This is a genomic window from Rossellomorea arthrocnemi (assembly GCF_904424705.1).
GTDB lineage: Bacteria > Bacillota > Bacilli > Bacillales > Bacillaceae_B > Rossellomorea > Rossellomorea arthrocnemi.
Window position 1 is genome coordinate 1 of the sequence record NZ_CAJGBF010000003.1, and the last position, 115,343, is coordinate 115,343.

118 protein-coding genes and 1 other annotated feature (1 of these 119 running past the window's edge) are annotated in these 115,343 nt (G+C 41.9%); of the genes, 117 read left to right on the forward strand and 1 reads right to left on the reverse strand.

Features of this window, described 5'->3' with window-relative positions; translation table 11 throughout:
- Positions 1–252: 252 nt before the first annotated feature.
- The 24 genes from spoIIGA (at position 253) to pyrE (ending at position 24,294) form a co-directional block, all read left to right on the forward strand.
- On the forward strand, positions 253–1,179 hold the full coding sequence (gene spoIIGA / locus BAA9072_RS05615; RefSeq protein WP_201713724.1) for a sigma-E processing peptidase SpoIIGA: 927 nt from the start codon (positions 253–255) through the stop codon (positions 1,177–1,179).
- Positions 1,180–1,232: 53 nt separating this feature from the next.
- Positions 1,233–1,952, forward strand: a complete 720-nt coding sequence (gene sigE / locus BAA9072_RS05620; protein ID WP_079531515.1) for an RNA polymerase sporulation sigma factor SigE — start codon at positions 1,233–1,235, stop codon at positions 1,950–1,952.
- A 201-nt stretch (positions 1,953–2,153) separates the two neighbouring features.
- The gene (sigG, locus tag BAA9072_RS05625) at positions 2,154–2,930 is read left to right on the forward strand and encodes an RNA polymerase sporulation sigma factor SigG (RefSeq protein WP_098350949.1); all 777 of its coding nucleotides are present in this window, start codon (positions 2,154–2,156) and stop codon (positions 2,928–2,930) included.
- Positions 2,931–3,325: 395 nt separating this feature from the next.
- On the forward strand, positions 3,326–3,613 hold the full coding sequence (locus BAA9072_RS05630) for a YlmC/YmxH family sporulation protein (protein ID WP_034755825.1): 288 nt from the start codon (positions 3,326–3,328) through the stop codon (positions 3,611–3,613).
- Positions 3,614–3,664: 51 nt separating this feature from the next.
- The gene (pgeF, locus tag BAA9072_RS05635) at positions 3,665–4,483 is read left to right on the forward strand and encodes a peptidoglycan editing factor PgeF (RefSeq protein WP_201713725.1); all 819 of its coding nucleotides are present in this window, start codon (positions 3,665–3,667) and stop codon (positions 4,481–4,483) included.
- Positions 4,484–4,487: 4 nt separating this feature from the next.
- A complete protein-coding gene (locus BAA9072_RS05640; protein ID WP_201713726.1) occupies positions 4,488–5,162 on the forward strand; it encodes a YggS family pyridoxal phosphate-dependent enzyme in 675 nt (224 codons plus the stop codon).
- Between the two features lie 16 nt (positions 5,163–5,178).
- Positions 5,179–5,622, forward strand: coding sequence for a cell division protein SepF (locus tag BAA9072_RS05645; RefSeq protein WP_201713727.1), 444 nt, complete (start codon positions 5,179–5,181; stop codon positions 5,620–5,622).
- An 8-nt stretch (positions 5,623–5,630) separates the two neighbouring features.
- Positions 5,631–5,894 carry a YggT family protein gene (locus BAA9072_RS05650; protein ID WP_201713728.1) on the forward strand — a complete coding sequence of 88 codons (264 nt, stop codon included), beginning with the start codon at positions 5,631–5,633 and terminating at the stop codon, positions 5,892–5,894.
- Between the two features lie 90 nt (positions 5,895–5,984).
- Complete coding sequence (locus BAA9072_RS05655) at positions 5,985–6,755, forward strand: YlmH family RNA-binding protein (protein WP_201713729.1); 771 nt, start codon at positions 5,985–5,987, stop codon at positions 6,753–6,755.
- A gap of 89 nt (positions 6,756–6,844) precedes the next feature.
- On the forward strand, positions 6,845–7,360 hold the full coding sequence (locus tag BAA9072_RS05660; protein WP_098350955.1) for a DivIVA domain-containing protein: 516 nt from the start codon (positions 6,845–6,847) through the stop codon (positions 7,358–7,360).
- Positions 7,361–7,407: 47 nt separating this feature from the next.
- Positions 7,408–7,642: a binding site (T-box leader), on the forward strand.
- Positions 7,643–7,757: 115 nt separating this feature from the next.
- The gene (gene ileS, locus BAA9072_RS05665) at positions 7,758–10,529 is read left to right on the forward strand and encodes an isoleucine--tRNA ligase (RefSeq protein WP_201713730.1); all 2,772 of its coding nucleotides are present in this window, start codon (positions 7,758–7,760) and stop codon (positions 10,527–10,529) included.
- A gap of 142 nt (positions 10,530–10,671) precedes the next feature.
- The gene (locus BAA9072_RS05670; RefSeq protein ID WP_201713731.1) at positions 10,672–10,953 is read left to right on the forward strand and encodes a hypothetical protein; all 282 of its coding nucleotides are present in this window, start codon (positions 10,672–10,674) and stop codon (positions 10,951–10,953) included.
- 108 nt (positions 10,954–11,061) lie between these two features.
- Complete coding sequence (gene lspA / locus BAA9072_RS05675) at positions 11,062–11,556, forward strand: signal peptidase II (RefSeq protein ID WP_201713732.1); 495 nt, start codon at positions 11,062–11,064, stop codon at positions 11,554–11,556.
- Positions 11,528–12,439 (forward strand): RluA family pseudouridine synthase, encoded by a 912-nt coding sequence (locus BAA9072_RS05680; protein ID WP_201713733.1) that lies wholly within the window; start codon positions 11,528–11,530, stop codon positions 12,437–12,439. Before lspA ends, BAA9072_RS05680 begins: the two co-directional genes overlap by 29 nt.
- Before the next feature lie 193 nt (positions 12,440–12,632).
- Positions 12,633–13,178, forward strand: coding sequence for a bifunctional pyr operon transcriptional regulator/uracil phosphoribosyltransferase PyrR (gene pyrR, locus BAA9072_RS05685; RefSeq protein ID WP_201713734.1), 546 nt, complete (start codon positions 12,633–12,635; stop codon positions 13,176–13,178).
- 141 nt (positions 13,179–13,319) lie between these two features.
- The gene (locus BAA9072_RS05690; protein WP_201713735.1) at positions 13,320–14,651 is read left to right on the forward strand and encodes a solute carrier family 23 protein; all 1,332 of its coding nucleotides are present in this window, start codon (positions 13,320–13,322) and stop codon (positions 14,649–14,651) included.
- Between the two features lie 159 nt (positions 14,652–14,810).
- Positions 14,811–15,689, forward strand: coding sequence for an aspartate carbamoyltransferase catalytic subunit (locus tag BAA9072_RS05695; RefSeq protein ID WP_201714038.1), 879 nt, complete (start codon positions 14,811–14,813; stop codon positions 15,687–15,689).
- A gap of 15 nt (positions 15,690–15,704) precedes the next feature.
- On the forward strand, positions 15,705–16,991 hold the full coding sequence (locus tag BAA9072_RS05700) for a dihydroorotase (protein WP_201713736.1): 1,287 nt from the start codon (positions 15,705–15,707) through the stop codon (positions 16,989–16,991).
- Positions 16,988–18,079, forward strand: coding sequence for a carbamoyl phosphate synthase small subunit (locus BAA9072_RS05705; protein ID WP_201713737.1), 1,092 nt, complete (start codon positions 16,988–16,990; stop codon positions 18,077–18,079). Before BAA9072_RS05700 ends, BAA9072_RS05705 begins: the two co-directional genes overlap by 4 nt.
- Positions 18,072–21,284 (forward strand): carbamoyl-phosphate synthase large subunit, encoded by a 3,213-nt coding sequence (carB, locus tag BAA9072_RS05710; RefSeq protein ID WP_201713738.1) that lies wholly within the window; start codon positions 18,072–18,074, stop codon positions 21,282–21,284. The genes BAA9072_RS05705 and carB overlap by 8 nt, the downstream gene beginning before the upstream one ends.
- Complete coding sequence (locus BAA9072_RS05715) at positions 21,281–22,054, forward strand: dihydroorotate dehydrogenase electron transfer subunit (RefSeq protein WP_201713739.1); 774 nt, start codon at positions 21,281–21,283, stop codon at positions 22,052–22,054. The genes carB and BAA9072_RS05715 overlap by 4 nt, the downstream gene beginning before the upstream one ends.
- Positions 22,051–22,992 carry a dihydroorotate dehydrogenase gene (locus BAA9072_RS05720; protein WP_201713740.1) on the forward strand — a complete coding sequence of 314 codons (942 nt, stop codon included), beginning with the start codon at positions 22,051–22,053 and terminating at the stop codon, positions 22,990–22,992. The genes BAA9072_RS05715 and BAA9072_RS05720 overlap by 4 nt, the downstream gene beginning before the upstream one ends.
- On the forward strand, positions 22,964–23,674 hold the full coding sequence (pyrF, locus tag BAA9072_RS05725) for an orotidine-5'-phosphate decarboxylase (protein ID WP_201713741.1): 711 nt from the start codon (positions 22,964–22,966) through the stop codon (positions 23,672–23,674). The genes BAA9072_RS05720 and pyrF overlap by 29 nt, the downstream gene beginning before the upstream one ends.
- Entirely contained in the window at positions 23,671–24,294 is a 624-nt protein-coding gene (gene pyrE, locus BAA9072_RS05730) for an orotate phosphoribosyltransferase (RefSeq protein WP_201713742.1), read from the forward strand. The genes pyrF and pyrE overlap by 4 nt, the downstream gene beginning before the upstream one ends.
- 108 nt (positions 24,295–24,402) lie before the next feature.
- Here the strand turns inward: pyrE and BAA9072_RS05735 are convergent, their stop codons facing one another.
- Complete coding sequence (locus BAA9072_RS05735) at positions 24,403–26,106, reverse strand: Rqc2 family fibronectin-binding protein (RefSeq protein WP_201713743.1); 1,704 nt, start codon at positions 26,104–26,106, stop codon at positions 24,403–24,405.
- Between the two features lie 213 nt (positions 26,107–26,319).
- Between BAA9072_RS05735 and BAA9072_RS05740 the strand changes: the two genes are divergently transcribed.
- From BAA9072_RS05740 to rseP, 93 genes are all read left to right on the forward strand, one after another.
- Positions 26,320–29,001 carry a cation-translocating P-type ATPase gene (locus BAA9072_RS05740; protein ID WP_201713744.1) on the forward strand — a complete coding sequence of 894 codons (2,682 nt, stop codon included), beginning with the start codon at positions 26,320–26,322 and terminating at the stop codon, positions 28,999–29,001.
- Positions 29,002–29,166: 165 nt separating this feature from the next.
- Complete coding sequence (locus BAA9072_RS05745; RefSeq protein ID WP_201713745.1) at positions 29,167–30,042, forward strand: YicC/YloC family endoribonuclease; 876 nt, start codon at positions 29,167–29,169, stop codon at positions 30,040–30,042.
- A gap of 56 nt (positions 30,043–30,098) precedes the next feature.
- Positions 30,099–30,371 (forward strand): extracellular matrix/biofilm regulator RemA, encoded by a 273-nt coding sequence (remA, locus tag BAA9072_RS05750; protein ID WP_034755776.1) that lies wholly within the window; start codon positions 30,099–30,101, stop codon positions 30,369–30,371.
- Entirely contained in the window at positions 30,372–30,986 is a 615-nt protein-coding gene (gene gmk / locus BAA9072_RS05755; protein ID WP_201713746.1) for a guanylate kinase, read from the forward strand.
- The gene (gene rpoZ / locus BAA9072_RS05760) at positions 30,987–31,208 is read left to right on the forward strand and encodes a DNA-directed RNA polymerase subunit omega (protein ID WP_034755771.1); all 222 of its coding nucleotides are present in this window, start codon (positions 30,987–30,989) and stop codon (positions 31,206–31,208) included.
- Positions 31,209–31,343: 135 nt separating this feature from the next.
- Entirely contained in the window at positions 31,344–32,570 is a 1,227-nt protein-coding gene (gene coaBC, locus BAA9072_RS05765; RefSeq protein WP_201713747.1) for a bifunctional phosphopantothenoylcysteine decarboxylase/phosphopantothenate--cysteine ligase CoaBC, read from the forward strand.
- Positions 32,557–34,980, forward strand: a complete 2,424-nt coding sequence (gene priA, locus BAA9072_RS05770; protein ID WP_201713748.1) for a primosomal protein N' — start codon at positions 32,557–32,559, stop codon at positions 34,978–34,980. Before coaBC ends, priA begins: the two co-directional genes overlap by 14 nt.
- A gap of 31 nt (positions 34,981–35,011) precedes the next feature.
- Positions 35,012–35,494, forward strand: coding sequence for a peptide deformylase (gene def, locus BAA9072_RS05775; protein WP_201713749.1), 483 nt, complete (start codon positions 35,012–35,014; stop codon positions 35,492–35,494).
- The gene (fmt, locus tag BAA9072_RS05780; RefSeq protein WP_201713750.1) at positions 35,494–36,444 is read left to right on the forward strand and encodes a methionyl-tRNA formyltransferase; all 951 of its coding nucleotides are present in this window, start codon (positions 35,494–35,496) and stop codon (positions 36,442–36,444) included. Before def ends, fmt begins: the two co-directional genes overlap by 1 nt.
- Positions 36,437–37,774 (forward strand): 16S rRNA (cytosine(967)-C(5))-methyltransferase RsmB, encoded by a 1,338-nt coding sequence (gene rsmB / locus BAA9072_RS05785; protein WP_201713751.1) that lies wholly within the window; start codon positions 36,437–36,439, stop codon positions 37,772–37,774. The genes fmt and rsmB overlap by 8 nt, the downstream gene beginning before the upstream one ends.
- 288 nt (positions 37,775–38,062) lie before the next feature.
- Positions 38,063–38,812 (forward strand): Stp1/IreP family PP2C-type Ser/Thr phosphatase, encoded by a 750-nt coding sequence (locus tag BAA9072_RS05790; protein ID WP_201713752.1) that lies wholly within the window; start codon positions 38,063–38,065, stop codon positions 38,810–38,812.
- A gap of 4 nt (positions 38,813–38,816) precedes the next feature.
- Positions 38,817–40,829 (forward strand): Stk1 family PASTA domain-containing Ser/Thr kinase, encoded by a 2,013-nt coding sequence (gene pknB, locus BAA9072_RS05795; protein WP_201713753.1) that lies wholly within the window; start codon positions 38,817–38,819, stop codon positions 40,827–40,829.
- Between the two features lie 138 nt (positions 40,830–40,967).
- Positions 40,968–41,849, forward strand: coding sequence for a ribosome small subunit-dependent GTPase A (gene rsgA, locus BAA9072_RS05800; RefSeq protein WP_201713754.1), 882 nt, complete (start codon positions 40,968–40,970; stop codon positions 41,847–41,849).
- Between the two features lie 3 nt (positions 41,850–41,852).
- The gene (rpe, locus tag BAA9072_RS05805) at positions 41,853–42,503 is read left to right on the forward strand and encodes a ribulose-phosphate 3-epimerase (protein ID WP_201713755.1); all 651 of its coding nucleotides are present in this window, start codon (positions 41,853–41,855) and stop codon (positions 42,501–42,503) included.
- A 58-nt stretch (positions 42,504–42,561) separates the two neighbouring features.
- On the forward strand, positions 42,562–43,209 hold the full coding sequence (locus tag BAA9072_RS05810) for a thiamine diphosphokinase (RefSeq protein ID WP_201713756.1): 648 nt from the start codon (positions 42,562–42,564) through the stop codon (positions 43,207–43,209).
- Between the two features lie 113 nt (positions 43,210–43,322).
- A complete protein-coding gene (gene spoVM / locus BAA9072_RS05815) occupies positions 43,323–43,403 on the forward strand; it encodes a stage V sporulation protein SpoVM (RefSeq protein WP_032088878.1) in 81 nt (26 codons plus the stop codon).
- 250 nt (positions 43,404–43,653) lie between these two features.
- Positions 43,654–43,842 carry a 50S ribosomal protein L28 gene (rpmB, locus tag BAA9072_RS05820; RefSeq protein WP_034755741.1) on the forward strand — a complete coding sequence of 63 codons (189 nt, stop codon included), beginning with the start codon at positions 43,654–43,656 and terminating at the stop codon, positions 43,840–43,842.
- 264 nt (positions 43,843–44,106) lie between these two features.
- Positions 44,107–44,469, forward strand: coding sequence for an Asp23/Gls24 family envelope stress response protein (locus BAA9072_RS05825; protein ID WP_034755738.1), 363 nt, complete (start codon positions 44,107–44,109; stop codon positions 44,467–44,469).
- Positions 44,470–44,484: 15 nt separating this feature from the next.
- Entirely contained in the window at positions 44,485–46,146 is a 1,662-nt protein-coding gene (locus BAA9072_RS05830) for a DAK2 domain-containing protein (protein WP_201713757.1), read from the forward strand.
- A gap of 96 nt (positions 46,147–46,242) precedes the next feature.
- The gene (gene sdaAB / locus BAA9072_RS05835) at positions 46,243–46,905 is read left to right on the forward strand and encodes an L-serine ammonia-lyase, iron-sulfur-dependent subunit beta (protein ID WP_201713758.1); all 663 of its coding nucleotides are present in this window, start codon (positions 46,243–46,245) and stop codon (positions 46,903–46,905) included.
- A gap of 49 nt (positions 46,906–46,954) precedes the next feature.
- Positions 46,955–47,848: an L-serine ammonia-lyase, iron-sulfur-dependent, subunit alpha gene (gene sdaAA, locus BAA9072_RS05840; protein ID WP_201713759.1), complete on the forward strand. Its 894-nt coding sequence runs from the start codon at positions 46,955–46,957 to the stop codon at positions 47,846–47,848.
- On the forward strand, positions 47,841–49,886 hold the full coding sequence (recG, locus tag BAA9072_RS05845; RefSeq protein ID WP_201714039.1) for an ATP-dependent DNA helicase RecG: 2,046 nt from the start codon (positions 47,841–47,843) through the stop codon (positions 49,884–49,886). Before sdaAA ends, recG begins: the two co-directional genes overlap by 8 nt.
- A gap of 92 nt (positions 49,887–49,978) precedes the next feature.
- On the forward strand, positions 49,979–50,560 hold the full coding sequence (gene fapR / locus BAA9072_RS05850) for a transcription factor FapR (protein ID WP_201713760.1): 582 nt from the start codon (positions 49,979–49,981) through the stop codon (positions 50,558–50,560).
- Complete coding sequence (gene plsX, locus BAA9072_RS05855; protein WP_201713761.1) at positions 50,561–51,559, forward strand: phosphate acyltransferase PlsX; 999 nt, start codon at positions 50,561–50,563, stop codon at positions 51,557–51,559.
- A complete protein-coding gene (gene fabD / locus BAA9072_RS05860; protein ID WP_201713762.1) occupies positions 51,552–52,496 on the forward strand; it encodes an ACP S-malonyltransferase in 945 nt (314 codons plus the stop codon). Before plsX ends, fabD begins: the two co-directional genes overlap by 8 nt.
- Positions 52,497–53,240, forward strand: coding sequence for a 3-oxoacyl-[acyl-carrier-protein] reductase (gene fabG / locus BAA9072_RS05865; RefSeq protein WP_201713763.1), 744 nt, complete (start codon positions 52,497–52,499; stop codon positions 53,238–53,240). It begins immediately after the preceding gene.
- A 94-nt stretch (positions 53,241–53,334) separates the two neighbouring features.
- A complete protein-coding gene (acpP, locus tag BAA9072_RS05870) occupies positions 53,335–53,568 on the forward strand; it encodes an acyl carrier protein (RefSeq protein ID WP_034755712.1) in 234 nt (77 codons plus the stop codon).
- A 191-nt stretch (positions 53,569–53,759) separates the two neighbouring features.
- The gene (gene rnc / locus BAA9072_RS05875; RefSeq protein ID WP_201713764.1) at positions 53,760–54,506 is read left to right on the forward strand and encodes a ribonuclease III; all 747 of its coding nucleotides are present in this window, start codon (positions 53,760–53,762) and stop codon (positions 54,504–54,506) included.
- Positions 54,507–54,517: 11 nt separating this feature from the next.
- Positions 54,518–58,084, forward strand: a complete 3,567-nt coding sequence (gene smc, locus BAA9072_RS05880; protein ID WP_201713765.1) for a chromosome segregation protein SMC — start codon at positions 54,518–54,520, stop codon at positions 58,082–58,084.
- A gap of 16 nt (positions 58,085–58,100) precedes the next feature.
- Positions 58,101–59,087 carry a signal recognition particle-docking protein FtsY gene (ftsY, locus tag BAA9072_RS05885; RefSeq protein ID WP_201713766.1) on the forward strand — a complete coding sequence of 329 codons (987 nt, stop codon included), beginning with the start codon at positions 58,101–58,103 and terminating at the stop codon, positions 59,085–59,087.
- A 172-nt stretch (positions 59,088–59,259) separates the two neighbouring features.
- Positions 59,260–59,592 carry a putative DNA-binding protein gene (locus BAA9072_RS05890; protein WP_201713767.1) on the forward strand — a complete coding sequence of 111 codons (333 nt, stop codon included), beginning with the start codon at positions 59,260–59,262 and terminating at the stop codon, positions 59,590–59,592.
- A gap of 12 nt (positions 59,593–59,604) precedes the next feature.
- Positions 59,605–60,948 (forward strand): signal recognition particle protein, encoded by a 1,344-nt coding sequence (ffh, locus tag BAA9072_RS05895; protein ID WP_201713768.1) that lies wholly within the window; start codon positions 59,605–59,607, stop codon positions 60,946–60,948.
- 118 nt (positions 60,949–61,066) lie between these two features.
- Positions 61,067–61,339: a 30S ribosomal protein S16 gene (gene rpsP / locus BAA9072_RS05900; protein ID WP_032088859.1), complete on the forward strand. Its 273-nt coding sequence runs from the start codon at positions 61,067–61,069 to the stop codon at positions 61,337–61,339.
- A 12-nt stretch (positions 61,340–61,351) separates the two neighbouring features.
- The gene (locus BAA9072_RS05905; RefSeq protein WP_201713769.1) at positions 61,352–61,585 is read left to right on the forward strand and encodes a KH domain-containing protein; all 234 of its coding nucleotides are present in this window, start codon (positions 61,352–61,354) and stop codon (positions 61,583–61,585) included.
- Between the two features lie 230 nt (positions 61,586–61,815).
- Entirely contained in the window at positions 61,816–62,202 is a 387-nt protein-coding gene (locus tag BAA9072_RS05910; protein ID WP_201713770.1) for a YlqD family protein, read from the forward strand.
- Positions 62,203–62,219: 17 nt separating this feature from the next.
- Entirely contained in the window at positions 62,220–62,738 is a 519-nt protein-coding gene (gene rimM / locus BAA9072_RS05915; protein ID WP_201713771.1) for a ribosome maturation factor RimM, read from the forward strand.
- A complete protein-coding gene (gene trmD, locus BAA9072_RS05920; protein ID WP_201714040.1) occupies positions 62,738–63,472 on the forward strand; it encodes a tRNA (guanosine(37)-N1)-methyltransferase TrmD in 735 nt (244 codons plus the stop codon). Before rimM ends, trmD begins: the two co-directional genes overlap by 1 nt.
- Before the next feature lie 136 nt (positions 63,473–63,608).
- A complete protein-coding gene (rplS, locus tag BAA9072_RS05925; protein ID WP_032088854.1) occupies positions 63,609–63,953 on the forward strand; it encodes a 50S ribosomal protein L19 in 345 nt (114 codons plus the stop codon).
- Positions 63,954–64,128: 175 nt separating this feature from the next.
- Positions 64,129–64,668, forward strand: a complete 540-nt coding sequence (gene lepB, locus BAA9072_RS05930; RefSeq protein ID WP_330999270.1) for a signal peptidase I — start codon at positions 64,129–64,131, stop codon at positions 64,666–64,668.
- Positions 64,669–64,696: 28 nt separating this feature from the next.
- Positions 64,697–65,563, forward strand: a complete 867-nt coding sequence (ylqF, locus tag BAA9072_RS05935) for a ribosome biogenesis GTPase YlqF (protein ID WP_201713773.1) — start codon at positions 64,697–64,699, stop codon at positions 65,561–65,563.
- 91 nt (positions 65,564–65,654) lie between these two features.
- Positions 65,655–66,437, forward strand: coding sequence for a ribonuclease HII (locus BAA9072_RS05940; protein ID WP_408015207.1), 783 nt, complete (start codon positions 65,655–65,657; stop codon positions 66,435–66,437).
- Positions 66,438–66,507: 70 nt separating this feature from the next.
- Positions 66,508–68,286, forward strand: coding sequence for a hypothetical protein (locus BAA9072_RS05945; RefSeq protein WP_201713774.1), 1,779 nt, complete (start codon positions 66,508–66,510; stop codon positions 68,284–68,286).
- Positions 68,283–68,564: an EscU/YscU/HrcU family type III secretion system export apparatus switch protein gene (locus tag BAA9072_RS05950; RefSeq protein WP_201713775.1), complete on the forward strand. Its 282-nt coding sequence runs from the start codon at positions 68,283–68,285 to the stop codon at positions 68,562–68,564. Before BAA9072_RS05945 ends, BAA9072_RS05950 begins: the two co-directional genes overlap by 4 nt.
- A gap of 248 nt (positions 68,565–68,812) precedes the next feature.
- Positions 68,813–69,973 (forward strand): ADP-forming succinate--CoA ligase subunit beta, encoded by a 1,161-nt coding sequence (gene sucC / locus BAA9072_RS05955; protein WP_201713776.1) that lies wholly within the window; start codon positions 68,813–68,815, stop codon positions 69,971–69,973.
- Between the two features lie 16 nt (positions 69,974–69,989).
- Positions 69,990–70,892 (forward strand): succinate--CoA ligase subunit alpha, encoded by a 903-nt coding sequence (gene sucD / locus BAA9072_RS05960; protein WP_098351794.1) that lies wholly within the window; start codon positions 69,990–69,992, stop codon positions 70,890–70,892.
- An 88-nt stretch (positions 70,893–70,980) separates the two neighbouring features.
- The gene (dprA, locus tag BAA9072_RS05965; RefSeq protein ID WP_201713777.1) at positions 70,981–71,856 is read left to right on the forward strand and encodes a DNA-processing protein DprA; all 876 of its coding nucleotides are present in this window, start codon (positions 70,981–70,983) and stop codon (positions 71,854–71,856) included.
- 516 nt (positions 71,857–72,372) lie between these two features.
- Positions 72,373–74,448: a type I DNA topoisomerase gene (gene topA / locus BAA9072_RS05970; RefSeq protein ID WP_201713778.1), complete on the forward strand. Its 2,076-nt coding sequence runs from the start codon at positions 72,373–72,375 to the stop codon at positions 74,446–74,448.
- A gap of 323 nt (positions 74,449–74,771) precedes the next feature.
- On the forward strand, positions 74,772–76,070 hold the full coding sequence (trmFO, locus tag BAA9072_RS05975) for an FADH(2)-oxidizing methylenetetrahydrofolate--tRNA-(uracil(54)-C(5))-methyltransferase TrmFO (protein WP_201713779.1): 1,299 nt from the start codon (positions 74,772–74,774) through the stop codon (positions 76,068–76,070).
- 61 nt (positions 76,071–76,131) lie between these two features.
- On the forward strand, positions 76,132–77,031 hold the full coding sequence (xerC, locus tag BAA9072_RS05980) for a tyrosine recombinase XerC (protein WP_201713780.1): 900 nt from the start codon (positions 76,132–76,134) through the stop codon (positions 77,029–77,031).
- A gap of 19 nt (positions 77,032–77,050) precedes the next feature.
- Positions 77,051–77,593, forward strand: a complete 543-nt coding sequence (gene hslV / locus BAA9072_RS05985; protein ID WP_201713781.1) for an ATP-dependent protease subunit HslV — start codon at positions 77,051–77,053, stop codon at positions 77,591–77,593.
- A gap of 64 nt (positions 77,594–77,657) precedes the next feature.
- Positions 77,658–79,070, forward strand: a complete 1,413-nt coding sequence (hslU, locus tag BAA9072_RS05990) for an HslU--HslV peptidase ATPase subunit (RefSeq protein WP_201714042.1) — start codon at positions 77,658–77,660, stop codon at positions 79,068–79,070.
- A gap of 96 nt (positions 79,071–79,166) precedes the next feature.
- Positions 79,167–79,946, forward strand: coding sequence for a GTP-sensing pleiotropic transcriptional regulator CodY (gene codY / locus BAA9072_RS05995; RefSeq protein WP_201713782.1), 780 nt, complete (start codon positions 79,167–79,169; stop codon positions 79,944–79,946).
- Positions 79,947–80,572: 626 nt separating this feature from the next.
- Positions 80,573–80,962, forward strand: coding sequence for a flagellar basal body rod protein FlgB (gene flgB, locus BAA9072_RS06000; protein WP_201713783.1), 390 nt, complete (start codon positions 80,573–80,575; stop codon positions 80,960–80,962).
- Between the two features lie 2 nt (positions 80,963–80,964).
- Positions 80,965–81,426, forward strand: coding sequence for a flagellar basal body rod protein FlgC (flgC, locus tag BAA9072_RS06005; RefSeq protein ID WP_201713784.1), 462 nt, complete (start codon positions 80,965–80,967; stop codon positions 81,424–81,426).
- A gap of 17 nt (positions 81,427–81,443) precedes the next feature.
- Entirely contained in the window at positions 81,444–81,749 is a 306-nt protein-coding gene (fliE, locus tag BAA9072_RS06010) for a flagellar hook-basal body complex protein FliE (protein WP_201713785.1), read from the forward strand.
- 33 nt (positions 81,750–81,782) lie between these two features.
- Positions 81,783–83,381, forward strand: a complete 1,599-nt coding sequence (gene fliF / locus BAA9072_RS06015; protein ID WP_201713786.1) for a flagellar basal-body MS-ring/collar protein FliF — start codon at positions 81,783–81,785, stop codon at positions 83,379–83,381.
- Between the two features lie 11 nt (positions 83,382–83,392).
- Positions 83,393–84,406 carry a flagellar motor switch protein FliG gene (gene fliG / locus BAA9072_RS06020; RefSeq protein WP_201713787.1) on the forward strand — a complete coding sequence of 338 codons (1,014 nt, stop codon included), beginning with the start codon at positions 83,393–83,395 and terminating at the stop codon, positions 84,404–84,406.
- Positions 84,399–85,172 (forward strand): flagellar assembly protein FliH, encoded by a 774-nt coding sequence (gene fliH, locus BAA9072_RS06025; protein ID WP_201713788.1) that lies wholly within the window; start codon positions 84,399–84,401, stop codon positions 85,170–85,172. Before fliG ends, fliH begins: the two co-directional genes overlap by 8 nt.
- Positions 85,169–86,488 (forward strand): flagellar protein export ATPase FliI, encoded by a 1,320-nt coding sequence (gene fliI, locus BAA9072_RS06030; RefSeq protein ID WP_201713789.1) that lies wholly within the window; start codon positions 85,169–85,171, stop codon positions 86,486–86,488. The genes fliH and fliI overlap by 4 nt, the downstream gene beginning before the upstream one ends.
- A 5-nt stretch (positions 86,489–86,493) precedes the next feature.
- The gene (fliJ, locus tag BAA9072_RS06035) at positions 86,494–86,940 is read left to right on the forward strand and encodes a flagellar export protein FliJ (protein ID WP_201713790.1); all 447 of its coding nucleotides are present in this window, start codon (positions 86,494–86,496) and stop codon (positions 86,938–86,940) included.
- A 4-nt stretch (positions 86,941–86,944) separates the two neighbouring features.
- A complete protein-coding gene (locus BAA9072_RS06040; RefSeq protein ID WP_201713791.1) occupies positions 86,945–87,535 on the forward strand; it encodes a MotE family protein in 591 nt (196 codons plus the stop codon).
- 31 nt (positions 87,536–87,566) lie between these two features.
- Positions 87,567–88,847 carry a flagellar hook-length control protein FliK gene (locus tag BAA9072_RS06045; RefSeq protein WP_201713792.1) on the forward strand — a complete coding sequence of 427 codons (1,281 nt, stop codon included), beginning with the start codon at positions 87,567–87,569 and terminating at the stop codon, positions 88,845–88,847.
- A gap of 8 nt (positions 88,848–88,855) precedes the next feature.
- Complete coding sequence (flgD, locus tag BAA9072_RS06050) at positions 88,856–89,488, forward strand: flagellar hook assembly protein FlgD (RefSeq protein ID WP_201713793.1); 633 nt, start codon at positions 88,856–88,858, stop codon at positions 89,486–89,488.
- An 11-nt stretch (positions 89,489–89,499) separates the two neighbouring features.
- Positions 89,500–89,889 carry a TIGR02530 family flagellar biosynthesis protein gene (locus BAA9072_RS06055; RefSeq protein ID WP_201713794.1) on the forward strand — a complete coding sequence of 130 codons (390 nt, stop codon included), beginning with the start codon at positions 89,500–89,502 and terminating at the stop codon, positions 89,887–89,889.
- Positions 89,890–89,961: 72 nt separating this feature from the next.
- Positions 89,962–91,191, forward strand: a complete 1,230-nt coding sequence (locus BAA9072_RS06060; RefSeq protein ID WP_201713795.1) for a flagellar hook protein FlgE — start codon at positions 89,962–89,964, stop codon at positions 91,189–91,191.
- A gap of 74 nt (positions 91,192–91,265) precedes the next feature.
- Entirely contained in the window at positions 91,266–91,481 is a 216-nt protein-coding gene (locus BAA9072_RS06065) for a flagellar FlbD family protein (RefSeq protein ID WP_201714043.1), read from the forward strand.
- Positions 91,478–91,903: a flagellar basal body-associated protein FliL gene (gene fliL / locus BAA9072_RS06070; RefSeq protein ID WP_201713796.1), complete on the forward strand. Its 426-nt coding sequence runs from the start codon at positions 91,478–91,480 to the stop codon at positions 91,901–91,903. Before BAA9072_RS06065 ends, fliL begins: the two co-directional genes overlap by 4 nt.
- 34 nt (positions 91,904–91,937) lie before the next feature.
- Entirely contained in the window at positions 91,938–92,933 is a 996-nt protein-coding gene (fliM, locus tag BAA9072_RS06075; protein WP_201713797.1) for a flagellar motor switch protein FliM, read from the forward strand.
- Positions 92,926–94,083 carry a flagellar motor switch phosphatase FliY gene (gene fliY, locus BAA9072_RS06080; RefSeq protein ID WP_201713798.1) on the forward strand — a complete coding sequence of 386 codons (1,158 nt, stop codon included), beginning with the start codon at positions 92,926–92,928 and terminating at the stop codon, positions 94,081–94,083. The genes fliM and fliY overlap by 8 nt, the downstream gene beginning before the upstream one ends.
- A gap of 38 nt (positions 94,084–94,121) precedes the next feature.
- Positions 94,122–94,484, forward strand: coding sequence for a response regulator (locus BAA9072_RS06085; RefSeq protein WP_060669717.1), 363 nt, complete (start codon positions 94,122–94,124; stop codon positions 94,482–94,484).
- A 22-nt stretch (positions 94,485–94,506) separates the two neighbouring features.
- Positions 94,507–95,145: a flagellar biosynthetic protein FliO gene (locus BAA9072_RS06090; protein ID WP_201713799.1), complete on the forward strand. Its 639-nt coding sequence runs from the start codon at positions 94,507–94,509 to the stop codon at positions 95,143–95,145.
- A complete protein-coding gene (fliP, locus tag BAA9072_RS06095; protein ID WP_201713800.1) occupies positions 95,138–95,803 on the forward strand; it encodes a flagellar type III secretion system pore protein FliP in 666 nt (221 codons plus the stop codon). The genes BAA9072_RS06090 and fliP overlap by 8 nt, the downstream gene beginning before the upstream one ends.
- A gap of 14 nt (positions 95,804–95,817) precedes the next feature.
- Entirely contained in the window at positions 95,818–96,087 is a 270-nt protein-coding gene (gene fliQ / locus BAA9072_RS06100; RefSeq protein WP_201713801.1) for a flagellar biosynthesis protein FliQ, read from the forward strand.
- 4 nt (positions 96,088–96,091) lie between these two features.
- Positions 96,092–96,868: a flagellar biosynthetic protein FliR gene (fliR, locus tag BAA9072_RS06105; protein WP_201713802.1), complete on the forward strand. Its 777-nt coding sequence runs from the start codon at positions 96,092–96,094 to the stop codon at positions 96,866–96,868.
- 1 nt (position 96,869) lies between these two features.
- Positions 96,870–97,952: a flagellar biosynthesis protein FlhB gene (gene flhB / locus BAA9072_RS06110; RefSeq protein ID WP_201713803.1), complete on the forward strand. Its 1,083-nt coding sequence runs from the start codon at positions 96,870–96,872 to the stop codon at positions 97,950–97,952.
- An 18-nt stretch (positions 97,953–97,970) separates the two neighbouring features.
- Positions 97,971–100,007, forward strand: coding sequence for a flagellar biosynthesis protein FlhA (gene flhA / locus BAA9072_RS06115; protein WP_201713804.1), 2,037 nt, complete (start codon positions 97,971–97,973; stop codon positions 100,005–100,007).
- On the forward strand, positions 100,004–101,167 hold the full coding sequence (flhF, locus tag BAA9072_RS06120) for a flagellar biosynthesis protein FlhF (RefSeq protein ID WP_201713805.1): 1,164 nt from the start codon (positions 100,004–100,006) through the stop codon (positions 101,165–101,167). Before flhA ends, flhF begins: the two co-directional genes overlap by 4 nt.
- Entirely contained in the window at positions 101,148–102,008 is an 861-nt protein-coding gene (locus tag BAA9072_RS06125) for a MinD/ParA family protein (protein ID WP_201713806.1), read from the forward strand. Before flhF ends, BAA9072_RS06125 begins: the two co-directional genes overlap by 20 nt.
- Positions 102,009–102,017: 9 nt before the next feature.
- Positions 102,018–103,097, forward strand: a complete 1,080-nt coding sequence (locus BAA9072_RS06130) for a protein-glutamate methylesterase/protein-glutamine glutaminase (RefSeq protein ID WP_201713807.1) — start codon at positions 102,018–102,020, stop codon at positions 103,095–103,097.
- 15 nt (positions 103,098–103,112) lie between these two features.
- The gene (locus tag BAA9072_RS06135) at positions 103,113–105,158 is read left to right on the forward strand and encodes a chemotaxis protein CheA (RefSeq protein ID WP_201713808.1); all 2,046 of its coding nucleotides are present in this window, start codon (positions 103,113–103,115) and stop codon (positions 105,156–105,158) included.
- Between the two features lie 12 nt (positions 105,159–105,170).
- Positions 105,171–105,617: a chemotaxis protein CheW gene (locus tag BAA9072_RS06140; protein WP_408015208.1), complete on the forward strand. Its 447-nt coding sequence runs from the start codon at positions 105,171–105,173 to the stop codon at positions 105,615–105,617.
- Positions 105,618–105,658: 41 nt separating this feature from the next.
- Positions 105,659–106,267, forward strand: coding sequence for a chemotaxis protein CheC (locus tag BAA9072_RS06145; protein ID WP_201714045.1), 609 nt, complete (start codon positions 105,659–105,661; stop codon positions 106,265–106,267).
- Positions 106,264–106,761, forward strand: a complete 498-nt coding sequence (locus BAA9072_RS06150) for a chemotaxis protein CheD (protein ID WP_201713809.1) — start codon at positions 106,264–106,266, stop codon at positions 106,759–106,761. The genes BAA9072_RS06145 and BAA9072_RS06150 overlap by 4 nt, the downstream gene beginning before the upstream one ends.
- Before the next feature lie 80 nt (positions 106,762–106,841).
- The gene (locus BAA9072_RS06155; protein WP_201713810.1) at positions 106,842–107,600 is read left to right on the forward strand and encodes a FliA/WhiG family RNA polymerase sigma factor; all 759 of its coding nucleotides are present in this window, start codon (positions 106,842–106,844) and stop codon (positions 107,598–107,600) included.
- Positions 107,601–107,754: 154 nt separating this feature from the next.
- Entirely contained in the window at positions 107,755–108,276 is a 522-nt protein-coding gene (locus BAA9072_RS06160; RefSeq protein ID WP_201713811.1) for a DUF6115 domain-containing protein, read from the forward strand.
- A 159-nt stretch (positions 108,277–108,435) separates the two neighbouring features.
- The gene (gene rpsB / locus BAA9072_RS06165; protein WP_034760179.1) at positions 108,436–109,143 is read left to right on the forward strand and encodes a 30S ribosomal protein S2; all 708 of its coding nucleotides are present in this window, start codon (positions 108,436–108,438) and stop codon (positions 109,141–109,143) included.
- Positions 109,144–109,294: 151 nt separating this feature from the next.
- Entirely contained in the window at positions 109,295–110,176 is an 882-nt protein-coding gene (gene tsf, locus BAA9072_RS06170) for a translation elongation factor Ts (RefSeq protein WP_201713812.1), read from the forward strand.
- Between the two features lie 87 nt (positions 110,177–110,263).
- On the forward strand, positions 110,264–110,989 hold the full coding sequence (pyrH, locus tag BAA9072_RS06175) for a UMP kinase (RefSeq protein ID WP_034760174.1): 726 nt from the start codon (positions 110,264–110,266) through the stop codon (positions 110,987–110,989).
- The gene (gene frr / locus BAA9072_RS06180) at positions 110,989–111,546 is read left to right on the forward strand and encodes a ribosome recycling factor (RefSeq protein ID WP_201713813.1); all 558 of its coding nucleotides are present in this window, start codon (positions 110,989–110,991) and stop codon (positions 111,544–111,546) included. The genes pyrH and frr overlap by 1 nt, the downstream gene beginning before the upstream one ends.
- Positions 111,547–111,824: 278 nt before the next feature.
- Positions 111,825–112,616, forward strand: a complete 792-nt coding sequence (locus BAA9072_RS06185; protein ID WP_201713814.1) for an isoprenyl transferase — start codon at positions 111,825–111,827, stop codon at positions 112,614–112,616.
- Positions 112,616–113,401 (forward strand): phosphatidate cytidylyltransferase, encoded by a 786-nt coding sequence (locus BAA9072_RS06190; RefSeq protein WP_201713815.1) that lies wholly within the window; start codon positions 112,616–112,618, stop codon positions 113,399–113,401. Before BAA9072_RS06185 ends, BAA9072_RS06190 begins: the two co-directional genes overlap by 1 nt.
- A gap of 40 nt (positions 113,402–113,441) precedes the next feature.
- On the forward strand, positions 113,442–114,584 hold the full coding sequence (dxr, locus tag BAA9072_RS06195) for a 1-deoxy-D-xylulose-5-phosphate reductoisomerase (RefSeq protein ID WP_201713816.1): 1,143 nt from the start codon (positions 113,442–113,444) through the stop codon (positions 114,582–114,584).
- Positions 114,585–114,705: 121 nt separating this feature from the next.
- Positions 114,706–115,343: the 5' portion of an RIP metalloprotease RseP gene (rseP, locus tag BAA9072_RS06200; RefSeq protein ID WP_201713817.1), read on the forward strand. It continues 619 nt past the right edge of the window; 638 of the gene's 1,257 nt are visible here — the first part of the coding sequence; it begins with the start codon at positions 114,706–114,708; its stop codon lies beyond the right edge, outside the window.

Below are 115,343 nucleotides of genomic sequence, written 5' to 3' on the forward strand. Positions count from 1 at the left end.
ACTATGCCCTGGGGGTTTCTTGCTTTTGTTATAACTTACTACTCACAACAAAAATCTATCCGCAAACATATTTTAACAGGAAATATTGAATCAATAATTACTGACATTTTTCGTTCATATCTCCGAAAAGTTTTCCTTTGGAGCATACAAAAAATGACAACCTTTAAAAGGTATGTACGATATACTTCTGATAAGTCATTGATGTCTGGTAACTGAAAGCTACTAGGTAAAAGTGTTAAAGGAGGGTAGAGATTGACTTTATATTTGGATGTCATCTGGTTGTTAAATCTGTTAGTAGACTTTTTCTTGCTATGGTTCACAGGTATCATCCTAAAGAGACAATATGCCCTTTGGAGAATAGGTATCGGAAGTTTGATAGGTTCGGTCATTATTCTCCTGGCTTTTTCACCCTTTGCTCATTTTTCAGGAAACCCTTTTGTAAAGTTATTATTCTCCATTGTTATGGTGTATTCATCCTTTGGCTATAGAAGATTACGCTATTATTTATCAAATCTTCTTATGTTTTATTTCGTCACCTTCTTAACAGGTGGAATTTTAATTGGGACTCATTATTTTATCAGCTTCGATCCAAGCAGGGAATCATCTATGCTGATCGCAAGCATACGAGGATTTGGTGACCCGATAAGCTGGGTATTTGTAATGCTTGCTCTGCCGATTGCCTGGTACTTTTCAAAAGGTAGGGTGGATAGCATTGAGCATGTGAAGATTCAATACGATCAACTCCTGGAAGTCAGCATTCAGATTGAAGATTTTCAATGTACCGTAAGCGGTCTTGTGGATAGTGGGAATCAACTTCAGGATCCAATTTCAAAAAGTCCGGTCATGATCCTGTCCATTGCAGAAATAGAGGGAGGTATCCCGGATGAAATGAAGGCACTTTGCCATGATGTGGATGATATTTTTTCAGGTGATAAGCATATCGACACCCGTTGGTCTGACAGGATGCGTATCGTACCTGCCCAATCGGTAGGAAGGAATAGTCAGCTTCTTGCTGCCATCAAGCCTGATTCATTAATATTGAAGGATCATGAATCCGAATGGGCCATACCGAACGGGTTAATTGCCTTCAGGGAAGAAGCTCTGTCAGCCGATGGGAATTTCCAAGCGATCGTCCATCCGAAAATGGCTTCACGAAAGCCGGTGCTTAACGTTTCGTAGATCAATTATTACTACTATACTCACAATTTAAAGAAATAGAAGGGGGAGCAACAATGAAAAAGTTCAAATTCAAATTTTTATACTATTGGTACAAACTGTTAATCAAGCTTGGATTAAAGACAGATGAAATTTACTACATAGGTGGCAGTGAAGCACTTCCTCCTCCCTTGACGAAGGAAGAGGAAGAAGTGCTCCTCAATAAGTTGCCAAAGGGAGACAAGGCAGCGCGTTCCCTGTTAATTGAACGTAATTTAAGGTTGGTTGTATATATCGCCCGAAAGTTTGAAAATACAGGGATTAATATAGAAGACCTGATCAGTATCGGAACGATCGGCCTTATTAAAGCAGTCAATACTTTCAATCCAGAAAAAAAAATCAAGTTGGCGACCTACGCTTCAAGATGTATTGAAAATGAGATACTCATGTACTTAAGAAGAAACAACAAGATCCGTTCAGAGGTTTCATTTGACGAACCCCTAAATATCGATTGGGATGGAAATGAATTGCTGTTATCAGATGTTCTAGGAACGGATGAGGATATCATTACAAAAGACCTTGAAGCAACAGTCGACAAAAAACTGCTCTTTAATGCCCTGCATCAGCTAACTGACCGTGAGAAACAAATTATGGAGCTTCGTTTTGGCTTAATGGGGGAGGAGGAAAAAACCCAGAAAGACGTAGCTGATATGCTGGGGATTTCCCAGTCTTACATTTCCCGATTGGAAAAAAGGATTATTAAACGTTTAAAGAAGGAATTTAATAAGATGGTCTAAAAATGTAAGCTGACTTTTTCAATTGAAAAAGTCAGCTTTTTATTATTGTTAAGAATCAAAAAAAATTTACAGCTCATTTATCCAGATATCGTAAGGGATTTGGGATGTTCCCTCAAAATGGTGAGCAGAACGAAATGCATATTTTTCCTCTTCAAGGAAATACTGAATTTTGTACAGCAGCTCCTACAAGGAGGGGAAAGAATGACACGTAATAAAGTCGAGATTTGTGGCGTGGATACGTCCAAATTGCCAGTCCTCAAAAATGATGAAATGAGAATTCTATTCAAGGAAATGCAAGCAGGTGACATCACCGCTAGAGAAAAACTGGTTAATGGAAATTTGCGCCTCGTCTTAAGTGTAATTCAACGCTTTAATAACCGTGGTGAGTATGTTGATGATTTATTTCAAGTAGGGTGTATCGGATTAATGAAATCCATCGATAATTTTGATTTAGGTCAGAACGTTCGATTCTCTACATACGCGGTTCCTATGATCATAGGGGAGATCCGTCGATATCTAAGAGATAATAACCCAATAAGAGTGTCCCGTTCACTGCGGGACATTGCGTACAAGGCTCTGCAAGTAAGAGAGAAATTAATGGGGGAAACATCCAAGGAACCAACTGCAGAAGAAATTGCTAAAGTTCTTGATGTATCCCACGAGGAAATTGTGTTTGCACTGGATGCCATCCAGGACCCCGTTTCGTTGTTTGAACCCATATATAATGATGGAGGAGACCCAATATTCGTAATGGATCAACTGAGCGACGAAAAGAACCGTGATTTCCATTGGATTGAAGAAATTGCCCTTCAAGAAGGAATGAGACGATTAAATGATCGTGAAAAACTCATTATCAGCAAACGCTTCTTTCAAGGAAAAACTCAAATGGAAGTCGCTGACGAAATCGGCATCTCCCAAGCACAAGTATCAAGACTCGAAAAAGCAGCAATCAAACAAATGAACAAAAATATTCAGTGAAAAAAGAAATGCGGAGGCGGCTCGTTCAGCCCTGACAAGCACAACAGGGAAATCCCAAAAGGCGTATTTTGCCTTATGGGATTTTTCAGTTGTGACCTCGAGGGGCTAGCCGCAGCAGCTGGACAACGAAATTCGGAAGGGCTTTGCCCAGAGGCGACAAGCATAAGGCGAACCATCCGGAAAGGCGTACTTTGCCTTTTTGGATGGTTTGACTTTTGACCTCGAGCCTCTAAGCCCTGTAGCTGGACAAAGAAAAGAAAGGCAGATCTCCTTCAGGGAAGGTCTGCCTTTCTTTTTGCTGCATACACTTATAATATCTACTTGAAAAGGGTGAAAAGTGTGTCCATGCACATTTGCCAAACAATAATGAACAACATGAAAAGAGGGTGTAGAATATGGTGCGTATTTCTGAATTCCAGGTGAAGGATGTCGTGAGTATTTCAGATGGGCGGAAATTAGGCAATATTGGTGATATTGAAATCAACCTGGATACTGGAAGAATTGAGGCAATCGTGATTGGGACAGGAGGGAAGATATTGGGCTTTTTCGGAAAAGACGAAGATATTGTGATTCCCTGGAGCAGTATCGTAAAAATAGGGGAAGATGTGATTCTGGTGAGATATAAAGACAGCCACTATATTCAAGGACAATTGCAGGAACCGAAACAATCCCCCGATACATGACGAATCTTCAAGTTCTATGGTACACTAAATAAAAAACGAAGGAGATTCAACGTGTCTAAAGAGCCTTTTGTAGTAAAGACAGACGCTTTTTATACCATTAGTAAATGGGCGAAAGAAAACCCAAAACTAGTCGCGGGAATAACAACAAAGCGTGGTGGAATAAGTGCCAAACCGTATGATTCATTCAATATGGGTTTCCATGTAGGTGACAAGGACACGTCAGTCAACTTGAACCGCCAATCCCTTGCTTCAGTTCTTAATATGCCTCTCGAAAAATGGGTAGCGGCTGAACAAACACATGGGAACAATATATACTCTCCAAATTCAGAAGATGCAGGGAAAGGTTCAGGAAACTATTATAGCAGCATTAAAGACACCGACGGATTCTTAACGGGAGAAAGCAATATTCTGTTAACGATGTGTTATGCAGATTGTGTCCCCCTTTATTTCCTGGACAGAGCGACGGGGACAATTGGATTGGCTCACGCCGGGTGGAAGGGGACAGTTCTTGAAATAGGTCCGAAAATGGTCGGTGAGTTTATTGCAAAAGGGTCGACGGTTTCTTCGATAGAAGTGGTCATTGGGCCGTCCATATGCAAAGATTGCTATACGGTGGACGACTATGTGATTGATAAAGTGAAAAAAACACTAGAAGATGAAAACAACTTACCCTATAATTTAAAAGAAGAGGGACAGTACAACCTCGACCTGAAGAAGTTAAATCAACAGCTCTTAATTCAGAGCGGTTTACATTCTGAACAAATCCTTACTTCCAGTTTTTGTTCGTCCTGTCACGAGGAATTTTTCTCTTATAGAAGAGATGGTGGGGAAACGGGGAGAATAATGAGTTTTATTGGCTGGAAGGAGTAATAAAATGAAGGTTTCGGAAAACGTAAAAATTATCAAGGAAAACATTCAACGTGCCTGTGAACGCAGTGGAAGAATGACAGAAGACATAAATATTGTCGCGGTTACGAAATACGTATCCATTGAACGGGCAGAAGAGGCGGTTAAAGCAGGTCTTATCCACTTAGGGGAAAACCGGGATGAAGGACTGATCTCTAAGTGGGAGGTTTTATTGGACAAGCCCCAGTGGCATTTCATTGGCACCCTGCAGTCAAGGAAGGTCAAAAACATCATTGATAAAGTATCATACATACACTCCCTGGATCGTCTGTCATTGGCGAAAGAAATTCATAAGAGGGCGGATAAGCCAGTGTCTTGTTTCGTTCAAGTGAATGTGTCGGGAGAAGAGTCCAAGCATGGTATTTCTCCTGAAAAAGTGAAGGAATTTATCGGCAAATTGAATAGCTTTTTCAATATTAAAGTCGTTGGATTAATGACGATGGCTCCGCATACGGATGATGAACTATTCTTACGTTCCTGTTTCAGGCAACTGAAAACCATTCAGGAAGAAATACATTCACTCAACCTTCCTTACGCCCCGTGTACGGAATTATCCATGGGGATGAGCAATGATTACATGATTGCGATCGAAGAAGGTGCCACATTTATTCGTATTGGAACTGCATTAGTTGGAAATGACTGAGAGGGGATGAATACAAATGGGTATTAAATCAAAGTTTAAAACGTTCTTTTTGCTGGATGAAGATGAATATGATTATGAAGAAGAAAAGTATGAAGAAGAATACGAGGAGAAAAAGCCTATGAAGTCGCAGCTTTCAAATTCGAAACAAAATGTTGTGAGCCTTCAAAGTGTACAAAAATCTTCAAAAATGATTCTTGTTGAACCGAGAGTATATGCGGAGGCCCAGGAAATAGCTGACCATCTGAAGAATCGCAGGTCTGTACTCGTTAATCTTCAGCGGATACAACATGATCAGGCAAAGCGGATCGTCGATTTTCTCAGTGGCACCGTGTATGCCATCGGAGGAGACATTCAGCGGGTAGGCGATAATATTTTTCTGTGCACACCAGACAATGTAGAAGTAAGCGGTAATATTTCTGAGTTCTTGAAAGAGGAAGACCTATCAGATTCGAGGTGGTAATGTAAACTATGGTAATGCTTTATGAAATCTTGTATAAACTAATACAATTATATTCCTGGGCGTTAATTATTTATATTTTAATGTCCTGGTTTCCAAGTGCAAGAGAGACGTCGATCGGACAGTTCCTTGCAAGGATCTGCGAACCGTATTTAGAACCTTTTAGACGTTTTGTTCCATCGATCGGGATGATTGATATTTCACCGATTGTGGCATTCATTGTGTTGAACCTGGCGCAATCGGGTTTATACCAATTGTTCAAGTGGCTTATTTAATCGGGACTAAGAATCCAACCATTAAGGACTGAAACCGGTCAAACCGTTTCAGTCCTTTTATTTTGGGTAAATAAAGGAGGGGATGAACTCTTGTCTTCAATCTATCAACACTTTAGACCTGATGAAAAAGAGTTTGTGGATGCTGTTTTAGAGTGGAAGAACACGGTTGAACAACAATATGCGCCGAAACGGACGGACTTTTTGGATCCAAGACAGCAACATATTGTCGAGTCGATTGTAGGAAATAACGATGAAATCATGCTTTCCTTCTTTCCGGAAGATACAGAACGGAAACGAGCTTTATTGTATCCTTCCTATTTCCAACCGGGAGAAGAAGATTTTGGAATAAAGGTTTTTGAAATACAGTATCCGTCGAAGTTTGTTACAATAGAGCATAGACAGGTATTAGGGACCCTAATGTCTCTTGGCTTGAAGCGGGATAAATTTGGGGATATTGTGACTGGCGATGAGACCATCCATTTGTTGCTTGCAGATGAAATCTCAGATTACGTTCGCATGGAACTCAACCAAATAGGAAAAGCCAAGGTATCTTTAAAAGATATACCATTGCATGAAAAAATGGGAAGTCTGGAAGAGTGGCAGGAAAATACAACGACTGTCAGTTCATTAAGGCTTGACGTCGTACTCGCTGCAATTTACAATGATTCCCGCCAAAAGGCTCAAACATTGATAAAAAGCGGTCATGTGAAAGTGAATTGGAAAACCGTTGAAAATCCGTCTTTCGAAGTGCAAGCGGCAGATGTACTATCCTCAAGAGGGTATGGAAGAAGTAAGTTATTGTCCATCGAAGGAAGAACCAAAAGGGACAAATGGCGAATCTCTGTGGGGATCCTGAAATAATTTCAGAAAAATAAAGGAAATCCCCCACATACTGTCGAAATTTTAGTTATAATAAATATGTAATTCACCAAGTACTGGAGGTGGCTCCCATGCCTTTAACGCCATTAGACATACATAATAAAGAATTTAGTCGTGGCTTTCGTGGTTATGATGAGGATGAGGTTAATGAATTTTTAGATCAGATTATTAAAGATTACGAAATTCTGATCCGTGAGAAGAAAGAAACGGAAGAACGTTTGAACTCTTTGAATGAACGTTTAGGTCATTTTACCAACATTGAGGAAACGTTAAACAAATCAATCGTCATTGCTCAAGAAGCAGGGGAAGAAGTCAAGAGAAATGCAATGAAAGAGTCAAAGCTCATCATTAAAGAAGCAGAGAAAAATGCTGATCGAATCGTGAACGAATCATTGTCAAAGGCCCGTAAGATCGCCATTGAAATTGAAGAGCTCAAAAAACAGTCAAAAGTGTTCAGGACCCGATTCAAAATGTTGATCGAAGCCCAACTGGATCTTCTTGATACAAATGACTGGGATCAATTGATGGAATTCGATTTGGATGCAACGGATTTAAAAACTTTAAAAGAAGAAGAGACATTGTCTTGACGAAAAGAGCAATACTTTCATATAATTGAACAACAATCTTAATTGTCATATAGGCTAAGACAGGGACAGTACGTTCTAGTAAGGAATCCTTTCTAGCGAGTCGGGGACGGTGTGAGCCCGACAGGGAAAGAAGCGCGGAATATCACCCTCGAGCCCTATTCATGAAATTCAAAATGGAGAGTAATGATTAGCGATTTATTCACGTTACGAATCATAACAAGTGAAGACCCTATTCGGTCTTTATGAGGGTGGTACCGCGGGAAAAGCTTTCTCGTCCCTTTTCAGGGATGAGAAAGCTTTTTTTATTTTTCAAAAAGGAAAGTACTTCCTGTCTGATTAGGAAGTCCAGGAATTAGAAAAGATGGCAATGAAGAGACACGTTTAGGAGGAAGATTTCATGGAATATAAAGATACATTATTGATGCCAAAAACGGAATTCCCGATGAGGGGAAATTTACCGAAGCGCGAACCGGATACACAGAAAAAATGGGAAGAAATGAACATTTATCAAAAAGTGCAGGAAAGAACGAGTGATCGTCCTTTATTTGTTCTTCACGATGGACCTCCATATGCCAATGGAAATATCCATATGGGTCACGCATTAAATAAAATTCTTAAAGATTTTATCGTCCGCTACAAGTCTATGAGCGGCTTTCATGCACCATATGTTCCGGGTTGGGATACTCATGGTTTACCGATTGAGCAGGCGTTGACGAACAAAGGCGTCAAGCGAAAAGAGATGACGATTGCAGAGTTCCGTAAACTATGTGAGGAGTACGCATATGAGCAAGTTGAAAACCAGCGTACTCAGTTCAAGCAATTAGGGGTACGAGGTGATTGGGAAAATCCTTACATCACGTTAAAACCTGAATATGAAGCCCAGCAGATCAAAGTGTTCGGTGATATGGCGAAAAAGGGTTATATCTATAAAGGGAAGAAGCCTGTATATTGGTCACCATCAAGTGAATCAGCCCTCGCAGAAGCTGAGATTGAGTATCAAGATAAGCGTTCTCCATCCATTTATGTTGGATTTGGCGTTACAGATGGAAAAGGGGTCCTTGAAGAAGGCACCCAACTCGTGATCTGGACAACGACACCTTGGACAATTCCTGCCAACCTTGGAATTGCCTTGCACGCAGATTTAAGTTATGTCGTTGTAAACGTAAAAGAAAACAGCTATGTCGTAGCAGAAGATTTACTTGAAGATGTCGCCGAGAATCTAGAATGGGAAAGCTATTCTATCATCCATAAGGTAAAAGGTGCAGAGCTTGAGCATATCGTTGCGAAACACCCACTGTACGATCGTGACTCTCTTGTAGTACTTGGTGAACATGTTACGACTGATTCAGGAACTGGTTGTGTTCATACAGCACCTGGGCATGGTGAAGATGACTTCCTTGTTGGAAAGAAATACGGCCTGGATGTATTGTGTCCGGTCGACGACAAAGGGGTTATGACATCCGAAGCTCCCGGGTTTGAAGGGCTATTCTACGATAAGGCCAACAAACCGATTACAGAGAAGCTTCAGGAAGCAGGGGCACTTCTGAAATTAAACTTTATCACTCACTCCTATCCACATGACTGGCGTACGAAAAAACCGGTTATTTTTAGGGCAACGGCACAATGGTTTGCTTCCATTGATAAATTCCGTAATGAATTACTTCAAGCGGTTAATGATACGAAATGGGTTCCCGCATGGGGAGAAACCCGTCTTTACAATATGGTCAGAGACCGTGGAGACTGGTGTATCTCTCGTCAACGCGCATGGGGAGTGCCGATCCCGGTATTTTATGCTGAAAACGGTCAGGAAATCATCACAGATGAAACGATCGAGCATGTATCCAAACTCTTCCGTGAACAAGGTTCAAATATCTGGTTCGAGAAAGAAGCCAAGGATCTGCTACCGGAAGGTTTCTCTCATGAAGGAAGTCCGAATGGCCAATTCACGAAAGAACAGGATATCATGGACGTTTGGTTTGATTCAGGTTCTTCACACCAGGCGGTTCTTGAGGAAAGAAACGACTTACAGCGTCCGGCAGACCTATACTTAGAAGGATCTGACCAATACCGCGGATGGTTCAACTCCTCATTGACGACTGGTGTAGCCGTAACGGGTAAGGCTCCATATAAAGGTGTCCTTAGTCATGGGTTCGCTCTTGATGGTGATGGAAGAAAAATGAGTAAATCACTGGGCAATGTAGTGGTACCAGAAAAAGTCATGAAGCAGCTTGGGGCCGATATCCTTCGACTTTGGGTAGCGTCAGTTGATTATCAAGCAGATGTTCGTGTATCAGACCCAATCTTGAAGCAGGTGGCTGAAGTATATCGTAAGATCCGCAACACCTACCGTTTCTTATTAGGGAACCTTTCTGACTTTGATCCAAGTGCAAATGCGGTAGCTTTTGATCAATTAAGAGAAGTGGACCAATTTATGCTCGTGAAACTGAATGATCTTGTAGATAATGTGAAAAACTCATATGATAAGTATGAATTTGCAAGTATCTATCACGCGGTCAACAACTTCTGTACATTAGATTTAAGTTCGTTTTACCTTGATTTTGCGAAGGATGTTCTTTATATTGAGTCTGAAGATCATTACGAACGTCGTGCGATTCAGACCGTATTATATGAATGCTTGTTGACCATTACAAAACTGATGTCACCGATCCTATCTCATACTGCTGATGAAGTTTGGGCCTATATCCCGGGTGCTCAGGGCGAAAGTGTTCAACTAACTGATATGCCAGAGGTACAGCACTTTTCAAATGCAGATGAATTGAAGAAAAAATGGAATACATTCTTAGAATTAAGAGACGATGTATTAAAAGCCCTTGAGGAAGCGCGAAACCAGAAGATGATTGGTAAATCATTGACGGCAAAGGTAACACTTTACGTAAATGATGATACAAAAATCTTACTCGACTCCATCAAAGAAGACTTAAAACAATTATTCATTGTATCTGCCTTTGAAATTGGTGGAGCGGTGAACGAAGCACCTGAACACGCGTTAAGCCTAGGTGAAAACAATATTGTCGTCGAGAAAGCAAAAGGTGAAACCTGTGACCGCTGTTGGATTGTCACAACAACAGTAGGCGAAGACAAAGATCATCCAACCCTTTGCACACGCTGTGCGACTGTTGTGAAAGAAAACTATTCTCACCTGACATAATGTAAACATTAAGGGTGGCCTGTAAATTGACAGGTCACCCTTATTTTTATTTTATACTCAACCTTTCAAATTCCATAATTGCTATATCTTGCAACACAAGATTCAGGGTATTTCCTCCATACTATAAATGGAGGGATAAAAGATGACATATGACCGATACACATCCATTGTTCAAGAGCTGATAACATCCTTGAAGGAGCTTGAGGCAAGTCAATCTCAACATCCTTTAATCCAACAGTATATAAACGAAGAAATTTCTGAGGTGAAACAAGCACTGTCACGTGTTCGTGATAATCAATACGGATACTGTGAGATGAGCGGGGAAGAAATCCCATTCGATTACATGTTGATGAATCCTACCTGCACCACGATTGACGATGCATTGGAATGGAGAAAATTTGGGAAGATCTCATCATATTCGTAGATTTTTCACTCCGCTTTCCATTGTTCTTCTCCAGTTAAAGTGTCTTTATTTCCCCATTTATGCTAAAATGCAAAGGTAATCATTTAACGATGTTCGGAGGTTGCCTTTGTGTATTATTATTTAGTGGCTTTGGTTGTAATTGGATTAGATCAATTAACAAAATGGTTGGTTGTAAGAAGAATGACCGAGGGAGAAAGCATATCGATCATTGACAATGTCTTTTATCTTACTTCTCATCGGAATCAAGGTGCAGCATGGGGAATACTCCAAGGACAAATGTGGTTTTTTTACATTATTACATTAGTAGTGATTGTAGGTATCGTGTATTATATGCAAGTCCATGCAAAGGGGCATTCATTGTTTAGTTTAAGTCTTGCTTTCATGCTAGGCGGTGCAATTGGAAACTTTATTGACCGTGTCTTCAGAAAAGAAGTGGTCGATTTCTTGAATACATACATCTTTTCCTATGATTTCCCGATTTTTAATATTGCCGATGCATCATTAACCATTGGAGTAGCACTCTTACTAATTTATATGTATTTAGACGAACGAAAAGCAAAGAAGGAGAACAAAAATGGAAGTAATTCAGCACAACATACGTGAGGAAAACCAGGGAGAACGAATTGATAAGGTCATAAGTCAGTTGAATAAGGAATGGTCCCGCTCCCAGGTACAACAATGGATCAAAGATGGTCATATCAAAGTTAATGAAGAAATGGTCAAACCTAACTTCAAATGTCCTTTGAATGCAGTCATCACGGTATCGATCCCGGAACCGGAAGAATTGGACGTAGAGCCTGAGGATCTGAATCTGGACATTGCATATGAAGATACAGATGTCATTGTCGTGAATAAGCCGAAAGGAATGGTTGTTCACCCAGCCCCGGGGCATTATTCAGGGACGATGGTGAATGGCTTGATGCATCATTGCAAAGACCTCTCAGGCATTAATGGAGTTCTAAGACCCGGTATCGTTCATCGGATTGATAAGGACACTTCTGGACTACTGATGGTTGCGAAAAATGATTTGGCTCATGAGCATTTGGTCAACCAGCTTGTTGCAAAGTCCGTTACAAGAAAATATACTGCCATCGTACACGGCCTTATTCCCCATGAATACGGTACGATCGATGCTCCAATAGGCAGAGACCCTAAAGACCGCCAAAGTATGGCAGTTGTGGATAATGGTAAACAAGCGGTCACTCATTTCAAAGTATTAGACCGATATAAAGATTTCACACTGGTTGAATGTGAATTGGAAACAGGAAGAACCCATCAAATTCGTGTGCATATGAAATACATCGGCTTCCCGCTTGCGGGGGATCCGAAATATGGTCCACGTAAAACGTTGAGTATTGAAGGGCAGGCCCTACATGCCGGATTACTGGGTTTTATTCATCCAAGAACGGAAGAATACATGGAGTTTCATGCGGAGCTACCAGAGGAATTTACGAAATTGATCAAGCATCTTGAAAATAATCGTTGACAAATTTCGACTTGACCATTATGATGTAAGTAATTGAATAAGTAACCTTTAATACGGTCCCGTGAGGCTGAGAAGGAGCAGTGTACGACCAAATAACTTTGGCGTGCAATTAGACTTTAACGATAAGTGTGCCCTCTCATCTCTACGGTGAGAGGGATTTTTTATTAAATAATAAGAAAACGAGGTGGCGAAGATGTCAAAGAAAGCAACGGTCCTGGATCAACCCGCCATTCGAAGGGCGCTCACAAGGATTGCCCATGAAATTATCGAAAGAAACAAAGGGATTGAAGATTGTGTTCTTGTTGGAATCAAAACAAGGGGCATTTACATCGCCAACCGATTAGCCGAGCGGATTCATGCAATTGAAGGGGAAGAAATTCCCGTAGGGGAAATAGACATCACCCTTTATCGTGATGATTTAACAAAGAAAACAGAGGATCATGAACCAGAAGTGAAAGGTTCTGATCTTCCGGTTGATATTACAAATAAGAAAGTCATTCTGGTAGATGATGTATTATTCACTGGAAGAACAGTCCGGGCGGGTTTGGATGCCTTGATGGATCTAGGCAGACCCAGTCAGATACAACTGGCTGTCCTGGTCGACCGGGGGCATAGGGAATTACCGATACGGGCAGATTATGTCGGGAAAAATATACCGACATCCAGCTCTGAAAAAATCATGGTCGCGTTAACCGAGGTAGACAAGGAAGACGTAGTCGCCATACACGAAAAAGAATAACTGAAGTCCTTTTAAGAGCGGTCCAGTGAGGCTGACAAAGGATGGGAACGAAGGTAGTAATCAGGCCTTCTTGTACCCTCTTTGTGCCCTCTTTAGGACAAAGAGGGTTTTTTTACGGGTAAATTTGAGGAGGAAACACACATGAATCAAAATCAACAAGTCGTATTGGACGTAGAAGAAGTACCTAATATAGGAAAATGGATCACACTCAGCATACAGCATTTATTCGCCATGTTCGGGGCAACGGTACTCGTTCCATTCCTCGTCGGATTAAGCCCGGGGGTTGCCTTGATCTCAAGCGGATTAGGAACACTTGCCTATCTGCTGATCACAAAGGGAAGGATTCCGGCATATTTAGGATCCTCATTCGCATTCATCGCACCCATCTTAGCCGCGAAGAGCCTGGGAGGCCCGGAAGCCGCCATGATGGGCAGCTTCCTCGCAGGAATTGTTTACGGGATCGTCGCGTTACTCATCTCAAAGCTTGGATTGAAATGGTTGATTAGAATTTTGCCTCCGGTTGTTGTAGGACCTGTTATCATGGTGATTGGACTTGGTCTTGCCGGAACGGCTGTCAATATGGCCATGTATGAAAATCCAGGAGCAGAACAATTGGTTTACAGTAACACACACTTCATGGTTGCACTTGCCACATTGGCGATAACGGTCATCTGCTCGATTTACTTTAAGGGATTTCTCGGAATGGTGCCGATCCTTGCCGGAATCATCGGTGGATATGTCATCGCGGTGTTCGCAGGGCTGGTGGATTTTCAGAAGGTAATTGATGCACCTCTCTTCCAAATGCCTGACTTCTTTGTACCTTTTATTGACTACACGCCAAGCTTCTCTTGGGAAATCGTGTCCATCATGGTTCCGGTTGCCCTTGTGACACTGGCAGAGCACACAGGGGATCAGATGGTGTTAAGTAAAGTAGTAGGACGAAATTTCATTGAAAAGCCAGGCCTTCACCGCTCCATTCTTGGAGACGGAGTAGCGACTGTGATCGCATCCTTCCTTGGTGGGCCGCCTAATACAACATACGGTGAAAACATTGGGGTTCTGGCCATTACACGGGTGTTCAGCGTGTTCGTCATCGGTGGAGCGGCGGTCCTGGCTATTATGTTCGGGTTTGTCGGAAAAATTACAGCATTGATCGGCTCGATTCCCTCGGCAGTCATGGGTGGCGTGTCCATCCTTCTGTTCGGAATCATCGCTTCAAGCGGACTGCGCATGCTGATCGATAATAAAGTAGACTTAGGCAACAAGCGGAACTTAGTCATCTCAAGTGTCATCCTTGTGATAGGAGTGGGTGGGGCATTTGTAAAAATAAATGAGAATGTATCCTTATCCGGAATGGCTCTTGCTGCAATTGTAGGGGTGTTCCTGAACCTGGTTTTACCAGGAAGGAAAGAAAGTGAAGGAGAAAACAATTTATTCGAAGAAGAAAATACAAAGCAACATGATGTTGCATAGAACCACCTTTTAAAAATAGTCCAGAGAGTCTAAGAAGGGTGAATTTGAACAAGGCATTCGGGAGTTTCCGCACTGTCCCGGTTGGTATGTTCAAAAACACCCTGTCAGGAAGATGACAGGGTGTTTTTTTGAAAGAAGTGAAGATAGGGGTGTCTAATGATGAAGAACTTGTTGACGATGAATGACTTATCAAAAGAAGAAATCATTCAAATACTGGATGATGCCGAGCGTTTTAAAGAAGGGGGAACCTGGGAGGATGGCTCAAAAAAATATGTTGCCAATCTATTTTTCGAGGCAAGTACCAGGACAAAATGCAGCTTTGAAATGGCAGAACGGAAGCTTGGGCTTGAAGTTATTCCATTTGAAGCACAGGCATCAAGCATCCAAAAAGGCGAAAGCCTGTATGACACGGTGAAAACATTAGAAAGCATCGGAGTCGAAACGGTCGTCATCCGTCATTCCCTTGAGCGTTACTTTGACGAATTGGTACCACTCAACATAAGTGTGATCAATGGGGGGGATGGATGTGGGAATCATCCTACTCAATGTCTCTTAGATCTGTTGACCATACGTCAAGAGTTCGGCCGATTTGAAGGACTCAGGGTATCCATCATCGGAGATATAGCCCATAGCAGGGTGGCCAGGTCAAATGCGGAAGCATTAACAAAACTCGGGGCAGAAGTCCTGTTCTCAGGACCAAGGGAATGGTTCCCATCAAAGGACCGCCATCAATATATGCCTATAGATGAATGTATAACAGATTCCGATGCTATCATGCTTCTCCGTATCCAGCATGAGCGTCACGACAGTACCTCCACCCTGACAAAACAAGAATATCATGAACGTTTCGGTTTAACGGTGGCTCGTAAAGAAAGAATGAAACCCTCGGGAATCATCCTTCATCCGGCACCTGTCAATCGGGGAGTTGAAATTGCAGATTCATTGGTGGAATGTGACCAATCAAGAATTTTTAAACAAATGGAAAATGGAGTATTCGTCAGAATGGCCGTTTTAAAAAGAGCACTTGAAATCAACTAACTAGGGGGAAATGAAATGAACTGGATAATCCGTAATGCACGTATCGTGGAAAAAAATGGTGAATTAATGAATGTGGATGTCAAAGTTGAGAACAAGAAAATCACCGAAATGGGTGCAGGACTGAAAGGGACTGATCACCAGGAATTTCAAGCAGAAGGATTATTGCTTTCCCCGGGATTTGTCGATTTGCATGTCCATTTGAGAGAACCGGGAGGCGAGCATAAAGAAACGATAGAAACGGGAACAAAAGCAGCTGCAAAAGGTGGATTCACAACCATCGCCGCTATGCCGAATACAAGACCTGTACCTGATTCAGTGGAAAACCTCCAATCTCTAAACAATAAAATCAATGAGTCATCTAACGTTAGGGTTTTGCCATATGCAGCCATTACAGAACGACAAGTCGGGAAAACAATCAATGACTTACCTTCATTAAAGGATAATGGAGCCTTCGCCTTCACGGATGATGGAGTGGGTGTCCAATCTGCAGACGTGATGTTTGAAGCGATGAAACAAGCTGCCGGTATTAGTGCATCCATTGTTGCCCACTGTGAAGAGAATACCTTGATTTATGGAGGGGCGGTTCATGATGGAACGTTCTCTAAAGAGCATGACCTGAAAGGCATTCCTTCCATCTGTGAAGCTGTACATATATCCAGGGACGTGCTTCTGGCTGAAGCAGCAGGAGTTCATTATCACGTCTGTCACATATCTACGAAAGAATCTGTCAGGGTGGTCAGGGATGCAAAGAATGCTGGTATCAATGTGACGGCTGAGGTAACACCTCATCATCTTCTGCTATCCGAAGACGATATACCCGGGCTTGACCCCAACTTCAAAATGAATCCACCTCTTAGGAGTAAAGAGGATCGACAGGCCTTAATAGAGGGACTGCTGGACGGTACTATTGATTTTATCGCCACCGACCATGCACCGCATACAGAAGTAGAAAAGTCAGAAGGGATGCGGCTCGCTCCATTCGGAATCGTGGGCTTGGAAACTGCATTTCCGTTGCTCTATACACATTTTGTTGAAAAAGGAATCTTTACATTAAAGCAGTTAATTGACTGGATGACCATTAAACCAAGTTCAGCCTTTAATCTTCCGTATGGACTACTTGAAGTAGGAGGAGATGCTGACTTTACGCTCATTGATATAAAAGAACAAAAGGTGATTGACCCGGCAAAATTTTTATCAAAAGGGAAAAACACGCCATTTAAAGGATGGGAGTGCAAAGGTTTTCCGAAAGCAACTTTTTACCAGGGATCTCTTGTATGGAATGAAGGAGGAGACGAACAATGAAAAGACAACTCATTTTAGACGATGGAACAGTTTTCGTGGGGGAAGGTTTTGGAGCAAATGAAGAAACGATTGGTGAAGTCGTATTCAATACGAGCATGACGGGCTACCAGGAGATTCTATCAGATCCTTCGTACTGCGGACAGCTTGTTACCTTGACCTATCCACTTGTAGGAAACTACGGGATAAACCGGGACGATTTTGAGTCGATTACTCCGGCCATCAAAGCGTTCATTGTGAGAGAAGTGGCAGACTTCCCTTCTAATTGGAGAAATGAATCGACATTGGACGAATTACTAAAAGTTAAAGGTATTCCGGGAATTTCAGATATCGACACGAGAAAGTTAACAAGGATCATCAGAAAACATGGAGCAATGAAAGGAATCATTTGTTCTGCTGAATTAGATCCACAAGACATGCTTGATAAATTGCAGGACACTCCACTCAGAAGTGATCAGGTAAAACAGGTTTCCGCGAAGACAGCCTATGCCAGCCCAGGCCGAGGCTACCGTGTGGTGTTGATGGATTTCGGAATGAAACATGGGATTCTGCGAGAATTAAATAAGCGCGATTGTGACGTGGTTGTGGTTCCTTATGATACTTCTGCGGAAGAAATCAAGCGTCTGCAGCCTGACGGGATCATGTTATCTAATGGTCCGGGGGATCCGAAAGATGTACCTGTTGCGATTGAAACGATTAAGGAGTTACTGGGTGAAATTCCCCTCTTTGGTATCTGTTTAGGGCATCAATTATTTGCTCTGGCATGTGGAGGGGACTCATTCAAAATGAAATTTGGCCATAGAGGGGCCAACCATCCGGTTAAAGATTTGAAATCTGGAAAAGTGGCACTTACCTCACAGAACCATGGTTATGCAGTTGATGAAAAATCTTTAGCCGGATCAAGGTTACAGGTAACCCATTTGGCCATAAATGATGGAACAGTAGAAGGATTAAAGCATTTGGACTTCCCTGCCTTTACGGTACAGTATCACCCTGAAGCATCTCCGGGACCAGAGGATTCAAACTACTTATTCGATGATTTCTTACAACTTATGAAAGAGGAGAAAAGAAAGGAGCTTCAACATGCCTAAACGCACAGACATCAAAAGCATCTTAGTTATCGGAAGCGGACCCATCATCATTGGACAGGCGGCAGAATTCGACTATGCGGGAACCCAAGCCTGTATCGCCTTAAAAGAGGAAGGATACCGGGTCATCCTTGTAAACTCGAATCCTGCAACGATCATGACAGACGCAGAAATGGCCGATAAAGTATATATCGAACCCCTGACACTTGAATTTGTCAGCAGGATCATACGTAAAGAACGTCCGGATGCCCTGTTACCTACATTAGGTGGACAAACAGGATTGAATCTGGCTGTTGAACTTGCCCAATCGGGAGTTTTAGAAGAATGCGGAGTTGAAATTCTCGGTACGAAGCTTTCTGCGATCGAGAAAGCGGAAGACCGTGACTTGTTCAGGAACTTGATGAATGAAATGGGAGAGCCTGTCCCGGAAAGTGAAATCATTCATTCCCTGGATGAAGCCTATCAATTTGTGAATGAAATCGGGTATCCAGTCATCGTCCGTCCCGCCTATACGTTGGGTGGAACCGGGGGTGGAATATGCCATGATGAAGACGAATTGGTCGAGATAGTAAGCTCAGGATTGAAATATAGTCCAGTAACCCAATGTCTACTGGAGAAAAGTATTGCAGGATTCAAGGAAATAGAATATGAGGTTATGAGAGATGCAGCTGATAACGCAATCGTGGTATGTAATATGGAAAATATCGACCCGGTCGGAATCCATACGGGAGATTCAATTGTTGTAGCACCAAGTCAAACCTTAAGTGACCGTGAGTATCAAATGCTGCGGAATACAAGTTTAAATATCATCCGTGAGTTAGGAATCGAAGGAGGTTGTAATGTTCAGCTTGCACTCGATCCTGACAGCTTCCAGTATTACATTATTGAAGTAAACCCAAGGGTGAGCCGTTCATCTGCACTTGCATCAAAAGCAACCGGCTATCCGATTGCAAAGCTTGCAGCGAAGATCGCGGTCGGCCTGACCCTGGATGAAATGATGAATCCTGTAACAGGTAAAACATATGCATCATTCGAGCCTGCACTTGATTATGTAGTCACGAAGATCCCGAGATGGCCGTTTGATAAATTTGAAGCTGCCAAGCGTAACCTCGGTACTCAAATGAAAGCAACCGGTGAAGTCATGGCGATTGGCCGAACATTCGAAGAATCACTCCTAAAAGCAATCCGCTCCCTGGAAAGCAATACGTATCATATGGAACTAAGTGATGCCCACCAATTTACGGACGAGTGGATCGAGAAAAGGATCCGCAAAGCCGGAGATGAGCGCCTGTTCTATATCGGGGAAGCACTAAGAAGAGGAGTAACAATTGAAACCATACATGAATGGAGTAAAATCGATCTCTTCTTCTTGTACAAGATGAATAGAATCGTAGAGTTTGAAAATGAATTATCACTAAATCCTTTCAATCTTGAACTCGGTCAAAAAGCGAAGCGCATGGGCTTTTCAGACATCACACTTGCTAAACTATGGCAGAGTGCGGAAGTAGATATTTATAACTGGAGAAAAGAAAATGAACTGATTCCTGTATATAAAATGGTAGACACTTGTGCAGCAGAGTTTGAATCAGAAACACCATACTTCTACGGCACCTATGAGGAAGAGAATGAATCCAGGATCACCGAGCAGGAAAGTGTCATCGTACTTGGTTCTGGCCCTATCAGGATCGGTCAGGGAGTTGAGTTTGATTATGCGACCGTACACTCAGTATGGGCTATTAAAGAAGCGGGTTATGAAGCGATCATCGTGAATAATAACCCGGAAACCGTCTCGACTGACTTCAGTATTTCGGATAAATTATACTTCGAGCCTCTGACTGTAGAAGATGTGATGCACATCATCGATCTCGAAAAGCCGAAGGGAGTCGTCGTTCAGTTTGGTGGTCAGACCGCTATCAATCTTGCAGATGAGCTTGTAAGACGGGGAGTGACGATTCTAGGTACATCACTTGAGGACCTGGACCGTGCAGAGAACCGGGATAAATTCGAGCATACATTGAATGAACTCGGCGTTCCGCAACCAGAAGGGAAAACAGCAGTTTCGGTGGAAGGTGCGATTGAAATAGCCAAAAGCATCGGCTATCCGGTACTGGTCAGACCTTCGTATGTTCTCGGTGGAAGAGCGATGGAAATCGTATATCGGGAAGAAGAGCTTCTTCAATATATGGAGAACGCAGTAAAGGTCAATCCGCAACATCCAGTACTAATCGACCGCTACTTGATCGGTAAGGAAATAGAAGTGGATGCCATCTCAGATGGTTCAGACGTCGTCATCCCTGGAATAATGGAGCATATCGAGCGTGCGGGAGTTCACTCGGGAGATTCGATTGCGGTGTATCCACCACAGCAGCTGACACCTGATCAGCAACAAACCATTGTCGATTATACGACGAGACTTGCAAAAGGATTGAACATTGTAGGATTATTGAATATCCAATATGTCATTTCAAAAGGTGAAGTATTTGTCCTGGAAGTGAATCCGCGTTCCAGTCGGACAGTGCCATTTATCAGTAAAATAACGAATGTGCCAATGGCGAATATCGCAACCAAGTCCATCCTGGGCATATCCCTGAAAGAGCAAGGGTACGAGTCAGGACTTGTGCCTGAAAAACAAGGTGTCTATGTGAAAGTTCCAGTCTTCTCTTTTGCCAAACTAAGACGGGTGGACATCACTTTGGGACCTGAGATGAAATCAACAGGAGAAGTGATGGGGAAAGATCAGACATTGGAAAAAGCACTTTACAAAGGAATGGTTGCAGCAGGGATGCAAATGAAAGAATATGGCTCCGTACTAATGACTGTTGCAAATAAAGACAAGGACGAGGCGGTTCATTTGGCTCAACGCTTTATCGATATCGGGTACCAAATCCTCGCAACGAAGGGTACGGCAGAGCATCTGACAAAAGCGAATATCAATGTTCGTGAAGTAGACAAGATCGGATCCAGCGGACCAACCCTCTTGGACATCATTCAAAGTGGGGAAACACAGCTTGTCATCAATACACTGACAAAAGGAAAGCAGCCTGCTCGTGACGGGTTCAGAATTAGAAGAGAATCTGTAGAAAACGGTATTCCTTGCCTAACGTCCCTTGATACTGCAGAAGCCATCCTGAGAGTGATTGAATCCATGACCTTCTCGGCAGATGCTCTAGATTCACAGGCGAAAACGAGAGAGGCGGTTTATCAATGATCGTAAACGAAAAGATGGTTGTGCTTTCACATGAAAGGATAGCTGAAAATATCTTTGAACTCGTTCTTCAAGGTGATTTAGTGGGTGAAATAAAGGCTCCTGGCCAATTTGTTCACGTAAAGGTCGGAACGGGTATCGATCCATTGCTCAGAAGGCCGATTTCCATCGCCTCTCACGACCATGAAAATCACTCCATGACCCTGATCTACCGCGCTGAAGGAAAAGGGACTAGACTACTTTCCGCAATGGAGAGGAGCGAAAAAGTCGACGTGTTAGGGCCTTTGGGTAATGGCTTCTCCATTGAAGATGGAAGTAAGACCGCATTGTTAGTAGGTGGGGGAATTGGAGTTCCTCCTCTCTACGGTCTTTCCAAAAAGCTTGTGGATAATGGTTGGAATGTAAAGCATATCCTCGGTTTCCAAAATGAAGCCGTGAGCTTTTATGAAAATAAGTTCAAAGAACTGGGAGACACCTATGTTGCCACAGTAGACGGCTCACTTGGTACATCTGGGTTTGTAACAGATGTCATCCAGGAGGAAAAGCCAGCCTTTGATGTATTTTATTCCTGTGGTCCGACAGCGATGCTGAAAGCGTTGGAATCCGATTTGAAGGACAAACAAGGTTTCATCTCATTAGAGGAACGAATGGGCTGTGGAATCGGTGCTTGTTTCGCCTGTGTTTGTCATACACAGAATGATCCGGAAGGATCGAGCTATGTTAAGGTGTGCAGTGATGGACCAGTATTTCCAGTAGGGGAGGTACTATTATGAAATCATTACAAATCGAATTACCCGGATTATCTTTAAAAAACCCGGTCATGCCAGCGTCAGGATGTTTTGGCTTTGGTCGAGAGTATAGTCAGTTTTATGATCTAAGCGAACTTGGAGCCATCATGATCAAAGCGACGACGGAAGAGGCACGCTTTGGTAATCCAACTCCCCGGGTTGCTGAAACAAATGGCGGAATGTTGAACGCGATTGGGTTACAAAATCCTGGGCTAACCGGTGTAATGGAAAACGAACTTCCCTGGCTTGAGGCCTACAATGTTCCGATTATTGCCAACGTGGCAGGGTCTCAAGTTGAGGATTATGTTGAAGTGGCAAAAGTCATTTCATCCGCTAAAAACGTGACTGCACTTGAACTTAATATCTCCTGCCCAAATGTAAAAACGGGTGGAATCGCTTTTGGCACCATCCCTGAAGTAGCGAAAGAATTGACTGAGAAGGTAAAAGAAGTCTCACAGGTCCCTCTTTATGTGAAATTATCACCGAACGTCTCCAATATTGTTGAAATGGCCAAGGCTGTTGAAGCAGGCGGTGCAGATGGTTTAACGATGATCAATACACTTCTCGGGATGAGATTGGATAGGAAGACAGGAAAGCCGATTCTGGCAAATAAGACCGGGGGATTATCCGGGCCAGCCATCAAACCTGTTGCGATCCGGATGATTTATGAAGTGAGTCAAAAAGTGGATCTTCCGATTATTGGAATGGGAGGGATACAATCTGCTGAAGATGTGATCGAATACTTCTTCGCAGGGGCAAGTGCCATTGCAGTCGGGACAGCAAACTTCGTTGATCCATTCGTCTGTCAGCGAATCATCAACGATTTACCACCTTTACTTGAGGAACTTGGTGTCGACCATATATCGCAATTAACAGGAAGGAGCTGGGGGAAGCATGAATCAAAAACCGTTCATAGCACTTGATTTTCCAACCTGGGAGATGACATCCACCTTTTTGGATCAATTCTCAGAGAGTTTAAATGTAAAAGTCGGTATGGAGCTGTATTTTCAAAATGGACCGGTCATTCTGGAGAAGTTATTAAATAAAAATCATCGTATTTTCCTGGACTTGAAACTTCATGATATTCCCAATACAGTGTATGGAGCCATGAAGGGACTAGCAGGCTTCGACCTGGAGATGATCAATGTACATGCCGCAGGTGGCAGCGTGATGATGGAAAAGGCGTTGGAAGGTCTTCATGCGGGAACTCCTGCCAATCATAAACGAGCAAACCTGATAGCCGTCACACAGCTGACGTCAACAACCGAAGAACATATGCGGAAAGAACAACTTATACCGATACCCCTTCATGAGTCCGTTTTACATTATGCCGCCCTAGCGAGAGAAGCAGGCCTGGATGGAGTGGTATGCTCTCCTCTCGAATCACACTTGATTAAAGAACATTGCGGGAATGACTTTATACGCGTCACTCCGGGGATACGGTTGGCAGAAGATCATTTAGGAGATCAAAAAAGAGTCACCACACCAGAAATGGCAAAAGACTTAGGGTCTTCCTACATAGTCGTTGGAAGAAGCATCACAAGTGCCGACAATCCGGTGGCTGCATATGAACGGATCGTCCATGATTGGGAGGGAAAAGAATGAAACAAGAAATCGCCAAAAAATTATTAGACATCGAAGCTGTATTTTTAAACCCGAAGGAGCCTTTTACATGGTCATCCGGAATAAAGTCACCGATCTATTGTGATAATCGACTGACACTGTCTTATCCTTCCGTGCGTAATGAAATATCAACAGGACTATCGGAGATGATTCGGAAGCGTTTTCCTGAGACGGAAGTCATCGCAGGAACAGCAACTGCGGGGATCCCGCATGCCGCCTGGGTGAGTGAGAAATTAAATCTTCCCATGTGTTATGTCAGATCAAAAGCTAAAGCCCACGGAAAAGGAAAGCAGATTGAAGGAATAGCAGCTCCGGGACAAAAAGTTGTCGTTGTAGAAGACCTTATTTCCACGGGAGGGAGCTGCATAACTGCGGTGAATGCTTTGAGGGAAGCGGGCTGTGACGTATTAGGAGTAGTAGCCATCTTCACATATGAACTTGAAAAAGGGAAACGGTCGCTTGAAGCGGACGATATTAAAGCCTATGCCTTATCTGATTATTCAAGTTTATTGGATGTAGCTGTCCAGAATGAGATCATCCGGGAAGATGAGTTGGAACAATTGAAACTTTGGAGAGAAGACCCGGAGAAATGGGGATTGTAAGGAGAAAGCAACTCGTTGTTGAGTTGCTTTTTGTATTTTGTGCAAATCAAAAACACTCTCACTCAGGGTCCGGATTTTACTGAGTGAAAGTGAATTCTCACGAAAATATCAATCCTTCAACAATCGAACCAAGTCCAAATCAGGTGTCACATACACAGTTTGCTGACCTTCATAGATGACAAACCCGGGCTTGGCGCCTTTGGGCTTTTTCACTAGTTTGACTTCAGTGAAATCAACAGGAACCGAGCTTGATTCGCGTGCTTTACTGAAGTAGGCAGCAATATTGGCTGCTTCCTTAATGGTTTGCTCAGAAGGATTTTGACTCTTGATGACTACGTGGGAGCCAGGTATATCCTTGGTATGGAGCCAGACCTCTTCTCTTCCGGCGATCCGGTTGGTTAAGTAGTCGTTTTGTTTATTGTTTTTACCCACCAGGATTTGTGTCCCGTCAGTTGATGTGTAGTGTTCGAGTACGGGCTTTGTATTTGCCTTTTTCTTTTTCGTTTGCTTTCGTACCTTCAGGTAGCCTTCTTCTTCAAGTTCTTCCCTTATTTCTTCTACATCTTTCGTAGAAGCCGATTCTAATTGCTGCAGTAATTGTTCTAGATAGACAATTTCTTCCTGAGCTTTTTCAATTTGCCCATGAACGATCTTGATGGCATTCTTTGCTTTTTGATAACGTGAAAAATAATTCTGTGCGTTATCGGAAGGCGATTTTTGAGGATTAAGTGGAATCATAACACTCTCCCCGTTTTCATCATAGTAATTGACTACGCTGACTTCCGTCATACCCCGTTCAACGGCATATAGATTCGAAGTAAGGAGTTCCCCGAGCAGTTGATATCGGTCAGCCTGTTGTGCATCTTCCAATGTTTGCTCTAATTTCGTGATTTTGTTGACGTTTTTATCCCGTTCATTTCGAATAAACCTCTCCAGGTCATTTCCCTGTTGCTTGACACGATCACGCACAGCCTTCTGGTAAAAAAAACGGTCAAGGAGCTCACTTAAGGTAGGGAATGTTTGTTTTTCCCCTTGAACATGCTCGAGGTCCATCCAATAAAACGTTTCCTTTTCGGCGCTGATTAGGGTGGGTGTTATATCATAATTTTTAGCATGTTCAATCAACGTTACGAATGAATCCGCGATGGTAGACTGATTTCCGATCCCGGCGCGGTGAACGACTTCTTTCGCATAAAGAGGAGATATTCCGGCGAAAGTTTGGACAATTTGCTTATCAAGTTTTCCTGAATTGAAATCAAGGGCCATTAGTACATCATCAGTGCTTGCTCCAAGTGGATCTCTCTTATCCTGTTGAGGAGGCAGCACGTATGTATGACCCGGTAATACAGTACGATGCGTATTCATGCTCGGTGAAATATGTTTGATGCTGTCTAGAATCATATTTCGTTCTTTATCCACGAGAATGATATTGCTATGGCGTCCCATGATTTCAATGATCAGTTGTTTGTAAGAAATATCCCCGATTTCATTTCTGCCTTTTACTTCAATTATAATCATCCGGTCCAACTCAACCTGATTGATCTTTTCGATCATAGATCCTTCGAGATGTTTACGCAGCAACATACAGAACATGGGGGGCACCGATGGGTTCTCATAGTTCTCACTGGTTAATTGAACACGGGAGTAACTTGGATGAGCGGATAAAAGTACTTTGTGATTTTTTCCATTTGCCCGAATGACCATGATGATTTCATTCTTATATGGCTGATGTATTTTATTAATCCGTCCGTGTAATAAGTTCTCATTCAATTCTTTCGTCATGTTTCTTGTAAATAATCCATCAAATGACATATATAACATCCTCTGCTTTTTTACGATTTCAACATAGTTTGATTCTACCCACCTTACAATTGGTCTTAAGTGGTTAAATGTTATCGATTTTACCTCCCTTGAAGGTAAAATGCAAAACATACCTAAATCATATCATTTTTTAGGACGAGTCTGAATAAGAATGCTATGAGAAGGACAACTTTTCGTATCGTAGGAGGAGAGTGACATGGTTGCATGAAATTTCATGAGATGAGACAAGAGGACATAGAGCAGTCATTAAATACCAATTATCAAAATGGACTTTCAACAGATGACGTAGTGAACAGACGGAAACAATTTGGGTACAATCAATTGGAGGAAGCTGAGAAGCAGTCTGCTTTATTATTGTTTTTTAGTCAATTCAAGGACTTTATGGTTCTTGTTTTATTGGCAGCCACACTCATTTCGGGGTTGCTCGGGGAATACATCGATGCGATTGCCATTATTGCGATTGTGTTCATTAACGGTTTCTTAGGATTTTTCCAGGAACGGAAAGCCGAGAGATCCCTACAGGCTTTAAAAGAGCTTTCTGCACCTCAGGTTTCTGTATTAAGAGACGGAAAATGGGTAAAGATTGTCTCGAAAGAAGTGATTATTGGAGATATCATACGCTTTGCAAGCGGGGACAGGATCGGGGCGGATGTACGTCTCATTGAAACGAATAATCTGGAGATAGAGGAATCTGCCCTTACAGGGGAGTCTGTACCTGTTACCAAATCCACAAAGCCTTTAAATGGTGAGAATATGAGTCTCGGAGATTTGGAAAACATGGCATTTATGGGGACGATGGTTACGAGGGGAAATGGGATTGGTGTGGTGACATCGATTGGCATGAAAACGGCTATGGGTCAAATTGCTGATATGATCCAAAAAGCAGAAACCATGACGACCCCTCTTCAGAGAAGGCTGGAAGAGTTAGGGAAGATCCTTATTACGGTTGCCCTCGTGTTAACTGCTTTAGTAGTGGGAATCGGCGTGATTCAGGGCCATGACATGTATACCATGTTCTTAGCCGGGGTTTCGTTGGCTGTAGCGGCAATCCCGGAAGGATTGCCGGCTATTGTGACGGTTGCCCTTTCCCTTGGTGTTCAAAGGATGATCAAGAAGAAAGCCATCGTTCGAAAATTGCCTGCGGTGGAAACATTAGGCTGTGCATCAGTCATATGCTCGGATAAAACGGGGACATTGACCCAAAACAAGATGACGGTTACACATCTATGGAGTGGAGGGAGGACGTGGACCGTCACAGGAACCGGCTATGAACCTGATGGTCAATTTTACAACGGGGAACAAAGGGTGACGCCTCACAGTGAGAATGCCCTGCAGCAACTATTAACTTTCGGGATGCTCTGCAATCATGCGGAACTTGTCACCCGTGAAAAAAGCTTTTTCGTAGATGGAGACCCTACTGAAGGTGCCCTACTTGTCGCAGGGTTAAAAGCAGGACTTTCGAGGGAAGGATTACAGAAAAAATTTACAATTGTCAAAGAGTTCCCATTTGATTCTACCAGGAAGATGATGAGTATTATCGTGGTCGATCAGAATGGAAAGCACTTCTCAGTAACGAAAGGAGCTCCTGACGTACTGGTCGGCAAAAGCGAATCGATCCTGTGGGAAGGAAAACTTCATCCAAAATCACGTGAGATTACCGAGAAAGTAGAGGGGGCTATTGGTGAGATGTCATCCAATGCCTTACGTAACATTGCGATTGCTTATAAACCGATCAAGGATCGAGCTGTCGAAACGTTGATGGAGGCGGATATTGAAGAAGGAGTAACCTTCATCGGTTTACAAGGAATGATCGATCCTCCGAGACCTGAGGTGAAGCAGGCGGTGAAAGAGTGCCGTGGAGCAGGGATCAAGACGGTCATGATCACAGGGGATCATGTCCTGACGGCGAAAGCGATTGCCAGACAGCTGGGAATCTTGAGAAATAAAGACCGCGTCATGGATGGAAAAGAATTAAACCAGATGGAAGTGCATGAACTGGAAGAAATAGTGGATGATGTATCAGTGTTTGCACGTGTATCTCCAGAGCATAAATTGAAAATCGTTAAAGCCTTGCAAAACAGGGGACATGTTGTGGCAATGACTGGGGATGGGGTCAATGATGCCCCTGCCATTAAATCCTCGGATATTGGAGTGGCCATGGGGATAACAGGTACAGATGTTTCAAAGGAATCTTCTTCGTTAGTCCTGTTGGATGATAACTTCGCTACGATTAAATCAGCGATTCAAGAAGGCAGGAATATCTATGAAAATATCCGGAAGTTTATACGATATCTGTTAGCTTCGAACGTCGGTGAAATCCTCGTTATGTTATTTGCCATGATACTGGCGCTCCCGCTTCCATTGGTGCCTATTCAGATATTATGGGTGAATCTGGTGACAGATGGTCTTCCTGCCATGGCACTTGGTCTCGATAAGCCGGAAGATGATGTCATGAAAAGGAAACCGAGACATCCGAAAGAAGGTGTATTTGCCCGGGGGCTCGGGTGGAAAGTGGTGTCCAGGGGATTTTTGATCGGCGGGGCCACGTTGCTCGCGTTCATGCTCTCATATAAGGCTCACCCTGATCACTTGGCATATGCCCAAACCGTGGCGTTCGCTACTCTGGTCATGGCCCAGCTGATCCATGTGTTTGACTGCCGAAGTGAAGTATCAGTGTTTTCAAGAAATCCATTCGGGAATATGTATCTCGTCTTTGCGGTATTATCTTCATTGTTGTTAATGCTCTTAGTCATCTATATCCCTTCCCTGCAGCCAATCTTCCATACCGTACCAATCGTAGTAAAGGACTGGTTCTTGATCATTGGATTAAGCTCAGTTCCAACGTTTTTACTGGCAGGGTCATTTTTTGCAAGAAATAAACAGTGAAATGTGGTATAATCCTAAAGGTAATAGAGAATATCCTCTATTACCTTTTTTATATCAAGGGATGTGGCGTAACAGAGGGAGTGTTTGCCTTCACGCCCTATCTCATGAAAAGTGAAATCAGTTTTTCTACATACGAATACCGTCAAAGGATTGGATGTGATCGTAATGGTTGTCAGTATGACAGGCTTTGGAAGAAGCAAAGCAGACTCTGAACAACATACTGTAACGGTTGAAATGAAATCCGTGAATCACAGATTCAGTGAATGTTACATAAGAATGCCTCGACAATTAATGAAGCTTGAGGATAAAATCAAGAAACAGGTTTCCCATAATATTAAAAGAGGGAAAGTGGATATATTCATCACGATTACAGGTGACGGACTGGTGCATAAAAATCTTCATATTGACTGGAAGCTCATTCAAGATTATTATCAGTTAGTAAATAAAGTGAAAGAAACCTTCTCCTTAAAAGATGAAGTGCAATTATCCCACCTCTTGAACAGAGAAGAATTTGTCATGATTGAAGAAATGGAAGAAGAAAATGAAGAGCTTGAGCATCTGGTATTAAAAGCTGTGGATGAAGCGGCATTGGACCTCAGAAGGATGCGTGAGAAAGAAGGAGAGCTCTTAAAGAAAGATTTTCTTATTCATCTAAAGCAGTTTGAAAAGAATATTGTAGAACTGACCAACCACGCACCTGAAGTGGTCAATCAATATAGAGAACGTTTAAGAAAAAGAATTGTAGAATATAACGAAACTTCTTTCGATGAAAGCCGTTTACTTACGGAAGTGGCTATCTTTGCCGATAAATCCGACATAACGGAAGAATTAACCAGACTTAATAGTCATATTCAGTATTTCCATTCCACTTTAATCGATTACGGACCTGTAGGCAGGAAATTGGATTTCATGATCCAGGAAATGAACAGGGAAGTGAATACGATAGGTTCGAAAGCAAATGATTCCCTCATTGCAACCATTGTCGTAGAACTGAAATCAACACTTGAGAAGCTAAGAGAACAAGTGCAAAATGTAGAATAAGAAGTTTAGTTTCCTGTCATTCCGGCGAAACTAAACTATTGATTAGGAGGAGCGTTATGTCGATCAAGCTCATCAATATAGGATTTGGAAATATCGTATCAGCCAACCGGATCATTTCAATAGTAAGTCCCGAATCAGCACCGATCAAACGCTTGATTCAAGATGCAAGAGACCGGGGAACCCTCGTTGATGCTACATACGGAAGAAGAACAAGAGCGGTAATCATTACGGATAGCGATCACGTTATTCTTTCAGCTGTTCAACCCGAAACCGTTGCTCATCGTTTGACAGATAAAGAGGATTTAGTAGAAGAAGGGCAGGGTAAATAAATGAAAGAAAAAGGATTGCTGATCGTTCTTTCCGGACCATCAGGTGTAGGGAAAGGAACAGTTCGTAAAGCGATTTTTTCCCAGGAAGATACAAAGTTTGAATATTCCATTTCTATGACAACGCGTAACCCCCGTGAAGGAGAAGTAGATGGAGTAGATTATTTCTTTAAATCAAGAGAAGATTTCGAGAAGTTGATCACACAGGGAAAACTGTTGGAGTATGCTGAGTTCGTTGGAAACTATTATGGAACTCCCGTTGATTATGTTCGCGAAACACTTGATGCAGGAAGAGATGTTTTTCTTGAAATTGAAGTACAGGGTGCACAGCAGGTCAGGGATAAATTTCCTGAAGGATTATTTATCTTCCTCGCCCCTCCCAGTCTATCTGAACTTCAGAATCGCCTCGTAACCAGGGGAACTGAAACGGATGATTTGATCCAGGGCAGAATGAATACAGCAAGAAAAGAAATCGAAATGATGAATCTATATGATTACATTGTTGAAAATGATCAAATTGAGCATGCAGTCAACAAGATTAAATCCATTGTTCAAGCAGAACACTGCAAACGGGAACGAGTGCAACAACGATACTTAAATATGCTGGAGGCTGAATAAATGTTAAACCCATCCATTGATTCATTAATGAAGAAGATTGATTCTAAATATTCGTTAGTCAGTATTGCGGCTAAGCGTGCAAGAAATCTGCAAGATACGGGGGATTATCGTTTAAACCGTTATGACTCTCATAAGTTTGTAGGTAAAGCGTTGGAAGAAATTCATGCCGGACAATTATCTATGAAAGAAAGAGATGCTAAAGCAGTATATTCTGATGAATAAACTGTAGGAAGTTTATTGAATAATTCCAGGGGTTGACTCGAAAGATTTCATCATCTTTCGAGACAACCCTATTTTCTTTTTCTATTAATATCCTTCATAATATAAGAAGGATAAAGAGTAATGGGGGAAAGTAGAATGATGCAGGGGAAAAAAATACTGTTATGTGTTTCGGGTGGAATTGCTGTATACAAAGCAGCAGCCTTAACAAGCAAGCTGGTTCAGAGCGGTGCAGTAGTGAGGGTGATCATGACAGAGTCGGCGCGGAAATTTGTGTCTCCGCTCACGTTCCAGGCGTTATCCCGTCAAGATGTATACTGGGACACCTTTGATGAAAAAGATTCATCTAAAATTGCCCATATTGATTTAGCAGATTGGGCTGATCTCGTACTGGTAGCGCCGGCGACGGCCAACATCATCGGAAAGCTTGCAAACGGAATTGCTGATGATATGATCACTACGACAATTCTAGCTACGACGGCGAAAGTCTGGATTGCACCGGCTATGAATGTACATATGTATGACCATCCAGCGGTGAAACGAAATATCGACACCCTTTTTGGGTTTGGCTGTCAATTTATCGAACCAAGTGAGGGGTATTTAGCATGTGGATATGTTGGAAAAGGAAGGCTAGAAGAACCGGAGAAAGTAGTAGAGTTGGTGGGACGCCATTTTTCAGATCGTAACGGCGAATTGTTATTGCAAGGGAAAAAAATAGTGATCACAGCAGGACCGACGAGGGAAATGGTCGATCCTGTCCGTTTCTTCTCCAATCGTTCGACGGGGAAAATGGGTTATGCACTTGCGGAGGCAGCCGTTTCACTTGGAGCAGAGGTCGTATTAATTTCGGGTCCTACGGAACTACCAATTCCTACAGGAGTTGAATTTGTTTCCGTAACCACTGCTGAAGAAATGTATCATAAGGTTCATGAAGTATTTCCCAATGCTGATATCGTCGTAAAGAGTGCAGCAGTTGCCGACTACCGCCCTAAAGAGATATATGAAGATAAGTTAAAGAAAAAAGATGGAAATCTAACGATTGAATTTGAGCGTACACAGGATATATTAATGAGTCTTGGTAAGAAAAAGACCCACCAATACCTTATCGGATTTGCAGCAGAGACGACAAACGTCGAAGCGTATGCAAAAGGGAAATTGGAGAAAAAGCGTGCAGATATGATCGTAGGGAATAATGTGAAGGAAACGGGATCAGGATTTGGAACAGACACCAATAAAGTATCGATTGTTACAAGCGGGGGATACGTTAGGGAACTGCCATTATTATCTAAAGTAGAGGTAGCGAAGGAGATCTTTAAAGAAGCCATCCGTCAGATGAAGAAAGGCGCCTCATATGAACGTAGCTAGTGTCATTGTAGACGTTCCCGCAATGCAGACGGACCGGACTTACGATTACAGCATCCCTGATGAATGGAACGGGAGCATCTTTCCCGGCATGAGGGTCATCGTCCCTTTTGGTCCGAGAAAAATTCAGGGTTTCGTCATTGAATTAAAGGAAAAAGGCGAAGTCTCGAAACTTAAGTCGATTGTCGAGCCGATGGATCTTGTACCGGTCCTGAATAAAGAGTTACTTGCACTAGGGAGCTGGCTGACTGAGAAAACTCTTTGCTTTAAAATATCAGCCTTTCAAGCGATGCTTCCCGCAGCCATGAAAGCGAAATATGAAAAATTCTTTCAGCTTGAAGAAGGCAGGGGTTCAGATGAACTTCCTCTCTCCCTCAGACGCTTCTTTCAGAATGGAAGACAGGCTTCGTGGAAGTCAATCGAAGAAAGTGCCATGCTCCCTCTCATACATAAAGAGGTAAAACAGGGCTCTGTTGAAGTTATCTACAGGGTAAAAGCAAAAGGAAATAAGAAAACGGTACGTAAGCTTTATCTTAATATCCCCCTTGATAAGGTGGATGAAGTGAAGAATGGTTTGCCACCCCAGGCAAGCAAACAAAAACAAATCATCGAATATATGATGGATTCTGCCCCAGGTGGAGATGGAATCCTTGCATCCACACTGAAGGAAGAGATGGGGACGACTTCCAGTACGGTTAAGTCGTTAATACATAAAGAAATCCTCATTGAGAAAAGTGTGGAAATGTACAGAGATCCGTTTGAAAACAGAACATTTGAGAAGACGTCTTCCTTATCGTTGACACTACAGCAGGAACAGGCAATTCGTCCCATCTTGAGTACCATCGATCAAGAAGAGCATCATACATTTCTTCTTTACGGAGTGACAGGGAGCGGGAAAACAGAAATTTATCTGCAATCCATCCAACGGGTCCTGCAAAAAGGGAAAGAGGCTATTGTGCTTGTTCCCGAGATTTCTCTCACACCACAGATGGTCCACCGCTTTAAGGGGCGGTTTGGTGACGATGTCGCCGTCCTTCACAGTGGATTATCAGTAGGTGAAAAATATGATGAATGGAGGAAGATCCAGAGGAAGGAAGTGAAGGTGGTAGTCGGTGCCCGTTCTGCCGTTTTTGCCCCTTTTGAAAATATTGGGATCATCATCATCGATGAAGAACATGAAACGAGTTACAAGCAGGAAGAAAATCCACGCTACCATGCACGGGACGTTGCGATTTACCGGGGGAGTTACCATCAATGTCCGGTGATATTAGGAAGTGCCACGCCTTCTCTTGAATCCTTCGCACGGGCTTCAAAAGGTGTATATAAACTGCTGACATTGGATAAACGGATGAATGATGGACCTCTTCCATCAGTTGAAATAGTGGATATGAGGGAGGAACTCAGAAAGGGAAACCGTTCCATGTTTTCAACCAATCTGTTCGAGAAGCTTCAAGACCGGATTGAAAAAGGGCAACAAATCGTACTTTTTCTTAATCGCAGAGGGCACTCTTCCTTCATTATGTGCAGAGATTGCGGTTTTGTCCTGCAATGTCCCAATTGCGACATCTCCCTAACTTATCATAGGTATTCTAATGGGATGAAATGTCATTATTGCGGTTATGAAGAAGGGGTCCCCACCACGTGTCAGGAATGTACGAGTGAACATATCCGTTACTTTGGGACCGGCACTCAGAAAGTAGAGGAAGAATTGACAAAGCTACTCCCTGATGCAAGGATCATTCGCATGGACGTTGACACCACATCCCGAAAAGGTTCCCATGAAAAGCTGTTAACGGCTTTCGGGGAAGGAAAGGCAGATATTCTCCTGGGTACGCAAATGATCGCAAAAGGTCTGGACTTTCCGAATATCACCCTTGTCGGGGTGCTCAGTGCGGATACGATGCTTCATCTCCCAGATTTCAGGGCTGCAGAAAAAACGTTTCAATTATTGACTCAAGTAAGCGGTCGTGCTGGCAGGCACTTACTACCCGGGGAAGTGATCATTCAGACCTATACACCGGAGCACTACTCGATCGAATTAGCCTCCAATCATGATTTTAACCGGTTTTACCAGCAAGAAATGAAGATGAGGAAAATGGGCTCATATCCCCCTTTTTACTATATTACAATGATCACATTAAGTCATGAAGATCTAATGAAGGTTGTGGATATTTCCGAAAAGATGACAGCTTACATTCGTTCTAAGCTGTCAGAAACAACGATTATTCTCGGACCAGTCGCTTCCCCCATTCCCAGGATAAAGAATAGATATCGCTACCAATGTTTGATAAAATACAAACGGGAACCAAATCTTGGTAGTACGTTAAAGACAGTACTGGATCAGTTTCAGCAACAATATTCATCACAGGGATTAACCATCTCAATTGATGTGAACCCTTATATGATGATGTAACGATATTCAGATAGAAAAATGGAGGACAGTTATGGCAATACTTCCAATCGTCATGCATCCGAATGCCATCTTAGAAAAAGAATGTGAGAAGGTAACGGATTTTGATAAAAAGTTAAAGAAATTACTCGCAAATATGTACGAGACTATGGTCGAGGCGGACGGTGTCGGGCTTGCTGCCCCTCAAGTAGGGCTCGACCTCCAGGTAGCCATCGTCGACATAGGGGATGATTCAGGAACCGTCGAGCTGATTAATCCTGAAGTCATCGAGGTGGACGGGTCTCAAACCGACCTAGAAGGATGCCTGAGCTTTCCGGGGCTTTACGGTGAAGTAACACGGCCATACTCCATCAGGGTAAGGACACAGGACCGGAAAGGAAGAAAGATCGAATTTCAAGCTCAGGCCTTTTTGGCAAGAGCGATACAACATGAAATTGATCACCTTAACGGCATTTTATTTACATCCAAAGTAGAAAAATATATCACAGAAGATGAATTAGAAGGGTATGAAGCTTAATGACGAAAGTGATTTTTATGGGAACTCCAGATTTTTCAGTTCCTGTTCTTCAGTCTTTAATCGATGAAAAGTATGATGTGATCGCGGTCGTGACACAGCCGGATCGCCCGGTGGGTAGAAAAAGGATCCTCACACCGCCGCCTGTAAAAGTGGCGGCTGAAAATCATGGTATCCCGGTCTATCAGCCAGAGAAGATAAGGGATGAAGAAGAGTTAAATCAAGTCCTGGCATTAAATCCCGATCTTATCGTGACGGCTGCTTTTGGACAGATTCTTCCCAATGCATTGCTTGAGGCTCCTAAATTTGGATGTATCAATGTTCACGCGTCGTTACTCCCTGAACTCAGGGGTGGAGCTCCGATTCATTATTCGATTCTTCAAGGAAAAGAGAAAACGGGCATCAGCATTATGTATATGGTGGAAAAGCTGGATGCAGGGGACATTATCAGTCAAGTGGAAGTAGATATTGAGGAGAGAGACCATGTGGGTACGCTTCACGATAAATTGAGTGAAGCTGGCGCCAAGTTACTGATCGAAACGATCCCACCATTGTTGGCAGGTGATATATCCCCCGTAAAACAGGATGATTCAAAAGCGACTTTCGCACGGAATATCAAACGCGAACAGGAGAAGATAAACTGGTCGAAAGATGGGGAAGAAATCTACAACCATATAAGGGGGCTACATCCGTGGCCGGTTGCTTACACCACGCTAGACGGGTCAGTCATGAAAGTATGGTGGGGGGAGAAAGTAACTGCTGACTCGTCTTCTCCTGGAGAAATCGTCAGGATTGAAGAGGATGGTTTCGTTGTTTCAACCGGGAATTCAACAGGGATTAAAATAACCGATTTACAGCCTTCCGGGAAAAAGAGAATGAGTGCAAAAGACTACCTTCTGGGAGCGGGAGCACATTTAAAAGCTGGCATGATGTTAGGGGTAGAAAATGAATAAACGAAATAAAACTGTCCGTGAAGCAGCACTCGATGTCATCGAGGCAGTAGAAAAAAATCAATCTTATAGTAATTTGTTGCTTCATTCCGTGATAGAAAAAAACGAACTTCCCAGTAAAGATATCGGTTTACTGACGGAACTGACATATGGAACCATTCAACGGAAAATGACGTTAGACTTCTATTTAGCACCATTCATTAAAGGGAAGCTTGATGACTGGGTTCGTCAATTATTACGTTTATCCCTCTACCAGCTTGTGTATTTAGACCGGATCCCGGATCGTGCAGTCTTCTATGAAGCGGTTGAAATCGCCAAAAAGAGGGGACATAAGGGAATCTCTGGTTTAGTAAATGGCGTATTACGATCGGTCCAGAGAAAAGGTCTCCCGACTCTTGAATCTATCCAGGACCCGGTCGAAAGAATTTCCATCGAAACGAGTCATCCGTACTGGCTTGTGAAGAGATGGGAAGAACAATTCGGTTTAGCGAAAACAAAATCAATGTGCGAAACCAATTTAATCGCACCAAACCAATCAGCTCGGGTAAATACTATGAAAATCAGCCGGGAAGATCTATTAATACAATTAACAGACGATGGATACGAAGTGAAAGAAAGTCAAATAGTTCCGGAAGCGGTACAATCACTTCGGGGAAATCTTGCTAAAACAAATGCATATCGAAATGGTCTTTGCACAATACAGGATGAAAGCTCAATGCTCGTATCCTATGCTTTAAACCTTGAAAAAGGAATGAAAGTATTGGATGCATGTGCGGCACCAGGCGGGAAAACGACCCACATTGCAGAAAAGCTCTCTGGAACCGGCGAAGTCCATGCATTGGATCTGCATAAGCACAAGGTCAAATTAATAGACGAAAATGCTTCCCGACTTGGGTTAACCAATATTCGTACCTCAGCCCTTGATAGCCGGAAAGCAGGTGAAAAGTTTGAAAAAGAGAGCTTCGATCGAATTTTAGTCGATGCGCCTTGCTCGGGATTGGGTGTACTCAGAAGAAAACCTGATATAAAGTATGCCAAAAAAGAAGGGGATCTTCTTTCACTTCAAAAGATTCAACTGGACATTCTTTCATCCGTTGCACCTTTGTTGAAAAAAGATGGGCTGTTGGTTTATAGTACATGTACTGTAGACCAAAATGAAAATGAAGGTACGGTATCTGCATTTTTGAAGGATCATCCTGAATACGAATTTCATGTCCTCGACAAGCTCCCTGGTGCAGTAAGTCCTTTTATTAATGGTAACCAAATGCAAATATTTCCTCAGGACTTTGGAGGGGACGGCTTCTTTATTTCATGCTTCCGGAAAAAAGTTTGAGTCGATTTTAATCAAATGTTGAAAGTAAAGCAGGAAATTTCACTATAAAAGTCGTAAAAGTACAACAGTCCTTAATGAAGAATATTTAATTATCCACTACTTTTGACATCATACGTTTAGCTTAATGCAAATGAAAAGAAGTGAATGTCTTTTTCATTTCACTGTCTGCTCAGAAATTAGAAGCTGATCATAGCAAAAGAGATTCATTTTATTGTACGAAGGATGCACCCGACGACGGGTGTAGGGAGCTCCTTGAAACGGTGCAGAAGAAGAGAAGAGGTGACCTAAGTGAAGACGGTTTATTTTACGGACAAAGGGAAAGTGCGTCAACTAAATGAAGACAGTGCCGGCGTATTCGTGAATCAACATGGAGATCATTTAGCTGTTGTAGCTGATGGCATGGGTGGCCACAGGGCAGGGGATGTTGCCAGTGAGCTTACCATTTCCATTTTAAAGGACTTATGGGGAAAAACCGAAAAATTTCACACCGCTGATGATGCAGAAAATTGGTTAAAATCAACTATTAACGAAGTAAACAAAGAAGTATATACTTATTCTCAATCCAATTCCGAGTGTGAAGGGATGGGGACGACTCTCGTCGGAGCCATATGTACTTCATTGTTCGCAACCATTGTCAATATCGGGGACAGCAGAGGGTATATTTTAAACGAAAATGGGTTTCATCAGTTAACTGAAGATCATACACTGGTGAATGAATTGGTCAGAAGCGGTGAAATTTCAAAGGAAGATGCGGAGCATCATCCAAGAAAAAATGTGATTCTTAGAGCAATTGGAACGGAAGCTTCGATTACGATGGATATTAAAACGATAATGTTTGAAGAGGAAGATGTCATACTCCTGTGTTCAGACGGTCTTTCTAATAAAGTCTCTGAAAAAGAAATGAAAGAGGTATTAGCCCGGGACCACTCTCTGGAAAACAAAGGAGAGTCGCTCGTTCATTTAGCCAATGAATATGGCGGTGAAGATAATATTACCGTAGTAATTGTCGAGTTTGCCGCTGAAACGGAAAGCGGGTGATAACATGATGGAAGGTAAGCGCATCAGTGGGCGTTACAGAATAATAAAACTCATTGGTGGAGGGGGAATGGCCAACGTTTATTTAGCTCACGATGTGATTCTTGATCGTGAAGTGGCCATTAAAATGCTCCGGATCGACTTCGCAAATGAAGAGGAATTCATCAAACGATTCCAACGGGAAGCCCAATCTGCTACTAGCCTGGCTCACCCTAATATCGTGAGCATTTACGATGTAGGAGAAGAGGATGACCTTTACTATATCGTCATGGAGTATGTCCATGGGATGACTCTAAAGCAATACATACAGCAGCATTCACCGGTCCCGGTTGATAAGGCGATCGACATCATGAAGCAACTGACATTAGCGATGTCACATGCTCATCAGAATCATATCGTTCACCGGGACATTAAGCCCCATAATATTCTTCTGGACGAAGAAGGAAATGTGAAGATTACCGATTTTGGGATTGCTATGGCCCTTAGTGCAACCTCCATTACACAGACCAATTCGGTTCTGGGGTCGGTTCATTACCTTTCTCCCGAGCAGGCGAGAGGCGGCATGGCCACGAAAAAATCGGATATCTATTCACTGGGCATCGTCATGTTTGAATTGTTGACAGGCAGACTGCCATTCTCTGGGGAGTCCGCTGTTTCCATTGCCTTAAAGCACTTGCAGTCGGAAACACCTTCTCTAAAAAGATGGAACCCCGACATTCCGCAGAGCGTAGAAAATATTGTATTAAAAGCAACGGCAAAAGATCCATTCAGACGCTATGAAAGCCTGGAGGAAATGGATGAAGACCTGACTTCAGCACTTGATCCGGATCGGATGAACGAGCCGAAGTTTGCCGTTCCATTGGACGATGAAGCAACAAAGGCCATTCCAGTCATCACGGATCAAAAGGCATACTCAAATCTTGATGATACGATCGTTCATCATCAAACCAATACAGATGCCGTACAAACCCAGCCTACCCCTCCAGTGAAAAAGGGTAAGAAAGGGAAAAAAGATAAAGCGAAATCTCCTAAGAAAAAAAATAAAAAGAAATGGCCGATAGTGATCATTAGTTTGTTCTTTTTGTTGATTCTGTTAGGAGTTGCGGCTGTCACATTCGTTCCTGATTTACTGGGGCCAAAAGAAATAAAGGTTCCGGATGTAACTGGGAAAAATACCACAGAAGCCGTCTCGATGATTGTTTCCGAAAGTTTTGTAGTCGGTGAGACTAAAGAACAGGCAAGCGATACTGTTCCTGAAGGAGAAGTGATCAAGACCAATCCGAAAGCCGGCAGAATGGCAAATGAAGGATCGGCTGTCGATATCTATGTCAGTACTGGAAAAGAAAAGGTAGAAGTCGATGATTATATCGGCAAGGATTTTGAAGAAGTCTCAACTGAATTGGAAGAAAAGGGTTTCACTGTAGAAAAAGAAGAAGAATTTGATGAGGAAGAGCCCCAAGGGTCGATACTTGAACAAGATCCATCTCCCGGAGAAGAAGTGGTAGCTGAGGAGACTACTATAACCTTAACTGTGAGTAGAGGTTCCAAACCATTTGATTTGGATAGTCTAGAGGGCTACGACAAAGCAGCCCTTGATCAATATGCAGCCTTAAAAGGTGTCAAGATTGAAGTGAGAGATGAAAAATTTTCTGACAGTGTCGAATCTGGTAAAGTGATCTCCCATGAACCTGAACCAGGGACCCCGACTTATCAAGGGGAAACGATTTATGTCATCATGTCCAAAGGTCCCGAACCACCGAAGGAAGTTCCAACTAAAGAGGTTAGTGAGCAAATAACCATCCCATATACCAAAGACAATGGAGAAGCTCAGGTAGTAGATATATTTATTGGAGACAAAAATAAAAATATTGAAGATAGTGATGAACTTATGCCAATCTACGAGGATACGACCATTACAATGAAGTTCACGTTAGAAGAGGGTACTGAAGGGAAATACCGTATTCTCGTTGATGAAAAAGAGTATAAAACGGGTACTGTCGAGTATCCTAAAGAAGAATAAAATTCACTTGCCAAGGGGCTGTATCCGGGTTTTTTAGAGAACCTTACGGGACAGTCCTCTTGTTTTCATTTATAATGGTAGTGATACATAATGTAGATGACTAAACGTTTATATAATTTTTTATATAGGAGGTTTCGAATGCCTGAAGGGAAAATCATTAAAGCCTTAAGTGGATTTTATTATGTGCTTTCAGAGGGAAGCATTACGCAATGTCGTGGCAGGGGCAATTTCCGTAAAAATAAAATAACGCCCCTGGTGGGTGATTATGTCGAATTTCAAGCAGAGAACAAAACGGATGGGTATATGCTTAAAGTCTTTGATCGTAAGAATGAATTGGTGCGTCCACCAATCGCAAATGTCGATCAGGCTATACTCGTCTTCTCGGCAAGTGAACCTGATTTCAGTCCGGCGCTTCTGGATCGATTCCTTGTGCTGGTGGAGAGTAAGGAAATAGAACCACTTATTTGCGTTACCAAAATGGACCTGCTCACTCCAGATCAATCCAACAAGATTGAACAATTTGTGAATGATTACCGCTCATTTGGTTATGAAGTCCTTATGACATCTTCGAAAACGGAGCATGGAGTAGAGGAATTGACACCGTATTTAAAAGATAAGATTTCAGTATTTGCGGGACAATCCGGCGTCGGAAAATCATCGTTGCTTAATGCTTTGAAACCTGAGCTGGAATTGAAGACGGCCATGATCTCATCCCACTTGGGACGGGGGAAGCACACGACCCGTCATGTGGAACTTATCGATATAGAAGAAGGGTTAGTCGCGGATACACCAGGGTTTAGTTCTTTGGAGTTCTCAGAGCTTGAAGTAGAAGAGCTGCCCCAGTGTTTTCCTGAAATGGTTGAAGTATCTGAAGAGTGTAAATTCAGGGGCTGTCTCCATATTAATGAACCGAAATGTGCTGTTAAATCCGCTGTTGAAGCAGGAAGGATTCCAGCTTACCGCTATGATCACTATTTAACCTTCCATAAAGAAATTAAGGAAAGAAAGCCGAGGTACTAATATATGAAAATCGCACCATCCATCCTTTCTGCAAATTTTACAGAGCTGGGCAATGAAATTAAAGATGTTGAAATGGGGGGAGCGGACTATATTCATGTGGACGTCATGGACGGTCACTTCGTCCCGAATATTACGCTTGGACCAATGATCGTAAAGGCAATTCGACCGTTAACAAAGTTGCCACTTGACGTACATCTCATGATTGAAAATCCCAGTCAATATATTGACGCTTTTGCAGATGCGGGAGCGGATTATATTACCGTCCATGTTGAAGCAGACCCTCATCTGCATAGAACCATTCAGATGATCAAAAACAAAGGGGTGAAAGCGGGTGTCGTCCTAAATCCCGGGACTCCGGCTGAGTCGATCAAGCCGATTTTGCCTGATGTCGATATGGTTCTTCTTATGACTGTGAACCCTGGATTCGGCGGGCAATCGTTTATTCCGTCTGTCGTCCCGAAGATTAAACAGATACGTGAATGGGCGATGGAACTAAACCCTACTCTTGAAATCGAAGTTGACGGTGGAATAAATCCTGAAACCGCGGCTATATGTGCTGAAGCAGGTGCAGACGTATTTGTAGCAGGTTCTGCCATCTATAATCAGAAGGATCGCGGAGCAGCAATTGACGAATTGAAGAAATCTCTCGCATAAGAGATGACAGGCTGATCCTTAGGGGTCAGTCTATTTTTATAAAATGGGAGTGGAGAAAATGGAAATCAATATCGTTGCCGGTGGACCCGGGAGATATATCCCCGAATTGGACGCATACTGTGATAAAGAAGTGAAATGGATTGGTGTGGACCGGGGGGTATACACGTTATTGGAACAAAGGATCGAACCGCATACCGCATTTGGAGACTTTGATTCAGTGAATAAAGAAGAGTGGGAAGTGATTCAGGAAAAAGTACAGGAAGTCAGGCGTTTTCAGCCGGAAAAGGACGAGACTGATCTGGAGCTGGCCCTGAACTGGGCGACTGCTCAAAGACCTGACAAAATCACTATATTTGGTGCAACCGGTGGACGACTGGATCACTTCTTGGGCAACCTGCAATTACTAATGACCCCAAAACTATTGGAAACGAAAATTGAAGTGGAAATCATAGATATTCAAAATCGTTTATACCTGGTCCAACCTGGTGAACATCTCCTTAAGAAAATTGCTGAGTTACAGTATGTTTCCTTCGTTCCTGTAACTGAAAGTGTTGAAGGAATCACCCTCACAGGCTTTAAATATCCTTTAAAAAATCGGAATATTTCAAGAGGATCCACACTATGTATTAGTAATGAACTTATACAATCATCTGGTACTTTTTCCTTTTCAAATGGCATATTAATGGTGATAAGAAGCAAGGATTAATGCTTCTTGAGACCAGGCAGAAAAGAAGACGTACTTAACTGAAACTGCTTGAATAAACTAAACTGTTGTCAAGCGAAACATTACGTTCTTTAGATTGTGGGGAGGGACTAAAAATGCGCTTTTATACAATTAAATTACCGAAATTTTTGGGTGGACTTGTGAGGGCGATGTTAGGAACGTTTAAAAAAGAATAAATGGTCTGTTGGGGATGGCGTTGGTGCCATCTTCTTTTTTTTGAAAATAGGTGTTTTTGAGATGCTTGTCGCCCCAGTGCGAGCCCCTTCCGCTTTTCTTGGTGTAAAGTATTTTTTCTTGAAAGGTTTTAATTGTAGTATTGCATTATGGAATGTTGTGTGATAAATTATTAAAGTATCTTTATGATAATAAGCGAAATGTGGAACTGAAATTAACTTCAGCTTCTTGTTAGTGAGGAGGGAATATATTATGGCAAAACAATGCGTAGTAACAGGCCGTAAAGCCAGCTCAGGTAACGCTCGCTCTCACGCAATGAATGCGAACAAGCGTACTTGGGGTGCAAACCTGCAAAAAGTTCGAATTCTTGTAGACGGAAAGCCAAAGAAAGTATGGGTTTCTGCAAGAGCGTTGAAATCTGGTAAAGTAGAACGCGTATAATACTTAAAATGGGAAGACGCCTAATGTTTAGGCGTCTTTTTTCATTCCTGCCCCACCTGCAATTCAAAAATAAGAAATAATTGCTCTAGTCTTGGAGACTTCCTTTACTATTAGATAGCCAATGATTAATCTTTGAATAATAAGGAAAAAATAGAGCGTATACCCAACAAATGAAGCTTGAGATAATAGTTTAGCTTTCAAAAAAAGCATACTTATAGTAAAATGTCTTTAGCCAAGCATGTAATTAAAGGGGGAAAACATTCCATGTCCATCGAATTAAAAACGCAGTACGGACAAATTGATATTACGAATGATGTCATTGCAATGATTGCTGGAGGTGCAGCGGTGGATTGCTACGGAATTGTTGGAATGGCTTCAAAGAACCAAATTAAAGACGGATTCACAGATATCTTACGTAAAGAAAATTTCACTCGCGGAGTGATTGTTCGTCAAGATGAAGAGGAAGTACATATTGATATGTATATTATTGTGAGTTATGGTACAAAAATTTCTGAGATTGCCCATAATGTACAATCCAAGGTTAAATATACTCTTGATAAGACCGTCGGCTTGGCGGTAGATTCAGTAAATATTTTTGTACAGGGGGTTCGTGTTACGAACCCGTAGTGAGGAGGAAGATTCGTGTCGATTACATCTTTGGAAGGAAAGCGTTTTGCCCAAATGGTGATACAAGGTGCCACCCAATTATCTGCTAATGCGCAGCTGGTTGATGCGCTTAACGTTTTTCCTGTTCCTGATGGTGATACTGGAACAAATATGAATTTATCAATGACTTCCGGTGCGAAGGAAGTCCAAAACCATATTCAAGATCATATTGGAAATGTGGCTACTGCTCTTTCAAAAGGGTTATTGATGGGCGCAAGAGGTAACTCAGGTGTTATCTTATCCCAGTTGTTCAGAGGCTTTGGTAAAGCGATTGAAGGGAAAGAATCCTTATCAAGTGCAGAGTTTGCCAATGCACTTCAAATCGGTGTGGAAACGGCTTATAAAGCTGTTATGAAACCCGTTGAAGGAACGATTTTAACGGTTGCGAAAGACGCTGCTAGAAAAGGTGTAACCTCAGCTGAAACAGAAACTGATTTCGTGAAGGTTATGCAGGCAATCGTCGATGAGGCTCAGGCTTCATTGAATCGTACACCTGATTTACTTCCTGTATTAAAGGAAGTTGGAGTAGTCGATAGTGGAGGACAGGGACTTCTTTTCGTTTATGAAGGTTTTTTAGCTGAATTGAAAGGTGAAAAAGTCTCCAATCAATCATCACTGCCTTCCATGAATGATCTAGTAAGTGCAGAGCATCATAAAGCCGCACAGGATTTCATGAGTACAGAAGATATTGAATTTGGTTACTGTACGGAATTCATGGTACGATTCGAAGAAGATAAACAGTCATTTGCAGAGGAAGATTTCCGTCAGGATTTAAGTAAGTTCGGGGATTCACTTCTTGTGATCAGTGACGATGAATTAGCTAAAGTACATATCCACTCCGAGCAGCCGGGAGATGTATTGACGTATGGACATCAATACGGAAGTCTTATCAATATTAAAATTGAAAATATGAGACAGCAGCACAGCAGCATTGTCGGGGAATCCAAGCCAAAAGCAGCCGCTCCTGCTCCGGTGATGGAAGTCGATTTTGCGATTGTTACCGTATCAATGGGTGAAGGCATTGCTCAGTTATTTAAGAGTATCGGCGCTACCGCAGTCATCGAGGGTGGACAAACGATGAATCCAAGTACAGAGGATATCGTTAAGGCTGTTAAAGAAGTAAATGCCAAAAAAGTGATCATCATGCCGAATAACAAGAATATCATCATGGCAGCTGAACAAGCAGCTGAAGTTCTTGATATGGAGGTCGCGGTGGTCCCGACGAAAACCGTCCCTCAAGGTATGGCCGCATTGCTTGCCTTCAATCCTACAGCGTCTGTTAGTGATAACAGGAAGTTGATGACAGAAGCTTCAAAGCAAGTCAAGACAGGGCAAGTCACGTTTGCTGTCAGAGATACATCGATTGATGGTGTTTCGATCGCAAAAGACGACTTCATGGGAATTCAAGAGGGCAAGATTGTCATCTCTGACTCTGATCGTCAAAAGTCTGCTCAAAGCTTATTGAGGACTATGCTGGATGAAGATTCTGAAATCTTAACTATTCTCTACGGTGAAGATGTAACGGAAGAAGACGTACGATCACTTATAGAATATGTGGAAGAGCACTATGAAGATGTCGAAGTGGAAGTTCATAATGGTAAACAGCCACTTTACTCCTATATATTCTCAGTTGAATAAGGATTGAAGAAAGGGGGCAGCTCTATATAGAGTTAGTCCCCTTCATCTATGTTAGAATGAAAGTAAAGTTTTGATGCTTAGTTAGGGGGAATAGCGATGAAATACAAAAGTGTATTTGATATTATCGGTCCTGTAATGATTGGTCCATCCAGTTCTCATACAGCCGGTGCCGCAAGAATCGGAAGAGTGGCAAGGAATTTATTTCGAAGGGAACCGAAATGGGCGACGATTTCATTCTATGGTTCATTTGCAAAAACGTACAAGGGTCATGGAACAGATGTAGCCATAGTCGGAGGAATCCTCGATTATGATACATATGATGAACGAATTATCGAGTCGATTAACGCAGCTAAAGAAAAAGGGATAAAGATTAAATTTCAAGAAGAAGACGCCATTACGGATCACCCGAATACGGCTCGTATCCGTATGGGGGATGATCAAGGTGAAATTGAGTTGGTCGGTATTTCCATTGGCGGCGGTAAAGTTGAAATCATTGAATTAAATGGCTTTGAACTTAAACTTTCAGGGCACCACCCGGCCATACTTGTGGTCCACGATGACCGATTCGGAGCGATTGCTTCAGTGTCCAATATCATAGCGAAGCATCAACTTAACATCGGGCACATGGATGTATCACGTAAGGAGAGAGGTCAAATGGCATTAATGACTATTGAAGTCGATCAACCGATCGATGAAGCGGTCATAAATGAATTGACATCACTGCCGAACATTACTCAAGTAACACGAATTTCTGATTAAGCAATTACTATAATGATAGCGTTTACAAGAAGGCGAGGAGGTTATTTATATGTTTCGAAATGTAGCAGAGTTAGTTGAACTTGCTGAAAGTCAGAACAAGAAAATATCCGATATTATGATCGAACAGGAAATAGAGTTTACAGGTAAAACATTTGAACAAGTCTACAGTCAAATGGAGAAGAACCTGGAAGTGATGGAGCAGGCAGTAGCCAGGGGACTCGAAGGTGTCAAATCCCATTCCGGATTGACAGGCGGAGATGCGGTATTATTGCAAAAATACATTGATTCAGGTCGCTCACTTTGTGGGGAAACGATTTTGGATGCAGTCAGTAAAGCGGTGGCAACGAACGAAGTGAATGCAGCAATGGGAACAATTTGTGCCACACCTACTGCAGGTTCTGCGGGAGTAGTACCGGGAACCTTGTTTGCTGTAAAAAACAAGTTGAATCCAACAAAAGATGAAATGATCCGCTTTTTATTTGCGTCTGGTGCCTTTGGCTTTGTAGTAGCAAATAACGCATCGATTTCAGGTGCAGCTGGCGGCTGCCAGGCAGAGGTGGGATCTGCAAGTGGTATGGCTGCTGCTGCCATCGTTGAAATGGCAGGAGGTACGCCTGGTCAATCAGCAGAAGCCATGGCGATCACATTGAAGAATATGTTAGGTCTCGTATGTGATCCAGTGGCAGGACTAGTGGAGGTCCCTTGTGTGAAACGTAATGCAATGGGGGCTGCCAATGCAATGGTTGCGGCGGATATGGCACTCGCAGGCATAACCAGCCGCATTCCATGTGATGAAGTGATTGATGCCATGTATAAAATCGGTCAAACCATGCCAGTGGCTCTTCGCGAAACGGCTCAAGGGGGGCTGGCGGCTACGCCGACCGGCAGAGAGCTTGAAGCGAAAATCTTTGGGGTTTCCCTGAATAAACGTGAAGATTCGTAATGAGGAACTGACAATCCAGAACATTAAGGGGATTGGTGAAGAAACAGCATTACAGCTTAATGCAATGGGGATAAATTCCGTTCTGGATCTGTTAGAATATTTACCTTACCGCTACGAGGATTACAGGCTTCGTGATTTGGAAGAAGTAGCCCATGATGAGCGTGTCACGGTTGAGGGGAAAGTCCATTCGGAGCCGGCATTGATGTTTTATGGCAGAAAGAAATCCCGTTTGACCCTACGGATTTTAGTGGGAAGAAATCTGGTTCAAGCCGTGTTTTTTAATCAGCCTTACTTGAAGAAGAAAATAAATCTTCATGATACGGTGACAATAACGGGAAAATGGGATAAAAACAGGCAAATCATTACGGTTCAGTATTTTCAGTCGGGCCCTCATGATAAGCAGGGGGATTTTGAACCTGTCTACTCCTTGAAAGGCTCTATGAAAAATAATACTCTCCGGAAATTCATCAAAAAGGCTTTCGGAGATTATGGTCATTTGATTACAGAGAACTTACCTCATCATTTAATGGAAAAGTATAAGCTTTCGAGTCGGACAGATGCCTTATATCATCTCCATTTTCCTGATTCTACCGAAGATATGAAACAGGCAAGAAGAAGGTTTGTTTATGAAGAATTCCTGTTGTTTCAGTTGAAGATGCAGGCGTTGAGAAAGTTCGAAAGGGAACACTCTTCAGGTATGAAGCAACATTACGATTTGGAAAAAGTCAAAAGGTTCATTGAATCTTTGCCGTTTCCATTAACCGATGCGCAGAAACGGGTAGTGAATGAGATTTCAGCAGACATGAAGTCTCCTTACCGGATGAATCGCCTACTACAAGGGGATGTGGGATCCGGTAAGACGGTTGTGTCTGCCATTGCCCTATATTCAAGTGTAACAGCGGGATATCAGGGGGCTTTAATGGTCCCGACGGAAATACTGGCAGAACAACATGCGAACTCACTCAGCGAATTGTTAGAACCAATGGGACTTTCCGTCGCCCTTTTAACAAGCTCTGTGAAAGGAAAGAAACGTCGCCTTTTACTGGATAAATTACAAGAGGGAGAGATTGATATTCTCATTGGAACCCATGCACTCATTCAGGAAGATGTCGGGTTTAAACATCTTGGCCTCGTGGTCACCGATGAACAGCATCGGTTTGGAGTCAATCAAAGACGGGTACTCAGGGAAAAAGGGGAAAGCCCTGATGTGTTATTTATGACGGCGACTCCTATCCCGAGAACTCTTGCGATTACAGTATTCGGGGAGATGGATGTCAGTATCATTGATCAAATGCCCGCTGGAAGAAAAGCGATTGAAACCTATTGGGCCAAAGCGGATATGCTATCCAGGGTTCTTTCATTTATGGACAAGGAATTGGATCAAGGAAGACAGGCATATGTGATTTGTCCACTGATTGAGGAATCCGATAAACTGGATGTTCAAAACGCCATTGACGTCTATAACCAATTGGTCCACTACTTTGAAGGTAGATATAAAGTTGGCCTGATGCACGGAAGGCTTCATCCGGATGATAAGGATGGGGTCATGAGGGAATTTAGTGCGAATCAGCTGCAAGTGCTGGTTTCTACCACGGTAGTAGAAGTTGGGGTGAATGTACCAAACGCAACATTTATGATCATTTATGATGCCGAACGATTCGGGTTGAGTCAGCTTCATCAACTGAGAGGCAGGGTTGGAAGAGGAGAACATCAATCATATTGTATTCTCCTTGCCGAACCTAAGACTGAAGTCGGAAAGGAACGGATGAAGATCATGACGGAAACAAATGATGGATTTGTTTTAAGTGAAAAAGATCTTGAACTTCGGGGTCCCGGCGATTTTTTTGGCAGAAAGCAAAGTGGGCTTCCAGAATTCAAGGTTGCTGATATGGTTCATGATTACCGGGCATTGGAAATAGCGAGGGATGATGCGGCAAGCTTAATTCAATCCGATTATTTCTGGCGTGACCCCGAATATGAACCACTAAGGAAGTACTTAACCGGTTCGGGAGTACTAGAGGGTGAAAAGCTGGACTAGAAAGGCAGATTGTGAGATTATTTCTTGCAATCTGCTTTTTTAGATTATATACTACTATTAGTACCTAGTACTAATACTGGACGGTGTTTATATTGAGACTTTCGAAAAAAGAAAGACAGAGAAACCTTACAGACACGATTAATGAAAATCCTTTCATAACAGATGAAGATTTGGCAGAACGGTTTCTGGTGAGTGTGCAGACCATCCGGTTGGACCGCATGGAATTATCGATACCAGAGCTTCGTGAACGAATTAAATTTGTTGCAGAGAAATCGTTTGAAGACGAAGTAAAATCGTTGCCTATTGAAGAGATTATTGGGGAAATTATTGATATAGAATTAGATCAAAGCGCTATTTCCATCTTTGATGTAAAGCGTGAACATGTTTTTGTCAGAAATGGAATTGCAAGGGGACATCATTTGTTCGCTCAAGCGAATTCCCTTGCTGTTGCCGTTATAAATGATGACTTGGCGTTAACAGCGAAGTCAACCATTCGTTTTACACGGCCTGTGAAAGAAGGAGAACGGGTTGTCGCAAAAGCGAAAGTGATACATATGAAAGATCAAAAAGACCGAACAACGGTAGAAGTTCAAAGTTTAGTCGGTGGTGAGCTCGTTTTTACAGGTGAATTTGAAATGTATCGCTCTAAAAAATCTGTAAAGGATGAAGAGTAGATGAAATTAGCCGTTGATGCAATGGGCGGGGATCATGCCCCTAAAGAAATTGTTCTTGGTGTGAAACGTGCATTAAGTGAATTTAATGATATTGAAGTGCTTTTATACGGAGATGAAGAGCGGATAAAGCATTACATCACTCCGGAAGACCGCCTGACGATCATTCACACAGATGAAATGATAGAGGGTACAGATGAACCTGTCAGAGCTGTGAAACGCAAAAAGAATGCATCGATGGTTCTTATGGCCCAAGCGGTCAAAAATGGCGAAGCTGATGCGTGTATCTCAGCAGGGAATACAGGTGCCCTTATGACGGCAGGCTTGTTCATTGTAGGAAGAATAGAAGGGATCGAACGGCCTGCGTTGGCACCGACCCTTCCTACACTTGATGGGACAGGTTTTCTTATGCTCGATTTAGGTGCAAATGTTGATGCTAAACCTGAACATCTTGCCCAATATGCTGTAATGGGAAGCATATATGCTGAGAAAGTAAGAGGTATTAAGAATCCGCGTATAGGCTTATTGAACATTGGAACAGAGGACAAAAAGGGAAATGAATTAACGAAGAAAGCGTTCCAGCTATTAAAGGAGCAGCCAATTAATTTTGTAGGAAATGTTGAGTCCAGAGATTTACTTGATGGACCGGCGGATGTTGTCGTAACGGATGGTTTTACCGGGAATATGGTACTCAAAACAATAGAAGGAACGGCTCTCTCCGTCTTTTCCTTGTTGAAAAAAACGTTCACAGCCTCAACGAAGAATAAGCTTGCTGCCGGATTGGTCAAGAATGATCTGAAACAATTAAAGAATATGCTTGATTATACAGAGTACGGTGGAGCAGGTTTGTTCGGTCTCAAAGCTCCAGTCATCAAAGCCCATGGCTCTTCCAATGAAGTGGCCTTCTATAATGCCATGAGACAAGCAAGAGATATGGTGAAGCACGACGTTTCCAAGACAATAAAAGAAGCAATAAAGGGGAGTGTGGAGTATTATGAGTAAAATCGCATTTATCTTTCCGGGACAAGGTTCTCAAACGGTCGGGATGGGAAAAGAATTAGCTGAGCAATATCCTGAAGTTCAATCCTTCTTCAAGCAAGCAGATGAACGGTTGAGTTCAAATTTGTCAACGGTTATTTTTGAAGGTCCGCAGGAAGAGCTTACACAGACTACAAATGCCCAGCCTGCACTATTGACGACAAGCATGGCCATCCTCGACCGCTTAAAAGCCGAGGGGATTACCGCGGATTTTACAGCAGGGCACAGCTTAGGTGAATACTCTGCCCTGGTAGCTGCAGGGGCTATTGATTTTGAAGATGCCGTGTATGCCGTTCGCAAAAGAGGGGAATTCATGGAGGAAGCAGTACCGAGTGGAGAAGGAACAATGGCAGCAGTACTTGGTATGGCAAGAGAACCGCTTAAAGAAGTGACCGATCTTGTTACAGGTGAGGGGCATACTGTCGGACTCGCCAACTTAAATTGTCCAGGACAAATTGTTATTTCAGGTACCGCAAAGGGAGTGGAACTTGCTTCAGAGAAAGCGAAGGAAGCAGGTGCGAAGCGGGTCATCCCCCTTCAGGTGAGCGGCCCTTTCCATTCTGAATTAATGAAACCTGCTGCCGACCAGTTCGTTTCAATCCTGGACTCAATCACAATCAAAGATGCAGCTGTACCGGTCATTGCAAATGTGACCGCCGCACCTGTGACAGACCATGAAGAGATCAAGCGATTATTAATTGAACAATTATATTCTCCTGTTCAATGGGAAGACTCTGTTGAGAAGCTCCTTGAATTAGGAGTGGATACATTTATAGAAGTGGGACCCGGCAAAGTACTCTCAGGTTTAGTGAAAAAAGTGAATAGAAGAGTGAAAACATATGCTGTTCAAGATGAAGCATCCTTGGAACAAACCATTCAAGCGTTGAAGGAGGAAGCTTAAATGAATTTAGAAGGTAAAGTGGCACTAGTTACGGGAGCGTCCCGGGGAATCGGACGGGAAATCGCGTTGGAACTTGCGCGGCAAGGCTGTAATGTCGCAGTGAATTTTGCAGGTAGTGAAGCGAAGGCAAACGAAGTCGTAGATGAAATCAAAAGAATTGGCAGAGAGGCAATCGCCGTACAATGTAATGTATCAGATGCTGAAGCGGTTCAGGCGATGGTGAAAGAAACAATTGGACAATTTGGTTCTATTGATATTCTTGTGAATAATGCCGGAATTACAAAAGATAATTTGTTAATGAGAATGAAAGAAACGGAATGGGATGATGTGATCAACATCAATCTTAAAGGAGTATTCCTTTGTACAAAAGCTGTTACTCGCCAAATGATGAAACAAAGAAGTGGACGGATCATCAATATCTCTTCGATTGTAGGAGTGAGTGGCAACCCGGGTCAAGCAAACTATGTAGCAGCCAAATCAGGTGTGATCGGTTTGACGAAAACAACCGCGAAGGAGCTTGCTCCCCGTGGCATTACGGTAAATGCAATTGCTCCCGGATTCATTTCCACGGATATGACCGATCAGCTTCCTGAAGACGTTCGCAATGAAATGTTAAAGCAAATTCCTTTAAGCAGACTCGGCGATCCAGAGGATATAGCAAAGGTAGTGACGTTCGTAGCATCGGATTCAGCTTCATATATGACTGGTCAAACCCTTCATATCGATGGCGGAATGGTTATGTAATGGGTAAAAATTAATAATTTATGCATCGTTTTTATGTATACTCTTTTCATTAGAGGTCAAAATGCTCTATAATACTTGAGGGGAGGTGACAAAAATGGCAGAAGTATTAGATCGTGTAACAAAAATTATCGTTGATCGTCTGGGTGTGGATGAATCTCAAGTAACTCTTGAAGCTTCTTTCAAAGAAGATCTAGGAGCTGACTCCCTTGATGTAGTTGAGCTGGTTATGGAACTTGAAGATGAATTCGATATGGAAATCTCTGACGATGATGCTGAAAAAATCGGCACAGTAGGTGATGCTGTGAACTACATACAAGCAAAAGCTTAATCGTCAGATTGGATTGGCAGATGGCACCTGTCCATCTATCATCAAACCATTTAAAACTTGGTAGGGGTTTCACCTCTACCAAGTTTATTTGTGTTCTAACCTCATATGCAAGATTTTTTTGCGTAAATGATTTTTTTAGAATAAACTTGATTAGTATACATTGAGAACATATTAGCAAGGTGGAGTGCCTTATGCGAAAGCAGAGCAGAAATTATGGATTATCTAAACATAAAAATGATTTGAAATTCAAGACATTTCAAAATCAAATGGGAATTCAATTTAAAGACGAAAAACTCCTTAAACAAGCTTTTACTCATTCATCCTATGTGAATGAGCATCGTCGAAAGCCTTACGAAGACAATGAACGCTTAGAATTTCTCGGGGACGCTGTTCTGGAATTGACAGTATCTCAATTTCTTTTTAAGAAGTATCCCATGATGAGCGAGGGGGAACTTACGAAATTAAGGGCGGCTATCGTATGCGAGCCTTCCTTGGTGAAGTTCTCGATAGAATTGAATTTCGGTGAACTTATCCTCCTGGGAAAGGGAGAGGAAATGACAGGTGGTCGCGAGAGACCGGCTTTACTCGCAGATGTCTTTGAAGCGTTTATCGGGGCAGTATATTTGGATCAAGGGTTGGAGACAGTTATTTCCATCCTTGAAAAAGTTGTCTATCCAAAAATTAATGTCGGTGCTTTTTCTCATGTGATGGATTATAAGAGTCAGTTGCAAGAGCTGGTTCAAAGGGGCAGTGCAGGAATGATCGAATATAGTATCTTAGAAGAAAGCGGGCCAGCCCACAATCGTCAGTTTATTTCCAGAGTGAGTTTAAATGACGATGAATTAGGGATCGGAAAAGGCCGGTCAAAAAAAGAGGCTGAACAACAAGCCGCACAGAAAGCGCTAGAAAAGTTAAAACAAAAGCTAGATGCTAAATAGGGGGAAAGAAGATGTTCCTCAAACAACTAGAAGTAATGGGGTTTAAATCTTTTGCAGAAAGAGTATCCGTGGAGTTTGTCCCGGGTGTCACGGCTGTTGTTGGACCAAACGGCAGTGGGAAAAGCAATATTATCGACGCAATCAGGTGGGTGCTGGGTGAACAATCCGCAAAAAGTCTCCGCGGTTCTAAAATGGAAGATGTCATTTTTGCCGGCAGTGATTCAAGAAAAGCCCTCAATATAGCGGAAGTGACTCTTGTCTTAGATAATGAGGACGGAGCGCTGCCCATCGACTATAGCGAGGTCAGTGTCACAAGGAGGGTCTACCGGTCGGGAGATAGTGAATATTTACTTAATAAACAGCCATGCAGGTTAAAGGACATCATTGAACTGTTTATGGATTCCGGTTTAGGAAAAGAGGCATTCTCCATCATCAGCCAGGGGAAAGTGGAAGAAATCCTGAACAGTAAGCCGGAAGAAAGAAGAACGATCTTTGAAGAGGCTGCCGGGGTATTGAAGTATAAATCACGGAAGAAAAAGGCTGAAAATAAGTTATTTGAAACACAAGAAAATCTTAATCGTGTGAATGACATTCTTCATGAGTTGGAAGGGCAGGTCGAACCACTAAAAATCCAGGCTTCCATGGCTCGGGATTATTTGGAGAAAAAAGAGGAACTTGAGAAGTTCGAAGTCGCTTTGACCGTCTATGATATTGAAGATTTACATAAGCAGTGGGAGCAGCTTAGTGAAGAATTCGAGCAACATGGGAAAGAAGAAGAAGCACTTTCCAGGCGAATTCAAGAAAAAGAAGCCATCCTTACCCAAACGCGGGAAAAGATCGCAGCTCTTGATGAATCGATTTCAAACCTGCAAGAAGTGCTGCTGGCCACCAGTGAAGAATTAGAGAAGCTTGAGGGCAGGAAACAAGTATTAGTCGAGCGGAAAAAAAATTCATCTACAAACGAATCACAGCTAAAGCAATCCATAAAAGAAGCAGATAGACAAATTCAGCAATTAGCTTCTGAAAAAGAGGCGGCTGAACGTGAATTCAAAACGATTGAATCAGATGTATTGCAGCTAAAAGAGCTGCTTATCTCAAAACAAAATCAATTCAAGCACTATAATGAAAATATTGAAGATGTGATTGAATCATTTAAAAGTGATTACATTGAAAAACTCAATCAACAGGCATCAGCGAAAAATGAAATTCAGTATCTTAAACAACAGCTGGAACAACAGTCCAGCCGGAGCGGACGCTTAGAAGCAGAAAATGAAAAATATGTCACTCAGCGTGATGAATTACATTTGCGTCACAATGAACGCTCAAAAGAACTTCAGGAACAAAAAGAACAGATCGATGAGCATATTTTCTTTTACCGTGAAGAACAGAAAAAGCTTGAATCTGTGAAAGCTAAATATGAAAAACAAGAAAAAACGCTTTATCAAGCTTTTCAATTTCTACAGCAAGCGAAGTCAAGGAAAGAAATGCTTGAAGAGATGGAGGAAGACTATTCAGGATTCTTCCAGGGGGTAAAAGAAGTCCTTAAGGAGCGATCGGGTAAGTTAACCGGTATTCAAGGAGCGGTAGCTGAACTCATTACCGTTCCTAAATCGTATGAAACGGCCATGGAAACGGCTCTCGCTGCCTCTATGCAGCATATCGTGGTGAGTACAGAAGAAGATGGCCGCAAAGCCATTGCCTTTTTGAAGAAGAATCAATATGGCCGTGCCACCTTCTTGCCGATGAACGTGATCAAAGGGAAATCGATACCTGAAAGCCAAAAGAATATGCTGAAAGGACATCCTTCCTTTGTAGGAGTGGGAGCTGATCTATTGAATTTTGATCAACGCTTTCACATGGTGATCTCCAACTTGCTTGGTAATGTCATCATCACGAAGGATTTAAAAGGAGCAAATGAAATCGCCAAACTTGTTCAATATCGATATCGACTGGTTACGTTGGAAGGAGATGTCGTGAATCCTGGTGGATCCATGTCTGGCGGTATGATGAAGCAAAAGAAAAATTCGCTTCTTTCCAGGAAGGGTGAACTTGAAGAGATGAAAGAAAAGCTTTCCAGTATGGAAAAACAGACTGAACAGCTTCAATCTCAAGTGAAATCCCTGAAGGAAGAGAGCAGTTTTCGAGAGAAGAAGCTGGAAGAAATGAGAGTGAAGGGAGAGAACTTGCGTCTCAAGGAGCAGGAGCTGCTCTCCCAGCTTCGGGAAATCGAACTTTCTAGACAAAACCTTGATGAAAGGCTGTCTCTCTATGACTTGGAGAAAAAAGATTTCACATCGATCAAAGAGAAACATGATTTCAGAACAAAAGAGTTGGACGCTTCACTTAAGGAGATAGGAGAAGAAATTGCGAGCCTCGATGAGAAGATCAACGAGCTGACTCTTCAGAAAAATAGTGAACGAACATCTAAGGACGCTTTATTGAATGAAATCAGTGATATGAAGGTAACCCTTGCTGCACGAAATGAACAACTGGTGAACACACGACATCAATTGAACCGGGTACACGATACGATGGAGGAAGCAAGCAAACGAAAAGCAAGTCTACTGGATGACCTGGAATGGCTGCAGACAGAAATGAAGGATAACTTCTCGGGAGAAGAGCAACTTGGTAAAAAAGCAGAAGAGTGTGCCATTCAAAAGGAAGAAACCACCAGGTTAATTACTGTCCGCCGGGACGAGCGCTCGTCTCTTCAACATTCTGTTGAAGAGGAAGAACTGGATTTAAAAGAGTTGAAGCGTCAGCATAAAGGGTTGGTAGGTGCACTCAGGGATGAGGAAGTAAAAATCAATCGTCTGGATGTAGATCTTGAGAATCGTCTTGATCATTTAAGGGATGAGTATCTGCTTTCCTTTGAGGCGGCAAAAGAGGACTACCCTCTATCCGTTGAGGTGGAAGATGCAAGAAAGAAAGTGAAACTGATAAAATTAGCACTGGAAGAGCTCGGGACCGTCAATCTTGGTGCGATTGATGAATATGAACGAGTAAAAGAAAGATATGAATTTTTAGTTGATCAGAAGAATGATCTTACTGAAGCGAAGGATACTCTCTATCTCGTCATCAATGAAATGGACGCTGAGATGGTCAAACGTTTTGATCAAACTTTCACAAGTATCCAAGAGGAATTTGAAGGTGTGTTTAAAGCTTTATTTGGTGGTGGACGAGCGGAGTTGAAGCTGACTGATCCATCTGATCTTCTTCATACCGGTGTGGATATAGTAGCCCAGCCGCCAGGCAAGAAACTGCAGAACCTCGGACTTATGTCCGGTGGGGAACGGGCTTTGACGGCCATTGCCCTGCTGTTTTCCATTTTGAAGATCCGCCCTGTTCCATTTTGTATATTGGATGAAGTTGAAGCCGCCCTTGATGAAGCGAATGTGCAGAGGTTCAGCCAATATTTAAAGAAATTCAGTGACGAAACACAATTCATCGTCATCACTCATCGTAAAGGCACAATGGAAGAAGCTCACGTACTGTACGGTGTAACAATGCAGGAATCAGGTGTGTCTAAATTAGTGTCAGTCAGACTACAGGAAACAAAGGAACTACTTGAAACTTAAATAAGGGTGTGGGAAAGTGAGTTTTTTTAAGAAACTTAAAGATAAATTTACACAGTCGAGTGATAATGTAACAGAGAAATTTAAAGATGGGTTAAGTAAAACCAGAAATAACTTCACTTCAAAGGTGAACGACCTGGTCGCCAGATATCGTAAAGTTGATGAAGAGTTCTTTGAAGAGCTGGAAGAAATCCTGATTGGTGCGGATGTAGGCTTTGATACCGTCATGGAACTGATTGATGAACTTAAGCTTGAAGTGAAGCGAAAGAATATTCAAGATACGGAAGATGTCCAATCTGTTATATCCGAGAAGCTTGTAGAAATCTATCAGGGTGATCGGGAAGAGGACAGCACCCTGAACATTCAAGACGACCAGTTGACGGTTTTACTGTTTGTGGGTGTAAATGGAGTAGGGAAGACGACGACTATCGGTAAAATGGCCCATATGTTCAAGGAACAGGGAAAAAATGTTGTTCTTGCAGCAGGTGACACATTCCGTGCAGGAGCGATCGAGCAGCTTGAAGTATGGGGGGAACGTGTAGGGGTTCCGGTCATCAAGCAAGCCGCTGGAAGCGATCCTGCGGCCGTTATGTTTGATGCCGTTCAATCTGCAAAAGCGAAAAAAGCAGACATACTTATTTGCGATACAGCAGGAAGATTGCAAAATAAAGTAAACCTTATGAAAGAGCTTGAGAAAGTGAAGCGGGTAATCGAAAGAGAAATTCCAGGTGCTCCTCACGAAGTATTGCTTGTTCTTGACGCCACTACGGGTCAAAATGCCATGGTACAGGCAAAGACTTTTAAAGAAGCAACTAACGTTTCAGGAATCGTCCTTACGAAGCTTGATGGTACAGCAAAAGGCGGGATTGTTCTCGCCATCAGAAATGAGCTCGAAATTCCAGTGAAATACGTAGGTCTGGGAGAAAAAATGGATGACCTTCAGCCGTTCGACGCTGAAAAATATGTATATGGGTTGTTTTCAAATCTCGTAGATGATGAAGAATAAAAAAGAGCAGCCTGATGAGAGACTAGAAGATGTAGTCTTGCAGGCTGCTCTTTTTTTAGTAAAGCAAAAATTGATTTTCTCTATGGAAAATCGATAAGTATCCTTGACAAACACCCGTAGACACTGTATTCTTCATATGTAAAGGTTTTTCACTTAACAAGGAGGGATATCCGTGCTGGAGAAAACAACCAGAATGAATTATCTCTACGATTTTTATCAATCTTTGTTAACTCCCAAGCAAAGCAGCTATATGTCCCTCTATTATCTGGATGATTTCTCTTTAGGGGAAATCGCTGAGGAATATCATGTTAGCCGGCAGGCAGTGTACGATAACATTAAGCGGACAGAGGCCATGATCGAGGAGTACGAAGAAAAGCTTTTATTATTTAAAAAATTTCAAGAACGCAACGAGATTCTTGATCAATTAAGACAAAAAATAGAAGAACCATCAATCGATTCTTCTCATTGTTTAAAACTCATTGATGATCTTGAAATATTGGATTAGGAGGCGGCATGAATGGCATTTGAAGGATTAGCCGACCGACTGCAAGGTACAATACAAAAAATCCGCGGAAAAGGAAAGATCTCAGAAGCGGATGTTAAAGAAATGATGCGTGAAGTTCGTCTTGCTCTTTTGGAAGCGGACGTTAATTTTAAAGTGGTGAAGCAATTCGTCAAGAAAGTAAGTGAAAGGGCTGTCGGGCAGGAAGTCATGAAGAGCCTTACTCCAGGACAACAAGTTATTAAAGTTGTTCAGGAAGAGCTTACAAACTTGATGGGAGGCGAACAAAGTCAGATTACCGTCGCTAAACGTCCTCCGACTGTCATTATGATGGTTGGTTTACAAGGTGCAGGTAAAACAACGACCACTGGTAAGCTTGCGAACCTGCTTCGAAAGAAACATAACCGCAAACCACTATTAGTGGCTGCAGATATTTACCGTCCCGCTGCCATCAAGCAGTTAGAAACCATCGGGAAGCAATTAAGCCTTCCTGTGTTTTCACTCGGAGATCAGGTGAGTCCTGTGGAAATTGCGAAAAGAGCTATTGAAAAGGCCAAAGAAGAACATCACGATTATGTTCTGATTGATACGGCGGGTCGACTTCACATTGATGAAAATCTGATGGGAGAGTTGAAAGAAATTAAAGAACTCTCAAATCCGGACGAAATTTTCCTCGTTGTGGATGCCATGACTGGTCAAGATGCAGTCAATGTTGCTCAAAGCTTCAATGAAGCTCTAGGCATATCAGGTGTTGTCCTCACCAAACTCGACGGTGATACTCGAGGAGGAGCAGCCTTATCCATCCGTTCCGTCACTGAAAAACCCATTAAATTTGTTGGGATGGGCGAGAAGATGGATGCCTTGGAAGCATTCCACCCTGAACGGATGGCGTCGAGGATCCTGGGTATGGGAGATGTTCTATCCCTCATTGAAAAGGCACAAGCCAATGTCGATGAAGAGAAGGCCAAAGAACTTGAACAAAAAATGCGTACCATGTCTTTCACATTTGATGATTTCCTTGAGCAATTAGGTCAAGTAAAGCAAATGGGTCCACTGGATGAGTTACTCAAAATGATGCCTGGGGCAAACAAAATGAAGGGCTTGGATAAGCTTCAAGTCGATGACAAGCAGATCAGTCATGTCGAAGCGATCATCCAATCCATGACGGGTGATGAGAAAATCCATCCTGAAACCATCAATGCTTCCCGTCGTAAACGGATTGCCAAAGGGAGCGGAACATCCATTCAAGAGGTAAACCGGCTTCTGAAACAATTCGAAGACATGAAGAAAATGATGAAACAGATGAGTGGCATGCAAGGAAAAGGTAAGAAAAAAGGGATGAAATTCCCATTTATGTAAGCAATCCGTTCAATTTTTTATAAGAAAAATTGAACTGTTAAGAAAAAACCCTTTACAAACAAAATACACATTTGATATTATACTAACTTGTGTGAAACTATTCGGAGGTGCTTTAATAATGGCAGTAAAAATCAGATTAAAACGTATGGGAGCAAAAAAATCTCCTTTCTATCGTATCGTAGTTGCAGATTCTCGTTCACCACGTGATGGACGTCAAATTGAAACAGTTGGTACTTACAACCCTGTTGCTAAACCAGCTGAAGTCAAAATTGATGAAGAGTTAGCTCTTAAATGGTTATCTAATGGTGCTAAGCCATCTGACACAGTTCGTAACCTATTCTCAAAACAAGGCATTATGGAAAAATTCCACAATGCTAAAAACAGCAAGTAATCGATTAGATCGATGAAGGATCTTATTCTAACGATTGTGAAACCTTTAGTTGACCATCCGGACGCTGTCCGCGTCGATTTGGATGAAGGAACGAACGGCTTAACCTACAAGTTATCTGTTCATCCTGAGGACATGGGAAAGGTTATTGGGAAACAAGGGAGAGTAGCTAAATCGATTCGAACTGTGGTATACGCTGCAGCAGGATCTTCACAACAGAAGAAAATCTTTTTAGAGATAGTGGAGTAAGAAAGCTTTCATAAGCTTCTTGCTTCTGCTCTAGGGAATTAGGGGACTGACCCACAAAGGTTACTTTATAGCCTTAACACGTCAGTCCCCTTTTTCATAGGTATGACCTGAACACAATGGTATGATATAGTCAGAGGATTATTAAAGGTCCATACAAGCGGCCACTCCCCTAAGAACACCCTTGGATCCTTACTTCATTGCGGGGTGAGTAGAAGGAGGAGGAAGAACTCTTGAACGTGATACATACGATTACGATTAAACAGGTACTGACAGAAAAGAGTAAGGACTTGTTGATGAAACGATATGAGAATCAAGCGTTTCATTTGAAAAAGGAATGTGACCAGCTGCAATTTGAAATGAAGAAAATTGAAAGAGGAAAGAAATACCCAACACACAAATTAAATCAGCATTTTGATAGAGAATTAAATGAACGGGCTGAAAAAATCAAGCTGTTGGATTTTCAAATGGAACAGCTGAATATCCTGCCGATCGGCAGCGAACTGAAGGAAAAAGAAGTCCAAGGTATGATGGACATTCAAGTTGGTGACAATTGGGAAGAAGAAACATTATCCAAAACAATTATCATAGAAGATGGAATTGTGAAAGAAATTCGTTAATGCAAGAGGTGAATGTGATGGAAAAGTGGTTTAAAGTAGGTAAGATTGTCAACACACATGGGGTTAAAGGAGAAGTAAAGGTCGTTTCAACAACGGATTTCCCAGAAGAGCGTTATCAAATAGGGAACACCCTTTCCTTATTCAAAATGGAAGATCAAGATCCAATCAGTCTAGTGATCAAATCTCACAGAAGCCATAAAAACTTTGATTTACTTACCTTTGAGGGATATGAAAATATCAATGAGGTCGAAAAGTTTAAAGAAGGAATTCTGAAGGTGCAAGAAGACCAGTTACAGGAACTGGATGAAGGGGAGTACTACTTCCATGAGATTGTGGGCTGTAAGGTAAAGACGACTGCAGGTGAAGACCTCGGTACCATTAAAGAGATTTTGAGCCCCGGTGCGAACGATGTATGGGTAGTGAAAGGGGAGCGCGGGAAAGAGTACCTCATACCCTACATTGAGGATATAGTGATAAGTGTCGATATTGAACAACAGCTCATCACGATTGAGCCGATGGAAGGCCTGTTATCATGATGAGAATTGACGTGCTATCTCTTTTTCCCGGGATGTTTGAGGGTATCTTCGGCGATTCGATATTAAAAAAGGCGAAGGAAAAAGAAGCCGTAACCTATAATGTAATTAACTTTCGTGAGTACGCCGACAATAAACATAATCAAGTAGATGATTATCCATACGGTGGGGGAGCAGGAATGGTTTTGAAGCCTCAGCCGATATTTGATGCGGTTGAGGCATTGCAAAAAGAAGAGAATTCAAAACCGAGGGTCATCCTCATGTGCCCTCAGGGAGAACGCTATACCCAACAAAAGGCAGAGGAACTTGCGAAAGAAGATCACCTCGTATTTATATGCGGTCATTATGAAGGGTATGATGAACGAATCAGAGAGCACGTGGTAACCGACGAAATCTCCATTGGTGACTATGTGTTGACCGGCGGGGAACTCGGTGCGATGGTGGTCATAGATAGTGTTGTCCGTCTGCTTCCCGGAGTACTTGGGAATGAGGATTCCCCCATACTTGATTCGTTCTCTTCAGGTCTCTTAGAGCATCCGCATTACACCCGTCCTTCGGATTTCAGAGGGATGAAGGTACCCGGAGAGTTGATTTCAGGAAATCATCGTCTGATCGATGAATGGAGAGAGAAAGAGAGCCTGAGAAGGACCTATGAGAGAAGACCGGATCTATTAGAGAGTTATCCCCTCACAGATCGACAAAAGACGTGGATAGAGGAATGGAGAAACTCTAAATAGGCTATTGCATCCTGAATGCCTGTATGATATTATATTCTTTGTGGTTCCAGGAGTTAGCTCCTGAAGTCATGGATCCCGATGTTCCGCTGCAATCAATCGCTTTTGTAAGAGCATCTGTTGGAAGGAGTTGAATAAGATGCACAAATTAATCGAAGATATTACGAAAGAACAACTTCGCTCTGATCTACCATCTTTCCGTCCTGGTGATACAGTACGTGTACACGTTAACATCGTTGAGGGTACCCGTGAACGTATTCAGGTTTACGAAGGAGTAGTAATCAAACGCCGTGGTGGCGGTATCAGCGAAACATTTACTGTTCGTAAAATTTCTTACGGTGTAGGTGTTGAGCGTACTTTCCCAGTACACACACCTAAAATCGCTAAATTAGAAGTTATTCGTCGCGGTAAAGTCCGTCGTGCGAAACTTTATTACCTACGTAATCTGCGTGGTAAAGCGGCTCGTATTAAAGAAATTCGATAAGAACGTAAGAAAAGGAGCTTGGAGACAAGCTCCTTTTCCTTTTTCTAAAACCTTTCGTTCAAGGGAATAGAAAGAGGGTATCGACTATTTTCGGGAAACCACCAATTTTTAATGAGAATTAGGAGAATTTCTAGTAGAATAGAAAAAGATAGAAAAAATCATGGGTGGTGGAGATGTGGTTAAAGAAAAAAACGAGTGGTGGGAGTGGATGAAGGCCCTGTTAATTGCAGTCGGATTAGCTGCTATTATCAGATTCTTTTTATTTGCACCCATAGTTGTTGATGGATTATCAATGATGCCTACTTTACATAATGGTGACCGGATGATAGTAAGTAAACTGGGTGAGCCTGAGCGATTCGATATCGTCGTTTTCCATGCACCTGAACATAAGGACTATATTAAGCGTGTCATTGGATTGCCGGGGGATAAGGTAGAGTATAAAGATGATACATTATATATTAACGGAAAAGCCTATTCAGAACCCTATCTCAATGAATACAAAGGTCAATTGAACGGTGGTGTCTTAACCGAAGATTTCACATTAAAAGACATAACCGGGGAAGAAACGGTTCCGGATGGTGAAATCTTTGTCATGGGAGATAATCGTCGATTCAGTAAAGATAGCCGACATATCGGAACGGTCTCGACAGATGAAGTGATCGGGGACACAAAAGTGATCTATTGGCCTGTTAAAGATATCGGTTTGGTGAAATAATAGAAAAAAGTCGTTTGGAGGTGGTCATATGACAATACAATGGTTTCCAGGGCATATGGCTAAAGCTCGTAGACAAGTTACTGAGAAATTAAAACTTGTAGACATAGTGATTGAATTGGTAGATGCAAGAATCCCGTTATCATCCAGAAATCCGATGATTGAAGAAATCATTGGTCAAAAGCCACGACTCGTTTTATTAAATAAAGCAGACATGGCAGACACAAACAGGACCAATCAGTGGATTGCCTACTTCAAAGAGCAGGGAATTACAGCCCTTGCGGTAAATGCACAGGCCGGCAAAGGTCTCCAAGTCATCGTGCAGGCTGCTAAAGAAATCCTGAAAGATAAATTCGACCGCATGAAGTCGAGAGGAATGAGGCCACGTGCCATCAGGGCAATGATTGTGGGGATTCCAAATGTAGGTAAATCCACATTGATCAACCGGCTTGCGAAGAAAAACATCGCAAAAACAGGGAATACACCTGGCGTGACGAAAGCCCAGCAGTGGATCAAGGTTGGAAAAGAACTTGAATTGCTCGATACTCCAGGGATATTATGGCCGAAGTTTGAAGATCCGAAGGTTGGTTATAAACTGGCTTTAACGGGTGCGATTAAAGATACCATCCTGAATTTGCAGGATATTGCCGTATACGGCTTGCGTTTTCTGGCAGAAAACTATCCGGAGAGATTAGAAGAGCGATACGGCCTCGATGGAATACCTGAAGAAGTAGTGGATAGTTTTGATATAATCGGGGCTAAAAGAGGCTGTCTGATGGCTGGTGGAGAAGTGAATTATGACAAGACGTCTGAAGTCATCGTGAGGGATATCCGAAATGTCCAATTAGGACCTATGACATTTGATTTCATTGGGGAAACTGAAAAAGATAGTGAATAAAAGGAAGAGGCTGTATAAAGGGACGGAATCTCTTTGAAGCAGCCTCTTTATTTTTGTGGTGGATATCCGATATATACGAGGAGGAACAAAAGTGGTGAGAGTACATAGAACGATCAAAGAAATTAAAGTATTGATCGGGGCCCTGTCTGATTCGGATCCAATATGGGAGGAACTGAAACAGGATGATAGAAAAGGTGTTCAGAGACTTTTGCAGCAGCAAGAACGGGAATGGGTGAAGAAGGAAAAGGAGAAAGAAGAATTTGAAACTCTCACCCGATATGAAAAGGAGCTGCGCCTTCAAGGCTTTACCCACATCGCCGGGATAGACGAAGTGGGGAGGGGGCCACTTGCCGGACCGGTAGTCACGGCAGCTGTCATCCTTCCCCATGACTTCTTTTTGGCAGGATTGAATGATAGCAAAAAGCTTTCAGAGACGAAAAGAGAAGAATATTATGAATATATCCGGGAAAACGCCATTTCGATCGGGGTAGGTATGGTCCATGCGGAAGAAATTGATTCCATCAATATTTATCAAGCGACGAAAAAGGCGATGAATGAAGCAATCGTTCATCTGCCGGTTCAGCCTGATTACTTATTAATTGATGCGATGAAAATTCATTCACCATTTCCAAGTCAATCAATCATTAAAGGGGACTCGAAAAGTATTTCCATTGCTGCTGCGTCAATTATCGCTAAGGTTACAAGAGACAGGATGATGAAGGAATATGCTGTAAAATACCCGGGCTATGCATTCGAGAAGAATGCCGGGTATGGAACTAAAGACCATTTAATGGGATTGAAACGATTCGGTGTAACCCCTCTTCATCGAAAAAGCTTTGCACCGGTAAAGGAGCTTCTTCACGCTGATCATTAAGTGAAGTATTGAAATCCTAAGAACAAAAGTTGAGTATTACTACTAAATAATGGGAAGGGAGGAAAGGGAGATGACTTACATTCATGGTACTTCAGGTAATCGACCACTCTCCTCTGCAGCTGGGAAGCCATTTTCATTACAAGAAGGAAAGGTAATTAATATTAAGGTACATAAGCTATTGGGAAATGACGTTGCAGAGGTATCTGCTAATGGCCAGAGGTTCGTGGCGAAGCTTGAAGCTCATTTGATGACAGGAGAGCGTCACTGGGTGGAAGTGAAGCAAACAGAGAATGGAATAAGCCTTCAGTTAATACCCTCTCAAAATGGAGATGGGAAGAACATAGCATCCAAACTCTTACATCACCTTTCCATTTCTACCAAAGAGAAAGAAATGACTTCACTGGTGATGGAACTTGTGAAGAACAAGATACCAATTTCAAAAGACATGCTGGTATTTGCAGAGAAGCATGTAAGGGGCAATGAAGCATCTCATAACATTAAGTTAATTGTAGAAATGGCAAATAAGAATTTGCCGTTTACAGACAGGATATTCTTTTCGATGAAATCCGGAGAGAAGACTGATTTTATTTCCATGTTGGACACACTCTCTTTAAAGTTAAGTGAAACAGGCAGGGATGCAGATACCCTTAATTTGCTTCAAAAACTGCAAAAACCTATAAGAATGAACATTTCTGAAAACCTCGTCATTAAAGCCTTGACTGGGTTGGCAGATTCTTCTCAACCCTTTTCAAATCGATTGGGGCATTTTGATTTATTGAAGTCCCTTGGATTCTTTTCAAATGAAGCAGTCATGGATCAATGGAAGGAACGGCTAACGAGGATGATACAGGACCGGCTGCCAATAGAAGGGGGGAAGAGTAGGAAAGGTGAGCAATTACATGGAACGTCACCCCAAACCCGTCCTGCAGAGAATCTTCGGAATGAGTTCAACCGGCTTTCATCAAAAATTGGCACCGGACCGGAGTACCTTAAAGGAGTTTCCTCCCTTGTTGATAAATTGATGGTGTCAGCAAACCACATGAAGGGAAGGAAAGATGATGCTTCTGAATCAGTGGCAAAACAGCTTGTTGGATTGGCAGGGAAGGAGAAACTTGTAGAAATGAATCTTACCAAGCTTGAGAAGTTGTGGGGAACTGGTGTCCCTTCCTCCAATCAGGAGAAGATTTTTCAACAGCTTCATCACCAAACGGTTTTGGAACTTTCGCAACAATTGAGGGGAGAAGAATTGGCCAAAGTATTAAAAAGGGTGATTGGGGATTTCGGGATCAATTATGAAGCTCAGTTCCATAAAGGATTTGAGATCCACGGTCAGACTCTCAAGGAGCATCTTATCGGGTTAAGTCAGCACCACCCTGCATCAGACATACGCCAACTGGCTGATGAGATTGTTTTAAAAATGAACCATCAGGTGCTTCAATCTCAGGATCATTCCCCATTTCTAACGATCGTTCAACAATTTCCCCTGTATCTGTTTGGACGAAACACAGATATTACTCTGCAATGGACAGGAAAAGAGAAGGAAAAGGGTGTAATAGATGGGGATTACTGCCGTGTATTATTGTATTTGCAGCTGGAGGGGTTAAATGAGACATTAGTCGATATGCAGGTTCAAAACCGTGTGATATCCTTAACTGTCTGGAATGACCATTCTGTTGTTGAGTCGCTGACCCAATCATTTATTCCTGATCTGAAAGAAGGACTGGAGAAACTGGACTATCAGCTATTAACCGTAAAGGTGAAGATTCCGGATAAACACACAAGGCTATCAGAAAAAATCCTGGGTGATCAGCCTAATCAAACATTTTCCGGAGTTGATGTAAAGATATGAAAGACAGGTATGAGCGGAAGGAAGCAATTGCTTTAGGGTACAACCAGCATGACGGTTCAGCACCAAAAGTCGTGGCAAAAGGAAAAGGCATTATTGCTGAAAACATTCTTTCGAAAGCGACTGAGCATGGTGTACCTGTACAGGAAGATAAGAGCCTTTTGTCCCTTCTCGGGAACCTGGATACAGGTGAATCCATCCCGGAGGAATTATACGGTGCAGTCGCAGAAGTCTTTGCTTTTATCTACCGTTTGGACAGAGACATTTCTAAGATGGACTAAGAAAACAGATTTTGTTCCGGGATCATCTCAATACCTTGGTTCGAGATGTACTATATATTTTTTAAGTATAGTAATTTATTAGCACTACTCCCAATAAACATGGCGTGAGGGAGACGAATTCTACTGAATTATGTTCGGAATTTTTAAATTAATATAATATTTTTAGCATAATGGTAGACAGATATACTGTCATTTTATACAATGAAAGCGCAGTCTATTTTTTGAAGAGTTTGATAGGAGGATGGAAAATGAATATCCATGAATATCAAGGTAAAGAAATCCTCAGAAATTACGGGGTGTCCGTACCAAATGGTAAAGTGGCTTTTACAGCTGAAGAAGCAGTAGAAGCGGCGAAAACGTTAGATTCTAGCGTATATGTAGTGAAGGCTCAAATCCATGCAGGTGGTCGAGGCAAAGCTGGTGGAGTCAAAATCGCCAAAAGCCTGGACGAAGTGCGTACATATGCAGAAGAGTTAATTGGTAAAACTTTAGTTACTCACCAAACGGGTCCTGAAGGTAAGGAAGTAAAGCGCTTACTTATCGAAGAAGGCTGTGATATCAAGAAAGAATATTATGTAGGTCTTGTATTGGACCGAGCAACTTCACAAGTTGTCCTGATGGCTTCAGAAGAAGGCGGAACGGAAATTGAAGAAGTAGCAGAACAAACTCCGGAAAAAATCTTTAAAGAGTACATCGATCCTGTTGTTGGATTAACAGGTTTCCAAGCGAGACGTATTGCATTCAATATCAACATTCCTCAAAAGCTTGTTGGAAAAGCAGCTAAATTCATGATGGGTCTTTACAATGTGTACGTCCAAAAGGATGCTTCCATTGTTGAAATTAACCCGTTAGTAGTAACAGGGGATGGAGACGTAATGGCACTTGATGCGAAGTTCAACTTCGATTCAAATGCATTATATCGTCAAAAAGATGTCATCGAGTTACGAGATCTTGAAGAAGAAGATGCGAAAGAAATTGAAGCTTCTAAGTATGACCTAAGCTATATTTCCCTTGACGGTAATATCGGGTGTATGGTTAACGGAGCTGGTCTTGCCATGGCTACGATGGACATCGTGAAGCATTATGGCGGAGATCCCGCTAACTTCCTTGATGTTGGGGGCGGTGCCACAGCTGAAAAGGTAACAGAAGCATTCAAAATCATCCTTTCTGATGAAAACGTTAAAGGTATTTTCGTCAATATCTTCGGTGGAATCATGAAATGTGACGTCATTGCAACAGGAGTAGTGGAAGCAGCTAAGCAAATCGGTCTTCAAGTACCTCTAGTTGTACGTCTTGAAGGTACAAACGTTGACCTAGGAAAAGAAATCCTGAATCAATCAGGATTGAATATTATTGCAGCTGAATCCATGGCAGACGGCGCACAAAAAATCGTTGAGCAAGTAGGCTAAGAAAGGCGGGGGACTAATGAGCGTATTTATTAATAAAGATACCAAGGTTGTTGTACAAGGAATTACAGGATCAACAGCTTTATTCCATACAAAGCAAATGCTTGAATACGGTACACAAATCGTGGCAGGTGTAACACCTGGAAAAGGCGGAACAGAGGTTGAAGGCGTACCTGTTTTCAATACGGTGGAAGAAGCAAAGAAAGCAACTGGCGTAAATGCATCCGTCATTTATGTTCCTGCTCCATTTGCAGCAGATGCAATCATGGAAGCGGTAGATGCCGAGCTTGATTTAGCCATTTGTATCACAGAGCATATTCCTGTGTTGGATATGGTGAAGGTTAAGCGTTATATGGAAGGCAAGAAAACTCGCCTTGTTGGGCCAAACTGTCCTGGAGTCATTACTCCTGACGAGTGTAAAATTGGTATCATGCCAGGTTACATCCATACAAAAGGTCATGTAGGGGTGGTTTCACGTTCTGGTACTCTGACGTATGAAGCTGTTCACCAACTTTCACAAGCTGGAATCGGACAATCAACGGCAGTAGGTATCGGAGGAGATCCTGTAAACGGTACAGATTTCATCGACGTATTGAAAGCATTTAATGAAGATGAGGACACGTATGCCGTGATCATGATTGGTGAGATCGGTGGTACGGCCGAAGAAGAAGCTGCTGAATGGATCAAAGCCAATATGACGAAGCCTGTAGTCGGCTTCATCGGAGGACGTACGGCACCTCCAGGGAAACGTATGGGTCATGCCGGTGCTATCATTTCCGGTGGTAAAGGAACGGCTGATGAGAAAATCCGTGTTATGAATGAATGCGGGATTCAAGTAGCCCCAACTCCTTCAGATATGGGCGAAACATTGATCAAGGTTCTGAAAGAAGAAGGAATCCTCGATAAATGTAAAACTCATTAATTTTTGTATTGAGACTGATAGCATAGCTATCAGTCTCAGTTTTATCTATTTATATTTATTTCACTAAATAATCGTTAGGAGGCTGTAAATGAAAGGAAAACGTCATCTGCTTTTTCATATCCATCACTGCCGGGGAATAGGTTTAAAGGGAACAAAAAGATTAATTCAAACCTGCAGGGATCTTTACACTGTCTTTGATCTCCCCATATCAAAACTTCAACAAATAACTACTGCTACTTCTACGAATATAGAACTCTTCTATAAAGACCTTCATTCCTTTTCTTCAGATCGCTATATGCAACAGTACGCTGAGAACGACATAGAGTGGATTACATTGTTGGATGATGATTATCCCGCTTTATTGAAAAACGTGTATGATCCCCCCTTTCTACTCTTCTTAAAAGGAGACAAGAAATTGCTTCAAGCCTCAATAAAATTGGCTGTAATAGGCTCGAGAAACGCCACTTCCTACACAGAAAAAGTCCTTCAAACCATGATTCCAGAGCTTGTCAAACAAAATGTGGTCATTGTAAGCGGACTTGCCAAAGGCGCCGATACAATGGCACACTATGAATCGATTCACTCAGGTGGTAAAACAATAGGTGTGCTGGGGGGAGGGTTCCAGCATATATATCCAAGACAAAATGTCGATCTGGCTCATCATATGATGGACCATCACCTTCTTCTATCGGAATATCCTCCTTATGTAAAGCCTGCGAAATGGCATTTTCCATTTAGGAACCGAATCATAAGTGGTCTTAGTAATGCGGTACTCGTAACAGAAGCCAGGAAAAAGAGCGGGACCTTCATAACCGCTGACTATGCATTAAACGAAGGAAGAGAAGTTCTATGCGTACCAGGTCCCATACATGACCCATTAGCAGAAGGAACAAATACCCTCATTCAAGAAGGAGCCAAGATGGTGTTATCAATAGAAGACATTTTTTCGGAACTCGGGGTATAAACTTCATAAATATGTTATAAAATCTTTTAATAAGGCTCTCATGGCGCAATCAATCAGTTGTGATTAAAACCAAAAGACAAAGTGTGCTATAAAAATAGTTCTACTATACAAGACTATATCTCCCACAACAAACTATCATAATTCTGTTCTCTATCCATGAAGGGCTTTTTATACCAGCTTTTAGTTAGAAATCAACGAATGGTTTCTTCTCTAAGATAGGAACACACTCTATGAAAAAGCTTAAATAAAAAGGATTTTCACTCATGAAAGCTTGATAATTACAAGTAATTTATACAAAATGGTTGCAATTATAGTAAAACTGTTATACATTTTGCAACAGGTATCAAAAACTGTATATAAGAGAAATAAATAGATAAGAGCAGTACTTCTCTACACTGAAAACAAATTCATACCTGTGTGAATGTAAGTGTAAACGTTTCCGTTTGTACTTGTTAATTAAACATTCCAGGGCGCTATAAAACAGTGATTATTTTCCTCTTTAAGGAGGCTTATTGGATGGCAGATTATTTAGTAATAGTGGAATCGCCGGCTAAGGCGAAAACGATTGAACGTTATTTAGGAAAAAAATATAAGGTCAGGGCTTCAATGGGACACGTCAGAGACTTACCCAAAAGTCAAATGGGCGTGAATGTTGAGAATGAATTTGAGCCTAAGTATATTACGATCCGGGGTAAGGGCCCTGTATTAAAAGAATTGAAAACAGCTGCGAAAAAAGTGAAAAGAATCTTTCTTGCAGCCGACCCCGACAGAGAGGGGGAGGCGATTGCCTGGCATCTTGCTCACAGCCTGGATATGGACACTACTTCAGAGTGCAGGGTTGTATTTAACGAAATCACCAAGGATGCAATCAAAGAATCTTTCAAGCATCCCCGTGCAATCAATATGGACCTGGTCGATGCTCAGCAGGCGCGCAGAATTTTAGACAGGTTGGTAGGGTACAACATCAGCCCATTGTTATGGAAAAAGGTCAAAAAAGGATTAAGTGCCGGGAGGGTTCAATCCGTAGCCGTCCGCTTAATCATCGACAGGGAAAATGAAATCAAAAGCTTCACACCTGAAGAGTACTGGTCCATCGAAGCGGAATTCACCAAAGGAAAAGATACCTTCCAGGCATCTTTTTATGGTATTGACGGTAAAAAGGTAGAGCTGAAAACGGAAGAGGACGTAAAAGATGTTCTCGGGAAAATAAAAGGTAAATCCTTTCAAGTCAATAAAGTGACAAAGAAGGAAAGAAAAAGAAATCCCGCACCTCCGTTTACTACTTCATCCCTTCAACAGGAAGCAGCACGGAAATTAAATTTCCGCGCAAAGAAGACAATGATGCTTGCACAGCAATTATACGAAGGAATCGAGATGGGTAAACAAGGAACCGTTGGATTTATCACTTATATGAGAACGGACTCCACCCGTATTTCCGAAGTCGCTCAAAAAGAAGCCAATGAATACATCGTGAATAAATATGGCCAGGATTTCATCAAACAGTCTGATCGCAAAGAAAAAAAACAGCAAAAAGCTCAGGATGCCCATGAAGCTGTTCGTCCGACCAGTACCTTAAGAGATCCATCGTCCGTTAAAGAGTTTCTTTCCAGAGACCAATACCGGCTGTATAAATTGATCTGGGAACGGTTTGTAGCAAGTGAGATGGCTCCAGCGATTATGGATACAATGAGTGTCGATATTGTAAATGGCTCAGTAATGTTTAGAGCAACTGGTTCAAAAGTGAAGTTCCCCGGCTTTATGAAGGTATATGTCGAGGGATCTGATGACCAAAAAGAAGAAAAAGACAATCTTCTTCCGGCATTGGAAGAAAAAGATAAAGTGAAAAGTGAAAACATCGACCCAAATCAGCATTTCACTCAGCCTCCACCAAGGTATACCGAGGCCCGACTTGTTAAAACATTAGAAGAACTGGGTATAGGCAGACCTTCCACATATGCTCCGACCCTTGATACGATACAAAGAAGAGGATATGTAACCCTGGATAACAAGCGTTTTATTCCGACAGAGCTTGGAGAAATCGTATTAGAGTTAGTAAGGGAATTCTTCCCGGATATCATCGATGTCGAGTTTACGGCAAACATGGAACGGAGCCTTGATGACATAGAGGATGGCAATGTGAGATGGGAGAGAATCATTGACCGTTTTTATCAGGATTTTGAAAAACATCTTGAGAAAGCGGAAAACGAAATGGAGAAAATTGAAATTCGTGATGAACCTGCCGGAGAAGACTGTGAAGAATGCGGTCATCCAATGGTGTTTAAAATGGGGCGGTATGGTAAATTCATGGCTTGCAGTAATTTTCCTGACTGCCGGAATACAAAGCCGATCGTCAAAGAAATCGGTGTGAAATGCCCTAAATGTGAAAAAGGAAATATCATTGAACGTAAAAGTAAGAAGAAGCGTATTTTCTACGGGTGTGATCAGTATCCTGAATGTGATTTCTTATCCTGGGACAAACCGATTGAAAGGAAATGTCCGAAATGTTCTGAGTTGCTCGTAGAGAAGAAGCTTAAAAAGGGTAATCAAATTCAATGTACGAATTGTGATTATAAAGAAGAGCCGCAGAAATAGTGTAGGTTTGAGTGTTCTAACAACCCGGTCCAGTGATTGGGAGGTGGTGAGGAATACTAATCAACCCCTCATCACCTGATGATTGTGAACAGTGTTAATAAAAAACGTTGATTGTTGAACAATGAACTTATACAATGTAACGAGGGACTGTTCCAACAGGTGATTTCTCTATTGCCTAATGGGTCAGCCCTTTTGTGTTTACACGTAATCTGTTTAACAGCTGATACGAATTTCAATATACATGAATCTTTTTTATTATCGTCCCTTGATGTTCAATGCAAAGGGGATAAAGATCGTGTTTGGCCTGTAGGAGGTTAATCGTCATGCCAGTAAACGTCATTGGAGCAGGGTTAGCAGGAAGTGAAGCCGCTTGGCAGATAGCGAAGAGGGGAATAAAGGTCAACCTTTTCGAAATGAGACCCATTACTAAAACGCCTGCCCACCATACAGATAAATTTGCAGAGCTTGTGTGCAGTAACTCACTTAGAGCAAATACTCTTACAAATGCAGTAGGAGTGTTAAAGGAAGAAATGAGACGATTGGATTCAGTCATTCTGTCAGCTGCGGATTCATGTTCCGTTCCTGCTGGAGGAGCATTGGCCGTTGATCGTCATGAATTTGCAGCATTGGTTACGGATAAAGTGAAAAATCACCCGAACGTTACAGTGTTTAATGAAGAGGTCACCAATATACCCGAGGGAATCACCATCGTAGCGACCGGACCGCTTACAAGTGAGGGGCTTTCTAAGCAAATCAAGCACCTGACAGGAGAAGAACATTTATACTTCTATGATGCAGCTGCACCGATCATAGAGAAAGACTCCATAGATATGGATAAGGTATACTTGAAGTCACGTTATGATAAAGGGGAAGCTGCGTACTTAAATTGTCCTATGACTGAAAGTGAGTTCGATCGTTTCTATGAAGCACTTATATCCGCAGAGACGGTTCCGCTGAAAGAGTTTGAAAAAGAAGTATTTTTTGAAGGTTGTATGCCAATTGAGGTCATGGCTTCTCGTGGGAAGAAGACCATGTTATTTGGCCCCCTTAAGCCAGTGGGATTAGAAGACCCTAAAACAGGAAAACGTCCATATGCTGTAGTACAATTAAGGCAAGATGATGCAGCGGGGACACTTTACAATATCGTCGGGTTTCAAACTCATTTAAAGTGGGGGCCTCAGAAAGAGGTTCTTCGCTTGATTCCAGGACTTGAGAATGCGGATATTGTCCGTTTTGGTGTCATGCACAGGAATACCTTCATCAACTCACCAAATGTCCTAAAAGATACGTATCAGCTAAAAAATCATGAAAATCTGTTTTTTGCAGGACAAATGACAGGTGTGGAAGGCTATGTTGAATCTGCTGCAAGCGGATTGATCGCCGGAATCAATGCGGCAAAACTAGCTATGGAAAAAGAGCCCCTGGAGTTTCCTGCCGATACGGCAATCGGAAGCATGGCCAGATATATTACGACCGCTAACAAAAACAACTTTCAACCGATGAATGCCAATTTCGGACTTTTCCCTGACTTACCCAAAAAGGTCAAAGGTAAAAAAGAACGGAATGAACAACACGCAAACAGGGCACTGGAAACAATTCAGAACTTTGTGAAAAAAGTGTAAAATTCATTGCAAGGGTTGCCTTGTTGTGTTACTATTTAGTAGCCCTTGTGAGGTGTTAAACATGAAGAATCAATTAGATGAACAATTAGATTCCTTTACTGAATATTTACAAATAGAAAAGCATTATTCTGTTCATACTTTTGAACAATATCGTCATGATATTGAAGAGTTCTACGTATTTATGAAAGAACAAGGTTTATGTTCACTAAAAGATGTCGAGTATTCTGATGCGAGACTTTTTTTAACCAAGCTGCATGATCATGGTTTAATGAGATCTTCCATTTCAAGGAAGGTTTCCAGCATAAGAAGCTTTTACCGTTATTTAAATAGGGAAAAGCACCTGCTTGATAATCCTTTTTCATTTGTAAGTCTTCCGAAAAAAGAACAGCGATTGCCTAACTTTTTTTATGAGGAGGAAATACAGGCACTGCTTGATGCATGTGTTGGGAAATCCCCGATGGAAGTGCGAAACCGGGCTATATTCGAGCTTCTCTATGCAACAGGAATACGTGTGAGTGAGTGTACGAATATACAGATAGGCGACGTTGACCTTGGGTTGTCTACAGTCCTGGTTAAAGGAAAAGGGAACAAAGAAAGATATGTGCCATTTGGAAGCTTTGCCCACGATGCTCTGGAACAATACATAACACATTCCCGGCCAAAGCTTGCGAAAAATGTGGAACATACTCAATTGCTCGTCAATCATCGCGGTGGAGCATTATCCTCAAGAGGTGTACGTCTGATCTTAAATAAGATTATCGAAAAAGCTTCTTTGACGGGGAAAATACACCCCCATATGCTACGACACACGTTTGCTACCCATTTATTGAATAATGGTGCCGATTTGAGAACGGTTCAGGAACTTCTTGGACACGCTCAGTTATCATCCACTCAGCTGTATACCCATGTAACCAAGGATCAGTTGAGGAAAACGTATTTAGCACATCATCCACGTGCTTAGAAGAGTTGGAGGTCAGGATATGGAACAATTCCACGCAACCACTATTTTTGCCGTACAGCATAAAGGCAATTGTGCGATGTCTGGTGACGGTCAGGTTACTTTCGGCAATTCAGTTGTTATGAAGCATACAGCAAAAAAGGTACGAAAACTATTTAATGGGAAAGTATTGGCTGGGTTTGCAGGATCTGTTGCCGATGCGTTTACTTTGTCAGAATTGTTTGAAGGGAAGCTTCAGGAGTTCAACGGAAATCTTCCGAGGGCGGCAGTCGAGCTCGCAAAAGAGTGGCGAAGCGATAAAGTACTGAGAAAGCTTGAAGCCATGTTGATTGTGATGGATGAAAATCACCTTTTATTAATTTCTGGAACAGGTGAAGTGATTGAACCGGATGATGGGATTCTGGCCATTGGATCCGGTGGGAATTACGCACTATCTGCCGGCAGGGCGCTGAAATTATATGCCGGGGACCACTTGAGTGCAAAGGAAATTGCACGGTCTTCCCTTGAAATTGCTGCCGATATATGTGTATATACGAATAACCAAATTATCGTTGAAGAGCTTTAAATACCAAATGTCAGGTTTAATTTGATTCTCCCACACTATAGGAAAATAAGGAGTGTGCTACTTGATGAAGAGTACTGACCACTTAACACCAAGGCAAATAGTTGAACGTCTTGATCAATATATTGTAGGGCAAAAGGATGCAAAGAGAGCCGTTGCTATTGCGCTCAGAAATCGTTATAGACGTAGCCGGTTGTCTGATATATTGAAAGATGAAGTTATTCCGAAGAATATCTTAATGATGGGCCCGACTGGTGTCGGTAAGACGGAGATTGCCAGAAGAATCGCAAAATTGGTCCGTGCCCCATTTGTTAAGGTGGAGGCTACCAAGTTTACGGAAGTCGGTTATGTCGGACGCGATGTTGAATCAATGGTCAGAGATCTGGTTGAAACGTCCGTCCGCCTGGTAAAAGAGGAAAAAATGGTAGGAGTTCGTGAAAGAGCGGCTGAAAATGCAAGCCGCCGCTTAGTTGAACTTGTTGTGCCCTCAAAAAAGAAATCTTCTTCTTATAAGAACCCATTTGAAATGATTTTCGGTGGTAACGGGTCACAAGGCACATCGGAAGAAGAGGAAGAAAAACAGGAAGAGATTTCACTCCAGGAGCAAAGAAGAAGAATGGAAAAGCGACTTGAAAATGGTGAGTTGGAAGAAGAATTCATCACCATTGAAGTAGAGGAGCAACAAGCTTCAATGTTTGATATGCTTCAAGGATCAGGTATGGAACAAATGGGGATGAACATGCAGGATGCCCTAAGTAATTTCATGCCAAAGAAAAAGAAAAAACGTAAATTAAAGGTGAAAGAAGCAAGGGTTGTCCTGACAAACGAGGAAGCTCAAAAGCTTATTGACATGGATGAAGTCACGCAGGAGGCAATCATAAGGGCAGAACAGTCCGGGATCATCTTCATCGATGAGATTGATAAAATTGCCAGCAAGAGCTCAGGTCAATCTTCAGCTGATGTATCCAGAGAAGGTGTTCAACGCGACATCCTTCCTGTAGTGGAAGGATCGACCGTTGTCACGAAATATGGCTCGGTGAAAACAGATCATGTTCTGTTCATCGCTGCCGGTGCCTTTCACATGAGTAAACCTTCTGATCTTATCCCTGAATTACAAGGGCGTTTTCCGATCAGAGTGGAACTTCAGAAGTTGTCTACAGACGACTTCTTGCGGATACTAGTTGAACCGGATAATGCTATCATTAAACAATATATCGCTTTAATGGAAACAGAAGGTATACAAATTGAATTTTCTGACGATGCTATTCGTAGACTCGCTGAAATTGCCTATGATGTAAATCAAAATACCGATAATATCGGGGCTAGAAGACTTCATACCATTATGGAAAAACTCCTTGAAGACCTATCTTTTGAAGCACCTGATATCACACTGGAAACAGTGAAAATCACTCCTCAATACGTGGATGATAAATTAGGGGCCATTTCTAAAGATAAGGATCTCAGTCAGTTTATTCTATAAGTTTTCACTTTCCCTTTATTGGGTAAAGGTAGATGGATTAAGGATACCACTAAATTAAATAATAGATACACTTAAGTTGTAGTAGGAGGAAATGTAATGAATTTATTAGCCAAAACAAGAACGATTAATGCTATGCTGCAAAAAGCAGCTGGTAAACCGGTGAACTTTAAAGAAATGTCAGAAACTCTAAGTAAGGTAATTGAAGCGAATGTATTCGTGGTAAGCCGCCGTGGTAAACTATTGGGTTATGCTATTAATCAACAAATTGAAAACGAGCGGATGAAACAAATGCTTGCTGACCGCCAATTTCCTGAGGAGTATACCCAAAACTTATTTAATGTCCAAGAAACGTCACCAAACCTGGATGTTAATAGTGAATATACTGCTTTCCCTGTAGAGAATAGAGAGTTCTTCAAGAATGGTTTAACGACCATCGTACCGATCATCGGCGGTGGAGAACGGTTGGGTACGCTGATCCTGGCACGACTTGAAGCAAGCTTTGAAGACGATGATTTAATCCTTGCTGAATATGGTGCAACTGTAGTAGGAATGGAGATTCTTCGTGAAAAAGCTGAAGAAATCGAAGTGGAAGCAAGAAGTAAGGCTGTTGTACAAATGGCGATCAGTTCATTGTCATACAGTGAGCTTGAGGCCATTGAACATATTTTTGAAGAGTTAAATGGAAATGAAGGTCTTCTGGTCGCTTCAAAAATTGCCGATAGAGTCGGAATTACCCGCTCAGTAATCGTCAATGCCCTTCGTAAACTTGAAAGTGCCGGTGTAATTGAATCTCGTTCCCTTGGAATGAAAGGTACTTACATTAAAGTATTAAATAATAAGTTCTTAGTTGAATTAGATAAATTGCGTACAAATTAATGAAACCAAAGCTGTTTCCCCTACATGGGAAGCAGCTTTTTTTGTTATGAAAATCGATTTCAAAACGAATTTAGCTGTCTCAGCTTTTATGGGAAGAATGAAGGGAAGAGTCAGATTGTTTAGGGAAAATAAGCCGAATGGACTACTGGCAATCGTACTTTAGCTATTGCCATCTTTTGTGTGGATAGTACAATAAAGTTACAACAATGTTACGACCTAATTCGACATCCATCCGTGGAATATGACAAATATAGGGAAACTCCAGTATTCACCTGATCAAAGGTGATGTTTTCTTATGCAGGTTGTAAAAAGATTTCATAAAGCTCACCAATTCGTCGTGAACTTGTTTGGAATATAACTCGTCATTTTACTACCGTCACTCATTGTAATATTCATGTAATATAAATTGAAAAAAAACACTAGTTTTTAGAAATAATAACCATGGGAATATAAGGGTTAAAGATGGTTTGAAAGTCACGAATTCGATGAATTTAGCTCTCTTTCTTGAAAATTTACCGAATATTCATAGACACTAATCTTACGAAATATTACAATAAGTACTGTTGTATGATAAAAATGTCAAAAATAGTTGAAACATGTCAAAAAACGGATAGAGGTGCCAAAAAGTGAAACTTTTTTCCAACACCTTCACAACACTTGAAAACGGCTTGAATTATGCCTCCTTAAATCAGAAAGTTATTTCTCAAAATATTGCGAATGTCGATACACCGAATTATAAAGCAAAAAAGGTAGAGTTTAAGTCGATGTTAAATCAGTCCCTTCAACAACTGGAAGCCACCAGAACCAATTCACGTCATTTTACATTTCACTCAACCAATCAAAATCCTGCCATAAAGACGAAATCTGATTTTCAGTATAATCATAATGGTAACGGGGTGGATCTGGATCAGGAAATGTCAGAGATGGCAACGAATCAGATCTATTTTAATGCCATATCAGACAGGATAAATGGAAAATTTAACAGTCTGCAATCTGTTATAAGGGGAGGGAAATAGTTATGGCGATATTTACTGGTATGAATACGACTGCTTCTGCTCTAACTGCCCAACGTTTAAGGATGGATGTCATTTCCTCCAATATGGCGAATGTGGATACAACAAGAGGGAAAATGGTAAATGGGGAGTGGCAGCCTTATCAAAGAAAGTCTGTTGTGATGGCGCCAAAAGAAAATCAGTTTTCATCATTTTTAAATAAGGCAATGAATACGAGGGACAACCACTCTGTTGGCAATGGTGTGGAGGTATCCCGAATTGAAGAAGATGGAGAAACACCATTCAAAATGGTTTATGACCCGGAGCACCCCGATGCAAATGACGAAGGATATGTTCGACTGCCGAATGTAGATCCTTTAAGAGAGATGGTGGACCTGATTTCAGCTACCCGTTCCTATGAAGCGAATGTTACGGTATTTAACGCAAATAAAGCAATGTTAATGAAATCATTAGAAATTGGTAAATAAAGAGAGGTTTTAGTTCTATGGCAATTCCTAATATTAATTCGGTGAATCCCGGCATTATAAGTCCGTCATTAGCCAATAAAAATAATTCTCCTGCAGAGGCAACTGAAAATTTTAGTCAATTACTCAAAAAGTCCATCGATGAAGTCAATAAGATGCAGGTGCAGTCAGATCAATTAACGGAAAAGCTCGTTCGGGGTGAAAACGTTGATCTACATCAAGTGATGATTGCTTCCCAAAAGGCAAGCATTACACTGCAAACGACAATGGAAGTCCGTAACAAAGTAGTAGAAGCTTATCAAGAGATTATGAGAATGCCAATGTAGTAGACTCATGCAGTCGAGTACCGGAGGATTGTAATGAATGAATCGTTTAAGAAATATACAGAGCAGATAAAGTCCTATTGGACAAGTAGAACGAAAAAACAAAAAATAAGCATGGGCGCTATCTTTTTGATAACAATCATTCTTATCAGTGCAGTAAGCTATTTTTCAACAAGGACGACTCTCGAACCTTTATATAGTAATTTATCACCTTCTGAAACGGGCACCATTAAAGAAAATCTTGATGGCAGAGGGATCCCTTCTGAAATTACCGAAGGTGGATCGACGATTATGGTCCCTAGAGAACAAGTGGATACTTTAAAGGTTGAACTGGCGGCAGAGGGGATACCCAACTCTGGGAGTATTGACTATACCTTTTTTAGTCAAAATGCCGGATTTGGAATGACAGATAATGAATTCAATGTCATGAAACTGGATGCCATGCAAACAGAATTAGCTAATTTGATGAAAGGTATAGATGGGATCCAGGATGCGAAAGTCATGATTAATCTCCCTGAAAAGCAGATTTTCTTAAATGATGATGTTCAAAATGCGTCTGCTTCTATTGTATTGGATACAAAGCCAGGTTTTGCTTTTGATCAAAAGCAGATTAAATCACTATACCATCTTGTTTCAAAAAGTGTTCCTGACCTTCCTACTGAGAATATCGCCATCATGAATCAATATTTTGAGTATTTTGATTTAGAATCTCAAAATAATTCCATGGGAAGCGGGAATTTTGCTCAACAAATGAATGTAAAGAAAGAAGTCGAGCGGGATATTCAACGTCAGGTTCAAAACATGCTGGGTACACTGATCGGCTTTAATAAAGTAGTGGTTTCGGTCACGACTGATATTGACTTTACCCAGGAAAACCGAGAAGAAACCATCGTGACCCCAGTCGATGAAGAGAACATTGAAGGAATTGCTGTCAGCGCTCAGAGAATTACTGAGACATTTTCAGGTGAAGGTGCGGTTCCAGGTGGTACAACCGGCACAGGGGATGCCAATGAACCGACCAATAGTGGGGTCACTTATGGATCCAGTTCAGAGTCGAATGGTGATTATGAGCGAATGGAAGAAACGATTAACAACGAAGTCAATCGTATAAAAAAAGAAATTGTAGAGAGCCCATATAAAATAAGGGACCTTGGTATCCAGGTCATGGTGGAACCGCCTGACCCGGAAGAAGAAACATCACTGCCGCAGGATAGGGTCGATGATATTCGTCAAGTATTGTCCACGATCGTTCGTACATCGATTGATAAAGAGGCGAACCCTGAGCTTACGGACGAGGCGATCGAAGATAAGGTCGTAGTTTCGGTTCAGCCGTTCAATGGCAAAGTTGACGTCGCATCTAAGGAAAATCCTGTACTGCCTTGGTGGACGTATGTTGTTGGAGGCATTCTGCTTGTAGTGATTCTCCTATTGGTATTCTTCTTATTGCGTTCCAGAAGAAAAGAGACCATTGAAGAAGCAGAGTATGAAGAAACAAGAGAGCCCGTCCATATCCCGGATATCGAGCCGAAAGAAGAAACAGAGGGCTCAATTCGGAGGAAGCAACTGGAGAGAATGGCTAAAGATAAACCAGAAGAATTTGCGAAACTATTACGCACCTGGTTAGCAGAGGATTAGGAGGAATGAATATGGTAAGAAGAGAGAAAGGTTTAACTGGGAAACAAAAGGCAGCCATCCTCCTGATCTCTCTTGGTCCTGATGTATCAGCATCTGTGTACAAGCATTTGGCGGAAGAAGAAATTGAGAAGTTGACACTAGAAATTTCCGGAGTGAAGAAAGTAGAGACGGAAGCGAAGGAAGATATTTTAGAAGAGTTTCATCAAATTGCCATTGCCCAGGACTATATCTCACAAGGAGGTATCGGGTATGCGAAAACTGTTTTGGAAAAGGCACTCGGGTCTGAGCAGGCTTCAGCTATCATTAATCGTCTGACCTCATCTTTACAGGTTAAACCGTTTGACTTTGCAAGAAGAGCTGATGCAGCTCAAATTCTTAACTTTATCCAAAGTGAGCATCCTCAGACGATTGCGTTAATACTATCTTATCTGGACCCACAACAAGCAGGGCAGATTCTTTCAGAGCTGCCACAGGAAGTTCAGGCAGATATCGCAAGACGCATCGCGGTGATGGATGGTACCTCCCCGGAAGTGATCAGTGAAGTAGAAGCCATCTTGGAAAGGAAACTGTCTGCTACTGTTACCCAGGATTATTCCCAAACCGGCGGAGTGGAAGCTGTAGTGGAAGTATTAAATGGAGTAGATCGTTCCACCGAAAAAACGATCCTCGATGCCTTGGAAATTCAGGATCCGGAATTAGCCGAAGAAATCAAAAAGAGAATGTTTGTATTTGAAGATATTGTCACTCTTGACGGTCGTTCCATTCAACGGGTTATCCGGGATTGTGATAATGAAGATCTGCTTCTGTCGCTTAAAGTGTCCAGCGATGAAGTGAAAGAAGTGGTCTTCAGGAATATGTCTAACCGGATGGTTGAAACCCTTAAAGAAGAAATGGAATTCATGGGGCCGGTACGATTGCGGGATGTGGAAGAAGCTCAATCACGGATTGTAGCAGTCATAAGAAGATTAGAGGATTCAGGTGAGATTATCATCGCCCGTGGTGGAGGAGACGATATTATTGTCTAGGATTATAAAGTCTACCGTAGCTCAAACCTTTGAGGACAATCGGAAAGTGATATCTCTTAAGAGAGTTAATCCGATGGAAGACGTATCCGCACAGGAAGACGCACAAATAGGGGATGCATCTTTTCGTGGGGATCAGATAATTAAACAAGCGACCATTCAAGCAGAACAAATTATTCAGGAAGCAATTGAAAAGTCCCGTCAAGAAGAAGAACGGTTGGTCCGTGAAAAAGAAAAATGGATATCAGAGCGTGAGCAGCTTGTGCAGGAAGCCTATAATACTGGATTTCTTCAGGGTGAAGAAGAGGGCAGAATTAAGGGCTATCAGGAATATCAGCACAAACTTCAGGAGGCAAACGAGATAGCCGAGCGTAACAGGGAACAGTATGAAGGTTATATTCAAAATGCAGAGAAAGTCATTATTAACCTGGGGGTAGCGTGTGCCGAGAAAATATTGAATCAAACCCTGCAGGAAGAACCGGATCAATTCCTCTCCATCGTGGAAAGGGGACTGAAGGAAGTGAGGGATTTACATCATATCCAAATACATGTTCACCCCTCCAGGCATAAGCTTCTTGTCAGAAATAAATCCGAGCTCGAAGTGATGTTTCCAACCGATATTCAATGCTTCATTTATGCAAACGATGATCTCGGTCCGGAAGAATCCTATATTGAAACCAATCAGGGGCGGGTCATTATCAGCATTGATTCACAACTAAAAGAATTAAAGTTGAAGCTTCACCATCTCCTGGAAGGTGATGTGGAATGAAAGCAGCAGACCTAATTTCTCATATCCCTCATATCCCAACTTTCAAGAAATTTGGGAAAGTAAAAAGAGTTGTTGGGTTGATGATTGAGTCCCAGGGCCCTGAAAGCTCTGTGGGTGAAGTGTGTCATATCCATATCCTCTCACGTGGCAAACAAAAAGTGATACAAGCAGAAGTCGTAGGCTTTAATGATGATTTAGTGATTCTTATGCCATATACCAACATGCAGGATATCTCACCAGGGAGTTTAGTGGAAGCAACAGCAAAGCCATTGGAAATCAAAATAGGGCCATCGTTAATCGGGAAAGTGATTGATTCCTTGGGACATCCACTTGATGGCAGTCAATTACCGCAAGGATTAAGCACTGCTTATACAGAACAGGAACCGCCTAATCCTCTATCCAGACCCCCCATTGATGAAAAAATGGAGGTTGGCGTAAAAGCCATTGACAGCATGTTGACGGTAGGTAAAGGACAGAGGGTAGGGATTTTTGCTGGAAGTGGTGTAGGGAAAAGTACATTGCTGGGAATGATCGCCAGAAATACGAAAGCGGACTTAAATGTCATTGCACTGGTGGGTGAGCGTGGCAGGGAAGTAAGGGAATTCATTGAAAGAGATTTAGGTGAAGAAGGGCTGAAACGAACGATTGTAGTGGCGGCGACTTCTGACCAGCCTGCTCTCATGAGAATAAAAGGCGCCTTTACGGCAACAGCGATTGCGGAATATTTTCGTGATAAAGGCATGAACGTCATGCTGATGATGGATTCTGCCACCAGGGTTGCCATGGCTCAGAGGGAAATAGGTTTAGCAGTTGGGGAACCCCCCACAACAAAGGGATATACTCCTTCTGTATTCGCTATATTACCAAAATTACTTGAGAGAACTGGAACCAATCTTCACGGTAGCATTACGGCCTTTTATACCGTTCTCGTAGATGGTGATGATCTAAATGAGCCAATTTCAGACACAGTGAGGGGGATACTTGATGGTCATATCGTTCTTGACCGTCAAATCTCGAATCGGGGTCAATACCCTGCCATCAATATCTTGAAAAGTGTAAGCAGGTTAATGAATCACCTTGCCTCAAAAGAACATTTACAGGCTGCCACTAGAATAAGAGAGTTATTGAGTACCTATATGAACTCAGAAGACTTGATACAAATAGGTGCATACAAAAAAGGAACCTCCCGTGAGGTGGATGAAGCCATCAACTATTATCCTGGAATCATTTCCTTTTTGAAACAGGGAGTGTACGAACAGGTGTCGCTTCCCGCGAGTGTTGATGAGCTTATACAGCTATCGGAAAGAGGTGGATGATTCGAATGAGTTATCAGTATAAATTCCAACGAATTTTAACTTTAAAAGAAAAAGAAAAAGATGAAGTACAAGAAATGTACAAGGGATCTATCGAAAAGTTTGAAGCTGTTGCTGAGAAACTTTACGAATTCTTGAAAAAGAAAGAGACTCTTGAACTTCACCAAGAGAGTAAATTACAGGGTGGGCTATCTGTACAGGATATTCGTCATCACCAACAGTTCATCACCAATCTTGAAAAGACTATTTCATATTATCAGGATTTGGTAATACAAGCGAGAAATCGGATGAAGTGGTATGAAGAAAAGCTGGTAGATATGAATGTGGAAGTAAAAAAATACGAAAAAATGAAGGAAAAAGATTTTGAGCGATTTCTTCAAAATATCCAATTCATTGAAAATAAGCAATTAGATGAAGTATCAGTCGTCCAATATATGAAACGGGGAGTAAGGTGATCTCATGGCAAAGGTAATCGAAGAGGATAAAAAAGATTCATACAATCGTTTCCAACGAGTCATTTTTATCATCGTCATTCCCCTCTTGTTTGCGATAACCTTCGCTTTGGTCATCATGCAGTTCGCAGGGATAAATGTATTTGAAAAAGCTCAGTCATTAAGTTCGGATATTCCTTTTTTGGCCAAGGTCATTCCTTCAGATGATGTGGAGGATCGAAAACAATTGCAAGAGAGAATCATTTCATTAAACGCTACAATGGAAGATCAAGAAGCGAAAATGGCTCAGCTTCAAAGTGAAATGGATAAGAAAGACAGTGATAATGAACAACTGCAGGCAACAATCCAGCAGCAGAAAGACGAACTGGAAGAGTTACGTCAGATTGGTGAAGAAAATAAACGGGCATTTAAAGAAGTTGTCAATACCTTTGAAGCGATGTCTGCAAAGAGCGCCGCTCCGGTTCTCATGGAAATGAAAGATGAAGAGGCAATGAAGATCCTTTCAAATATTAAACCGGATACGCTGGCTGATATCCTGGAAAAAATGCCCCCAGGGGATGCTGCAAGATACACCAGTCTTCTTTCGACGGAGGAATAATGAACTCTGTTCCTTTTAAGGGGGTGAATAAATGGAAATAGGAATCGGTACTCAACGTGCAACCGTTGCAACATCTTTGTATAAGGAAGTAAATGTGTCCAATAAGCAGACTGAAGCTTTTTCACAACACCTTTTGGGATTTGTTTCGAATCAGAGTAGTGGAATGAAAGAAGTAAAGGAACAGGACGCCATGTCATTTCTTGTTACCCTCGAAGCAATTCTTGGGACGGGTGAAATGGAAGATCTCAATCTCACATCCAAGCAGCTTGATGAGCTTTCAAAAGTGAAAGAACTGGATGTTAGTCAGCTTGCTGACATCATAGGTGTGAACGCCGAGACAATCACAACACTTTTTTCTGATTTAAGGTTCGCCCTTTTGGGAACCATGCCATCTGCCACTTCCGCTCAGGAGGATGTGTATGAAAGCCTGCTGGGTACCCTGCAACTCCTGCAATCTGCCTTTAATCATGATCTCAACGGATCAAAGTCTGCAGTTGAAAATATTCTGCAAGGGTTAAACAGACAGGGACAGATAGAAGATGCCATTAAATTAGCTAAGGTAATGGAATTATTTACTCGTAACCGTGATATGCATGTTACGGATGCATCAAAAGCAGCAGAGCTTAAAGATATGGTGAAGCATATACAAACCGGAATTGAAGGTGTGTTATCGAAAACGGTGCAACCGTCCGGTGATTGGACTAGGATTCTAAGAGAGGCGTACACACGTCGGCAACCTGAAGAAATAACTGAAAAAAATCTTACTAATCCAAGTGCAGATGCTACTGCTGCAGACAAGAAAAGCAATCATCCTTTACAAGGAACCAATCTTCACTTTGTCCTGCCCAAGACCGAAAATTTTTCTATGAGCCTGGCATCTGGCAGTCGCTCTGTACAATATGAACAATTTGTTAAAGAATTCCAGAATATCCTGGGTAAATCGAACATGATATCCCAACCCAACATGACTAAGTTATTGATTAAACTCTATCCCGAACAATTGGGCTCGTTAAGAATTGAATTGCTTCAGCAGAATGGGGTCATGACAGCGAAAATACTGGCTTCTACTAAAACAGCTAAAGACATGCTCGATTCTCAAATTCAAGGGCTCAAACATGCTTTCAATTCACAGAATCTGAATGTGGATAAGATAGAAATCTCACAAACACTCTCAGATACTGAGCGCCAGTATAAAGGACAATCACAACAACAGTCTCAACAGCAGAAACAAGAACAATCCGATCAGCCAGGTACGGCCAAAGAAGAGGGAAATCAGTCCTTTAAGGATTATCTCGTAAATACCGAAATATAGGTGATAATATGACTAAAATAGATCCAAGTTTACTTTATTCCACCATTCAGACAAAGCAGCGGGAATCAGGAGGGGATATTTTAGGGAAAGATGATTTCCTGAAGATCCTGATGACTCAATTGCAAAATCAGGACCCGTTGAATCCGATGCAGGACAAAGATTTTATCGCTCAGATGGCTACATTTTCCTCTTTAGAGCAAATGACCAATCTCACACAGACGATGGAAAAATTTGTTGATAATCAAAGTCAAACACAATTGATATCTTATAATCAGTTTGTAGGGAAGCAAGTGACATGGCATAAGATCATTGAATCTGAATCAGATGCTGCTCCAGAAATACAAGAAGGACAAGGACTGGTAAAAGGTGTCCGTTTCAAAGGTGACTCCGTTGAATTCATCATGGAGGATGGAACGATTTTGACTCCCGGTAATATTTCTCAAGTGAATACAACAGGAAGCGGGGATTCTTCTCTCGTAAATGCATCCATGTTAATTGGCAGGAAGGTATCCTGGAGCGGAGAAGAAGGAGAACAAAGTGGAGTAGTTCAATCCGTTTCCAAGAAAGACTCACAAATTTGGTTTCATACTGAAGCAGGAGAGAAAATTTCCAGCCTGGCGTTAATAAAAATTGAATCTTAGGGAGTGGTTGTATGGAAAAGACCTTCTTTACCCGTTCACCGCAACCTGTCACTCCTCGCTACCACAATAACACTGTTAAACAATCTGTCCGCCCGACAACATCGTTTGCAGACCAGTTGGAATTGGCAGTTCGCGATGTACCTCCCATGCAGATCAGTAAACATGCAAAGATAAGAATGGAACAGCGGGGAATCACCATTCCTAAAGAAACATGGGAGAAGATAGGAGTGAAAGTGGTTGAAGCAAAAACAAAAGGTGTACAGGATTCACTGGTAGTATTGAAAGATGCTGCGCTTATTGTAAGTGCCAAGAACCAAACGGTAATCACTGCAATGGACCGGGAAGAAGCCCATTCTCAAATCTTTACAAATATAAACGGTACGATATTAATTGATTCATAGGCCGGACCTTTAATAGGAAGCCTTTACGCTGCGGAGTGACTGAAGCAGCTTATTCGAAAGGGGAAAAAATTCATGCTACGTTCAATGTATTCAGGTATAAGTGGAATGAAAAATTTTCAGACAAAACTCGATGTCATCGGAAATAATATTGCAAATGTGAATACATACGGTTATAAAAAAGGCCGTGTGACATTCCAGGATCTAATGAACCAAACTGTTTCAGGAGCCAGCAGGGCAACAGATAACCGGGGAGGTCAGAATGCAAAGCAAATTGGACTAGGCTCTTCCTTATCATCGATTGATACAATCCAGACACAGGGAAGTCTTCAAACTACCGGACGTTCATTGGATGTCGCCATATCAGGAGATGGATACTTCGTTGTAAGGCAAGGGAATAATGAAATGTTCACCCGTGCAGGGAACTTCTACCTGGATTCAAACGGCAACCTTGTAACAGGTCAAGGGGATCTTGTGCAGGGGTATCCAGTCAATGCCAATGGGGAAGTCAATCAAAGTGGGACAGCTGACATTAAGATTGATACGAATACAACAATGGCTCCCCAGGCCACGAGTAAAGCGACTTATAACGGGAATTTGAAATCAAGTGCTCCTGATGGAACTGTTGTGGAGCTTGAAACGAAGGTAAAGGACTCACTCGGGAAGGATATTAGCTTGAACATGGTTCTAACCAAGTCAGCGAGTAATCCTAATAACTGGACTGTATCTATCTCAAGTCCTACAACCGGAGTAACATTAACATCCGGGCAAAGCACTACTTTAAGTTTTGATACAGAAGGGAAGTTGACATCTCAAGTTCCCTTCCCAATTACGTTAGACAATCAAACTGGTGCGAACCAAACCCAAATCATCGACTTGGACTTCTCCAAGATCACTCAGTTCGATAGCTCATCATCTGCTAATGTCGATACGGTAAATGGAAACTCAGAAGGGTATCTCGAAAGTTTCAATATCGGTTCTTCCGGTGAAGTGAACGGAGTATTTTCAAATGGAGAAGTACGAGTGTTAAGTCAATTGGCACTTGCCACATTTTCGAATCCCGGTGGATTGACGAAAGCAGGAAATAATCTTTTCCAGGCTTCCAACAACTCTGGAATTCCCAATCAGGGGATTGCCGGCGAAGGAAGGGGAGCACTACAGTCGGGATCACTTGAAATGTCCAATGTAGACCTCTCCGAAGAATTCACCGAGATGATTACAGCTCAGCGTGGATTCCAGGCGAACACACGTATCATCACTACTTCGGATGAAATTCTGCAAGAGCTTGTGAACTTGAAACGTTAATTCCTTAAAAGGGAGGAAGGGGCTGACAGATCATTACGAAGGATCATGAAAAGCTAATGTCAGTCCCAAAACTTATGATTACATTAACCAGGCTGAATGGTAAATCGTTTACTTTGAATGCCCTATACATAGAAACAGTAGAAGCGTTTCCGGATACCACTATTCTATTAACAAATGGGAGAAGGTACGTGGTGAAAGAAACAGTGGACGAGGTCAATGCCCGCTCACTATCTTTCTTTCAAAAAGTAACTCTACTTAATCTGCACCAAGAGGGAGGGAGTACAAGTTGAAGAGTAAAGCCCTGACCATCATGATGATATCATTGGTTACCATTACCCTTGCCGGTGTTATAACATTGGTCGTTATACTGAAGCTTTCAGGTGATGAAAAGACAAAAGAACCTTCTATTGAAGAAGTGATCGAAAACTCCGTGGACATACCTGAAACGACAACGAATTTAATGAGCAATGACTTTATCCGAATCTCATTTAAGATCCAAACGGATAGTAAAAAAGCAAAGAAAGAATTAGAAAAGAGAGACTTTCAAGTGAATAATATCATCATAGAAGAGCTTTCAGAATTGAAAGCAGAGGAACTGCAAGGGAAAAAAGGAAAAGAATTGGTCGAATCAAAGGTTAAAGACAAAGTGAACTCCCTTATGCAGGATGGCACGGTAAAAAAAGTCTATATCACCTCTATGATGATTCAATAAGACAGCCTATAATGGAAGGTTTGGAGGTGAAGGGATGGCAAGTGAAATATTATCTCAAAGTGAAATAGATGCTCTTTTATCTGCCCTTAATACAGGGGAAATGAGTGCGGATGATTTCAAAAAAGAAGAGGAAGAGAAGAAAGTCAAAGTATATGATTTTAAGCGGGCATTACGATTTTCAAAAGATCAAATCAGAAGTTTAACAAGAATTCATGAGAACTTTGCAAGGATCTTAACCACCTACTTCTCTGCTCAATTAAGAACATACGTACAAATTAATGTCGCTTCTGCTGATCAAATCCCATATGAAGAATTCATTCGATCCGTTCCGAAAATGACGATATTGAATGTGTATGAACTGCCTCCTCTGGATGGAAGGATCCTGATGGAAATCAATCCGAATATTGCCTATTCAATGATGGATCGTGTCATGGGCGGAAAAGGAATCAGTGTCAATAAAGTGGAGAGTTTGACGGAAATCGAAACGAGAATTATGAGTCAATTGTTTGAAAAGGCGTTTGAGAATCTTCGTGAGGCCTGGAGCACTGTGGTGGATGTTGAGCCACTGTTTGCTGAATTTGAAGTGAATCCTCAGTTTCTGCAGATGGTTTCTCCTAATGAAACCGTAGTGGTGATTTCATTGAATACAACCATCGGTGAAACGAGCGGTATGATCAATATTTGTATTCCACACGTTGTATTGGAGCCAATTCTTCCGAAATTATCAGGAAGTTATTGGATGGAATCAAAACGGAAAGAAAGTAATCCCGAAGATACAGCTCTTCTTGAAAGAAGAATCAAGCAAGCGCAAGTACCTATCGTGGCCGAGTTAGGACAATCGGATATCACCATTGAGGAATTCCTTATGCTTTCGATTGGTGATGTCATTGAAATGAATACCCGAATCGATGATCCTTTAACCATTAAAGTTGGTGAGATTCCTAAGTTTACAGCTCAGCCGGGTAAATCAAATAAAAAAATGGCTGTGCAAATATTAAATTCGTTGAAGGGGGGAGACGGTGATGAGTGATATGTTATCGCAAGATGAAATAGATGCGTTGCTTCGTGGTTCAGCAGAACCCGAAGAGGAAATAGAAAATCGCAAAGAGATTAATATGAGTGATTACATCAGCTCAATGGAAGAAGATGCTTTGGGGGAAATCGGGAATATTTCATTTGGAAGTTCTGCAACAGCACTATCTACATTATTAAACCAGAAAGTGGATATAACGACTCCCAAAGTATCCATTATTAATAAGAATTATTTAGAGGAAGAATTTCCACATCCTTATGTCGCTATCCAGGTTCAATATACCGAAGGATTTTCAGGAGTGAACTTACTCGTGATTAAACAATCAGACGCCTCGATCATCGCTGATCTGATGCTTGGTGGTGATGGAAAAAACCCATCTGGTGAATTAGGGGAAATTCAGCTCAGTGCTGTACAGGAGGCCATGAATCAGATGATGGGTTCCGCAGCGACATCCATGTCGACGGTATTCAGTAAGAAAGTGGATATTTCACCTCCATCCATTGATCTCATGTATATCCCGCAAGGAGAGGGGGAAGAAAACCTTCCAGATCAAGACCTGTTGGTAAAGGTATCATTTTCGTTGAAAATTGGAGACCTTATTGATTCTAATATCATGCAACTCCTGCCGTTGGTGTTTGCCAGAAGTCTTGTAGATGAATTAATGAATGGTGGAGCAACAGAAGAAGTGGCGGCAGCGTCCGCTCCTAGTATGGAAGCACCAAATGCCGCTCCGGGACCGGATAATAGTGGTATTCAAGAGAGTGCAACCATCTCTCACCCATCGCAACCTCAGCATTTGGGAGGACAAGGTGGGCATTCTGAAGCAGTAAATGTACAACCAGCTACTTTCAGTAGCTTTGAACCAGCTACTTTGGGACAACAGGAAACAAAAAATTTGAATATGCTATTGGATATTCCACTGCAGGTGACTGTGGAGCTTGGAAGAACAAACCGATCTGTCAGGGACATACTGGAATTATCGTCAGGTTCGATCATCGAGCTTGATAAGTTAGCCGGAGAGCCCGTTGATATCCTGGTGAACAGTCAGTTGATGGCAAAGGGGGAAGTCGTGGTCATCGATGAGAACTTTGGTGTCAGGATAACAGATATAGTAAGTCAGAGTGATAGAATTAAAAAACTAAAATAATAGATTGATTTCTAACGAGATGATGGAGGATGAGGGTAATGGCAAATAAAATTCTAATTGTGGATGATGCAGCCTTTATGAGAATGATGATCAAGGATATCTTAACTAAAAATGGGTTTGACGTAGTCGGGGAAGCAGCAGATGGAAGTCAGGCCGTGGATAAATATAAGGAACTTAAACCAGACTTAGTGACCATGGATATCACTATGCCTGAAAAAGACGGTATCGCAGCTTTGAAGGAAATCAAATCGATTGATGCCGGCGCGAAAATCATCATGTGCTCTGCTATGGGACAACAAGCTATGGTCATCGATGCCATTCAAGCAGGTGCAAAGGATTTTATCGTGAAACCATTTCAGGCAGATCGCGTCATTGAAGCGATTCAGAAAGCTTTAAGTTAACATCAATAAGAAGGTGCATGTATTGAAAAAGTTTCAAATTCTATTATGTATGGTGTTTTTCTTCCTAATGGCGGGATCTGGGAGTTTTACAGCGTTCGCAGAAGTAAATAATGTGAAAGACTGCTTAGAGCATCCCGAAACATGCAGTGGGCAACAGACGAATGAAGTGGATGGTTCTGATTCAGGAATTGCCACTTCTGTTACGTTTGTAGATTATCTCAAGATGATCATAGCCCTGATCTTTGTCGTTGCACTTATATATTTTTTATTAAAGTTTATTAATCAAAAGGGAAGATCGTTTCAACAAACAAAGTTAATCAATCATTTGGGAGGAGCCCCTCTTGGAGGGAATCGCTCCGTGCAGATTGTAAAGGTAGGCAAACAGGTACTCGTATTAGGTGTAGGTGAAGATATTCAACTGTTGAAAGAGGTTAAGGATCAAAGTGAAAAAGAAGAGATTCTTTCCTACTATGAGGAAACCCAATTCCCCCATGCTAAATCTGCCGTATCGAGCTTGTTAACCAAAGTCAAAGGCTCTACGCCTAAAACACCGGAAAGCTCATTTCAAGCTCAGTTAAAAACACAGCTTGAGGAAATGAATAAAGGAAGAAAAAAGATGCTGCAGGAGTTAAAGAATAAGGGGAAGCATTCAGATGAATGAATTCATGGAGTTTTTTAATAGTAGTTCTGCAGATAATGTGTCGACAAGTGTAAAGCTTCTATTACTTTTTACTGTTTTATCATTGGCACCCAGTATTCTGATATTAATGACATCTTTCACCCGGATCATGATCGTCCTGTCCTTTGTCCGGACATCTCTTGCCACACAGCAAATGCCGCCGAATCAAGTGTTAATCGGCCTGTCTTTATTTCTAACTTTCTTTATTATGGCTCCTACTTTTCAAGAGGTAAATGATGAAGCGTTAACACCTCTTTTTAATGAAGAGATTAATCTTGAGGAAGCTTACGATAAGGCTTCGCTTCCGTTCAAAGAATTTATGAGTAAGCAGACAAGACAAAAGGATCTGGAATTGTTTCTGGAATATTCAGGGGCCGAAAGACCCCAATCTGTGAAAGATATTCCTCTCACATCCTTAGTACCAGCTTTTGCATTGAGTGAAATTAAGACAGCTTTTCAAATAGGTTTCATGATTTTTATTCCATTCCTGGTCATCGACATGGTCGTAGCAAGTGTATTGATGTCCATGGGTATGATGATGCTTCCACCTGTCATGATATCCCTGCCGTTTAAAATTTTACTGTTTGTTCTAGTGGATGGTTGGTATTTAGTAATAAAATCTCTTTTACAAAGTTTTTAAGTAGGTGAGTTTCAATGAGTGCTGAATCCGTGATTGCCATAGCAGAGAGAGGAATCTACGTAACTCTCATCGTATCAGGTCCATTACTGCTGTTAGCTCTTGTCGTCGGTTTAATCGTCAGTATTTTTCAGGCAACAACCCAAATACAAGAACAGACACTTGCGTTCATACCGAAAATTGTTGCCGTGTTGATTGGCATTGTATTCTTTGGACCATGGATGTTGACAAAGCTTGTGACGTATACATCCCAGATTTTTTCAGATTTAACAAGGTTCGTAGGGTAAGAGGATGGAAGAACTCGTACCTATTCTATCGGTTTATCTCCTTGTGTTTGTAAGGGTTTCAGCTTTTTTTGTCACGATGCCTTTATTTTCATACCGAAATATACCTGCACAGCATCGAATCGCTTTTTCAGTGGTACTATCCTGGGTCATGTATTATACAATCGACTCAAAGGCGTTTGATATCAACGGTCAATATTTCCTGCTTATCATGAAGGAAGCCATGGTCGGTCTTTTGATCGGTTTTGTTGCCTACATGATCGTCACGGCTATCCAGATTGCGGGGGGATTTATTGATTTTCAGATGGGGTTTGCCATTGCAAACGTGATCGATCCTCAAACTGGGTCCCAAAGTCCTTTGACCGGGCAATATTTGTACACATTTGCCTTGTTATTATTACTTGCCCTTAATGGTCATCATTTATTGCTTGATGGAATTTTTTATAGTTATCAAATGATCCCCATCGATCGTCCCTGGATTCCTTTTGGTGATGAAAACTTAGTTGATTATGTTATTACATCCTTTAATTCCATGTTTATCATTGCATTTCAAATGTCCATACCTGTTGTTGCCACTCTTTTTCTTGTAGACGTCGCCTTAGGAATCGTGGCGAGGACCGTACCCCAGTTAAATATCTTTGTTGTTGGGTTTCCCATAAAGATTGCAGTTGCCTTTATCGTATTATTTATTGTCATGGGAGTCACCTTTACGGTCATGCAGCAGTTGTTTGAAATGATGTTTGTAACCATGAGGGATTTAATGAAAATTATTGGAGGCACATAAATTGCAGTGGCTATCATTAGACCTACAGTATTTCAGCGGAGAAAAGACGGAGAAAGCAACTCCGAAAAAGAGGGACGATGCCAGGAAAAAAGGTCAAACAGCGAAAAGTCAGGATGTGAATACGGCGATTATCCTTCTTGCTGTTTTTTTATTTCTGACCTTCAGCGCTTCCTATATTGGGGATATTGTGTTTGACCTGTTTCATCAAACGTTTCAGGAATACATGCTCATGGATCTTACTGAGAATACCGTTCAAGTCATTACCATGGATTTGATGAAGGAGATTGCTTTCCTTCTTGGTCCAATCATGCTCGTGGCACTACTTGCCGGTTTGTTCTCCAATTATATCCAAGTGGGCATAATGTTCACGACTGAGCCTTTACAGCCTAAATTGGAGAAGATCGATCCCATCAAAGGATTTAAAAGAATCTTTTCATTGCGTGCAATTGTAGAATTATTAAAATCAATCTTAAAAATTTCCTTTGTAGGGGCGATTACGTTTGTCGTCCTCTGGATGAACATCGACCGGGTACTGAGTCTATCTTTTAAATCAGTTGGAGATTCCTTGACAACGATGGCAAGTTTAACGATACAAATGGGTATTGCAGCTTCTTTGGCATTGTTATTCTTATCCCTTTTTGATTTTCTTTATCAGAAATACGATTTTGAGAAAAACATAAGGATGTCGAAACAGGATTTGAAGGATGAACATAAGAATATCGAAGGTGACCCCCTCATAAAGTCGAAAATTAAGCAAAGACAAAGGGAAATGGCCATGAGACGAATGATGCAGGAAGTTCCCGAAGCGGATGTTGTCATTACCAATCCCACCCATTTTGCCATTGCCCTTAAATATGACGAGAATAAAATGGATGCTCCTTTTGTCGTGGCAAAGGGTGTTGACTACCTTGCTCAAAAAATAAAATACATTGCCAATGAAAATGATGTCGTCATGGTTGAGAACCGTCCACTTGCCCGTTCACTCTATGACTCAGCGGAAATCGGTGATGCCGTTCCGGAAGAATTTTTCAAAGCAGTAGCGGAAATTTTAGCTTATGTTTACCGAATAAAAAACCAGATGTAAGCAGTTAGGAGAGAAACCATGTCAGCAAGAGATTTATCCGTACTAGCCAGTGTCATATTAATCGTTGCCATGCTTATTATTCCATTCCCATCATGGTTATTGAGCTTATTAATCATTATTAATATTTCACTTGCACTCCTTGTCCTCCTAATCTCCATGAATATGAATGAGCCTTTGCAATTTTCTATATTTCCTTCTCTATTATTGCTATTGACGCTGTTCAGATTGGGTCTAAATGTTTCCACAACGAGATCAATCCTTAGTAAAGGTGAAGCGGGGGACGTTGTGGAAACATTTGGAACATTCGTTGTTGGTGGAAATATACTTGTCGGGCTTGTTGTATTCATTATATTGATTGTTATTCAATTTATCGTGATTACGAAAGGGTCCGAGCGTGTATCAGAGGTAGCCGCACGCTTTACCCTGGATGCTATGCCGGGGAAACAGATGAGTATCGATGCCGATTTAAATGCCGGAATGATAACTGAACACGATGCAAGAGATCGACGTGAAAAAGTGGGGAAAGAAGCAGATTTCTATGGTGCGATGGACGGTGCTTCCAAATTTGTAAAGGGTGATGCGATCGCTGGAATCGTGATCGTCATGATCAACTTAATATTTGGAATCATCATCGGTATGACTCAACAAGGGCTTCCTATCGCAGAGGCAGCCACCCGTTACTCGCTTCTCACAGTAGGTGATGGAATTGTCAGTCAAATCCCTGCCTTATTAATATCCACTGCTACAGGTATCGTCGTAACAAGGGCCGCATCTGAAGGCAATCTTGGACAGGATATTATGAATCAGCTACTTGCCTATCCGGTTATGCTCTATGTATCTGCTTTTACGATTTTTATGTTGGGTGTCGCAACTCCCATCAATGATATATTAACCATTCCGGTTGCTGCTCTTTTAGGCATCGGCGGTTATATGCTCTCAAAGTCGCCTAAAGAAAATGAAACAGACTTGATGGAAATGGAAGAAGAAGTGGAGCAGGACGAAATGAAAAGTCCAGAAAGCGTTGTAAACCTTCTTAATGTCGATCCGATTGAATTTGAATTTGGATACGGACTGATTCCATTGGCTGACACGAACCAGGGAGGCGACCTCCTCGACAGGATCGTGATGATCAGACGTCAATTGGCCATCGAACTTGGCCTTGTTATCCCCGTTGTAAGGATCCGGGATAATATACAGCTTCAGCCGAACGAATATCGGCTGAAAATAAAGGGAAATGAGATGGCCAGAGGGGAACTCCTCTTAGATCATTATCTGGCCATGAGCCCAGGGGTGGAGGATGATTCCATTGAAGGGATCGATACAATCGAGCCTTCTTTCGGTCTTCCTGCTAAGTGGATTTCAGAAGAAATGAAGGAGCATGCTGAGATTTTCGGATATACAGTAGTGGATCCCCCATCAGTAGTGTCAACTCACATTACCGAGATGATAAAAAACAATGCACATGAACTTCTGGGCAGACAAGAAACGAAGCAACTGATTGATCATCTGCAGGAATCATATCCAATCCTTGTAGAAGAAGTGACTCCGAATCCATTATCTGTAGGAGAGGTACAAAAGGTACTCTCCAAGTTATTAAAAGAAAATGTATCCATCCGGAACTTACCGATCATCTTTGAAACTCTTGCCGACTACGGAAAGATGAGTTCGGATACAGAACTTTTAGCGGAATATGTAAGGCAGTCACTCGCACGGCAAATTACGAATCAATATGTTCAAGGTGAATCGACATTAAAGGTGGTTACCATGAGCGGCAAGGTAGAGAAAATGATAGCAGATGCCATTCAGCAGACGGAGCATGGGAATTATTTATCCATGGACCCAAATGACTCTCAAGGTATATTGGAAGCAGTAGCTTCTCAAGTGGAACAACTGTCTCTTATGGAGGAGTCGCCGGTAGTTCTATGTTCACCGGCTGTTAGAATGTACGTGCGCCAGTTAACGGAAAGATATTTTCCCCAGGTACCAATCATTTCATATAACGAATTAGAAGCAAATGTAGAAGTACAAAGTTTAGGGGTGGTGAATATAGGATGAAAGTAAAGAAGTATGCGGCTCCATCAATGAATGAAGCAATGAAGAAGGTAAGGTCTGAATTGGGTGAAGATGCAGTCTTGTTAAATTCAAAAGTCACATACAGAGGCGGCTTTATGGGATTATTCAAGAAAAAAATGATTGAAGTAATCGCAGCCATCGATCCTGAGGTTGAAAACGAAAAGATGGAAATCAGCAAAGTGAAAACGAAAACAGCTTCAAAACCTGTCATTCAGCCTGCCTATTCAATGAAGACAGAGCAAGATTCCGCTCGACTTGTAGAAGTAGAATTAAAGGAATTAAAACAGATGATTACAACCCTTAAGTCAAAAAGTCAATTTGAAAAATTTTCTGATGACGTTCAAGAAATCCTGCTTTACCTTAAGAAACATGACGTTAATGATTCTACGCTGTTTCAGCTCGGAGAAGAGCTCGAGGGGAAGATCACTAGTGAAGGTCTTCCAGTGGAAGGCAGGGACGAGTGGGCTCATAGGGAAGTGAAACAATTCCTTCACCATCATTTAAAAGAAATTGAACTCGGCGGTATAAGTTATAAAAGGAAATACATTAATGTCATCGGTCCTACAGGTGTCGGAAAAACAACTACGCTTGCCAAAATGGCAGCTGAAGCCGTCATAGAGAAAAGAATGAAAATTGCCTTCATCACAACGGATACTTACCGGATAGCAGCAATTGAACAATTGAAAACATATGCGGGTCTACTGAACGTTCCAGTTGAAGTCATCTATAAAATGGAAGACTTTAAAAAAGCAATCGATAAATTCGGGGATTACGATCATGTGTTCATTGATACAGCAGGTCGTAATTTCAGGGAAAAGAAGTATGTAGAGGATTTGAAAAAGATCATCGATTTTGACCTTCAGATGGAAACCTACCTGGTTCTTTCGTTGACAAGCAAAGAGAGGGATATGAGGGAGATCATTTCACAATTTTCTTCTGTTGGTATTGATCGCTTTATCTTCACGAAATTAGATGAGACTTCGGGTTACGGGTCCATAATCAATATAATATCAGAAGTGAAAATTGGTGCAGCCTATGTAACGAATGGTCAGGATGTTCCTGAGGACATTACCGAGATGAATGTGGATGAAATCGTTCGATTGCTCATGAAAGGATTCAACCATGAAAGATCAAGCATATAACTTAAGAAGAAAAATGCTTCTGACTGACTCTAAGCCTGCTGAGACCATTGCAATTGTAAGTGGAAAGGGAGGGGTAGGGAAATCGAATATATCGACAAACCTTTCCATCCTCCTGGGTAAAGAGAATAAGAAGGTATTATTATTTGATCTTGATATAGGGATGGGGAATATTCATATTTTACTGGGTAGTCATCATTCATACTCTATAATGGATTATATTGAGGAAAAAGAACTAGAAATCGAAACGATTATATGTGAAAATGTTCATGGTATTTCTTACATAAGTGGTGGTAATGGCCTGAAAAATATCGTGGAGTGGAAAGAAAAACAAATTGAACGCTTTTTTGAAGTAATGGATTATGCGATCCATAAGTATGATTACATTCTATTTGATATGGGTGCAGGGGCTACGCAGGAAACACTGGAGTTTCTCCTTGCTATGGATGAAATTATCGTCGTGACTACACCTGAACCGACATCCATTACAGATGCTTACTCTATGATGAAATATATCTGCCTGAGGGATGAGGATAAACCGTTCTATCTTTTATGTAACCGGGCTGAACGTAAGAAAGAAGGACTGGAAACCATCACTAGATTACAAGAAACGATGAGGAAATTCCTGCACAAGGAAATTGTATCATTGGGGGTACTGCCCGAGGATTCAACTGTCAGGAAGGCTGTGATTCATCAAACTCCGATAGTCGTCGGTTATCCGGCATCTGCCCTGACGATGAGCCTCCGTACAATGGTTCACCAACTGACTGGTACGGCAGAGTCATCAGAACGTAAAGGGACAGGATTTGTAAAGTCGATTCGAAAATTATTTTTTGGGAGGTAAAAGTCCTGAATGAAGAAGGTTCTAGTTGTAGATGATTCAGCATTTATGAGAAAGCTTATTAGTGAATTTATAACAAGCACCAATCAGCTAGAAGTAATAGGGATCGCAAGGAATGGTGAAGACGCGATTGCCAAGATAAAAAAATTACGTCCTGATGTCGTAACACTTGATGTGGAAATGCCAAAGATGAATGGGATAGATGCCTTAAGGAAAATTATGGAGGAATGTCCTGTCCCTGTTGTCATGCTTTCTTCCACTACAAAAGAAGGGGCAGAGGAAACTGTCACAGCCATGGAACTTGGTGCGGTAGATTTCATCTCGAAACCTTCAGGGACCATCTCACTGGATCTTCATAAGATTCAAGATGAAATGGTAGAAAAAGTAATGGCCGCAAGCAATGTGAATGTGACGAAACTGACAAGTGCATATCGGAAGAAATCAGCATTTTTACCCTCAAAGATTCAAGACGTGGGTAAAGAACCATTCCATTCAGATCGAGCGGGAGTATTGAAATCCGCTAAATTAATCCTAATGGGGACATCTACTGGAGGCCCGCGCGCACTGCAAAGTGTGTTGACATCTTTACCAGGTAAACTGGATGCACCCATCGTGGTAGTGCAGCATATGCCCCCCGGGTTTACCAGATCACTCGCCGATCGGTTGAATGGTCAATCAGCTCTGGACGTGAAGGAAGCCGAGGACGGGGAAATCCTTCTAAATGGCACTGCCTATATTGCCCCCGGCGGTTTTCATACCAGGGTAATAGAGATGGGAACACACTTATCGATTCAACTTTCAAAAGATGAAGCACCTAGAAATGGCCACAGACCATCCGTGGATACATTGTTCGAGTCTGCGAGCCTGATACGGAATTATAGCAAAATAGCGGTCATTATGACAGGTATGGGGTCTGACGGATCGCAAGGTTTGATCAAGATGAAAGAACATGGAGAAGTGAGAGCCATTGCAGAGTCAAAAGAGACTTGTATTGTGTTTGGGATGCCCAAATCGGCTATCGCTACAAATTTAGTGGACAAAGTGGAACATATCGGGGATATTCCCCGATCAATAATGACGTACATGGGGTAGAGAGGTGTGGAGCACATGGAATTGAGTCAATATTTAGAAGTTTTTATTGAAGAGAGTAAAGAAAATCTGCAAACCTGTAATGAACAATTGCTTGAACTGGAGAAAAACCCGCAAGATCTGGTGATTGTCAATGAAATCTTTCGATCAGCTCATACTTTAAAGGGGATGTCTGCCACAATGGGGTTTGAGGACTTAGCAAATCTTACCCACAAAATGGAGAATGTGCTGGATGCTATCCGTAATGAAAAAATAAAGGTATCTCCTGAGATACTCGACGTTGTGTTCAAATCCGTCGATGATCTTGAAGCCATGGTGCTTTCCATTGCCGAAGGAGGGGACGGTAAACGGGATGTGACAGAAGTAGTAGCGATGCTTCTGGCAATTGAAAAAGGGGAAAATGTCTCAATGGCCATTGCAGGCACTGAGGTTGCTGCAGCTACTGAAAGCCCCGGGGTACAGACATTCTCCATGCAGTATGAAGCTTATGAGCAAACGGTCATCCAACAATCCTATGAACAAGGGTTTCGCTGCTTTGAAATATCCGTGTCCCTCCGTGAGGATTGCCTGCTCAAAGCTGCAAGGGTGTACATGGTCTTTGAAGTGTTGGGGAAATTGGGTGAGGTCATTAAGTCCCTTCCCTCGGTTGATCAGCTTGAAGAAGAGCAATTCGATCAATCCTTCGTAATTACCGTTGTGTCAAAAGAAGATGCAGTTCATTTAGAGAATGCTATACGTAAAGTTTCAGAAGTCGAAGAAGTGGCTGTTATGGAAATCACGGCCCGCCATCTACTGAACCAGAATCAGAATGACGATTCAATTCCAGAAACAATAGTGGAAAAAGGGGAAGGAAAAGGTCAGGGAGAGGTTCAAACTTCTAATCCTGCCGGCAACGTATCGAAACAATCGAACCCTTCTAGCAAAACGATACGAGTCAACATCGAACGACTGGACGTCCTTATGAATCTATTTGAGGAGCTTGTCATTGACAGAGGAAGGTTAGAACAAATCTCCAAGGAGTTAAATAATCCTGAACTTAATGAAACAGTGGAGAGAATGACCAGAATTTCAGGTGACTTGCAAAACATCATCCTGAATATGCGTATGGTTCCTGTAGAAACCGTATTTAACCGTTTTCCTCGCATGGTAAGGCAGCTTGCAAGAGATTTAAATAAAAAAATTGAACTGGACATCATTGGTGCTGAAACGGAACTTGATCGCACCGTGATTGATGAAATTGGAGATCCCCTTGTCCACTTAATAAGAAATGCCCTTGATCATGGCATTGAAATGCCTGAAACCCGTGTGAAAAATGGGAAATCAGAACAGGGAACCGTCAAATTGAAAGCGTATCATAGTGGAAATCATGTGTTTATTGAGCTGGAGGATGATGGAGCAGGAATTAATAAAGAGCGGGTACTTGAGAAGGCGATACAAAAAGGGATTGTTACAGAGGAAACTGCCCATACGTTATCAGATCGACAAATTTACGAGCTCATTCTGGCATCAGGCTTCTCTACAGCTGACCAAATTTCTGATATTTCCGGCAGAGGAGTGGGATTGGATGTTGTGAAAGCAACGATAGAGTCCCTGGGGGGATCTATCACAATCGACTCCACAGCTGGACATGGATCTTTGTTTTCAATTCAATTGCCACTTACTTTATCGATTATTTCTGTCATGCTTGTTGAAATTGAAGAAGAAAAGTATGCAATACCTCTTTCTTCCATTATCGAGACAGCGATTGTGAAAAAAGAAGAAATCATGAAAGCACATAATCAGAGTGTGATTGATTTTAGAGGGAAAGTTGTACCTTTACTGTTTCTTGAGGATGTATTTGATGTACCGAAAAATTCAAAGGAAGAAGAATTATATTCCGTTGTCATCGTTCGAAAAGGTGAAAAAATGGCAGGATTAGTTGTCGATTCCTTTATTGGTCAGCAGGAAGTTGTATTGAAATCCTTAGGAAATTACCTGAATGATGTATTTGCGATTTCCGGTGCAACTATTTTAGGAGATGGACAGGTAGCGCTGATAGTTGATTGTAATGCGCTAATTAAATAGGAGGTAGGGGTAATGAGTGAAATGACAGAAGCAGTGGAAGACTTAAAGCTTATCGTGTTCCAATTGGTTGATAAGGAATATGCGATTCCAGTGAACCAGGTACGATCTATCGAGAAACTTGAACATATTACAAGGGTTCCGAGAACAGCCTCCTATGTAAAAGGTGTTATAAACTTACGCGGGGTGGTAACGCCGATCATCGATTTAAGAAGCAGGTTTGACTTACCTGCCTCAGCGCCTACTGAAAGCACTCGTGTGATCATTGCCGGGATAGAGGATAAGGAAGTAGGATTGGTCGTGGATGCTGCCAATGATGTACTCGATGTTTCGAGAGAATCGGTTGAACCGTCCCCTGAAGTCGTCGGAGTCGTGGAAGCTGAGTACATAGGTGGAGTCGTGAAACAGAACAAAAGACTCTTGATCCTTCTCCATTTAGATAAAATACTTCAATCAATCTAAGGGGAGAGAATAGTTTGGGATACGAAAAAAGAATAACATCGATGCACTTAGATATATTGAAAGAAATAGGAAATATAGGAGCCGGACATGCAGCGACGGCTCTTTCCACCCTGCTGGATAAAAAAATTGATATGAAAGTACCGAGCGTGCAGGTCGTTTCCTTTGATGAAATGATGGATATGGCAGGAGGACCCGACAATGTTGTCGTCTGCGTTTTCTTAAGGATTGAAGGGGAAGCTCCAGGAAGTATGTTCTTTTTGCTACCCCTTGAACAGGCGTCCATGTATATCAGGACAATGATTCAAGATACATCCTTTTCCTTTAGTGATCCGCCTATTTCAGAGCTGGGTTTATCTGCTATGGAGGAATTGGGGAATATTCTTTCGGGTTCCTATTTATCGTCACTGTCTGATTTTACAAACCTTAAGCTTTTCCCTTCTGTTCCAGCTTTATCTGTTGATATGGCAGGTGCCATCATTGGTTTTGGATTACTGGAAATATCTCAGGTGAGCGATTATGCAATTGTCATAGACACTGCCTTAAAAGAAGAGGAAGTAGAAGAGTCAGAAAGTGTAAAGGGACATTTTTTCCTCCTGCCGGATCCGGATTCATTTGAAATAATCTTTCAGTCATTAGGTGTAAAATTATGATGAGTACCAGCACCGTTGTAAAGGTCGGAATTGCAGATATGAATGTAGTTGACAGCGGAAGCTCTATCCGTACTTCGGGACTTGGGTCGTGTATTGGTGTCGTTTTGTACGATGAACAGATCGGAATTGCTGGAATGGTTCATGTCATGCTTCCTCATTCCTCAATCGGAAATGAAACGAAACCGAATCCGGCCAAATATGCCGACACAGGGATCGAGGAACTTATTCGAAAACTCAAGATACGTGGAGCCAATATGAAAAGACTCCAGTGCAAAATGGCCGGCGGTGCCCAGATGTTTCAGTTTCAATCAAAGAGTGATGTCATGAGGATCGGTCCAAGAAATGCAGAAGCCGTTAAGGAAGTCCTTTTGAAGCATGGGGTGCCTGTTGTTGCAGAGGATTTAGGAGGCAACAAGGGGAGAACCATTGAATTCTTCACCTCTACCGGAATTCTTCATGTAAGAACGGTAAACGAAGGTACAAAGGAATTATGAAGTGACGGATCGTTTTCAGATTAATCAATAGAAAAGTCAAGAGATTCCATGAAAGAAAATTGTTAGCAAGGAGGATTCATATGTCTCAACAACCCACTCGAACAGATGAACAACAATATTGGGAGAAATGGATTAACAGTCGTGATACCGAAGCCGGAGACATGTTAGTGAAGAAATACATGCCCCTTGTATCGTATCATGTTCAGCGAATTTCCGTAGGACTGCCAAGAAACGTCTCGAGAGAAGATATCAAGAGTCTTGGGTTGATGGGATTACTGGATGCACTTCAGAAGTTTGACCCTACAAGAGATTTGAAATTTGATACATATGCTTCTTTCCGTGTAAGGGGTGCCATTCTTGATGGGCTGAGAAAAGAAGACTGGCTTCCCCGTTCAACAAGGGACCGGGCGAAGAAAATCGAGGCGAAAACAGTGGAACTCGAGCAAACGCTATTACGCCACGTAACCGCAGAGGAAGTAGCCGCATCCCTTGAGATGACAACTGAAGAAGTATATCAAACTACAAATGAGCATTTCTTTGCCAATGTCCTTTCGATGGATGAGCAATTGACTGATGACGATCATGAATCTCAAAACTACTCTATTAAAGATCACAAAACGATATCACCTGAAGAAGAAGTATTAAAAGGTGAAAAATTGAAAGAATTGGAGAAAACGATTATGACTCTTTCAGAGAAAGAGCAGCTTGTGTTAAGTTTATTCTATAAGGAAGAACTTACGCTGACTGAAATCGGGGAAGTGATGAAGTTATCCACATCCCGAATATCACAAATTCATTCAAAATCCATTTTTAAGTTGCGAAATATATTAGGCTCGTAAATTCCGGTATCGTAAAAGGGTAAATAAAGAGCCCGTGACAAACCCAATGGACTGTCCCTGCAAAAAAAGATTATGGGAGCAGTCCTTTTACTTACCCTCTGAAAAACGGAGTAGAGGCTATTCGAAGTAAAATCAAAAAAACAAAGGTGATATCATGGTTACGTTTCTACTGTTCTTATCATTTCTTCTCAATATCGTTTCCTTGCTTTCGATCGTTATTTTATACTCCAGGCAAAATCGTTTTCTACACATTGAAAAAGATCAGAAGAAGATCATTACGGAATTGGAAGATATCATTTCAGCTTATCTGATTGAAATGAAAGAGGAAAATGATGAATTCATTCGACGTGCTACAACCCAAATGTATAAAGACAGCGAGAGCACCGGTCCAACAGAAGAGAACAAACAAGACGTTTCACCCCCTACACAAAATAGTACAAAATGGACCGGCACCGGGTATAAGCGGGCTTCCAAGGCTTATCAACAGATGAATAATCCTCAAATGGAATCCGGGGATCAAACGGGCGAAATGCCGGAGGACCCTGAACAAGACCCACTCATTCAACATGTCGTCTCTTTGAAGAAAAAGGGGATGTCAATTGAGGAAATAGCTAAAGCAGTCGGAAAAGGTCAAACAGAAATTGAGCTCCTGCTAAAATTTCGTCAATTAATGTAGGAAGTTCTTGATTGGATGGAGTAGGTATGCTATAGTATTCATGGTGTTATTACACACGTTTCTCGATTGAGGTAGATGGTGCTATTCTAGTTGAATAGTTTCTACTACAAGATGACGGAAACGGAGGAGAAAACAAAAACCATTTAGGAGGAAACACACATGTCAGTAATTTCTATGAAACAATTGCTAGAAGCTGGTGTACATTTCGGACACCAAACTCGCCGTTGGAACCCAAAGATGAAGAGATATATCTTCACTGAGCGTAACGGCATTTACATCATCGACCTTCAAAAAACAGTTAAAAAGGTTGAAGAAGCTTATAACTTCGTGAAAGAATTAGCTGGTAACGGCGGTAAAGTTCTTTTCGTTGGAACGAAAAAACAAGCACAAGAATCTGTTAAAGAAGAAGCAGAACGTGCGGGTATGTATTACATCAACCAACGTTGGTTAGGTGGAACACTTACGAATTTCGAAACAATCCAAAAACGTATTACACGTCTTAAAAACATCGAGAAGATGGAAGAAGACGGAACGTTTGAAGTACTTCCGAAGAAAGAAGTAGTACAACTTAAAAAAGAACATGAACGCTTAGTTAAATTCCTGGGCGGAATCAAAGATATGAACACGCTGCCTGATGCATTATTCATCATCGACCCTCGTAAAGAGCGTATCGCTGTAGCTGAAGCACGTAAACTTCATATCCCAATCGTGGGTATCGTTGATACGAACTGTGATCCGGATGAAATCGATGTTGTCATTCCTGCGAATGACGATGCAATCCGTGCAGTTAAGCTTCTTACAGGTAAAATGGCTGACGCTATTTTAGAAGCTAAGCAAGGTGAAGAAGCAGCTGTAGCAGCTGAGTAATGAATGAAAGGTGATAAGAGGGCTTACCCTTATCACCTTTTTTTAAAGAGTATTCACATCTACTGTACTCTACTTTAGAGGCAGTACATTTTATGACTCTCACCAAACGGTGATAAGAGTCTACATAGTCAAACTAAGGAGGAAACCCACTATGGCAATTACTGCACAAATGGTTAAAGAACTTCGTGAAAAAACTGGCGCTGGAATGATGGACTGTAAAAAAGCGTTAACAGAAACTGACGGAGATATGGACAAAGCAATTGACTTCCTACGTGAAAAAGGGATTGCAAAAGCAGCAAAGAAAGCTGATCGTATCGCAGCGGAAGGAACTACGTACATCGCAAGCGAAGGAAACACTGCAATTATTCTTGAAGTAAACGCAGAAACAGATTTCGTTGCGAAAAACGAAAACTTCCAAAGCCTTGTAAAAGAACTGTCTGACCACTTACTTGCAAATAAACCAGCTACTGTTGAAGAAGCTCTTGATCAAAAAATGGCTAATGGTTCCACTGTAACAGAATTCATCAATGCTGCTATCGCTAAAATCGGAGAAAAAATCACACTTCGTCGTTTTGAAATCCGTACTAAAGATGATAACGCTGCATTCGGTGAGTACCTGCATATGGGTGGCCGCATTGCTGTTCTTACAGTAGTCGAAGGTACTACTGATGCAAGTGTAGCTAAAGATGTTGCAATGCACGCCGCAGCATTAAATCCTAAGTACGTATCTCGCGACCAGGTTTCTGCTGAAGAAGTAGAGCGTGAGCGTGAAGTGCTTAAGCAACAAGCGTTTAACGAAGGAAAGCCTGAAAACATCGTTGAGAAAATGGTGGAAGGCCGTCTTGGGAAATACTTTGAAGATATCTGTATCCTGGATCAAACATTTGTTAAGAATCCGGACCAGAAAGTACGTCAATATCTTGAAGCAAATAAAGCTACTTTAACTGATTTCACACGTTACGAAGTAGGAGAAGGTCTTGAAAAGCGTCAAGAAAACTTCGCTGAAGAAGTAATGAATCAAGTAAACAAATAAGATCAGCTAAAGTTGAACAATTTTTAGTAGGGAACACCTAGCGTGTTCCCTATTTTTCAAGAAAAATTCTATTTTATGGAGGTTCCCATGAGCGTTCCAAAATACAAACGTGTCGTGCTGAAACTTAGTGGAGAAGCATTAGCAGGTGATGATGGCTTCGGAATTAATCCTTCTGTCATCAAAAATGTAGCAGAAGAAGTAAAAGAAATCGCTGAACTTGATGTAGAAGTGGCGGTTGTCGTTGGCGGAGGGAATATCTGGCGTGGTAAAATAGGTAGTGAAATGGGGATGGATCGTGCATCTGCAGACTACATGGGGATGCTTGCTACCGTTATGAACTCTTTGGCTCTTCAAGACAGCCTTGAACAACTCGGTATTGAAACAAGAGTCCAAACTTCCATTGATATGCGACAAGTGGCAGAGCCATATATCAGACGCAGAGCCATCCGTCATTTAGAGAAGAAACGTGTTGTGATCTTCGCAGCAGGTACCGGTAATCCTTACTTCTCAACTGATACGACTGCTGCTCTTCGGGCGGCCGAAATCGAAGCAGAAGTGATTCTTATGGCTAAGAACAACGTAGATGGTGTGTATTCAGCAGACCCTAAGAAGGACGAAACGGCTGTTAAATATGAAGAACTTTCCTATTTAGATGTTTTGAAAGAAGGTTTAGCGGTAATGGATTCAACAGCCTCTTCTCTATGTATGGACAATGATATTCCACTTATTGTATTCTCTATAATGGAGAATGGGAATATTAAGAGAGCCATCACTGGTGAAAATATAGGTACAATCGTAAGGGGGAAATCATAATGCCAAACACGATCATAACAAATGCGAAAGAAAGAATGACAAAAGCCATACAAACATTTTCACGTGAGTTAGCAAGTATCCGTGCAGGAAGAGCAAATGCTTCTCTGCTCGATAAGATCTCGGTTGATTACTATGGTGCACCGACACCGGTCAATCAATTAGCTGGAATCTCGATTCCAGAGGCCCGTATGCTTGTCATCCAGCCTTACGACAAATCAGCATTAGGTGATATTGAAAAGGCAATCTTGAAATCAGATCTTGGTATCACACCGACAAGTGATGGAAACATCATCCGAATCGTGGTTCCTGCTTTGACGGAGGAGCGTCGTAAAGAACTTGTGAAGCTTGTGAAAAAAGAAGCCGAAGAAGCAAAAGTGGCTATCCGTAATATCCGCCGTGATGCAAATGATGAATTGAAGAAAAAAGAGAAAAACGGGGATATTACAGAGGATGATCTTCGTGGTTACTCTGATGATGTTCAAAAAGCAACGGACGAAAGCATCGTCAAAATTGATAACGTTGCAAAAGATAAAGAACAAGAAATGCTGGAAGTATAAACATTCATAAACCAATTCTAAGGGGCTGTCCTATAAGTGAACTCATATTCCTTATGGGTCGGTCCCTTTGTTTTAGCTTATAAAGCGACACAAGACAACTTTCCTTTCCATTTCTCAGGATCAAAGGTATATGGTCGTATCGGGGCGAACGATCATACCTTTTACCTTTTATCCATTATACGTTTATACATAATCTATTTTCTTGAAGATATCTTCCTTATTTTTTGATATGATAGTAAGGGCAAATATTTTTTGGATTGTTGGTGGAGGATTTATTTATGCTAAACAAGCTTAAGCAATGGAAACGACAACACACTTCCGAGGAAGTCGATAATCGATTTCAAGAACTACTAAAACACCCGATTCCGGGTCATATAGCAATCATTATGGATGGTAACGGGCGGTGGGCCAAAAAGAGGGCATTGCCAAGGGTGGCCGGACACCATGAAGGTATGAAATGTGTACGGAGAATCACCAAATTGGCAAATGAACTGGGACTCGAAGCCTTGACCTTATATGCTTTTTCGACAGAGAATTGGAAGCGCCCTAAAATGGAAGTCGAGTTTCTTATGAAATTGCCAGAGGAATTTTTAGGAACGTTCCTTCCTGAATTGGTTGAAGAAAATGTTCAAGTGAAAATGATGGGCTCAAAAGACGCCTTGCCAACCCATACGAAGGCAGCCGTAACAAAGGCAATGGAAGCAACCAAGCACAATGATGGACTAATTCTGAATTTCGCTTTGAACTATGGCAGCCGGTCAGAAATCATCGATTCTATGAAGCATGTCTTAAAAGATGTGCAAAATGGAATACTAGATGAAAGTGAATTAAATGAAGACATGTTTTCAAACTATTTGATGACAAAAGATTTAAAAGATCCAGACCTGCTTATTCGAACGAGTGGAGAAATCCGCTTAAGTAACTTTATGCTTTGGCAATTGGCTTATACGGAGTTCTTTTTTACAGACGTACTTTGGCCGGATTTTGGCAAGGTGCATTTAATTGAAGCCATCGAAGCATACCAAGGTCGTTCAAGAAGATTTGGTGGGTTACAAAGTGAGGAATCCTGATGAAACAAAGAATTATTACAGCAGTGGTAGCGGCAGCAATATTTTTACCGATCATTCTTTTTGGTGAAACACCATTTATGATTTTAATGTATCTGATCGCTTCCATCAGTTTATATGAGGCTCTAAAGATGAAGGGACAATGGATTTTTACCATCCCAGGCTTATTATCACTCGCTCTTTTGTGGGTGTTTCTCATTCCAACGGAATCGATCGGAATCATTTCAGATTTCGGGTACTCCAAGATTGAATTAGTATTTCTTGCCGTGTTATTATTTTTGACGTATACAGTAGCGACCAAGAATCGCTTTAATTTTGATGATGTGGCGTATTCTCTTCTAAGCATTTTATATGTGGGTATCGGTTTCTATTACTTCATGGAAATCAGACTGGAAGAGGGTGTGCAGTTTGTATTTTATGCGCTGTTCATTATCTGGGCAACCGATTCCGGTGCTTATTTCATCGGCAGGGCAATGGGGAAGAAGAAGCTCTGGCCTGAGATCAGTCCGAATAAGACCATTGAAGGCTTTGTCGGAGGCATTGTTTGTGCCGTCATAGTCGGCGTCATCATGACGTTTTTCGCAGATCTTGATATGTCCATCCCCAAGCTTGTGATCGTGACAGCGGTTCTATCCGTCTTCGGGCAGGTAGGGGACTTAGTGGAATCTGCTTTGAAACGACATTTCAATGTAAAGGATTCCGGACATTTACTGCCGGGACACGGTGGTATGCTGGATCGTTTCGATAGTTTACTATTTGTATTTCCCCTTCTTCATTTCCTGCTGTAACGCAAAAAGTGGAAGGTTTCAATCGGGAGGAGTGTAGCAGTTGAAGAAAGTCAGCTTAATGGGTGCTACCGGGTCGATTGGGCTACAGACCCTGGATGTCATTCGGGAGCATCCTGAAGAATTTAAATTGACTGCCATGTCAGTTGGCAAAAATATAGAAAAAGCCAGAAAGATGATCATGGAATTCAGTCCCCGGCTCGTTTCTGTCCAGTACAAAGAGGATGCTGAATCATTATCCAGGGAATTCCCTTCATCTATTAAGATTCTACATGGGGAAGAAGGATTGGTGGAGGTAGCCTGTCATCAGGATGCTGACGTTCTGGTGAATGCGGTACTTGGAAGTGTCGGATTATATCCTACACTCCAGGCTATTGAGGCCGGAAAAACGATCGCGATTGCGAATAAGGAAACCCTGGTAACAGCAGGGCACCTTGTAATGGAAGCGGCAAAGAGAAAAGGGACGAGTTTGCTGCCGGTTGATAGTGAACATTCCGCCATCTTCCAGGCACTTCAAGGGGAAAAGGAAAAGAATATAGAAAAATTGATTATTACTGCTTCAGGTGGCAGTTTCAGGGACCGGACAAGGGATGAGTTGGTCGGTGTCACAGTTCATGAAGCATTGAATCATCCAAACTGGTCAATGGGAGCGAAAATCACCATAGATTCTGCGTCCATGATGAATAAAGGATTAGAGGTCATAGAGGCACATTGGTTATTTGACATGCCATACGACCAAATCAGTGTTGTGCAGCATAGGGAAAGCATCATCCACTCGATGATTCAATTCCATGACTCTTCTGTTATGGCTCAACTGGGCACACCGGATATGCGCGTGCCCATTCAATATGCTCTGACGTATCCAGACAGGTTTCATAGACCGGGGAAAAGGCTGGATCTGGTTGAAATCGGTAAGCTCCATTTTGAAGAAATGGATTTGGACCGTTTCCGTTGCCTGGCTTTTGCATATGATGCAGGACGGATCGGCGGTAGTATGACAACGGTCTTAAATGCTGCAAATGAAGCCAGCGTCGCGCTGTTCCTGGATAATAAAATATCTTTCCTTGACATAGAAAGAAATATTGAAAAGGCTATGAATGCTCACAAGGTAATACATAAGCCTGATCTTGAAACCATATATGAAATCGACCTTCATACCCGTCGACTCGTTTCAAGTTGGTTATAGGCAAGGGTCTTTAGCATGTTTACCTGTATTGTAACGTAGAATGATAGTGGACATGTTTCTTGCGGTATACATTAACATATAAATCTGTTACCAACAGGTTATAAAAAAGGTGGTTTTTTATTTGCAAACGGTGATTGCCTTTATTGTTATTTTTGGGGCTTTAGTATTTTTTCATGAGCTGGGGCATCTGATTTTCGCTAAACGAGCAGGGATACTGTGCCGTGAATTTGCCATAGGGTTTGGACCTAAAGTGTTTTCGTATAAAAAGAATGAAACGACTTATACCATTCGCTTGCTTCCTCTTGGCGGCTTTGTACGGATGGCCGGAGAGGATCCGGAAATGGTGGAGCTCAAGGCAGGGCATCGAGTGGGGCTTGTACTGGACCAGGATGAAAAGATCATTAAAATTGTCTTGAATAACAAAGATCGCTATCCTAATATTCGTGTCATCGAAGTGGAAGAAGCGGATCTGGAACATAGACTGCAGATCCGTGGGTATGAGGAAGACGAGGAAGACTTAAAAACATTCCCTATTTCAAGAGATGCTATATTCATTGAAGATGGTGTGGAAACGCAAATCGCCCCGTGGGATCGACAGTTCGCTTCCAAGACCCTTCCACAGCGGGCACTGGCTATCTTTGCCGGACCATTATTTAATTTCATTTTGGCTTTCTTTATCTTTATTCTTGTCGGCCTATTGCAAGGTGTACCTACTAACGATCCTGTACTTGGTGAATTGACTGAGGACGGTGCAGCGAG

What these genes read in the sequence shown, in the direction of transcription:
- sigE (WP_079531515.1), top strand. Translation starts at nt 1,233, where the DNA reads ATGAAAAAGTTCAAATTCAAATTTTTATACTATTGGTACAAACTGTTA.
- sigG (WP_098350949.1), top strand. Translation starts at nt 2,154, where the DNA reads ATGACACGTAATAAAGTCGAGATTTGTGGCGTGGATACGTCCAAATTG.
- BAA9072_RS05630 (WP_034755825.1), top strand. Translation starts at nt 3,326, where the DNA reads ATGGTGCGTATTTCTGAATTCCAGGTGAAGGATGTCGTGAGTATTTCA.
- BAA9072_RS05640 (WP_201713726.1), top strand. Translation starts at nt 4,488, where the DNA reads ATGAAGGTTTCGGAAAACGTAAAAATTATCAAGGAAAACATTCAACGT.
- BAA9072_RS05645 (WP_201713727.1), top strand. Translation starts at nt 5,179, where the DNA reads ATGGGTATTAAATCAAAGTTTAAAACGTTCTTTTTGCTGGATGAAGAT.
- BAA9072_RS05650 (WP_201713728.1), top strand. Translation starts at nt 5,631, where the DNA reads ATGGTAATGCTTTATGAAATCTTGTATAAACTAATACAATTATATTCC.
- BAA9072_RS05660 (WP_098350955.1), top strand. Translation starts at nt 6,845, where the DNA reads ATGCCTTTAACGCCATTAGACATACATAATAAAGAATTTAGTCGTGGC.
- ileS (WP_201713730.1), top strand. Translation starts at nt 7,758, where the DNA reads ATGGAATATAAAGATACATTATTGATGCCAAAAACGGAATTCCCGATG.
- BAA9072_RS05670 (WP_201713731.1), top strand. Translation starts at nt 10,672, where the DNA reads ATGACATATGACCGATACACATCCATTGTTCAAGAGCTGATAACATCC.
- BAA9072_RS05680 (WP_201713733.1), top strand. Translation starts at nt 11,528, where the DNA reads ATGGAAGTAATTCAGCACAACATACGTGAGGAAAACCAGGGAGAACGA.
- pyrR (WP_201713734.1), top strand. Translation starts at nt 12,633, where the DNA reads ATGTCAAAGAAAGCAACGGTCCTGGATCAACCCGCCATTCGAAGGGCG.
- BAA9072_RS05690 (WP_201713735.1), top strand. Translation starts at nt 13,320, where the DNA reads ATGAATCAAAATCAACAAGTCGTATTGGACGTAGAAGAAGTACCTAAT.
- BAA9072_RS05695 (WP_201714038.1), top strand. Translation starts at nt 14,811, where the DNA reads ATGAAGAACTTGTTGACGATGAATGACTTATCAAAAGAAGAAATCATT.
- BAA9072_RS05700 (WP_201713736.1), top strand. Translation starts at nt 15,705, where the DNA reads ATGAACTGGATAATCCGTAATGCACGTATCGTGGAAAAAAATGGTGAA.
- BAA9072_RS05705 (WP_201713737.1), top strand. Translation starts at nt 16,988, where the DNA reads ATGAAAAGACAACTCATTTTAGACGATGGAACAGTTTTCGTGGGGGAA.
- carB (WP_201713738.1), top strand. Translation starts at nt 18,072, where the DNA reads ATGCCTAAACGCACAGACATCAAAAGCATCTTAGTTATCGGAAGCGGA.
- BAA9072_RS05715 (WP_201713739.1), top strand. Translation starts at nt 21,281, where the DNA reads ATGATCGTAAACGAAAAGATGGTTGTGCTTTCACATGAAAGGATAGCT.
- BAA9072_RS05720 (WP_201713740.1), top strand. Translation starts at nt 22,051, where the DNA reads ATGAAATCATTACAAATCGAATTACCCGGATTATCTTTAAAAAACCCG.
- pyrF (WP_201713741.1), top strand. Translation starts at nt 22,964, where the DNA reads ATGAATCAAAAACCGTTCATAGCACTTGATTTTCCAACCTGGGAGATG.
- pyrE (WP_201713742.1), top strand. Translation starts at nt 23,671, where the DNA reads ATGAAACAAGAAATCGCCAAAAAATTATTAGACATCGAAGCTGTATTT.
- BAA9072_RS05735 (WP_201713743.1), bottom strand. Translation starts at nt 26,106, where the DNA reads ATGTCATTTGATGGATTATTTACAAGAAACATGACGAAAGAATTGAAT.
- BAA9072_RS05740 (WP_201713744.1), top strand. Translation starts at nt 26,320, where the DNA reads ATGAAATTTCATGAGATGAGACAAGAGGACATAGAGCAGTCATTAAAT.
- BAA9072_RS05745 (WP_201713745.1), top strand. Translation starts at nt 29,167, where the DNA reads ATGGTTGTCAGTATGACAGGCTTTGGAAGAAGCAAAGCAGACTCTGAA.
- remA (WP_034755776.1), top strand. Translation starts at nt 30,099, where the DNA reads ATGTCGATCAAGCTCATCAATATAGGATTTGGAAATATCGTATCAGCC.
- gmk (WP_201713746.1), top strand. Translation starts at nt 30,372, where the DNA reads ATGAAAGAAAAAGGATTGCTGATCGTTCTTTCCGGACCATCAGGTGTA.
- rpoZ (WP_034755771.1), top strand. Translation starts at nt 30,987, where the DNA reads ATGTTAAACCCATCCATTGATTCATTAATGAAGAAGATTGATTCTAAA.
- coaBC (WP_201713747.1), top strand. Translation starts at nt 31,344, where the DNA reads ATGATGCAGGGGAAAAAAATACTGTTATGTGTTTCGGGTGGAATTGCT.
- priA (WP_201713748.1), top strand. Translation starts at nt 32,557, where the DNA reads ATGAACGTAGCTAGTGTCATTGTAGACGTTCCCGCAATGCAGACGGAC.
- def (WP_201713749.1), top strand. Translation starts at nt 35,012, where the DNA reads ATGGCAATACTTCCAATCGTCATGCATCCGAATGCCATCTTAGAAAAA.
- fmt (WP_201713750.1), top strand. Translation starts at nt 35,494, where the DNA reads ATGACGAAAGTGATTTTTATGGGAACTCCAGATTTTTCAGTTCCTGTT.
- rsmB (WP_201713751.1), top strand. Translation starts at nt 36,437, where the DNA reads ATGAATAAACGAAATAAAACTGTCCGTGAAGCAGCACTCGATGTCATC.
- pknB (WP_201713753.1), top strand. Translation starts at nt 38,817, where the DNA reads ATGATGGAAGGTAAGCGCATCAGTGGGCGTTACAGAATAATAAAACTC.
- rsgA (WP_201713754.1), top strand. Translation starts at nt 40,968, where the DNA reads ATGCCTGAAGGGAAAATCATTAAAGCCTTAAGTGGATTTTATTATGTG.
- rpe (WP_201713755.1), top strand. Translation starts at nt 41,853, where the DNA reads ATGAAAATCGCACCATCCATCCTTTCTGCAAATTTTACAGAGCTGGGC.
- BAA9072_RS05810 (WP_201713756.1), top strand. Translation starts at nt 42,562, where the DNA reads ATGGAAATCAATATCGTTGCCGGTGGACCCGGGAGATATATCCCCGAA.
- spoVM (WP_032088878.1), top strand. Translation starts at nt 43,323, where the DNA reads ATGCGCTTTTATACAATTAAATTACCGAAATTTTTGGGTGGACTTGTG.
- rpmB (WP_034755741.1), top strand. Translation starts at nt 43,654, where the DNA reads ATGGCAAAACAATGCGTAGTAACAGGCCGTAAAGCCAGCTCAGGTAAC.
- BAA9072_RS05825 (WP_034755738.1), top strand. Translation starts at nt 44,107, where the DNA reads ATGTCCATCGAATTAAAAACGCAGTACGGACAAATTGATATTACGAAT.
- sdaAB (WP_201713758.1), top strand. Translation starts at nt 46,243, where the DNA reads ATGAAATACAAAAGTGTATTTGATATTATCGGTCCTGTAATGATTGGT.
- sdaAA (WP_201713759.1), top strand. Translation starts at nt 46,955, where the DNA reads ATGTTTCGAAATGTAGCAGAGTTAGTTGAACTTGCTGAAAGTCAGAAC.
- plsX (WP_201713761.1), top strand. Translation starts at nt 50,561, where the DNA reads ATGAAATTAGCCGTTGATGCAATGGGCGGGGATCATGCCCCTAAAGAA.
- fabD (WP_201713762.1), top strand. Translation starts at nt 51,552, where the DNA reads ATGAGTAAAATCGCATTTATCTTTCCGGGACAAGGTTCTCAAACGGTC.
- fabG (WP_201713763.1), top strand. Translation starts at nt 52,497, where the DNA reads ATGAATTTAGAAGGTAAAGTGGCACTAGTTACGGGAGCGTCCCGGGGA.
- acpP (WP_034755712.1), top strand. Translation starts at nt 53,335, where the DNA reads ATGGCAGAAGTATTAGATCGTGTAACAAAAATTATCGTTGATCGTCTG.
- rnc (WP_201713764.1), top strand. Translation starts at nt 53,760, where the DNA reads ATGCGAAAGCAGAGCAGAAATTATGGATTATCTAAACATAAAAATGAT.
- smc (WP_201713765.1), top strand. Translation starts at nt 54,518, where the DNA reads ATGTTCCTCAAACAACTAGAAGTAATGGGGTTTAAATCTTTTGCAGAA.
- ffh (WP_201713768.1), top strand. Translation starts at nt 59,605, where the DNA reads ATGGCATTTGAAGGATTAGCCGACCGACTGCAAGGTACAATACAAAAA.
- rpsP (WP_032088859.1), top strand. Translation starts at nt 61,067, where the DNA reads ATGGCAGTAAAAATCAGATTAAAACGTATGGGAGCAAAAAAATCTCCT.
- BAA9072_RS05905 (WP_201713769.1), top strand. Translation starts at nt 61,352, where the DNA reads ATGAAGGATCTTATTCTAACGATTGTGAAACCTTTAGTTGACCATCCG.
- rimM (WP_201713771.1), top strand. Translation starts at nt 62,220, where the DNA reads ATGGAAAAGTGGTTTAAAGTAGGTAAGATTGTCAACACACATGGGGTT.
- trmD (WP_201714040.1), top strand. Translation starts at nt 62,738, where the DNA reads ATGAGAATTGACGTGCTATCTCTTTTTCCCGGGATGTTTGAGGGTATC.
- rplS (WP_032088854.1), top strand. Translation starts at nt 63,609, where the DNA reads ATGCACAAATTAATCGAAGATATTACGAAAGAACAACTTCGCTCTGAT.
- ylqF (WP_201713773.1), top strand. Translation starts at nt 64,697, where the DNA reads ATGACAATACAATGGTTTCCAGGGCATATGGCTAAAGCTCGTAGACAA.
- BAA9072_RS05945 (WP_201713774.1), top strand. Translation starts at nt 66,508, where the DNA reads ATGACTTACATTCATGGTACTTCAGGTAATCGACCACTCTCCTCTGCA.
- BAA9072_RS05950 (WP_201713775.1), top strand. Translation starts at nt 68,283, where the DNA reads ATGAAAGACAGGTATGAGCGGAAGGAAGCAATTGCTTTAGGGTACAAC.
- sucC (WP_201713776.1), top strand. Translation starts at nt 68,813, where the DNA reads ATGAATATCCATGAATATCAAGGTAAAGAAATCCTCAGAAATTACGGG.
- sucD (WP_098351794.1), top strand. Translation starts at nt 69,990, where the DNA reads ATGAGCGTATTTATTAATAAAGATACCAAGGTTGTTGTACAAGGAATT.
- dprA (WP_201713777.1), top strand. Translation starts at nt 70,981, where the DNA reads ATGAAAGGAAAACGTCATCTGCTTTTTCATATCCATCACTGCCGGGGA.
- topA (WP_201713778.1), top strand. Translation starts at nt 72,373, where the DNA reads ATGGCAGATTATTTAGTAATAGTGGAATCGCCGGCTAAGGCGAAAACG.
- trmFO (WP_201713779.1), top strand. Translation starts at nt 74,772, where the DNA reads ATGCCAGTAAACGTCATTGGAGCAGGGTTAGCAGGAAGTGAAGCCGCT.
- xerC (WP_201713780.1), top strand. Translation starts at nt 76,132, where the DNA reads ATGAAGAATCAATTAGATGAACAATTAGATTCCTTTACTGAATATTTA.
- hslV (WP_201713781.1), top strand. Translation starts at nt 77,051, where the DNA reads ATGGAACAATTCCACGCAACCACTATTTTTGCCGTACAGCATAAAGGC.
- hslU (WP_201714042.1), top strand. Translation starts at nt 77,658, where the DNA reads ATGAAGAGTACTGACCACTTAACACCAAGGCAAATAGTTGAACGTCTT.
- codY (WP_201713782.1), top strand. Translation starts at nt 79,167, where the DNA reads ATGAATTTATTAGCCAAAACAAGAACGATTAATGCTATGCTGCAAAAA.
- flgC (WP_201713784.1), top strand. Translation starts at nt 80,965, where the DNA reads ATGGCGATATTTACTGGTATGAATACGACTGCTTCTGCTCTAACTGCC.
- fliE (WP_201713785.1), top strand. Translation starts at nt 81,444, where the DNA reads ATGGCAATTCCTAATATTAATTCGGTGAATCCCGGCATTATAAGTCCG.
- fliF (WP_201713786.1), top strand. Translation starts at nt 81,783, where the DNA reads ATGAATGAATCGTTTAAGAAATATACAGAGCAGATAAAGTCCTATTGG.
- fliG (WP_201713787.1), top strand. Translation starts at nt 83,393, where the DNA reads ATGGTAAGAAGAGAGAAAGGTTTAACTGGGAAACAAAAGGCAGCCATC.
- fliI (WP_201713789.1), top strand. Translation starts at nt 85,169, where the DNA reads ATGAAAGCAGCAGACCTAATTTCTCATATCCCTCATATCCCAACTTTC.
- fliJ (WP_201713790.1), top strand. Translation starts at nt 86,494, where the DNA reads ATGAGTTATCAGTATAAATTCCAACGAATTTTAACTTTAAAAGAAAAA.
- BAA9072_RS06040 (WP_201713791.1), top strand. Translation starts at nt 86,945, where the DNA reads ATGGCAAAGGTAATCGAAGAGGATAAAAAAGATTCATACAATCGTTTC.
- BAA9072_RS06045 (WP_201713792.1), top strand. Translation starts at nt 87,567, where the DNA reads ATGGAAATAGGAATCGGTACTCAACGTGCAACCGTTGCAACATCTTTG.
- flgD (WP_201713793.1), top strand. Translation starts at nt 88,856, where the DNA reads ATGACTAAAATAGATCCAAGTTTACTTTATTCCACCATTCAGACAAAG.
- BAA9072_RS06055 (WP_201713794.1), top strand. Translation starts at nt 89,500, where the DNA reads ATGGAAAAGACCTTCTTTACCCGTTCACCGCAACCTGTCACTCCTCGC.
- BAA9072_RS06060 (WP_201713795.1), top strand. Translation starts at nt 89,962, where the DNA reads ATGCTACGTTCAATGTATTCAGGTATAAGTGGAATGAAAAATTTTCAG.
- BAA9072_RS06065 (WP_201714043.1), top strand. Translation starts at nt 91,266, where the DNA reads ATGATTACATTAACCAGGCTGAATGGTAAATCGTTTACTTTGAATGCC.
- fliM (WP_201713797.1), top strand. Translation starts at nt 91,938, where the DNA reads ATGGCAAGTGAAATATTATCTCAAAGTGAAATAGATGCTCTTTTATCT.
- fliY (WP_201713798.1), top strand. Translation starts at nt 92,926, where the DNA reads ATGAGTGATATGTTATCGCAAGATGAAATAGATGCGTTGCTTCGTGGT.
- BAA9072_RS06085 (WP_060669717.1), top strand. Translation starts at nt 94,122, where the DNA reads ATGGCAAATAAAATTCTAATTGTGGATGATGCAGCCTTTATGAGAATG.
- fliP (WP_201713800.1), top strand. Translation starts at nt 95,138, where the DNA reads ATGAATGAATTCATGGAGTTTTTTAATAGTAGTTCTGCAGATAATGTG.
- fliQ (WP_201713801.1), top strand. Translation starts at nt 95,818, where the DNA reads ATGAGTGCTGAATCCGTGATTGCCATAGCAGAGAGAGGAATCTACGTA.
- fliR (WP_201713802.1), top strand. Translation starts at nt 96,092, where the DNA reads ATGGAAGAACTCGTACCTATTCTATCGGTTTATCTCCTTGTGTTTGTA.
- flhA (WP_201713804.1), top strand. Translation starts at nt 97,971, where the DNA reads ATGTCAGCAAGAGATTTATCCGTACTAGCCAGTGTCATATTAATCGTT.
- flhF (WP_201713805.1), top strand. Translation starts at nt 100,004, where the DNA reads ATGAAAGTAAAGAAGTATGCGGCTCCATCAATGAATGAAGCAATGAAG.
- BAA9072_RS06125 (WP_201713806.1), top strand. Translation starts at nt 101,148, where the DNA reads ATGAAAGATCAAGCATATAACTTAAGAAGAAAAATGCTTCTGACTGAC.
- BAA9072_RS06130 (WP_201713807.1), top strand. Translation starts at nt 102,018, where the DNA reads ATGAAGAAGGTTCTAGTTGTAGATGATTCAGCATTTATGAGAAAGCTT.
- BAA9072_RS06135 (WP_201713808.1), top strand. Translation starts at nt 103,113, where the DNA reads ATGGAATTGAGTCAATATTTAGAAGTTTTTATTGAAGAGAGTAAAGAA.
- BAA9072_RS06140 (WP_408015208.1), top strand. Translation starts at nt 105,171, where the DNA reads ATGAGTGAAATGACAGAAGCAGTGGAAGACTTAAAGCTTATCGTGTTC.
- BAA9072_RS06145 (WP_201714045.1), top strand. Translation starts at nt 105,659, where the DNA reads ATGCACTTAGATATATTGAAAGAAATAGGAAATATAGGAGCCGGACAT.
- BAA9072_RS06150 (WP_201713809.1), top strand. Translation starts at nt 106,264, where the DNA reads ATGATGAGTACCAGCACCGTTGTAAAGGTCGGAATTGCAGATATGAAT.
- BAA9072_RS06155 (WP_201713810.1), top strand. Translation starts at nt 106,842, where the DNA reads ATGTCTCAACAACCCACTCGAACAGATGAACAACAATATTGGGAGAAA.
- BAA9072_RS06160 (WP_201713811.1), top strand. Translation starts at nt 107,755, where the DNA reads ATGGTTACGTTTCTACTGTTCTTATCATTTCTTCTCAATATCGTTTCC.
- rpsB (WP_034760179.1), top strand. Translation starts at nt 108,436, where the DNA reads ATGTCAGTAATTTCTATGAAACAATTGCTAGAAGCTGGTGTACATTTC.
- tsf (WP_201713812.1), top strand. Translation starts at nt 109,295, where the DNA reads ATGGCAATTACTGCACAAATGGTTAAAGAACTTCGTGAAAAAACTGGC.
- pyrH (WP_034760174.1), top strand. Translation starts at nt 110,264, where the DNA reads ATGAGCGTTCCAAAATACAAACGTGTCGTGCTGAAACTTAGTGGAGAA.
- frr (WP_201713813.1), top strand. Translation starts at nt 110,989, where the DNA reads ATGCCAAACACGATCATAACAAATGCGAAAGAAAGAATGACAAAAGCC.
- BAA9072_RS06185 (WP_201713814.1), top strand. Translation starts at nt 111,825, where the DNA reads ATGCTAAACAAGCTTAAGCAATGGAAACGACAACACACTTCCGAGGAA.
- BAA9072_RS06190 (WP_201713815.1), top strand. Translation starts at nt 112,616, where the DNA reads ATGAAACAAAGAATTATTACAGCAGTGGTAGCGGCAGCAATATTTTTA.